This is a genomic window from Deltaproteobacteria bacterium, from assembly GCA_029210625.1.
GTDB lineage: Bacteria > Myxococcota > Myxococcia > SLRQ01 > SLRQ01 > JARGFU01.
In genome coordinates this window covers 1-82689 of sequence record JARGFU010000023.1, presented here as the reverse complement: position 1 = coordinate 82689, position 82689 = coordinate 1, and the positions used below count along the sequence as shown (strand labels likewise).

Sequence of the window (82689 nt, the reverse complement as noted above, 5' to 3'; positions counted from 1 at the left end):
TCTTCACCAACCGCACCAACGAGGCCGTGCGCTACACCTGGACCGTGACCAGCGCGCCCCAGGGCTCCCGCGCGGTGGTCGAGAACCCGAAGGGGACCGTGACCCTCTCGACGCCCTTCGAGTACCACTACCTGGCCGACAAGGTCGTGAACTTCACCCCCGACCTGCCCGGCAACTACGAGATCGAGCTCACCGCCGAGACGGTCTGGGAGGACCGGGTCACCCGCGAGCTGAACGCCCGCTCGACCTGGAAGACCATCATCGTGGCCGACGGTCAGCCGAAGACGCTGGGCTGCTCCAGCGCCGCGGGTGAGAAGACCAGCCTGATGGGCCTGACCCTCCTGGCCCTCGGCGCGCTCCTGCTGCGCCGGCGCCGCTAGCGCTCGGCCGGCCTCCAGGAGGTCGCGAAGCATCGGGCCCCATCGCGTGAGCGGTGGGGCCCTCTTCGTTCGGGCTTGAATCGTCCACCTCCTCGCCGCGTCGCACGAGAGTGAGCGTTCACAGGCTGCGCAGTTGGTATGACCAATGCTTTCCCTGGCCCGCGGGTCGAAGGCCGGGCTACTCTGCGGCGCAGATGGACACGCGTGTGGGAGGGGCCCGGCTCGTGGTCGTCACCGTTGCAGGGCTCTTCGCACTGGCCCTGCCGCCAGCGGTGCGCGCGGTGCCTCCCTCGGCGGGCCCGGCGAGTACCCTCGATCCGCCGACGCCGCCCAAGAAGCCGCCCGTCATCAAGAAGCCGGAGCCCACGGCCCCCGCGCCGGCGCCCGCGGCGCCTCCGAAGGAGCCCGCGCCGGCCACCGAGATCGTGCACTACTGGGCGGGCCACCAGGTGGTCTGGGGAAAGAAGAAGGTGTCGATCGTCGGTGACGTCTCCACCCGCTCGGACACCTTCCTGGTCGCCCGCGCGGTGGAGCGCCCCGACAGCCTCACGATCGAGCAGCAGCCCTGTCGCTCGATCTTCCAGAAGACCGCCGGGGTGAAGACGAGCATGCGCTCCAAGAAGCCCGACTTCATGCCCATGGCGACGGTGGAGTTCGTCGGCCTGCGCGGGGGTTGGTTGCAGGCGCTGCCCTGGATCGCCGACTGGCAGAAGAAGGACTACGACGCCGACGGCCACCCGGGGGTCACCATCGACGTGGAGAGCTTCTTCTGCTCCGGCGAGATGTACATCACCAAGCGCTCGGAGTCGGTGGCGCGGGGACGCTTCGACGGCGATCGCTTCGAGGGCGTCCTGCGCACGAGCGTCGTGCAGACCCTGCTGGGGGCCTCGGCCTCCTGCCTGGAGTGGGGGGTCTCGGATCGCGTCGAGCGCCTGCAGGGGCGCTTCCTCTTCGTCCCGGTGCCCGCTGGGACGACCTGCAAGAGCCTCCTGGAGCGCCCCTGGCCGGCGCTGGCTGCGCCTCTGGCGGAGTGATCGGCGGCGGGTGGCGATCGGGCCTTTCCCCTGGTACGCATCTGCGCTAGAAGCCAGGCATCACCGCAACAGGAGGCAAGAATGGCCTACATCGTTGGCGACCCGTGTGTGAAGTGTAAGTACACCGACTGCGTTGCAGTCTGCCCCGTGGATTGTTTCTACGAGGGTGAGAACACACTGGTGATTCATCCGGACGAGTGCATCGACTGTGGCGCCTGCGAGCCCGAGTGCCCCACCAACGCGATCTACGAGGAGAGCGCGGTGCCCGAGGACGAGGCGGCCTACATCGAGCTGAACGCCGTCTTCTCGGGCGCGAAGGACGCAGGCGATGCCGACACCACCGGCTGGCCGCAGCACCTCATCGACGCCGTGAACGAGGGCATCGAGGAGTGGCCGGTCTGCAGTGAGAAGAAGGACGCCATGGACGGCGCCGACGATCTCGCGAAGACCAAGGGCAAGCTCGCCGACTTCAGCCCCAACCCGGGCAGCTGATCTCGAGCTCACTCGAGCAGAGCACTTCGAGGCGGTCGGTGTCCCCACCGGCCGCCTCTTTTGCGTTCAGCCCTCGGCGTCCGGGATCACGCCCAGGTTCTCCCAGATCTGGAGGATCGGGGCCGCGCGGTTGAGGGTGTAGAAGTGGATCCCCGGGCAGCCCTGCTCGAGGAGCCGCTCGGCCTGGCGCGAGGCCAGGTCGATGCCCAGCGCCCGCTGGGAGGCCGGGTCGTCCGCGTAGGCCTCCATCCGCTTGCGGATCCACAGGGGGATGCCCGCGTCGCAGACCCGGGAGAAGCGATCGATCTGCTCGAAGCTGACCATCGGCATCAGGCCCACGTAGATCGGGATCTCCACGCCCAGGGCCCGCACGTCCTCGACGAAGCGGAAGTAGGCCTCGTTGTCGTAGAAGTACTGGGTGATCGCGTAGTCGGCGCCCGCCCGGACCTTGGCCGCGAAGTGCTCCATGTCCTCCCCGGGGGTCGGCGCCTCCGGGTGGAACTCGGGGTAGCAGGCCACGTAGATCTCGAAGCCGCCGAAGGCCCGGATGTGGGCGACCAGGTCCGAGGCGTGCCGGAAGCTGCCCTCCAGGACCGTCTCGCCCTCGGGGGGCAGATCGCCGCGCAGGGCGACGATGCGGCTCACCCCGGCGTCCTGGTAGCGCCGCAGGATCTGGTCGATGCTGGTGTCGCGGGTACCCAGGCAGGAGAGATGGGGCAGGGTGACGAAGTCGGTGTTCTCCTGCAGCCACTCCACCACGGCGAAGGTCTTCTCCCGGGTGCTGCCCCCGGCGCCGAAGGTCACCGAGACGTGATCCGGCCGCAGCGGCTCCAGCCGCTTCACGGCGCGCTGGAAGGCCGCCTCACTCTTGGGAGTGTTCGGCGGATAGAACTCCAGCGAGAACTGCCTGTCGGCCCACCTCGGTCTCATCGCCCTCACCCATAGTCCGGGCCGGATCCGTTTGCACGCACTTCAGCGGCCGTTGACCGAGAAGTGCTGGTAGTCCTTCGAGCGCCGCCAGCGCCCGCCCCACTTCCAGCCCGCCGATTCGAAGGCTCGCACCGCCGGGCCGCCCTCCCGCAGCAGGCCCGGCAGGTCGGCCGCCCGATCCAGGAAGGCGCGCCCTCGGGGGGGCTGCACGTCCTCGCCCCGGACGTAGGGGTTCTCGCGGGGGTTCAGGTCGATCGCCCGGCCCCAGGCGTGCTGGGAGAAGGTCTTCTTCCCGGCCACCGGCCGGCAGTTGAAGGCGGAGGTGTTGTCGGCGGCCATGCTGGCGTCGTCGTCCCCGCCGAAGGCCTCGATGGGCTCCATCCGGCGGATGGGGAAGCGGGCCTCGAAGAGGGCCCGGAAGATCCCCTCCACCCGCTGCGCCTCGGCGGCGTCGACCACCAGGACGCCGGTGTGGGGCTCCCCGTCGAAGCCGTGGTGGGAGAGCTCGAGGCGGGCGAGCTGCTCCAGGGGGAGGGGACAGCCTTCGTGCCAGGAGACGCCCCTCATGGCCTGCTTCTCGGCCTCTGTCAGGGCTCGAATTTCGGAAGCGAACTCCGGCGATGGTGGCGCGGGCAGGGGAGAGGCCGCTGAGGCGGAGGTTGAGGCGGAGGCCGACGGCGAGGCTGTGGACGGGGACGGCGCTTCTGCCGCCGTCGGGCGGGAGCAGGCGAGGAGGAGCCCCACGAGAAGAGCCCCACCGAGGCTGGGGGTCGGGACCGAAATGGGTTTAGATCCCCGGGCCGGGGTCTTCGTAGAAGGGGGCACCGGCTCATTCTCACGGAGGATCTCCCGAGATGCACCTACTTCCCTTGCTGCTCGTCGCGGCGAGCGTGCCCGCCGTCTCCGCGGGCCCGGAGCTGGAGGCCTCGGCCCGCAGCCTCGACGCTCCCGTCTCTGCCGTCACCGTCTTCTCCGACCGCGCCCGGGTCCAGCGGCGGGCTTCCCTGAGCCTGCCCGCCGGCACCTCGATCGTGGCCCTTCCGGACATCCCCGGCGCGGCGATGATCTCCTCGGTGCGGGTGGACGTCACGGCCGGCAAGGTGATCCGGGTCGAGACGCGGCCGGTGGAGGAGGCGAGGATGACCCTGCCCGAGGTCGAGGCGCTGCTCTCGAAGCTGGAGAAGCTCGCCGACACCCAGGCCGAGCTCGACGCCCGGGTCACCTCCCTGAACCGGGAGCTCTCCTACCTCGGCTCGGTCGGTCCGGCCCTGCCGGTGCCGGAGAGCGAGCGGGTGGGCAAGCCCGCCCCGACGGTGAAGCCGGCGGTCTGGAAGTCCTCCCTCGACTTCCTCGACGCCCGCCGGGACGCGATCCACGCGGAGCTGCGCAAGGAGGAGGCGGCGCGACGGGAGCTGACGAAGAAGATCCAGGAGGTGCAGACCGAGATCGGCCGGCACGATCTGGGCGCGGCCTCCCTGCGGCGGCTGAAGGTGCTGGCGATCCTCGAGAGCGGGTCGAAGGCCTCGGCCACCCTGACCCTGAGCTACGACGTGCCCGGGGCGGCCTGGTGGCCGACCTACGAGCTCCACTTCTCGCCCCAGGAGGGGAACGTGAAGCTGGCCTACGCCGGGCTGGTCCAGCAGACCACCGGCGAGAGCTGGTCGGAGGTCGATCTCTTCCTCTCGACCGCCATCCCGGGCCAGACCCTGGCGGTCCCCGAGCTGCTCACCTGGACCCTCGGCGAGCACCGCGAGATGATCCCGCAGCCTCGCCCGGAGCAGCCCCTGCCGCGCCCGGTGGCCCTGCGGGTGCCCCCGGCCCGGCCGAGCAGCGCCATCATCGACCGCCGGGTCGAGCGGGAGGTGCTCGCCGCCCGCCTGAACCAGCTGCGGACCCTGGCCTCCAGCGGCCCCACCGGCCTCGCCAGCACCTTCGGCTCCACGGTCAGCATCGCCACCGCCGCCCCCACCGGCGGCGCGGGCTACGGCTACGGGATCGGCGCCGGCAGCGTCGGCGGCCTGGCCTCCCGGGGCGCGCCGGCGCCCGACTACTACCAGAACATGCCCGCCGAGGCCCCGGCGCCCCCGCCGAGCCGGCCCCAGGCGGCCCCGCGGCCCTCCTACAAGGCGAAGCGCAGCAAGGCCGAGGCCGGGCCCTCGGCCGCCCCCTCGATGGCCTTCGACGACTACGAGGTGGCCGGGGAGCTGGCCGAGGCCGAGTCGGTCTCCCTGAGCTCCCGCAGCAGCCTCGCCCGCGGCCCCGGCGCCTCGAGCAGCAGCCTGGCCCTCTACGATCCCAACGCCTGGCGGCGCCCCACCTTCGGGGATCGCACCCTGCCGGCGATGGTGGCCGGCGGCTTCGACTACGTCTTCCCGGCGCCCACCACCGCCTCGGTGGAGAGCGGGCCCGAGAAGCTGAAGGTGCCCCTCTCGATGGCCACCTGGAAGGCGGAGCTCCTCTACGAGGCGACCCCGGCCATCCAGAAGACCGCCTACCTCACCGCCAAGGTGAAGAACGCCACCAAGCAGCCGATCCTCGCCGGGAAGATGAGCATCTTCGTGGACGGGGACTTCGCCGGTGAGGGCTCGCTCGACACCACGGGCCCCGGCGGCGAGCTGGCCCTCCCGCTGGGCGCCGACGAGGACATCCGCCTCGAGCACCACGTCGCCCCCAAGACCCGCACGGAGGGGCTGGTCTCCAAGGAGGAGATCACGGACTACGCCGTGCACATCGAGGTGGGCAACTACAAGAAGCGCGCGGTGTCGGTGCACGTCTACGACGTGCTGCCCAAGACCAACAACGAGGACATCGAGGTGAAGCTGCTCTCCTCGAAGCCCGAGGTCAGCGACGGCCCCGACGCCAAGGGCCGCCTGCGCTGGGAGCTCACCCTGAAGCCGGGTGAGACCCGGAAGATCGACTTCACCTACTCCATCCGCCGTCCGAAGGACTGGCAGCTCACCCAGCGCTAGGAGGACGGAACGATGCGAATGAACGAGATGAAGCTCTCCGCCCTGGCCCTCCTGCTGGGCCTCTTCACCCCCTCCCTGGCCTCGGCGGCCGCGGCTCCGGTCGAGCGGGTCGTGGTCTTCGCCGACCGGGCGATGGTCGTGCGCAAGCAGACCGTCACCTGCAAGGGGGGCAACGCGGTCGCGAAGTTCGGCGAGCTGGTGCCCCACCTCGACGCCCGCACCCTGCGCGCCACCGCCTCGGGCAGCGCCAAGGCCCTGGGGGTGGCGCACCGGATCACCGCCCTCGAGGCGGACGCCGACGAGCGGGTCGCCAAGCTCAAGGCCGAGATCCAGGCGATCGACGACGCGGTGCAGGTGCACCAGCAGGAGATCTCCCGGCTCCAGAGCCGGGCGACCACCAACCTGCAGTACGCCAACTACTTCCGGGTGGTCTTCGCCGAGGCCCTGCGGGGCACCGCCGCCGACACCCGCACCTGGGCCTCGGTGCTCGACGGCTTCAAGCAGGAGGAGCTCGACGGGGCCATGCGCCGGGTGGAGCTCGGCCGGAAGATCCGCGAGCAGCAGCGCCAGCGCGACCTGCTCCAGCGGCGGCTCAACCACTTCCAGGCCCGCCAGGCCCCCGAGGCCCTCGAGGCCACGGTGGCGGTGGACTGCGGCAAGGAGGCCAAGCCCGTGGTGCGCCTGGCCTACGTGGTCGGCGGCGCCTCCTGGCGCCCCGAGTACGACCTGCGCTTCACGGCCGCGGGGGGCAAGACCCTCGGCAAGGGCCAGGCCGAGCTCACCGTGGGCGCGGTCGTGACCCAGAGCTCGGGCGAGGACTGGGAGGACGCCCAGGTGGTGCTCTCCACCGCCAAGCCCCGCCTGGGCGCCCGGGCGCCGATGCCCGCGATCCTCTGGGTCGACGGCTACGAGGTGGGCAAGGAGCGGGTCCTGGTGCAGGCCACCGAGAAGCGCGACCAGCTCCAGGCCGGCGGCCCGGCGGGCAGCGCCGGCCCGGCGAGCGCGGAGCTGGCCGACAAGGGCCAGTCGGTCATCCTCACCATCCCCCGGAAGGTGACGGTGCGCGCCGACGGCAGCCCCTACTGGTTCCCGGTCGACCGCATCGAGGCGGCCGCGAGCTCGGCCCTGAAGGCCGTGCCCAAGCTCTCTCCCTTCGTCTACCAGGTGGCCCGGCTGAAGAACCCGGCCTCCTACCCCCTGCTGGCCGGGACGGTGCACACCTACCGGGGCGGCTCCTACGTGGGCGACACCGACCTGGAGTACCGGGGGGCGGGCGAGCCCATCGAGGTCTCCCTGGGCCTCGACGAGCGCCTGCGCCTGGAGCGGATCGACGTGCGCGAGCGGGACAAGAGCCCGGGCTTCCTGGGCAGCACCCGCAAGCTGGAGCGGATCTACCGGGTGGAGATCGAGAGCCAGGCCAAGGAGGCCCTGCCGGTGGAGATCCACGAGCGGATCCCGGTGAGCAAGGAGGAGGCCATCCAGGTCATCCTCGACGCGAAGAAGACCACCGCCGGCTACGAGCTCGACGAGCACCGCGGCTTCATCAACTGGACTCCCACCGTGAAGCCCGGGAAGAAGGCCTCGGTGGAGCTGCACTACGAGATCAAGCTGCCGGAGGACTGGAAGGTCTCCGGCTGAGGCGCTCCGATCGAGGGCCCGTGCCGTGCCCACGCCGGAGGCCGTCTGGCCTCCGGAGGAGGGGGCTGTGAGCTACGAGCTTTGAGCTACGAGCAAATGGGTGGCTCGTGGTGAAGAAGAGAGCCGGGCTCGCTTCTTCATCGTCGTGAGCCTGGTTGCTCACAGCTCGCAGCCGAAACCGGGAGACCTCAGTCCACGGCCCCGGGGCAGAGCCTCCGGAAGTTGCACCAGCGGCACTCTCGCGAGTCGGAAACCGCCGGGAAATCGGCCTCGTCCGCCTCGTTCTTCGAGGGGTCCTTGAGCACCGCCTTCATGGCGGCGATGGACTCGCGCAGGCGCACCTTGTAGGCCTCGATGGCCTCGAGATCGACCGTCACCGCCTCGACCTTCCCCTCGGCGAGGTAGTGCAGCTCGGCGGCCAGCTCCTCGGGTTCGGCCCCCCAGCGATCGGCGGCGAAGAGGGCGTAGCCGCGCACCTGCTCGTGGTCCTTCTCGCGGGGCCGGCCGGTCTTCCAGTCGAGGATCCGCAGCCGGTCCCGGTCGTCCCGGAAGGCGAAGTCGGGGGCCACGTAGACCCTGGTGCCCTCGAAGTCGAAGGTGTCCAGGGCGTCGATGGGCAGCCAGCGCTCGGGCGGGGTGGCACAGATCTCGGCGCAGATGGGCGAGGCGTAGAAGGCCTCGAGGGAGCCCTTCGCCCGCTCCCAGTTCTCCTTCCACTTGGCGTTGGAGATGGGCAGCTCGTACTCGTGCTCGACCAGCCCGAGGGCCTTCCGCCTCCGGTAGACCCCCTCCCGGGAGCCCTTGAACTCGTCGCGCATCTTCTCGTGGAGGTCGCCGATGACCTTCTCGGCCGGGGGCAGCTCGCCGCCCCGCTGGACCACCCCCAGGGCCTCGGCGATCGCGTCGTGGACCCCGATGCCCGCCCAGGCCTGCCGGCCGGTGAGCTTCTTGAGGACCCAGAGCTCGTGGGTGCGCTCGGACGCGCCGCGCTCCCACCCACCCCACGAGCCGTAGTAGTGAAACCAGTAGGCCAGCCGGCAGCTGTCGAACTTCGAGGCGCGGGAGCTGGACCAGGAGAAGTCGTTGGTGAGATCCGCCATGACCCCGGACCACTACCACAAGGGGCTGACAGAGGCCCGGTCCACCGTGGTCCTCATCGGCCTCTGCCTCGGTCTCGGCATCAGCTGTGTCACCGGCCCCCCCGTCTACGAGTCCCCCCGCCGCGGCTCGATCCCCCTCGCCCTGGAGGCCGAGGCGGCCGCGCCGACCCCTCCGGGTGAGGGCCCCGTCCTCGCGGTCCAGACCCTCGTGGACGCCCGCCCCGACTTCCACCGCGAGGCGCTGCCCTCGTGGCTGGCGGAACAGGGGGGCTTCACGGGCGAGGCGCCCACCCGGGAGAGCGCCTGGGCCGGGGATCTGGCCGCCCTGGCCACCGATGACCTGGTCGAGCGTCTGCGCCGCAGCGGCCGCTTCGCGCGGGTCGTGCGGGTCGAGGTCGTGGGCGCCGTCCCCGAGGGGGCGCTGCTCCTCAAGGGCCGCCTGCGCCGCCTGCGGGGCTTCCAGGGCTACCACGTGAAGAAGGGCCAGGCCCCCGAGCTGGTGGTCAGCCTCGGGAGCGCCTACCTGGACGAGGTGGAGCTGGGAGATCCCCGCAGCCGCCAGCTCTACTTCCTGGGGCAGGCCGGGGCCCGGATCGACGCGGCGGACCGGCTGGATCCCTTCGCCCTGGCGCGGGCCGCCTGGGCCCGGGCGGCGAACAGCCTGGTGGAGCGGATCGTCGCCGCGGATCTCGAGCGGCCCCTCCAGCGGGAGGTCGGCCTCGATCCCGGCGCCCGGGGCGAGCTCGTCGCCCTGGTGGAGGGCCTGCCCGGCCGCTGGCGCCTGGACGAGAGCGCGCCCGCCGACCGGCCTCCGGGCTGGACCGGCGCCGGGGACTGCGGCTCGGTGGCCCTGGAGGATCCCAGCCGCACCTTCTACCAGCCGCAGCTGGGGCACTACCGGCCCCGGCTGCGCCTCTGGATCTGTCCCCCCCAGGTCCAGCTCGCCCTGCGGCTGAGCGAGGACGGGCCCCGCTTCCCGGCGGAGCTGATCGGCTCGCTGAAGGGCGCGCCGGTGCTCCTGCTCGCCCTGGGCAAGAGCTCCTGGCCCGGGGCCCGGGCGGAGATCCTGCGCTTCCTGGGCGCCGAGCCCCTGGCCGGCCCCATCCTGCGCTGGCCCATGGGAGAGGCGCCCGCGGAGGAGGCCCTGCCGGAGGAGCCCGAGCTCCCGGCCGGCGACCCCCCGGCGCTGCGGACGCCGATCAGCCCTGTCCCGCCATCAGGCGGAGCAGCGCCCGCCCCATGACCCGGACGCCCACGGTGATCGCGGACTCGTCGGGGTCGAAGGTGGGGGAGTGCAGGTGGGCGGCCTGGTGGCCGGGGCGGCGCACGCCCAGGCGCATCATGTAGGTCGGCGCCCGGGTGCCGAAGAAGGAGAAGTCCTCGCTGCCCACGCTGGGGCGCTCGAAGTTCTCGATGCACTCGACGCCCAGGGCCTCGCTGGCCACCCGCTCCATGAGGGCGTGCAGCTCCACGTCGTTCACCAGCCCGGGGGCGCCGAGGTGGATCTTCACCTCGACCTCGCACTCCTGGGTGATGCCCGCGGCCTGGGCGACCTCCTCGATGGCGGCGTGGAGGCGGCGCCGGGTGTCGGTGGTGAAGGTGCGGATCGTGCCGCCGAGCTCCACGCAGCCGGGGATGACGTTGTTCGCCGAGCCGCCGTGGATGCGGGTCACGGTGACCACGGCGGGCTCGAGGGGGTCGACCCGCTGGGAGACGATCGAGTGGAGGGCGCCCACGGCGCGGGTGGCCGCCACGATGGGGTTGCGCGCCAGGTAGGGGCGGGAGGCGTGGCCGCCCTTGCCCCGGACGACGATCTCGAAGGCGTCGCCGGCGGCGGTCATCGGTCCGGCCTTCAGGCCCACGTGTCCGACCTGGCGCATGGGGTCGGCGTGGACCCCCAGGCAGGCGACGACGCCATCGGCGCCGCCCTGCTCGACGACCGCCTCCGCGCCGGAGGGCAGGACCTCCTCGGCGGGCTGGTAGACGAAGCGGGCCTTGCCCGGCAGGTCGGAGCCCAGCTGCCGGAAGACGTCCACCAGGGCGGTGGAGAGGGCGGTGTGGAGGTCGTGGCCGCAGGCGTGGCAGACCCCCTCCACCTCGGAGACCACCGGCGAGGTGCCCAGGGTCTTCCCGTCCTCGACGGGCAGGGCGTCGATGTCCGCCCGGTAGAGCACCGTGCGCTCGCCCTGGCCCACCTCCGCCACCAGGCCGGTCGTCGCGATGGGGTGGGCCTCGACGCCCAGGCTCTTCAGGTGCTCGCGGATGGTCGCCTGGGTCTGCACCTCCTGCCAGCCCAGCTCGGGGTGGCGGTGGAGCGCCCGGCGCAGATCGATCGCGTGGCGGGTGGCGGACTCGGCGAGCTCGTCGATGCGTCTCTCTAGGTGTTCGGTCACGGATGCCAAGGACGGTCCTCTTTGAGCTCCTGGATCATCACGTCGACGACGTTCTCGAGGGAGCCCAGCTCGTCTAGCGCGCGTCGCTGCCGGCGATAGCTTGGGCCGTGCTCGAGGATCCTGCCAAGGTAGGCCAGGTCCTCCGCGCAGCCGAGGCGCTCGGCGATGGGCAGCAGGTAGTTCATCCACTCCATGATGTGATCGGAGATGGGCACGGTCTGGCCCCGCTCGTTGCGGATCATCTTCGCGTGCTCACCGAAGCGGGCCGAGCGCCACTTGTTCTCGGCCAGGGTCCAGCGCTTGAGCAGGGGCAGGGCCTCGCCCGAGTCGTAGAGCTCGGTGAGGAAGGCCACCAGGCACTGGGCGTAGGCCGCCAGGGCGCAGATCTCGGAGAGGGTGTTCACCCCGTCGGCCATCCGCAGCTCGACCGTGCCGAAGCCGGGGTGGGGGCGCACGTCCCACCAGATCTCCCGGATCGTCTGGATCGAGCCGGCGCCGATGAGGGTCCGCATCAGGGCCACGAACTCCGCCCAGTTGGCGATCCGGGGGGGCAGGCCGGCGGTGGGTAGCCCCTCGAAGACCTTCACCCGGGAGGAGGCCAGGCCCGTGTCCAGGCCCAGCCAGAAGGGCGAGGAGGCCGAGGTGGCCACGAAGTGGGGCAGGAAGCAGCAGAGCGAGTTGAGCAGGGCGATGGCGTGCTCGCCGCTGGGCACGCCCACGTGGATGTGGATGCCGCAGATCAACAGGCGCCGGGCCGGCCACTGCATCCGCTCGATCAGCTGCAGATAGCGCTGGTCGTCGGTGATCGGGTACTCGTGCCACTGGGCGATGGGGTGGGTGCCGGTGCAGGTCAGGGCCACGCCCTCGGCCTCGGCGGCCTTCTGGAGGGCCCCCAGCTTGGCCGAGAGGTCCGCCCGGACCTCGCCGACGTCCTTGCAGACCCCCGTGACCACCTCGACGATGGTCTGGAAGAGCTCGGGCTTGGCCCAGTCGGCCCCCAGGCGCTGCAGGACCCGGGGGGCAGCCGGGGAGAGGGTCCGGGTCACCGGGTCGATCAACGAAACCTCGACCTCCACGCCCAGGGTGTGGGCGGGGGAGGGCTCGAACTTGATCGGAGTCATCCTCGGCTCGGCGTTGACGGGCGGGTCCAGCATCGTTCTCTCCCCCAGCAAAATGGGCTACGTCTCGTTTCCGGTCGCGGCGGGAAATCCCACGAATGACGCGCACTTGGCAAGGTCTGGCGTGGCTTACCTTCCGGGTCTTCACTGTGGGGCGACGACCCACGGCAACCACAGGAGGAGCGAGGGCATGGGCTACGTACAGGGCGGAAGGATCGTGGCGGACGCGTTGAAGGCCGAGGGGGTGAGCCACCTCTTCACTCTCTGCGGGGGCCACATCGACGCCATCTACCAGGGCTGCCACGACCTGGGGATCCGGGTCGTGGACTTCCGCCACGAGCAGAGCGCCGCCCACACCGCCGACGGCTGGGCCCGGGCCACCGGCCGGCCGGGGGTGGCGGCGGTCACCGCCGGCCCGGGGGTCACCGACGCGGTCACCGCCGTGGCGAACGCCTACCGGGCGCAGGTGCCGATGGTGCTGATCGGGGGGCAGGGGCCCCGGCTCTTCGCCGACATGGGCTCCCTCCAGGACATGAACCACGTGGAGCTGATGCGGCCCATCACCAAGTGGGCGGTGAGCGTCCCCGAGACCCGCCGGCTGGGTGAGTACGTCCAGAGCGCCCTGCGGGTGGCGACCCAGGGGGTGCCGGGGCCGGTCTTCCTGGAGATGCCCCTCGACGTCCTGATGAACACCGCCTCCGAGGACGAGGTGGTGGCCTACCCCGGGTATCGCAGCGAGGCCCGGGTGGCTCCGGATCCGGCCTACCTGGCCGAGGCGGCGCGGCTGGTCTCGGCCGCCGAGCGCCCGATGCTGATCGTGGGCTCCCAGATCCGCTGGAGCTCCGATCCCCAGGCCCTGGCGCGGCTGCTGGAGTCCCACCCCCTGCCCACCTTCCTCTCGGGCATGGCCCGCGGGCTCCTGCCGGCGAGCCACCCGGCCCTCCTCCAGCGGGTGCGGCGCCAGGCCCTGGCCGAGGCCGACCTCATCTTCGTCCTGGGGACGCCGCTCGACTTCCGGCTGGGCTACGGCAAGGAGGGCCTGGCCTTCGCCCCCGGGGCGAAGGTGATCCAGGTCGATCTGGACGGCACCGAGATCGGCCGGAACCGGCCCATCGACGTGGGGCTGGTCGGCGACAGCGGGCTGACCCTGGCGGCCCTCCACCGGGCGCTGGGGGAGGGTGGGGCGAGCGGCGCGGCCGCCGACTTCCTGGGCCGCCTCAAGGAGGCCGACGCCGGGAAGATCGCCAAGATGTCGGCGGAGCGGGACAGCGACGCCTCGCCCATCAACCCCCTGCGCCTCTGCGCCGAGCTGGACGCGCGGCTGGACGACGACGCCATCGTGGTGGGGGACGGCGGTGACTTCGTGGCCACCGCCGCCTACAACCTCGAGCTGAAGACCCCCTTCTCCTGGCTCGACCCGGGCCCCCTGGGCACCCTCGGCGTGGGCCCCGGCTACGCCATGGCCGCGAAGCTGGCCCACCCCGACCGGCAGGTGGTCATCGTCTTCGGCGACGGCTCCTTCGGCCTCAACGGGATGGAGGTCGAGGCCATGGTCCGCCAGGGCATCGACGTGAAGATGGTCATCGGCAACGACGCCTGCTGGACCCAGATCGCCCGGGCCCAGCGGGACATGTACGGCGAGGAGCGGATGATCGCCACGCCCCTCTCCTACGCGCGCTACGACCAAGTGGCCCAGGGACTGGGCGGCCACGGCGAGTGGGTCGAGGCCCCGGAGGAGATCGGGCCGGCGCTGGATCGGGCCTTCGCCGCTGACCGGGCCGCGGTGGTCAACGTGAAGATCGGCGCCTCGGACTTCCGCAAGGGAGCCATCTCGGTCTGACCTGTTCTCGCCCGGAGAACCCCGTGGACGTGAACGTCCACGTGCACGTGCACGGTTGTTGCTTGTCACCCCGAACATTCCGTCCTACATCTGGCCGTGGCAGCGGAAGCAAGGCTGGTGCCGGCCGCGGTCTTCAAAACCGTTGGGCGTTCAGCGAACCTGGGCGCCGGTAGGTTCGATTCCTATACGCTGCCGCCAACCCGTCAGGGGTTCCTCCTCCCGAGAGGAACTGGCGCGGAGTCTCTGCTGGCCCTGTTGGGGATCTCCTCGCGTCAGGTCGGCAAGGGTGAGTGGGTGTAAGTTCCAACTCATTCAATAATTACCGGTTGTAAAAGTTGCAGACGGTAACTATTGTCTCGCTTGCCATGACCACCAAGAAGAACGAGACCCTGGAAGAGAGCGTCGCCCGCCTGCACGCCGTGCTGGTCGGGATGGGGCGCTACGGTCCCCTGCGCGATCACCTGGACTTCGACCTCTCCGATCTGACGGCGGGGCAGGTCCACGTGCTCGCCCGGCTGGGCCACGACGGCCCCCTGCCCATGGGCGAGCTCGCCCGCCGCATCGGCATCTCGCTGCCCGGCTGCACTCGCCTGGTCGATCGGATGAAGGACGCTGGCCACGTGCTGCGCGAGCGCGACACCGAGGACCGGCGGGTGGTGATAGTGAGGCTGGCGGCCGCGGGCCGGCGGCTCTTCGAGCAGATCGACGAGGGGGCCCGCGTGAAGATGCAGGGCCTCCTCTCGGTGCTCGAGCCGGACGACCGGCAGCAGTTCGTGGACATCCTGGAGAAGCTGGCGACGGGGATCGCCCGGCTCATCGAAGAGGACCCCGGCGTCCTGGAGAACGCATCATGAAGACTGGATCCTGGAAGCTCCTGCCCCTGCTCCTCCTGCCCCTGGCGCTGATCGCCGGCTGCCCCTCCGGCGAGGAGGAGGCGGCCGAGAAGGAGGAGAAGGCCCGCCCGGTGCGGGGCGCCGACGTCGGCACCGCCGACCTCGTCCACCACGTCGAGGTCATCGGCGAGCTGCAGGGCAAGGAGGAGGTGCGGGTCTTCGCCCAGGTGCCCGAGCGCATCAAGCGCCTCGAGGTGAGCGAGGGCCAGACCGTCAAGCAGGGTCAGCTCATCGCGGTGCTGCGCGGCGACCTCCAGGCCGACGGCGTGCGCCAGGCCGAGGCGGGCCTCGAGGCGGTGCGCGCGAGCGTGGGCGCGCTGAAGGATCAGGTGCGCCGGGCGAAGGCCCTGGTCGAGGCCGGCACCCTGCCGCGCTCCCAGCTCGAGGGCCTGGAGTCCCAGCTGCGGGCCTCCGAGGCCCAGGAGCGCCAGCTCGAGGCGGGGGTCTCCGCGGCCACCTCCCAGCGGAACATGACGATGATCCGGGCGCCCATCACCGGCACCATCGCCGGCCTCACCCTCCAGGAGGGCGACATGGTGGCCCCCACCATGCCCCTGCTGACCATCGTCGACGCCAGCAGCCTCGTGCTGAAGCTCCGGGTGCCCGAGCGCGACTTCCTGCGGGTGCGGCCCGAGATGCCCGTCACGGTCTCCCCCCTGGCCGCCAACGAGGTGTCGGTCAGCGCCAGCGTCACCATGACCGGGCCGGTGGTCGATCGGATGTCCCGGACGGGCCTGGTCGAGATCGACATCCCCGACGCCGAGCACCGGCTGGTGCCCGGCTCCGCGGTGCGGGTCCGCATCGAGATCAGCCGCCGCCCCGACGTCATCCAGGTGCCCGCCGCGGCGGTCATCCTCACCCCCGCCACCGAGCGCACCGGGGAGGCCCTCGCCTTCGTCATCGAGGACGGCACGGCGCGGAAGAAGACCATCCGGGTCGGCGAGCGGCAGGGGGACGACCTCGAGGTGATCGAGGGGCTCGCGGTCGGCGAGCGGCTGGTCGTCAGCGGCGCCCACCTCCTGCGCGAGGGGCAGGCGGTCGAGGACGTGGCCGCGAAGAGCGCCGCGGCGGCCGGGGAGCGTGAGGCGTCATGAGGATCACCGAGCTCTCGGTCCGGAGACCCGTCACGGGGGTCATGGCCTTCATGGCCTTGACCCTGGTCGGGGTCTACTCCTTCAGCCAGCTACGCCTGGACATGCTGCCCGAGATGGAGTTCCCCATCGTCGCGGCCATCACCACCTATCCGGGCGCCGGCCCCGAGGCCATCGAGGAGCTGGTCACCCGCCCGGTCGAGTCGGCGCTCTCCTCCCTCGACCACGTCGAGAAGATCACCTCGACCAGCTCGCAGGGCGTGAGCCTGGTGATGGTGAACTTCGCCTGGGGCACCGATATGGCCCTGGCGGAGCAGGAGCTGCGCAAGAACCTCGAGCTCTACACCTACGACCGCCTGCCCGAGGGCGTCGGCCGCTCGCTGACCTTCGCCTTCGACCCCTCGCTGCAGCCGATCATGTTCCTCACGGTGAACGCCCCGGGAAGCTCCGAGACCGTCCGGGCCCTGGCCGAGGACGAGATCGGCCCGGCCTTCACCCGGATCTCCGGGGTGGCGGCGGCGGAGGTGCTCGGCGGCGCCAAGCGAGAGATCCAGGTGCGGGTGCGCCCCGAGTGGCTCCAGGCCTACGGGATGGAGGTCGCCCAGATCGTCGGCGCCCTGCGGGGGGCCAACGTGATCGTGCCCGGCGGCAACCTCGATCAGGGCGCCCTCGAGCTGAGCATCGTCACCGACGCCCAGTTCCCGGACGTCCAGTCGATCCGCGAGACGGTCGTGGGCGTGAAGGGGAGGGTGCCCGTCCAGCTCAAGGACGTCGCCGACGTCGTCGACGGCTTCCAGGAGACCACCCAGATCATCCGGGCCGAGGGCAAGTCCGCGGTGATGATGGCGATCCGGAAGCAGTCGGACGCCAACACGGTGCAGGTGGTCCGCAAGCTCTATCGCCAGCTCGAGAAGATCGAGTCGCGGCTCCCGGAGGGGGCCACCGTCACGCCGATCTTCGACCAGGCCGAGCCCATCACCCGCTCGATCTCGAACCTCTCCACCACGGCCCTGGCGGCGCTGATCTTCACCGCCATCGTGCTGCTCACCTTCCTGCGCAGCTGGCGCAGCTCCTCCATCGCCCTGGTGAGCATCCCCCTCTCGGTGCTCGCGACCTTCATGGTGATGGCGGCCTTCGACGTCACCCTGAACGTCATCTCGATGGCGGGGCTGGCGCTCGCGGTGGGCATGCTGGTCGACAACTCGATCGTGGTGCTGGAGAACATCTTCTCCCACCAGGCCGCGGGCGAGAGCCCGGCCGTCTCGGCGATGAAGGGGACGGCCGAGGTGGCGATGCCCATCACGGCCTCGACCCTGACCACCGTGGCGGTCTTCGCCCCGGTGCTCTTCGTGCCGGGCCTGGCCGGTCAGCTCTTCAAGGACATGGCGCTGACCATCTGCTTCTCCCTCGGCGCCTCGCTGCTGGTCACTCTCACCCTGGTGCCGCTGCTCTCGAGCCTGATCATCCGCCAGGGCCGCAAGTCCTTCGGCGAGGTCACCCTCGGCCGCCTCACGCGCTGGCTGGACCCCCTCTCCGAGAGCTACGGCAACTTCCTGCGGCGGGCCCTCCAGCACCGCTGGAAGGTCATCTTCCTCTCGGCCGGGATCTTCGGCGGCTCCCTGGCCCTGGGCGCCACCCTGGGCATCGACTTCATGGCCCAGGCCGACCAGGGGATGATCATCCTCGACGTGCGGGCCGCGCCCGGAACGGCGCTCTCGACCACCGACCAGCTCTTCGCGGAGGCGGAGAAGATCATCGAGCGCGAGGTCCCCGAGGCCCGGGTCGTCGCCTCCGAGTTCGGCACCGGTGAGGGCATCGGCGCGCTCTTCGGCAACAGCTCCTCCAAGGGCATCATCCGCATCCGGCTGGTCCCCCGGGCCGAGCGCGTGCGCTCGCAGTTCGAGATCGAGTCGGTGCTGCGGGAGAAGCTCGCCGTCATCGCCGGCCTCGAGATCAAGCCCTTCGATCAGGGCCTGGGCGCCTTCGGCGGCGGCGGCGACATCGCCGTGAAGATCGCCGGCGACGACCTCGATCAGCTCACCGACTACGGCCTGCGCCTGGTCGAGCGGATCAAGAAGGTCGAGGGCGCGGCCGACGTCTCCTTCTCCCTGGAGGCCGGCCGCCCCGAGCTGCAGGTCGAGCTCGATCGCGAGCAGATCCGCATCCTGGGCCTGACCCCGGCCCTGGTGGCCGGGACCATCAACACCTACTTCATGGGCACCCCGGCCACGATGTACCGCGAGGCCGGTGACGAGCACACGGTGCTGGTGCGCGCGCCGCGCGAGGTGCGTGAGGACATCACCCGGCTGAAGAACCTGCCGGTGATCACGCCGCTGGGCACCACCGTGCCGCTGGCGACGGTGGCCCGGATCAGCGAGTCCCTCGGGCCCATCGCCGTCACCCGGGAGAACCAGCGCCGGCAGGGCCAGATCACCATGAAGGCCGAGGACGTGCCCCTGGGCACCCTGATGGAGCGGGTGAACGTGGCCCTCACGGACCTGCCCGCCGAGCCGGGCCTCACGGTCACCATCGGCGGCACCGCCGAGGACCTCGTCGAGTCGTTCCAGGCCCTGGGCATCGCCATCCTGGTGGCGATCCTGCTGGTCTACATGGTCATGGCGAGCCAGTTCGAGTCGCTCCTCGAGCCCTTCGTCATCCTCTTCGCCGTGCCCCTGGCGGGCGCCGGCGTGATCTTCGCCATGTGGGTGACCAACACCACGGTGCAGACCACGGTCCTCATCGGCGTCGTGCTCCTGGCCGGCGTGGTCGTGAACAACGGCATCGTCCTCCTCGACGTCCTCAAGCACCGCCGCCTGGCGGGCGAGGACCTCGTCGAGGCCGCGGTGCACGCCGGCCGGATGCGCCTGCGGCCCATCCTCATGACCACCATCACCACGGTGCTGGGCATGGTGCCCCTCTCCCTGGGCCTCGGCGACGGCGCCGAGATCTGGGCGCCCATGGCCCGCTCGGTCATCGGCGGCCTCTCCCTCTCGGCGGCGCTGACCCTGATCGTGGTCCCCGCCGGCTACGTCACCATCGCCGGCTGGGTCGATCGCCGGAAGGAGAAGAAGGTGGCGAAGCAGGCCGCGAGGGACGAGCGGGCGCAGGCCTCGCTCGAGGCCGGGCAGAAGCGGCCCGCCCTCCACGCCGTGGAGGGGGGCAAGGACGACGACGAAGATTCGCAGCGAGAGGTGTCCTGAAGATGAGGCAGCGTGACCTGATGAAGGCCGTGCACGTGCACGTGTACGTGACCCTGCTCGTGGCCGGGCTCTCGGGGAGCCCCCGGGCCGCCCTGGCCGAGGAGGCCGCGGCCGCGGAGGGCCAGGCCAGCGTCCTCTCCCTCGAGGAGGCCCTGGCCACCGCGAAGCAGCACAACCCCGACCTCGCCGCGATGCAGGCCCGGGTGGACGGCGCGCGCACCGCCATCCGCAAGGCCTGGTCCTACTACCTGCCCCAGGTCTCCCTGGGGGGCAGCTGGACCATGAACTCGACCGAGGCCTCGCTGGCCTTCCCCAACTTCGAGGCCGGCTTCTCCTTCACCCCCGACGGCTCGATGGTCCCCAACGAGCTGATGGACATGGAGATCCAGAAGAAGCACCAGCTGGGTGCGCGCCTGGAGGTCCAGCAGCCCATCTTCGTGGCGCCCCTGATCCCGATGATCGCGCAGGCCGGGGACGGGGTGAAGCTGGCCGAGCTGGGGGCCGAGACCGCCACCCGCGAGATCCTCTTCGGCACCTTCCAGGCCTACCTCTTCGCCGCCGGCCTCAAGGAGGCCATCAACCTGGGGGAGGAGCAGGTCGCGCTGATCCAGAAGCACGCGAGGAGCGCCGAGGCTGCCCTCGCGGTGGACATGGCCTCCGAGCTGCAGGTGCTCCGCGCCAAGATCGAGGTGGGGAAGGCCGAGCAGGAGCTCGCCCGCACCCGGGCCGCCTATGACGCCGCCCGCGGTGGGCTGGCCACGCTGCTGGCCCGCAAGGACATCGACTTCGAGGTCGAGCGGCCGACCCTCTTCGAGGGTGACGATCCCGAGGTGGCCGGCGAGCTGGAGGCCCTCCTCGAGCGCTCGCGGGAGCTGCGGCCCGAGCTGGAGTCCACCCGCATCGCCCAGGACATGGGCGCCCGCGGCAAGCAGGCCGTCTGGGCCAAGTTCCTGCCCACCATCGGCGCCGGCTGGACCTACACCCACGCCAACGTCCAGGGCTTCTCGGGCGAGAACGGCACCTGGGCCCTGATGGCCTACGCCTCGATCCCCCTCTACGACGGTGGCCTGCGCTACGCCGAGCTCAAGGAGGCCGACGCGAAGATCCGCGAGGCCGAGGCGCAGGCGCGCTCGATGCGGCTGCGGGTGCGGCGGGAGGTGCGTCAGGCGCGCCTCGACATCCAGAGCGCGCGAGCCAACCTGGCCAAGGCTCAGGAGCAGGTCGTCCTGGCCCGCGCCAACTGGGAGGCGGTCGAGAAGGCCTTCGCCGTGGGCGCCAGCTCGGCCATCGAGCTCAGCGACGCCTCCACCGCCCTGCGGGGCGCCGAGCTGATGCGGATCTCGGAGGAGATCAACCTGGCGCTGGCCCAGGTGAGCCTGCGCAAGGCCGTGGGCCTCTCGCTCATTCCCCGGTAGCCCCGTACCCGGAGCGGCCGGAGGCGGCGGTCAGCCGGCGCAGGCCAGCGGAGCCCTATTCCCCCGGCTCGGGCTGGGGGGGTTCGGGGGGGAGCGGAGGCTCCCCCCCGCTACTAGTGAGCGCCCTTCTTGGGGCGGATCTCGGTGCCGGAGGCCACGTGCTGGTTCCAGGTGACCTCGGGGTAGCCGTTGTCCAGCTCGACCATGGAGATGCAGTCGGGCACCGGGCAGACGATCTGGCAGAGGTTGCAGCCCACGCACTCGTCCTCGTCGACGTGCGGCACCCGGTTCTCCGGGTCGGCGCTGGTGTCGACGTGGATGCACTGGTGGGCGCCGTCCTCGCAGGCGACGACGCAGACCTGGCAGCCGATGCACTTCTCCTCGTCGATGCGGGCGACCGACTCGTAGTTGATGTCGAGGTCGCCCCACTCGGAGTAGGCGGGGATGGCCTTGCCGATGAGCTCGTCGAGGGTCTCGAAGCCATGCGAGCGCATGTACTCCTCGAGGCCCTCGATCATGTCCTCGACGATCCGGTAGCCCTTGAGCATGACCTCGGTGCAGACCTGCACGCTGGAGCTGCCCAGGAGCATGAACTCCACGGCGTCGCGCCAGTTGGTGATGCCGCCGATGCCGCTGATCGGGATCCCGAACTCCTTGTCCCGGGCCAGGGCCGCGACCATGTGCAGCGCGATGGGCTTCACCGCGGCGCCGCAGTAGCCGCCGTTGGTGGAGCGCTTGCCCACGGAGGGGTAGGGCACGAAGGTGTCGATGTCGACGCCGACGATGCTCTTGATGGTGTTGATCAGCGAGACGCCGTCGGCGCCACCCCGCTGGGCCGCCAGGCCGTGGGGCACGATGTCGCTGACGTTCGGGGTGAGCTTCACCAGCACCGGGATCGAGGAGGCCTCGGCGACCCAGGAGGTGATCAGCTCGTTGATCTTGGGCTCCTGGCCCACCGCCGAGCCCATGCCCCGCTCGCACATCCCGTGGGGGCAGCCGAAGTTCAGCTCGAGGCCGTCCGCGCCGGCGTCGATGCTGCGCTTCACCATCTCGTTCCACTCCTCGCGGGTGTCGACCATCAGGGACACCACGACGGCGTGCTCGGGGAAGCGCTTCTTGACCTCGGCGATCTCCTTGAAGTTGGTCTCCAGGGAGCGGTCGGTGATCAGCTCGATGTTGTTGAAGCCCACCGCCCGCGAGTTGCGATGGTTGATGGCGCCGAAGCGGCTGGAGACGTTCTGGATCGGCTGACCCAGGGTCTTCCAGACCGCGCCGCCCCAGCCGGCGTCGAAGGCGCGCATGACCTGGGCGCCCGAGTTCGCCGGCGGCGCGGAGGCCAGCCAGAAGGGGTTGGGGGAGGTGATCCCGGCGCAGTTGGTCTTGAGGCTAGGCATGGTTCCCTCCGAGCAGCTCGTGGATGGCGTCGGCGGCCTTCTGGCCCTCGTCCACCGCGTTGACGACCTCCTTGCCGCCGTTCACGCAGTCACCGCCGGCGAAGACGCCGGGGCGGCCGGTGGCCTGGCGCCCGTCCACCCTCACCTTGCCCCGGTCGAGCATGACGCCCTCGAGGCCCGCGGGGACCTCGGCAAGCTTCTGCTGGCCGATGGCGAGGAGGACCAGATCCACCGGCACCTCGCTCTCGGTGCCCTCGATGGGCTTGCGCTCCTCGTCGACCGCGACGATCCGCACCCGCTCGATGCGGGGGTCGCCCTCGTAGGCCACCGGCACCGCGCGCCAGAGGGCCAGGGCCCCCTCCTTCTTGGCGGCGTCCCACTCGTGGACGTAGCCGGGCATCTCGCGCTCGGTGCGACGGTAGAGGAGGGTCACGCCCTCCACGCCCAGGGTGAGCAGCTCGCGGACCGCGTCCAGGGCGGTGTTGCCGCCGCCGACCACGGCCGCGTGGCGGATGCCCTGGAGATCGACCTCGCCCAGCTTCATCCGCTCGATGAAGTCCACGGCGCCCTCGACGCCGGGGAGGTCCTCACCGGGCACACCCATGGTCGTATCGCTACCGAGCCCTATTCCGACGAAGAGGGCGTCGGCCCCGGTTTGGATCTCCTCCCAGGAGGGACCCTCCGGGCCGCCGACCTCGACCCCGGTCTTCACCTCGATGCCTCCGATGGAGAGCACCCACTCGACCTCGGCCAGGGCGGTGTCGGCCCGGGTCTTGTGGGGGGCGATGCCCCAGGTGGAGAGGCCGCCGAGGACCTCCCGCTTCTCGTAGATCGTGACCTGGTGGCCGTAGCGGCGCAGGCGGTGGGCCGCGGCCAGGGAGGCCGGGCCGGCGCCGACCAGCACCACCTTCTTGCCGGTGTCCGGGCCCGCCTCGAAGAACTGCCAGCCCTCCGCGTAGGCGAGGTCGGTGACGTGCCGCTGGAGGCGGCCGATCTCGATCGGGGGGGCCTCCATCTCGTGGTAGACGCAGGCGCCCGCGCAGAGGGTCTCGACCGGGCAGACCCGCGAGCAGGTCATGCCGAAGACGTTGGAGGAGAAGATCGTCCGGGCCGAGCCCTTCAGGTTGCCCGTCGCGATCTTCCGGATGAAGCCAGCCACGTCGATGGAGGTGGGGCAGGCCTCGGTGCAGGGAGCGTCGAAGCAGTAGAGGCAGCGGTTCGCCTCTGCCAGGGCCTGGGCGTCCGTGAACGCGGGCTTGTAATCGACGAAGGTATTCTCCGAGCGTTGCTCGGGGACCTTGCCGGCGGTTGCGGTCATATTCGTTCCTCCCTCGACGGACTGCAGGAAAGGAGCGCTTCTATCAGGGGGAGCGAGACCGAGGAAAGACCGTGTACGTGTACGTGGACGTGGACGGCCTCTTCACGGCGAGCGTGGCGGTGAACCCTCCGTACACGTACACGTACACGTTCACGTTCCCGTACACGGCTGTTCCTCGGTTTTCTGCGCCATTTGCACGAATCCTGTGGTGACCGTCGGATCCTGTGCCGTCATTTCGGGTGCTTGTCCCCGGCACGATTCCTGCTCACGATCTCCCCGATGAGATCTCTCCTCCTCCTCCTCCTGCTCCTCGTCGCCACTGCCTGTGGTGCGACCTCCACGATCCACTCCTCCGGGAGCGACGACGCGGGTGCCCGGGACGCCGGCCCCGACGGCGGCGTCGACGGCGGCCTCGACGGCGGCCTCGATGGCGGCTTCGATGGGGGTCCCGACGGTGGTCAGATCCAGTGCCTCGGCCGCGACTTCTGCGGCTGCTGGCAGGAGCCCTCCTGCCGCTTCGTCTCCGAGGGCTGCCTCTGCCCCTGCGACTACCAGTGCCCCGGCGAGGATCCCTGTGACTGCGGCTGCGGAGGCGGCCCCTACCTCGGCTGCCAGGCTGCGGCCTGCCCCTACGTCGAGTGCCAGCCCGGGGAGATCCTCGAGCGGGACGCCGAGGGCTGCGGGGTCTGCGTCCCCTCGAGAGACTGCAGCGACCTGGGCTTCTGCGACTGCGAGGCCGTCGCCCGCTGCGTCTCCGTCACGAACATCGGCCACTGCGACTGCGGCTACGGCTGCAACCCCGAGGATCCGATCTGCGACTGCGCGCCGCCGCCCTTCGAGCCCTCCTATGCGGGATGTGTGGATGTGGCGTGCCCGGATCCCGGTTGTGACACTTCCGTCGAGATGTTCGTGGTGGGGGCCGACGGGTGTGCGGCGTGCGCGCCGCGGCCGGATCTACCGTGAGGGCTGCGAGCTACGAGCTACGAGCTGGCCTAGGATGATCGACATGATGCGCTCGATCCTGCTCTTCGGGTCTGCGGTGGCCGTACTGGCTCTCTCACTGTGCGCCCGGCCGGCAGAGGCTTGCTCGCCGGTGCTCTTCACCGACTTCGGGGTGAGCGTCTCCGACCCGACGCCCCAGGCGGATCTGCCCCCCCTCACGATCGACGACTGGTCCATCAGCCGGGGCTGCGGCAAGAACGGGGGCAGCGGCAACTGCAAGGACCTGGGCTACCTCGAGCTGCAGGTGGGGCCGACGGCCGCGCTGAACGCCGACCTCGGCGTCAACTTCGAGGTGAGCGCGGGCGACGCGCCGATGGCGCTGACCGAGGTGGTCTCGGCCCAGGAGGCGGGCCGGGTGACCTTCACCTGGGGAGACGGCACGGGGCAGCCGCCCCTCGACTTCACGATCCGGATCCAGGCCGTCGATCGCCAGGGGAGGGTGGGCGCCTGGTCGGAGCCGACCCGGATCACCCATGAGGGTGGCAGCCCCTGCGTCCTCGGATGCGCTTCGACGGGCCTTGCCGGTGGAGGCGTGACGGTCGCGCTCTGCCTGGTCGGGGGCCTCTTGCTCCGGCGGCGCCGGTCGGGCGGTAGCTCTCGGGCCTGAAGCTCGAAGCTCACAGCTCACAGCTCGCAGCTCGCAGCCGGATCGGGGCCGATTGCCCTCGAAATGGCCCTCCGGGTGGGATAAGATGCGCGCTTTCCTGACACCGCTCGAATAGGGGGACTCCGTATGAGCCAGACCCGCATCCAGAAGGTCAAGTGTGGCCTGATCCAGCTCTCGAATCCGATCAACGACGAGTCGAGGCCGGTGGCCGAGATCCAGAAGGCGATGTTCGACAAGCACATCCCCTGGATCGAGAAGGCGGGCGAGCAAGGCGTCCAGATCCTCTGCCTGCAGGAGATCTTCAACGGCCCCTACTTCTGCCCCTCGCAGGACAGCCGCTGGTACGAGGCCGCCGAGCCCGTGCCCGGCCCGACCACCGAGGCGCTGGCCGCCTACGCCAAGAAGTACGAGATGGTCATCGTGGTGCCCGTCTACGAGAAGGCGATGCGGGGCCTCTACTACAACACCGCGGCGGTCCTCGACGCGGACGGCACCTACCTCGGGAAGTACCGCAAGCAGCACATCCCCCAGGTGGCCGGCTTCTGGGAGAAGTTCTTCTTCACCCCCGGCGACGGCGGCTACCCGGTCTTCAAGACCCGCTACGCCACCATCGGCGTCTACATCTGCTACGACCGCCACTTCCCCGAGGGCGCGCGGGCGCTCGGCCTCAACGGCGCCGAGATCATCTTCAACCCCTCGGCCACGGTCGCCGGCCTCTCCCAGTACCTCTGGAAGATCGAGCAGGTCGCCCACGCGGTCGCCAACGGCTACTACGTCGGCGCCATCAACCGGGTGGGCACGGAGGCCCCCTGGAACATCGGCAAGTTCTACGGCACCAGCTACTTCGTGAACCCGCGGGGCCAGTTCCTCGCCGAGGGCTCCGAGGACGAGGACGAGCTGGTCGTCGCCGAGCTGGACCTCGGGCTGATCGACGAGGTCCGCAACACCTGGCAGTTCTACCGGGACCGCCGTCCGGACGCCTACGACGACCTCGTCGACTGAAAGAGAGAGGAGCTAGACCATGTCCATCCTGATTCGTGGCGGTACCGTGGTGACGGCGGACGGCGAGTTCGCCGCCGACGTTCTGGTCGAGGGTGAGAAGATCGCGGCCGTGGGGCCGGGCCTCGAGGCGCCGGCCGGCGCCCGGGTGATCGACGCCGGCGGGGCCTACGTGATGCCCGGCGGCATCGACCCCCACACCCACCTCGAGCTGCCCTTCATGGGCACCGTGGCCTCGGAGACCTTCCTCACCGGGACCCGCAACGCGCTGGCCGGGGGCACGACCCTCGTCATCGACTTCGCCATCCCCAACCCCCAGCAGAGCTTCCTCGAGGCCTTCGAGACCTGGCAGGGCTGGGCGAAGAAGAGCGCCTGCGACTACTCCTTCCACGTCGCCATCACCTGGTGGAGCGACGAGGTGGCGAAGGAGATGCGGACCCTCTGCCGCGAGCGTGGGGTGAACTCCTTCAAGCTCTTCATGGCCTACAAGGGCGCGCTGATGGCCGACGACGGCGTGCTGATCCAGGCCTTCGAGACGGCGAAGGAGGAGGGCGCGCTGGTCTCGGTCCACGCCGAGAACGGCGAGCTGGTCGCTGCCCTCCAGTCGAAGATCTACGAGATGGGCATCACCGGCCCCGAGGGGCACCCCCTCTCGCGGCCCTCCTGGGTCGAGGGCGAGGCCGCCAACCGGGCCATCCGCATCGCCCAGGCCGTGGGCGTGCCGCTCTACATCGTCCACAACTCCTGCCACGAGTCGGTCGAGGCCATCACCCGGGCGCGGCTCGAGGGGCAGCGGGTCTTCGGCGAGACCCTCTCCCAGTACCTGGTCGTCGACGACTCCTGCTACCGGGAGCAGGACTGGGACACCGCGGCGCACTACGTGATGAGCCCGCCCTTCCGGCCCAAGGCGCACCAGGAGGCGCTCTGGCGCGGCCTCCAGTCGGGCGTGCTGCAGACCACCGCCACCGACCACTGCTGCTTCACCACCGAGCAGAAGCGGATGGGGCGAGAGGACTTCCGCAAGATCCCCAACGGCACCGGCGGCCTCGGCGAGCGGATGGCGCTGCTCTGGACCCACGGCGTCCGCACCGGGCGGCTCACGCCCTCGGAGTTCGTGGCGGCGACCTCGACCAACGCGGCGAAGATCTTCAACGTCTTCCCCCGCAAGGGCGCGCTGGTGGCCGGCGCCGACGCCGACCTCGTCGTCTGGGACCCCGAGAAGACCCGCGTCCTCTCCAGGGACACCATGCTCCAGAACAACGACTTCTGCGTCTACGAGGGGATGGAGACCACCGGCAACCCGGCCATCACGATCTCCCGCGGCGAGGTGGTCTTCGAGAACGACCAGCTCTCGGCCGAGGAGGGCCGGGGACGGCAGATCGACCGCCCCTGCCGCTCGCCCTACTGGGAGAGCCAGGTGAAGCGCAACGAGCAGTCCGTGCCGACGGCGGTGGTTCGCTAGGTGACCGGGGTAGAGGCGAACCTGAAGGTCGAGAGTCCGGACGCCGGGCTCATCAACGAGGACATCCGGCCGGCGACGCTCGAGGAGCGGCACTGGTCGGTCCTCAACATGGCGAGCCTCTGGGTGGGCATGGTCGTCTGTGTGCCCACCTACATGCTCTCCGCCGGGCTCATCGCCGAGGGGATGAGCTGGGGGCAGGCGGTCCTCACCGTCACCCTGGGCAACCTCATCGTGCTGGTGCCGATGGTGCTCAACGGGCACCCCGGCACCAAGTACGGGGTGCCCTTTCCGGTGCTGGCCCGGGCCAGCTTCGGTATCCATGGAGCGCACGTCGCGTCCCTGCTGAGGGCTCTGGTGGCCTGCGGCTGGTTCGGCATCCAGACCTGGGTGGGCGGCTCGGCGATCTACCAGCTGCTCAACGTCCTCACCTCGGGCGGCCTCGAGGGGGAGGTGGTCGGCTTCCTGGGCATCAACGCCGGGCAGATCGCCTGCTTCCTCTTCTTCTGGGCCATCCAGGTCTTCATCATCTACAAGGGCGTCGAGTCGATCCGGGTCTTCGAGACCCTCGCCGCGCCCTTCCTGATCGTGATGGGCCTGGCCCTGCTGGCCTGGGCGTACGTGAAGGCCGACGGCTTCGGCGAGATGCTCTCCCAGCCCAGCGCCTTCGCCGAGGGCGGGCCGAAGGAGGGGCAGTTCTGGAAGGTCTTCTTCCCCTCGCTCACCGCGATGGTGGGCTTCTGGGCGACCCTCTCCCTGAACATCCCGGACTTCACCCGCTACGCGAAGAGCCAGAAGGACCAGGTCCTCGGGCAGGCCATCGGGCTGCCCACCACGATGATGCTCTTCACCTTCATCGGCGTGGCCGTCACCAGCGCCACCACCGTCATCTACGGTGAGCCCATCTGGGACCCCACGGTGCTGCTGGGCAAGATGGGCGGCGGCGTGGCGGTGGTGGTGAGCCTCTTCGCCCTCTCGGTGGCGACCCTCTCGACGAACATCGCGGCCAACGTGGTCAGCCCGGCCAACGCGATGATCAACGTGAACCCGAGGAAGATCACCTTCCAGATCGGCGGCTACGTCACGGCCGGCCTGGGCATCGCGATGATGCCCTGGAAGCTGCTGGCCGACTCCTCGGGCTACATCTTCACCTGGCTGATCGGCTACTCGGCCCTCCTGGGCCCCATCGGCGGGATCCTCATCGCCGACTACTTCCTCTGGCGGAAGACCGAGCTCGATCTCGAGGGGCTCTACCGCTACGACGGCCCCTACCGCTACCGGGGGGGCTTCAACCCCGCCGCGCTCCTGGCCCTCACCCTGGCCGTGCTGCCCAACCTCCCGGGCTTCCTGGCCCAGATCAAGGTCGTCACGAGCTTCCCGGGGCTCTCCTTCTTCAGCCAGCTCTACACCTACGCCTGGTTCGTCGGCTTCCTCCTGGCCGGCGGCCTCTACCTGCTCTTCATGAAGGTCATTCCTTCCGACGAAAGCCCGAGGACCTCCCCATGACCAAGTTCACTGCGACCTCCAACGACTTCACCGAGCACCCCGAGGCGAGGAACTACATCGGCGGCGAGTGGGTCGACCCCACCGGCAGCCAGACCCTCGACGTCCTCAACCCTCGCTTCGGCAAGGCCATGTCGAAGGTGCGGCTCGGCAGCGCCGCCGACGTCGACGCCGCGGTGAAGGCCGGCGCGAAGGCCCAGAAGGAGTGGGGCTCCTGGCCGATGCGCGAGCGGGCCGAGGTCTTCTACAAGGCCCGGGAGCTGATGTTCGCCCACCTCGACGAGCTCTCCTGGCTCTGCACCCACGAGAACGGCAAGACCTTCGCCGAGTCGAAGGCCGAGGTGCTGCGCGGGATCGAGTGCATGGACCTCGGCTGCTCGCTGCCCAACTGGGCCAACGGTGAGCGCCAGCTCGTGAGCCGCGGCGTGGTCTGCGAGACCCACTACGAGCCCCTGGGCGTCGTGGCGGGGATCACGCCCTTCAACTTCCCCTTCATGGTCCCGCTCTGGATGATGCCGCAGGCCCTCGTCGGCGGGAACGCCTTCGTCCTCAAGCCCTCCGAGCAGGTGCCCCTCTCGGCGGTCCGGCAGGCCGAGCTCTTCACCGAGGCGGGCCTGCCCAAGGGCGTGCTGAACCTCGTGCAGGGCGGCCAGGAGGTCGTCGAGGCCATCGCCGATCACCCGGGCATCAAGGCCGTGGGCTTCGTGGGCTCCACCAAGGTGGCGAGGCTCGTCTACGCGCGCTCGGCGGCGAACGGCAAGCGCGCCAACTGCCTGGGTGGCGCCAAGAACCACCTCATCGTGGTGCCCGACGCCGACCTCAACGTCTCGGCCGACAACATCGTGGCCTCCTTCTCCGGCTGCGCCGGCCAGCGCTGCATGGCGGCCGCCGTGCTCGTCGCCGTGGGCGACGTGCAGCATATCATCGACGCCATCGTGGAGCGGGCCGGCAAGATCCGCACCGGCGAGGACATGGGCCCGATCATCACCGAGGGCGCGGCGAAGAAGATCCGCGGCTACATCGACGGCGCCGAGAAGGCCGGCGCGAAGGTGCTCCTCGACGGCCGGGGCGTGAACCCGGTCGAGGGCGGCAACTGGGTCGGCCCCACGATCCTCGACGGCGTGACGCCCGAGATGCCCGCCGGCTGCGAGGAGATCTTCGGCCCGGTGCTCTCGATCATGCGGGTGAAGAACCTCGACGAGGCGCTGGCCATCGAGAACGGCAACCCCTACGGCAACGCCTCCTGCATCTACACCCAGAGCGGCGACGTCGCCCAGCGGGTGGTGGCCCGGATGGAGGCCGGCATGTGCGGCGTGAACATCGGCGTGCCCGTGCCCCGCGACCCCTACGGCTTCGGCGGCTGGAACGACTCGGCCTTCGGCCCCGGCAACATGAGCGGCTGGGACGGCTTCCGCTTCTGGACCCGCCAGCGCAAGGTCACCACCAAGTGGGCCCTTCAGACCGACCAGACCTGGACCTCTTAACTCTTTGGAATCTCAACCCCCATGAACCAGCAAGAGATCGTCGACCTCTGCAAGAAGCACACTCTCTACACCTGGGCGGCGACCGCCACGGTGAACCCCTATCCGGTCGAGCGGGCCGAGGGCGTCTACTTCTACGCCCCCGACGGCACGCGCTGGCTGGACTTCAACAGCCAGCTGATGAGCGTGAACATCGGCCACGGTCACCCGAAGGTCATCCAGGCCATCAAGGACCAGGCCGACAAGCTCCTCTTCGCGTTCCCGGGCACCGCCACCGAGATCCGGGCGCGCTTCAGCCAGCGGCTGGCGGAGCTGATGCCGGGCGATCTGAACACCTTCTTCTTCACCCTGGGCGGCGCCGAGGCGAACGAGAACGCGATGAAGATCGCGCGCCACTACACCGGCCGGCAGAAGATCCTCGCCCGCTACCGCAGCTACCACGGCAGCACCAACGCCTGCATGCAGCTCACCGGTGATCCGCGCCGCCTGCCCAACGAGCCGGGGGTGCCCGGGGTCGTCCACGTGATGGATCCCTGGCCCTACAGCTTCTCCTGGGGTGAGTCCGAGGCCGAGATCACGGCCAAGAACCTCGCCTACCTGGAGGAGGTCATCCAGTACGAGGGGCCGGGCACCATCGCCGCCATGTTCATCGAGACGGTCACCGGCACCAACGGCATCCTGCCGCCGCCGCAAGGGTACCTGAAGGGTCTGCGCGAGCTGCTCACGAAGTACGGCATCCTCCTCGTCTGCGACGAGGTGATGGCGGGCTTCGGGCGGACCGGGAAGCTCATGGCCTTCCAGCACGGGGACATCATCCCGGACCTGGTGACCATGGCGAAGGGGCTGACCAGCTCCTACCTGCCCCTGGGCGCGGTGGCCATGCGCGATCCGATCGCCGAGCACTTCCAGACCAACGTCTTCTGGGGCGGCCTGACCTACAACAGCCACCCCATGGGGCTGGCCACCGCCCTCGCCGCCGTGAACGTCCTCGTCGAGGAGGGGCTGATCGAGAACGCCGCCAAGCTGCAGGGCGTGATGCGCTCCGAGATGGACCGCCTCCAGGCGAAGCACCCGAGCGTGAAGGAGGGCCGCTGCCTGGGCCTCTTCGGCATGATGGATCTCCAGAAGAGCGCCGACGGCACCCGCGCCGCCGGCTACAACGAGAACAGCCCCGTGATGGCCAAGCTCGGCGCCTTCTTCCGGGAGAACGGCCTCTTCACCTTCATCCGGTGGGGCTCGTTCATGTGCAACCCGCCCCTCTGCATCACCGAGGAGCAGCTCCTCGAGGGCTTCGAGATCATCGACCGCGGCCTGGAGATCACCGACGCGGCGATGGAGTAGGGCCCGGGATCAGGCGCCCGGCGGGGTCCAGCTGCCGTCCCCGTCGGCGTCGATCTCGATGGCGTTCGAGAGGGCGTAGGGAGGCCCCCGCCAGCTCATCGGGGCGCTCGAGCCCGAGCCGAGCACCTCGAGGGCGTACCAGGCGTCGGCGGCCGGCGTGTGCTCGAGGGTGCCCTCGAAGCGGACGACGCCGGTCTCGGCCGCGATGTTCGCCGAGGTGACCGGCACGCCGTTCTCGAGGAGCCGGATCTCGTCGAGCTGCATCCAGCTGGGGGCCTGCACCTTCACCGAGAAGCTGGCCACGCCGCTTCCGTCGACGCCGGTCCGGCCTCCGAGGCGGGTGCCGTCGGCGGCCGCGAACTCCACGAAGGGCCCGCAGGAGACGATCAGCCTGCGGTCGCGGACCGCCGCCACGATGGCCTGGGGATCGGCGGCGACCGCGGCCTTGTCGAGCTGGATCCAGTTGCGGGGGATGCCCGGGGGGCTGTCCTCGTCGTGGGTGTCCGAGCCCGAGGAGAGGGTCTTCGGGTAGCCGTTGGAGGTGAAGGCCATCCAGTCGTCCACCGCCTCGCCGTTCTCGCCGCCGCGGCTGCAGCCGCCGTTGAAGGCCTCGATGCTGTCCCACTCCAGCGACCAGTCGTCGGGCTTGTTGGTGGTGTCGGCGACCGCGTCGAGGCCGATCCAGGAGAAGTAGCCGCCCGGCCCGAGGGAGCGGGGGTGGTTGACCTGGATGATCTCGTCGGCCTCGCCGTTCTGGGTGCGGATGGCCGAGATCAGCTCGCGGGGGCTGCGGCCGTGCTCGTAGACCGCGCCCCCGTTGGGATCGAGGGGGCGCCAGTCGAGGGGGAAGGCGTTGAAGTGGCCGTAGGAGAAGGTGGTGACCTCGTGGCCCACCATGCCGATGACCCGGTCGCCCAGGCCGAGCGTGTCGACGATGGGCTGGAGGGTGGAGACGTAGACGTGCTCGGTGAGCACCGGGATGTCGAGGTCGTCGGTCGCGGCCTGCTTGGCCCGGATGTCGTAGGGCACCCGCGAGTCGGGGCTGCGCATGGCGTGGATGTGGAAGTCGGCCGAGACCCAGCCGCTGGTGTCGATGACCTTCTCGATCTGGAAGCTGATCGAGGCGCTCTCACCCTCGGTGACGGTCACCACCTTCTGGTCCATCTCCCAGGAGGGGCCGTGGGTGGCGTAGGCCGTGTAGGAGCCGGCGGGGAGGACGACCTCCTCGGGGCCGTCGATCACGTAGGCGACCGCCGACACGCCCCGGCCCCAGCTCCAGATGGCGCGGGTCTCCGACGGCGACTCGGGGGAGCCGGTGCCCGCCTGCCGCAGGAAGGTCACCCGGGCCGGGACGGGGTTGCCGCTGGTGTCAGTGACGGTGCTCGTGACCCGCGCCGCCCGATCGATCGAGAGGCTGGCCGTGCCCTCGCCGCCGCCGCCGAGATCGACCGTCACCGGGGTGGCCGGCAGGTGCTGGGAGGCGAAGGCGTACACCTCGTAGAGGCCGGGCTCGAGAGGCACCTCGAAGCTGCCGTCGGCCGCCACCGGGGCGAGCGAGGCGACCTTCAGGCCGTCGCGCACCGCCACCCAGGCCGTCTCGTCCGCGACCGTGTCCGGCAGGCTCACCGTGCCGCGGATCAGGGCGCCGGGCTGGTAGCCCAGCAGGTCGCCCCGGACCAGCTCGAGGCCGGCGGCGCTCTGCTCGCTGACGGCGAAGTCGTAGTCGAGGGTGGTGGTCCGGCCGGCCGGGAGGTTGTAGGCCTCCTGGGTGGTGAGGGAGACGGCCTTGTAGGCGAAGAGGGGGTTCAGATCGTCGTCGGCGGCGATGAGGCCGTAGGAGAGATCCCGGCCCACCGCGCCTGAGTAGGGGAGGTTGGCCACGGCGCTCTGGTCCTCGAAGCCGGGGCCCGGGGCGTAGGCCTCGACCCCGTCCCCGTGGGAGGAGAAGACCAGGGGAAGGTTGATGTTCGAGGTGGCGTCCCCGACGTTCGTCAGGCTGATGGTGAGGTGGAGGGCCCGGTCGTCCGGACCCAGCCGGTAGTCGTAGGCGATCTCCAGGTCCACCGGGTCGGCGTCGAAGATGTCCCGGAAGCTCTCGGCGAAGCCGAAGGGGACCGAGCGGCCGGTCAGGCGGACGTGGGCCTCGCCGCTCTCGCGGCCGTCGGAGACGACGATGATGTCGGTGGGCTGGAAGACCTCGAGGTTCCAGGAGAAGAAGGCCTCGCCGTAGAGGTCTCGCCCGGGCTCGCCCTCGGGCCGGATGAGGTCGGCGTCGGCGAGGTTGCCGCCCCAGTAGCGGTAGCCGCTGGCGAGGCGGACGCCCTCGACGATGAAGGCGACGTGGCTGTTGTAGAGCTTGATGTCGCCGACCTGTCCCTCGGCCTTGGGGCCGCCGATGAGGGCGTCCTCGTGCTCGACGATGCCCGCCTGCACCTGCCCGGCCTCGAGGCGCGCCGTCAGGTCGATGGGATCCGGCAGCGGCTCGGGATCACCGGGGCAGCCCGCGCCGGCGAGCCCGAGGGCCAGGCCGAGGGCGAGGGGGAGGAGGCGGCGGGGGGCGAGGGCAGCGAGTGCGGTCGACTTCATGGGGCGGCAGACTAGCCCCCGAAAAGCACGTCCGGCAAAGGGAATCCGGGATGGAGCCCGGGGTGTAAGGGCGGCGAGGCCTCGATCTTCAGGGCTCGCCCAGCAGGGTGCCCAGGATCTCGAGCCGGTGCAGGTCCCCCGGCGGGAGGGCCGCGGGATCTCCCCGGACGATCGTCAGATCCGCCGGGGCGCCCTCCCGGAGGGTCCCCGGCGCCTCCAGCCCGGCGGCCCGCGCGCCCCCGGAGGTGAAGCCGCGCAGGGCCTCGTCCAGGGAGAGGGCCTCCGAGCGCCGCCACCCCCCCTCCGGGGAGCCCCGGCGGTCCTGCCGGGTCACCGCCGCGTGGATCCCGAACCAGGGGTCGGCCGGCTCGATGGGGGCGTCGGAGCCCAGGGCGAGCACGAGGCCGGCGTCCGCCAGGCTGCGCCAGGCATAGGCGCCCGCCATCCGCTCGCTGCCGAGGCGCGCCTCGACCCAGGCCATGTCGCTGGTCGCGTGGGTGGGCTGGACGCTGGGTACGATCCGCGCGCGGACCATCCGCTCGATGGCGTCCGGGCCCAGGATCTGGGCGTGCTCCAGGCGCAGGTTCACCGCGTGCCCCTCGGCCCTCACGGCCTCGAAGGCCTCGAGGGCGTGGCGGCAGCCGCGGTCGCCGATGCCGTGGATCGCGAGGTCATAGCCTGCCCGGGCGACCCGCAGCGCGCGCTCGCGCAGCACCGCGGGCTCGGTCAGGAGCAGGCCGCGCTCCCCGGGTCGGTCGAGGTAGGGGGCCTCCAGGGCCGCGCCGTGAGAGCCGAGGGCGCCGTCGGCGTAGAGCTTCACCCCCACGATCGGCAGGAGGCCGCCGGCCTGGCGCGGGCGGGGGAGCTCCGCCGCGATCACCGCCTCGTCCCAGTCCAGGTACACCACCACCCGAAGGTCGAGGGCGCCCTCGTCGGCGAGGGCCCGCAGCACCGGCAGATCCAGGGGGCGGGTGCCCATGTCGTGGACCGAGGTCAGGCCCAGGCTGCGGCAGTGGGCCACGCCCGCGAGGAGGTCGGCCCGCCGCTCCGCGGCGTCGCGCTCGGGCAGCGCCTTGCCGGCCAGGGAGAGGGCGTTGTCGATGATCACGCCGGTGGGCTCGCCCCGCGCGTCCCGGACGATGGTGCCGCCGGGCGGATCGGGGGTGCGGGCGTCGATCCCGGCGAGGGCCAGGGCCCGGTCGTTCAGCCAGGCGGCGTGGCCGTCCACCCGGGCGAGCCAGACGGGGTGCTCGGTGGTGGCGGCGTCGAGGACGGCGCGGTGGGGGAGGGCGGCGCCCTCCCAGCGGTGCTGATCCCAGCCGCGCCCGCGGATCCAGCTACCCGGCGGGAGGTCGCGGGCCGCCGCCGCGACCTGCTCGCGGATCGCCTCGGGGGAGGCCGCCTCCCGCAGGTCGAGCTGGCGCAGCCCGCGCCCCAGCCCCGCCAGGTGCAGGTGGGCGTCGCAGAGCCCGGGGAGGATCGTGGCGTCGCCGTGATCCTCGATCTCGGCGGGCGGCAGCGCGGCCAGCTCGGCCTCGCCGAGGAGCCGCCGGACGCGGCCGCCGTCGAGCTCGACCCCCCGCAGGGGCGGGCCCGCCGGCAGGTGAGGGTCCAGCACCCGGGCCGCGGCCACGATGCGCCGGCGCCCCTTGCTCCCCGGGCCGCCCATCTAGAGATTGATGAGCCCGCGCTTGAGCCCCTCGACCACCGCGGAGACGTGGCTGGAGACGCCCAGCTTCTCGTAGATGTGCGAGAGGTGGGTGCGCACCGTGCGCCGCTCGATGTCCATCACCTCGCCCACCTCGGCGTTGGAGAGGCCGCGGGCGATGTAGTGCAGCACCTCCAGCTCCAGCTCGGAGAGGCCGCCCCGGTCGGGGACCTTCGGCGTGGCCTTCACGCTCTCGAAGTAGTTCCAGAAGCGCTTCGCGATCCGGGACTCGATCACCACGCCCCCGTCGGCGACCTCGCAGATCGCCTCGACCACCTTCTCGGTGGCGATGCGCTTGACCAGGTAGCCGGAGGCCCCCTTGTTCACCGCCTCGTAGACCTTGGCCTCGTCGTCGAAGGTCGTGAGGATGAGCACCCTCACCTCGGGCCAGCGCTCGCGCACCGCCTCGAGGACGCCGATGCCGTCGATGCCCGGGAGCTCGAGGTCCAGGACCAGGACCTCCGGGCGGCCCCCCTCGCCGAGCTCGGCGAGGGCCTCCAGGCCCAGCTCCCCGGAGGGCGCGCAGCCGAGCACCTCGACCTCCTCGCGGGTCGCCAGGTACTTCAGCAGCGCCTTGCGGATGGCCGGCTGGTCCTCGACCACGAAGACGGGAATGGCGTTGCGCTTCTCCATGGCTCGTGGCGAGAGCCTACTTGAAGCGGACCTTCAGGTTCACCCTCCCGCCGGGGCGGACGGTGATCCGTCGCTTCTGGGTGATGCCGGTGCTCGGCTGGATGAGGGTGACCACGTGCTTCCCGGCGCTGAGCCGGTAGCCCTTGAGGGGCGTGAAGCGGCCGGTGTCCTTGCCGTCGACGTAGACCCGGGCGCGGTGGCTGGAGATCACGGTGAGGCGGCCGCGCTTGGCGACCGGCGCCTTCGTCTTGGCGGGCCGGGTCTCGGCGGGGGGCGGATCGGGCTCCCGGGGCGCGCTCCTCTCGGCGCCCTTCACCACGGGGACGGGCTCCGGCGCGCTGGCCTCCTCGGGGGGAGCGGGATCGGGGTCCGCCGGCGGCGGGCTCGCCTCGGCCGGCGCCGGGGTCTGTCCCTGCTCGAGGGCGGTGAGGCCGGCCTCGAGGGCCGCGAGCTCGGCCTGGGTCGGCTCGGGATCCTGCCGCCCCAGGATGAAGCCGACGGCCACCAGGATGGGCGCCACTCCGGCGACCACCAGCCAGGGCCACATCCTGCGGCGCGGGGCCACCGGTGGAGCCTGGTACTCGGTGCGCTGGCGGGAGTCCGCGGGCTCGACGCCCGCCCCGTAGACCGCCGGATCCCCGGCCGCGGGCGCGGGGTCGGGTCCGGTGGCGGGCGCCGGGGCGTCCCCGGGATCCGGTCCGCCGTGCTCGGGGGGCACGCCGAAGTCGGGCGCCAGACCCTCGGCCTCGGTGCCCGGCGCCGCGGCGCCGCTGGGGGGTGGGGCGTCCGCCACGACCTGCATCTCGACGGTGCGAGAGAAGATGTCCCCCCGCAGCTCGCCCTCCTCCTCGGCCGGCGGCGCCTCGGAGAGCATGCCCGGCGGCGGCGCGAGGGAGTCGGGGGCGGCCTGCGCCTCGGCGTCGGAGAGGTCCGGCGCGGAGGCGAGCATCCCGTTCCCCGCGGGATCGGTCCGGTGGCCGGTGCTGGCGAGCTGCGCGGCCTCGAGGCGCTGGGTGCTCTCGCTGCCCGTCTCCTCGAAGGAGGGCGGCGCGGCCGCCGCCTCGCCGAGGGTCTCCGGGTCGGGGGGGGCGGAGAAGACGGCGATCTCGGCGGTGGAGGCGAGGTCGGGCGCCACCCCCTCGCCGGTGGCGAGGGGCGAGAGGGAGAAGGTGCCGGGGATGGGCGGTGTCCCCTGGGCGGCCTCGTCGGGATCGAAGTCCTTCTGGACGACCTCGTTGGGCAGGACCGAGGCGGCGAAGGCGGCGAGATCGGCGGGGGTGATCACCTCGCCCATCTCGTCGAGGTAGCCCCAGAGGGCCTCGCGCAGCTCGGCGGCGTCGTGGTAGCGCCGGCTCTTGGCGGTCTCCAGCGCCTTCATCACCACGGCGTCGAGCTTCATCGGCACCCGGCGGTCGATCCGGCTCGGCGGGGTGAGCGAGTCCGAGCGGGTGGAGGTGCCGCGGGGGCCGGCCTCCTCCAGGGACTTGCCGGTGGTCAGCTCGTAGACGATGGCGCCCAGGGCGTAGACGTCGGCGAGGGCGTCGGGGACGCTGTTGCGGGAGAGCTCCGGGGCCCGGTAGGCCCGCCGGCCGCGGGTGGCCATCTGCCGGGTGCGGGCGTGCTGCTCCAGGGCCGGCCGCAGGCCGGCGCAGGAGACCTTCACCGTGCCGTCGAAGCCGACGAAGAGATCGGAGGGCCCGAGGGAGCCGTGGAGCTGTCCGGCGAGGTGGAGCGCAGAGACGGCGTTGGCCGCCTCGGCGACCAGGTGCACCGCGCGGCTCACCGTCAGCTTGACCTCGCGGGAGCGCAGGCGCTGGAAGACGATGTCGAGGTCGTGCCCCAGCACGTGCCGGGAGGCGAGGACCGTCCGGCCGCCCGCGACCCCCAGCTCCCAGGGCACCACCAGCGAGGGGTGCTTCAGCTTCCCCGCGGACTCCACCCGGGCGCCGAGGGCGGCCACGATCTCCGGGAAGACCACCCGGGGAGAGAGGATCTTGAGGGTCGCCGGCTCCGGGTCGCCCGCGCCGGTCGCGACCCCTCGCCAGGTCTCACCGGCGTCGGATTCGGCGACGCGATCGATGAGGCGGTAGAGACGAGGAGCTGCCATGCAGACCCAGAAGGGTACCAACGACCGCCCTGCCGGGTCACCCGGGAAAACCCGTGCACGTCGACGTGCACGTGCACGTGCACGGCTTCTCCTTGACCCCGCTCTAGCGACCTTCGGACAACACGAAGCCGCACCACTCGCACTGCCGCGCCCGCGCCGATCCGATCTCCAGCCGGCAGCCGGGGCAGCGGGGCCCCTTCTTCTGCGGGGGCGGAGGCGGGCCCTCGGCCTTCACCGCGGAGGGCCCCTCGAGGCCGTCCACCCGATGCTCCAGGCGGTCGACCCTCCCCTCGAGGCGGTCGACCCGTCCCGAGAGGGGGCTGCTGCGCGTGGCCTTCTTCGCCATGGGGCGATGGTTCCACGGGCGAGGGGAGCGGGCCAGAAATCGACCCGTTCCGGCAGTTGTGAGGGAGGCAGGCCTGGTCCAGACTGCGTCGCGACGATGGCGAAGCGAAGGAAGAAGAAGACGAGGCGAGAGGGGGCTCCCGGGCTGCACGATCCCAGCCGGCCTCAGAGCCGCACCCGGATCCGGCCCGCGGTCGAGCGCTCCAGCGAGGCGCCGCGGAGCGCCCCCGCCGAGGGCGCGCCTCCGACCCTGCCCCTCGACGCGCCGCGCCTCGCGGCCATCGAGCAGCGGCTGAAGGCCTGGCCCAGCGCCCGGGTCCCCCTCGCGGAGCGGGTCCACGTCAACCGCAACCTGCGGATGGATCGCGTCACGGCGGTCGGCTTCGACATGGACTACACCCTGGCGGTCTACGCCGGGCGAGAGATCGAGCGCCTCGCCTACGGCATGGCCCTCGAGCGCATGATCGAGGCCCACGGCCGGCCCCAGTGGCTGCGCGAGCTGCGCTACCGGCCGGAGCTGACCATCCGCGGGCTGGTGGTGGACAAGAAGGAGGGGAACGTCCTCAAGATCGACGCCCACGGCCACGTCGCCCGGGTCTTCCACGGGCTGCGGCGCCTGGACAAGGAGGAGCGGATCCGGCTCTACCGCAGCCAGAAGATCCGCCTCTCCACCGAGCGCTACGAGTGGATCGACACGCTCTTCGCGCTCCCGGAGGGCGTGCTCTACCAGCAGCTGGTCGAGGGCTACGAGGCGCGCGGGGAGGCCTTCGATCCCGCCGCGATCTACGACGAGATCCGGGCCTCGATCGACTCCCTCCACCGGGACGGATCGCTCAAGGAGGTCATCAAGGGGGACCTGCCGCGCTACATCGAGCGCAACCCCCTGCTCGGGCCGACCCTCCACCGGCTGCGCTCCGGAGGGAAGCGGATCTTCCTGCTCACCAACTCCTACTGGGACTACACCGAGGCGGTGATGGAGCACCTCCTCGACGGGCTGCTGCCCGAGTACGAGTCCTGGCGCAGCTACTTCGACGCGGTGGTGGTCGGGGCCAGCAAGCCCGGCTTCTTCAGCGAGCGCGAGCCCTTCCTCGAGGTCGATCCCGGCAACGGCGAGGTGGCCACGGTGCCGGCGACCGAGCTGCACCGGGGGCGGGTCTACCAGGGCGGGAACCTCGCCGAGTTCGAGGCCTACACCGACTGGCGCGGCGACCGCGTGCTCTACGTGGGGGACCACATCTACGGCGACATGCTGCGCAGCAAGCGCTCCGGGATGTGGCGCACGGCGATGATCGTGGCCGAGCTCGAGCGCGAGATCCTCCTGCTCGAGGAGCGCAAGGAGGACTGGGCCCGGCTCAAGTACCTCGAGGATCTGCGGGATCGCCTGGACGACGCGATCTCGGCCCAGAAGGGCAGGGTGAGCGCGCTGGAGAAGCAGGGCGTGGCCGAGACCTTCCGGGCCGCCAAGCTCGAGCTGGAGGGCCTGCGCGCCTCGCTCCACGAGGTCCTGGCCGGGAGCGAGGCCCTCTCGAAGGCCCTGCGGGACGAGGCGAACCCCTACTGGGGGCTGATCTTCAAGGACGGCAACGAGAACAGCCGCTTCGGCGATCAGGTGCGGGACTACTCCTGCGTCTACATGAGCCGGGTGACGGATCTGCGGCACTACAGCCCGGTGCAGTACTTCCGGGCGCCCTGGGACTCGATGCCCCACGAAGGGCTGTGAGCTGCGAGCCTGGCCGAAGCCAGACCGCACCTGCCGGCGCCCGCTTCGGTCGTCGATCGGTCGTCGAGGGTACGCGTCTGCAAGGCAGAGCTCACAGCTCATAGCTCGAAGCTCGCAGCCGCCAAGGCGGTAGCCACCTAGCTCTGGGCCTTGGTCCAGCGGTCGACGGTTCCGTCTCCGTCGAGGTCCTCGCCGATCCGGTCGATCTCGCCGTTCTCGTAGTACTCGAAGTAGTCGACCCGCCCGTCGCCGGAGGTGTCGCGCTCCTTGCGGACCAGCTTGCCGCCCTCGTAGTGCTTCCAGAGGTCGGTGCGCCCGTTGAAGTCCAGGTCGGCCTCCTTGCGGATCAGCTTCCCGGCCTCGTCGTAGAAGTTGGTGACGTCGATCTTGCCGTCGAAGTCGAGATCGAAGTCCTCCTTGGTGACCCGCTCCTTCTTGTCGTACCAGCGCAGGACGTCGATCCGGCCGTCCCAGTTGATGTCGAGGTCCTTGCGGACGATGCGGTCGGTGCCGTCGGCGTCCTTGGCGTAGTGGTGGAAGACGTCGGGCTCGTCGTCCCGGTTCAGGTCGTACTCCTTGACCCAGTCGCCGGGACCGGCGAGGCGGGCGTCACCGTCCTCGCCGCCGGCGGCCTCCATCCCCGCCTCGGGGCCCTTGGCCCCCTTCTTGCCGCAGGCCGCGGCGAGGGGGAGTGCGAGCGCCAGGGCGCAGATCCACGCGATCGACTTCATCGAGGGCCATCCTCGCGCTCCTGCGGCGAGGGGGTCAAGGGCGCTTCGGGGGCCCATTTCTTTGACGGCCACGTATGGTCATGTAGGTTCGGCTCCAAGAGGACGACCATGGGCCGCAAGAAGATCAGCACGACGGTGTACATCACGCCGGAACAGAACGAGAAGCTGAAGCTGCTCAACGAGAAGACCAAGGTGCCGGTGGCCGAGTACATCCGCCAGGGCATCGATCTCATCCTCGCCCGCCACAAGCACGACCTGCCGGGGCAGCTGACCATCGAGGACATGCTGCGCAAGAACGACTGACCCCCTCTCCGGGGCTGGTCTACACTGCGCGGATGCGCATCCTGGTCACCGGTGGCGCCGGCTTCATCGGCTCGCACGCTGTCGAGGCCCTGCTCGCCGACGGGCGGCAGGTGCTGGTCCTGGACGACCTCTCCTCCGGCAAGCGGGCGAACCTGCCGAAGGGCGTCCCCCTGGAGGTGCTGGACATCCGCTCGCCGGAGGCCGCCGAGCGGGTCGTCGCCTTCGGGGCCGACGCGATGGTCCACCTCGCCGCCCAGATGGACGTGCGCCGCTCGGTCGAGGACCCCCTCTTCGACGCGGACGTGAACGTCCGGGGCAGCCTGAACCTCCTGGAGGCCTGCCGGCGGGCGGGCACCCGCCGGGTGATCTTCGCCTCCACCGGCGGCGCCATCTATGGTGAGCAGGAGCACTTCCCGGCCCGGGAGGACCACCCCCAGCGGCCGGTGAGCCCCTACGGCTGCGCCAAGTCCGCGGTCGAGCGCTACCTGGGCTTCTACGAGGTCGAGTACGGCTTCGAGTGCCTCTCCCTGCGCTTCGCCAACGTCTACGGCCCCCGCCAGGATCCCCACGGGGAGGCGGGGGTGGTCGCGATCTTCTGCGGCCGCCTGCTCTCGGGCGAGCCCTGCACCATCTTCGGTGATGGGGCGCAGACCCGCGACTACGTCTACGTGGGGGACATCGCCCGGGCCATCGCCCTGGCCGTGGGCAGCGAGGTCTCCGGGGCCCTGAACCTCGGCACCGGGATGGAGACCGACGTGGTCCTCCTCTACCGCCTCCTGGCCGCCGCCGCGGGCAGCGACGCCGAGCCCACCTTCGCGCCGGCCCGCCCGGGGGAGCAGCAGCGCTCCTGCGTCGACCCCTCGCTGGCCGGCGAGCGCCTCGACTGGAGGCCGGAGATCGAGCTCCCCGAGGGCCTCCGCAAGACCCTCGAGTCCTTCCGGGGCTGATCGCTCGCCCCCGTCCCGGTCTTTTCCGTTTCCTGATCGGCCTCGCTGGCATAAGTTGCGCGCCCCGTGAACCGCGAACTGATCCGCAACTTCGCCATCGTGGCGCACATCGACCACGGCAAGTCGACCCTCGCCGACCGCCTGCTGGAGCTGACCGGCACCGTCGGGGCGCGGGAGGCGAAGGCCCAGTTCCTCGACTCCATGGACCTGGAGCGGGAGCGGGGCATCACCATCAAGGCCAACGCCGTGCGGATGCAGTACAAGGCTCAGGACGGCCAGACCTACGTCTTGAACCTCATCGACACCCCGGGGCACGTGGACTTCGCCTACGAGGTCTCGCGCTCCCTGGCCGCCTGCGAGGGCGCGATCCTGGTGGTCGACGCCACCCAGGGGGTCGAGGCCCAGACCCTGGCCAACGCCTACCTCGCCGCCGACGCGAACCTCGAGCTGGTGGCGGTGATCAACAAGATCGACCTGCCCGCCGCGGACGTCGAGTCGGCCCGGGCCGAGATCGAGGAGGTCGTGGGCATCGAGGCCGAGGACGCCCCGGCCGTGAGCGCCAAGGAGGGGACCAACATCCAGGCGGTCCTCGAGGCCATCGTCCACAAGATGCCGCCCCCCGCCGGCGACCCCGAGGCGCCCCTCAAGGCCCTGATCTTCGACTCCTGGTTCGACAGCTACCGGGGGGTCGTCACCCTGATCCGCGTCCTCGAGGGCACCATCCGCACCGGCGAGACGGTGCGCTTCTGGTCGACCGGACAGGAGTACGAGGTCCAGGAGCTGGGCTGCAAGGTGCCCAACCCCCAGAAGGTGAAGGAGCTGGGCGCCGGCGAGGTCGGCCTGCTCATCGCCGGGGTGAAGGACGTCGCCGAGGCCAAGGTCGGCGACACGGTCACCCACCCCGAGCGCCCCTGCGCCGAGCCCTTCCCGGGCTTCAAGGAGGTCAAGCCGATGGTCTTCTCCGGGATCTACCCGGTGGAGGCCGCCGACTACGACGACCTGCGCGAGGCGATGGAGAAGCTGCGGCTGAACGACGGCAGCTTCACCTTCGAGCCCGAGGTCTCCGAGGCCCTCGGCTTCGGCTTCCGCTGCGGCTTCCTGGGCCTGCTCCACATGGAGATCGTCCAGGAGCGCCTCGAGCGGGAGTTCGACCTCGACCTGATCACCACGGCCCCCTCGGTGATCTACCGGGTCACCCGCAAGGACGGCACGGTCTCGATGATCGACAACCCGGCCCGGATCCCCACCGCCGGCGACATCCAGACCATCGAGGAGCCCTTCATCGACGCCCACGTCCACGTGCCCCAGGAGTACGTCGGCGCGGTGATCAAGCTCTGCGAGCAGCGCCGCGGGATCCAGCAGGGCCTCTCCTATCCGAGCACCCGGCACGTGCAGGTGGACTACCAGCTGCCCCTGGCCGAGGTGGTCCTCGACTTCTACGACAAGCTCAAGACCGTGAGCCGGGGCTACGCCTCCCTCGACTACGAGCCGGCCGGCTACGTCGCCCAGGACCTGGTCAAGATCGATCTCATGGTCAACGGCGACCAGGTCGACGCCCTCTCGATCATCAGCCACAAGGACACCGCCCACAACCGCGGCCGGGACCTCTGCGTGAAGATGAAGGAGGTCATGACCCGGCAGATGTTCGACATCGCCATCCAGGCCGCCCTGGGCACCCGGGTCATCGCCCGCACCACCGTGAAGGCCTACCGCAAGAACGTCACGGCCAAGTGCTACGGCGGCGACATCAGCCGGAAGCGCAAGCTCCTCGAGAAGCAGAAGGAGGGCAAGCGCCGGATGAAGCAGGTGGGCTCGGTGGAGATCCCCCAGGAGGCCTTCCTGGCCGTCCTGCGGATCGGCGACTAGGCCCGGAGGCCCCCTGGAGGGCTCCTGCCGGGCCAGGGGGGGGCTCGATTGACGGCCCGCGGGGGCCGGTGCTACGCCACCCCGCATGCGATCGTACAAGGCCCCCCGCCGCCTCGCCCGAAGGCTCTTCCTGGAAGAGCGCGGCGAGACCTCCTGGCTGACCTACCTGCTGCTCCTCGGCGCGGTCGGGGGCATCTACCTCCTGATCGCCTACGCGCCGGTCTACCTCGACCACTACAACGCCCGGTCGAAGTGCGAGGAGACCCTGAGCAAGACCTGGAGGTACAAGGACGAGGAGCGCACCCGCCTCGAGCTCAAGAAGGCCCTCGCCGAGGTCCGGATGGAGGAGGCCGCGGAGTTCGGAGAGGTGAAGAAGCTGCCGGCCATCCGCCCGCGGGACGACGAACTCCGGGTCACCATCGACGAGTCCGTGGTCCCGCCGATGCTCCGCATCGAGGCGCCCTACACGCGGGTGGTGAAGTTCCCCTTCATCAAGAAGCAGAAGTACAAGTCCTTCACGCTCGAGTGCGAGATCAAGCTCGAGTAGGAGCGCACCGACCATGACGGCGCGGAAGAACCGACGGCTCCTGGACGCGGCGGCCATCGAGGCGGCGCTCGACCGCATGGCGGCGGCGATCCTCGAGGCCTGCGAGGACCGCGAGGCCCTCTGCCTGGTGGGGATCCGCACCGGCGGGGTGCCCCTGGCCGACCGCCTGGCGGCCCGGCTGGAGCCCGAGCTGGGCCGGGCCCTCGAGCGGGGCACCCTCGACATCACCCTCTACCGCGACGACCTCCTCCGGGGTCTGGACCAGCCGCAGGTCGGGCCCACCCGCCTGCGCTTCGGCCTGCGGGACCGCTGGGTGGTGCTGGTCGACGACGTCCTCTACACCGGCCGCACCGTCCGGGCCGCGATCGACGCCCTGATGGACTTCGGCCGGCCGCAGCGCATCGCGCTGGCCGCCCTGGTCGATCGCGGCGGCCGGGAGCTGCCCATCGCCCCGGACTTCGTCGGCGAGGTCCTCGACCTGCCGGCGCCCGGCCATGACCTCTCGGTGAAGGTCCACCTGAAAGAGACCCACGGCAAGGACGAGGTCGTCCTCATCTCCTGAACGCTCACCCGCCGTCCTCTCTCCCGGGGGGCGGCGGCCACAGAGAAAGCAGCGAGAACATCATGGGTACGAGGAATGCGCTCATCCGCCACGTCCTGGGCATCGGCGAGCTCAACCTGTCGCAGGTCGAGACGATCCTGAAGACCGCCCGGGTCTTCAAGGAGATCCTCTCCCGGCCGGTGAAGAAGGTGCCGACCCTGCGGGGCCGCCTGGCCGTGAACCTCTTCTTCGAGCCGAGCACCCGCACCCGCACCTCCTTCGAGGTGGCGGGGAAGATGCTTTCGGCCGACGTCATCAACTTCAGCGGGTCGTCCTCCTCCCTCACCAAGGGGGAGACCCTCATGGACACCGCGAAGAACCTGGAGGCGATGCACCCCGACGTGGTGGTGGTCCGCTCTCACGCCGCCGGCGTGCCCTGGATGCTGGCCCGCAACCTGGGCTGCGCGGTGGTGAACGCCGGAGACGGCCTCCACGAGCACCCCTCCCAGGCGCTGCTCGACGCCCTGACCCTCCAGGACGCCTTCGGGAGCGCGGGCGAGCCGGGCAGCCTGAGGGGCAAGCGGATCGTCATCGTCGGCGACATCACCCACAGCCGGGTCGCCGGCTCGAACCTGCGCCTCCTGCCCATGCTGGGCGCGAAGGTGCGCGTCGTGGGGCCGCCCACCATGATCCCGCTGGGGATGAGGCAGGCCTTCCCGGGCATCGAGGTGAGCCACCAGCTCGACGGGGCCTTCGAGGACGCGGACGCGGTGATGATGCTGCGCATCCAGAAGGAGCGGATCGCCGAGCCCCTCTTCCCCACGGACCGCGAGTACAGCCGCCTCTTCGGCCTCGGGCTGGCCCGGGCCGAGCGCCTGAAGAAGGACGCCGTGGTGCTGCACCCCGGCCCCATCAACCGGGGCGTGGAGCTGGATCCGCGGGTGGCCGACGGCCCGGCCAGCGTGATCCTCGACCAGGTCGAGAACGGGGTGGCGGTGCGGATGGCGCTGCTCTATCTCACCGCCGGCCACGACAACGACCCCGAGCGCCTCGGCGCGGAGAGCTGACATCATGGCGAAGCGAACGGTCATCGCGAACGGCAGGGTGGTGGACCCGGCGCAGGGCCTCGACGAGGTCCGCTCGGTCGTCCTCGAGGGCGAGGTCGTCAAGGACCTCCTCAAGCGGCCCCCGAGCAAGGCGGACACCCTCGTCGACGCGAGGGGCATGCTGGTCACCCCCGGCTTCATCGATCTCCACGTGCACCTGCGCGAGCCGGGCCACGAGTACAAGGAGGACGTCGCCTCCGGGGCGATGGCCGCGGTGGCGGGGGGCTTCACCACCATCGTCTCGATGCCCAACACCGACCCGGTGAACGACAGCCCCACGGTGACCGAGCTGATCCTGGACCGGGCGAGGCGCGCGCGCCTCTGCCGGGTGCTGCCGGCGGGGGCGGTGACCGTCGGCCTGAAGGGCGAGGCCCTCGCCGAGATGGGGCTGCTGGCGCAGGCCGGCTGCGTGATCTTCACCGACGACGGCAAGCCGGTGATGAGCGCCTCGGTGATGCGCCGGGCCCTCGAGTACGCGAAGGGGCTGGGCCTGGCGGTGATGGTCCACGAGGAGGATCTGACCCTCTCCAAGGGCGGGGCGATGCACGAGGGGGAGCACTCGACCACCCTGGGCCTCAAGGGCATCCCCTCCGCCGCCGAGGACGTGATGGTGGTGCGGGACATCGCCCTGCTCGAGACCACCGGCGGCCACCTCCACGTGGCGCACCTCTCCACCGAGGGGGCCGCCCGGGCGGTGCGGGCCGCCAAGAAGCGCAAGCTGAAGGTCACCTGCGAGGTGACGCCGCACCACTTCAGCCTCACCGACGAGGCGGTGGCCTCCTACGACACCTCCACCAAGATGGCGCCGCCCCTGCGGGCCTCCGCCGATCGCAAGGCGCTGCTCAAGGCCCTGCGCGACGGCACGGTGGACGCCATCGCCACCGACCACGCCCCGCACTCGGCGGTGGAGAAGGACCTGGAGTACCCGGCCGCCGCCAACGGTGTGGTCGGCCTGGAGACCGCCGCCGCCCTGACCCTCAAGCTGGTTCTGGAGGGCGAGCTGCCGCTCCTGCGCGCCATCGAGCTGCTCACCAGCGGCCCGGCGGGCGTCCTGGGCCTCGAGACCGGCACCCTGCTGCCCGGCCGCCCGGCGGATCTGACGATCGTCGACCTCGACGAGGCCTGGGACGTCGACCCGAAGCGCTTCTACTCGAAGAGCCGCAACACCCCCTTCGCCGGCTGGAGGCTGCAGGGGAGGGTGAAGAGCACCTGGGTCGCGGGCCGCAAGGTCTACCAGGACCGCGGAGGTGCGGCTTGAGCGAGGTGGCCCGGCTGGTGCTGGCCGACGGGCTCGTCCTCGAGGGCGAGGCCTTCGGGGCGAGGGACACCGTGGTCGGGGAGGTGGTCTTCAACACCGCCCTGACCGGCTACCAGGAGATCATCTCCGACCCCTCCTACGCCGGGCAGCTCATCTGCTTCACCTACCCGGAGATCGGCAACTACGGCACCCACGCCGCCGCCGACGAGGCGCCCGCGCCCCGGGCCCGGGGCGTCATCGTGCGCAACCTCGAGCGGGAGGCCTCGTCCTGGACCTCGGAGGAGGAGCTCGACGCCTACCTCACGCGCCACGGCGTGGTCGGCCTCTCCGGCGTAGACACCCGCAAGCTGGTCCGCCGGATCCGCAGCGCTGGGGCCCAGATGGGCGTCCTCGACAGCACCGGCAAGTCCGTGGACGCGCTGAGGGCCCAGGCCGCCGCCGCACCGGGGATGGAGGGCCGGGACCTCGTCTCCGAGGTCAGCACCAGGAAGCGCGAGACCCTGCCGCCGCTCACCGGCGAGCAGCGGGCGCGGGTCGCCGTGATCGACTACGGCGCCAAGGGCGCCATCGTGGAGCAGCTGCGGGAGCACGGCTGCGAGGTGGTGCTGCTGCCCGCCTCGGTCACCGCCGGGCAGGTGCTCGAGGTCGGCCCCGAGGGCGTGCTCCTCTCCAACGGCCCCGGCGATCCGGCGGTGCTCACCCACCAGATCGAGACCGTGAAGGGCCTGCTCGGCCAGGTGCCCCTCTTCGGGATCTGCCTGGGCTCCCAGCTCCTGGGCCTGGCCCTGGGCGCGAGGACCCACAAGCTGCCCTTCGGCCACCATGGGGCGAACCACCCGGTCCTCGACCTCGAGACCGGCAAGGTGGAGGTCACCAGCCAGAACCATGGCTTCGCCATCGACGAGCAGAGCCTCCCCGAGGGCGTCGTCGTGAGCCACCGCAGCCTGAACGACGAGACCGTCGAGGGCATCAGCGCCCCGGCGAAGAACGCCGCCGGCGTGCAGTACCACCCCGAGGCCGCCCCCGGCCCCCACGACGCTCGCCACCTCTTCGAGCGCTTCCTCGGCCGGATCGAGGCCTCCCGGGCCTGATTCCGGCCCGGCACGCCGCGTCATGAGCGGGGCGGGGCGGGGAGGCTATACTCGCCCCCCGGAACCAGCGATCGGGGCAACGAGGCAGACGGCAACTCCGTGTTCAACGCACAGTTCGAACGACTGGCCGATTGGGCCACCAGCGAGGTCTTCCGGGACGAGCTGCAAGCCGCCCGCGAGCGCTTCTTCGGCGCCACCGGTGAGGTGCACGAGGAGGACGCGGCCTTCGAGAGCCGGATGAGCGCCTTCTCGGAGTACTACCTCTTCGACTACGTCCTCGGGCTGGACCACCAGGGCCGCCGGCCGGTGGAGCGCTTCCTCGAGGAGCAGGGCGAGACCCTGACCACCGAGGACCGGGCGATCCTGCGGGGCCTCTGCAACACCCGCAACGGCCTCTTCGAGGTGCGCAAGCTCCGGGACAGCGACCTGCGGGTGCGGGATCTGCTCACCGGGGAGGACCTCGAGGTCCACGAGCGCCGGCGCCTGGCCGGGGTGGAGAAGGGGGATCTGGTCCAGACCCGGCTGGTGCCCTTCCGGGAGCACCTGATCTTCGGCCGGGCCTTCATCTACCACCCCCGGGAGGTCCGCCGCCTGCTCCTGAAGACGGCCAAGCGCCGCCGGAAGGCCGGGGAGCTGGCCGAGCCCCGGGACCGCGAGCGCTTCCTGGCCCTCCTGGCCCGGACGGTGCTGAACCTGGAGCGCCAGCGGGGCCGGAACCTGGCCCCCCCCAACCCCACCAAGATCTACGGGATGGCCCTGGAGTAGGCGCGGCCCGCGCCTTCGTGGTATTCGCCCCGCTCGATGCCGCGCCGCGACGATCTCTCGACCATCCTCCTCGTGGGTTCCGGGCCGATCGTGATCGGGCAGGCCTGCGAGTTCGACTACTCCGGGACCCAGGCCTGCCGGATGCTGAAGGCCCAGGGCTATCGGGTCGTGCTCCACAACTCGAACCCGGCCACCATCATGACCGACCCCCAGATGGCGGACGCCACCTACGTGGAGCCGCTCACGGTCGAGGCCGCGACGAGGATCATCGAGCTGGAGAAGCCCGACGCCCTCCTGCCCACCCTCGGCGGGCAGACGGCCCTGAACCTGGCGGTGGACCTGGCGAAGGCCGGGGTGCTCGAGGCCCACGGGGTCGAGCTGATCGGCGCCACCCTCCACGCCATCGAGGAGGCCGAGGACCGGGACCGCTTCCAGAAGGCCATGCACGAGATCGGCCTGAAGACCCCGCTCTCGCGCTACATCGGCTCGCTGGCCGAGGCCCGGGAGACCCTGGCGACCATCCCGCTGCCCTGGATCCTGCGCCCCTCCTTCACCCTGGGCGGGGGCGGCGGCTCGGTGGTCGAGCACGAGGCGGAGATCGATCGCAAGGTCGAGGAGGCGCTGCGAGAGAGCCCCAACCGCACGGTGCTGCTCGAGACCTCCATCGCCGGGTGGAAGGAGTACGAGCTCGAGGTGATGCGCGACCGCGCCGACAACGCGGTCATCGTCTGCTCGATCGAGAACCTCGATCCGATGGGCGTGCACACCGGCGACTCCATCACCGTCGCGCCGGCCCAGACCCTCACCGACCGCGAGTACCAGGTCATGCGGGACTCGGCGCTGGCCATCCTGCGGCGGATCGGCGTGGACACCGGCGGCTGCAACATCCAGTACGCGGTGAACCCCGACAACGGCGACCTGGTGGTCATCGAGATGAACCCCCGGGTGAGCCGCTCCTCGGCGCTGGCCTCGAAGGCCACCGGCTTCCCCATCGCCAAGTTCGCGGCGCTGCTGGCCGTCGGCTTCACCCTCGACGAGATCGAGAGCGACATCACCAAGAAGACGAAGGCCTGCTTCGAGCCCTCGATCGACTACGTCGTCACCAAGATCCCGCGCTTCGCCTTCGAGAAGTTCCCGGGCGCCGACACCCGCCTGACCACCGCCATGAAGTCGGTGGGGGAGGTGATGGCCCTCGGGCGCACCCTCGAGGAGTCCCTGGGCAAGGCCCTGGCCTCGATGGAGGTCGGCTGTGACGGCCTGGAGCTCTGGACCCCCAAGGGGCAAGAGCCCCGCGAGGTCACCCTCGAGACGATCCGGGCGGAGCTCTCGCCCCCGGGCCCCGACCGCCTGCGCTGGGTGGCGGAGGGCCTGCGCCGGGGCCTCCCGCTGGAGGAGGTCTTCGAGCGCACGAAGATCGACCGCTGGTTCCTGCGGCGGATCGCCAAGATCGTCGCCCGGGAGGAGGCGCTGCGCGCGGCCGGCCTGCCGGCCGAGGACGACGCCCGGACCTGGCGCGAGCTCAAGCGCGCCGGCCTCTCCGACGGCCGCATCGCCGCGCTGACCCGCCAGAGCGAGGCCGAGGTCCGTCGCCGCCGCAAGGCCGCGGGGGTGGTGGCGGTCTACAAGCGGGTCGACACCTGCGGCGCCGAGTTCGAGGCCTTCACGCCCTACCTCTACTCGACCTACGAGGACGAGTGCGAGGCCGAGCCGAGCGGCGCGAAGAAGGTGATCATCCTCGGCAGCGGCCCCAACCGCATCGGGCAGGGGATCGAGTTCGACTACTGCTGCGTGCAGGCGGCCTACGCCCTGAAGGAGGCCGGGGTCGAGGCCATCATGGTCAACTGCAACCCCGAGACGGTCTCCACCGACTACGACACCGCCGACCGGCTCTACTTCGAGCCCCTGACCTTCGAGCACGTCCTGGCGGTCATCGAGCGGGAGCAGCAGGCCGGCGAGATCCTCGGCGTCATCGTGCAGTTCGGCGGGCAGACCCCGCTGAAGCTGGCCGCCGCCCTGGAGGCCGCCGGGGTGCCGATCCTGGGCACGCCGCCGGCGGCCATCGACCGCGCCGAGGACCGCGAGCGCTTCGCCGCGCTGCTGAACGAGCAGGGCCTGCGGCAGCCGGCCGGGGGCCTGGCCCGGAGCGAGGCCGAGGCCCTCCAGGCCGCCTCGAAGATCGGCTTCCCGGTGATGGTGCGCCCCTCCTACGTGCTCGGCGGCCGGGCCATGGAGATCGTCCACGACGAGGAGGCCCTCAAGCGCTACGTGCGGGAGGCCACCGACGTCTCGCCCGACCACCCCATCCTCATCGACCGCTTCCTGCGGGACGCGGTCGAGGTGGACGTGGACGTCGTCTTCGACGGCAAGGAGGGCCTGGTCAGCGGCGTGATGGAGCACATCGAGGAGGCGGGGATCCACTCCGGCGACTCGGCCTGCGCCCTGCCGCCCTTCACCCTCGGCCCCGAGATCGTCCGGGACCTGGCCCGCATCTCCCTCCAGCTCGCCCGCGAGCTCGGGGTGGTCGGGCTGATGAACGTCCAGTTCGCCCTGCTGGGGAGGAAGGTCTACCTCATCGAGGTGAACCCCCGCGCCTCGCGCACCGTCCCCTTCGTGGGCAAGGCTACCGGGGTGCCGGTGGCGCGCCTGGCGACCCTGGTGATGCTGGGCCGGTCCCTGCACGAGCTGGGCTACGGCGGCCTTCCCGACGGCCTCCCGCCCTCGCCCCAGTACTTCGCGGTGAAGGAGGCGGTCTTCCCCTTCAAGAAGCTGCCGGGCACCGACACCATCCTGGGCCCCGAGATGCGCTCCACCGGCGAGGTGATGGGCATCGCGCCCACCTTCGGCGAGGCCTACGGCAAGGCCCAGGAGGCCTCGGGCAACCACCTGCCCGACACCGGGCTGGCCTTCCTCTCGGTGCGCGACGCCGACAAGGAGGAGATCGTCGACGTGGCCCGCCGCCTCTCGGGCCTCGGGCTCTCCCTCCTGGCCACCACCGGCACCGCGGCCTACCTCAAGGCGAGGGGCGTGGTCTGCGAGTCGGTGCTGAAGGTCAGCGAGGGCTCACCCAACTGCGTGGATCGGATCATGGCCGGCGACGTCGCCCTGGTGGTGAACACGACCGAGGGTCAGCAGGAGATCCGCGACTCCTTCTCGATCCGCCGCGAGGCGCTGATGCGCAACGTCCCCTACGTCACCAACCTGGCCGCCGGCCTCGCCGCGGTCGGCGCGCTCGAGCGCCGGGCGCAGGTGCGCCGGATGGGCTTCGACGGGGAGCCGGTGGTGCCCCTGCAGACCTACCACGCCCGTCACCGGGAGAGCGCGGCCTGGGCCCGTCGCTTGACAGGGGCCGAAAACGCCGGGTAACGAGCCTGCCATGTCCGAACGGGTACCGATGACGACGGAGGGCCACGTGGCCCTGAAGGCAGAGCTCAAGCGCCTCAAGGCCGAGGACCGGCCGGCCATCTCCAAGGAGATCGGCATCGCCCGGGAGCACGGCGATCTCTCCGAGAACGCCGAGTACCACGCGGCCAAGGAGAAGCAGGGGCTGATCGAGGCCCGGATCTCCTACCTCGAGGACCGGCTCTCCCGGGCCGAGGTGATCGACGTGAGCACCCTCTCCGGGGAGCGCATCGTCTTCGGCGCCACGGTGAAGCTCCTCGACATCGACTCCGACGACGAGCTCACCTACACCATCGTCGGCGAGGACGAGACCGACCTCGACCGGGGACGGATCTCCATCGCCTCGCCGATCGCCCGGGGCCTCATCGGCAAGCGGATCGACGACGAGGTCACCATCCGCACCGGGAAGGGGCCCCGGAGCTTCGAGATCCTCGACGTCGCCTTCGGCGAGGGCTGAGCCGGGTCGCGCCGTGAGCGAGGCGCTCGACCAGGCCCTCCGGCCGCTGCGAAAGGCGCTGGGCTTCGCCGCCCGGGGTGCCTTCGCCAACGCCGACCGGGTGGGCGGCCTGGAGGCCCTGGCCGAGGGCTGCCTGAAGGCGGCCGCCGAGGCGGGGATGGAGACCGCGAAGGTGGAGAGGGCTCGCGGGCTGGCAGCGGGGCTCGATGGCAAGCACGGGGAGGTGCGCCGGGAAGCCATGGCCGCCCTCCTGGAAGCGCTGGGGCCAGAGTCCTCACCCCAGCCTCCGCCTCCGCCTCAGCATCCGCCTCAGCATCCGCCGAAACCGACCCCGAAACCGACCCCGAAACCGGCCGGGAGAGTCGCCGCGAAGCCGCCCGCGCGTCCCCCGTCGGGGGACGTGCGCTCTCTCGACGACGGCCTCCGCGGCCTCCCCGGCATCGGCCCCAGCCGGGCCGAGAAGCTGGCCGAGCGGGGCCTCTCCACGATCCGGGATCTGCTCCATCACCTGCCCCTGGGCTACCAGTCCTGCCTGGGCTCGGTGCCCATCGGCGAGCTCGAGGCGGGGAGCCGGGCCACCGTGGTCGGTGAGGTCGAGCGGGCCGGGGTGCGCTTCTACCGCCGCGGCCGCGGCTTCGAGGCCGTGGTCGGGGACGGCAGCGGGCGGATCACCGTGCGCTGGTTCCGGGGCGCCAAGTGGATCGAGGAGAAGCTGAAGGTGGGCCAGCGGGTGGCGCTGGCCGGCGAGGTGCGGTTGCCGGGGAAGGGGAGGACCGGCCGCCCGGAGATGGCCCACCCGGAGATCCTCGATCCCGAGAGCCTGGGCGGGGACAGCGCGGCCGAGGACGAGCGCCTCCAGCCCCGCTACAGCGAGGTGCCGGGGATCCCTGCCCGCACCCTGCGCCTGGCCATCGAGGCCGCGTTGCCCTCCCTCGCGCGCCTCGAGGATCCCTTGCCCCCGGCCCTCAAGGCCCGGCGGGGCCTGCCCGAGCTGGCCGACGCCCTGCGGGCCCTCCACCAGCCGCCGGTGGACGCGGATCTCTCGGCCCTGGCCGAGGCGAAGACCCCGGCCCACGGCCGGCTCATCTACGACGAGTTCCTCCACCTCCAGCTGGGGCTGGCCCAGAAGGCCCGGGGCCTCCAGCAGGAGCCCGGGCAGGCCCAGGTGATCCCCGACGAGCGGGTGGAGGAGGCCCGCCGCCTGCCCCCCTTCCAGCTCACCGGGGCCCAGGAGCGGGTCCTGGGGGAGGTCGTGGCCGATCTGCGCCGGCCCCAGCCCATGCACCGGCTCCTCCAGGGCGACGTGGGCTCGGGCAAGACCGTGGTGGCGGGCCTGGCCCTCTGGCTCTCCGTGAGGGCCGGCCACCAGGGCGCGCTGATGGCCCCCACCGAGCTGCTGGCCGAGCAGCACGGCCGCTCCCTCCGGGCCCTCCTGGAGCCCGCCGGGATCACGGTCGTCATGCTCACCGGCCAGCTGGCGGCGCCCGCCCGGCGGGAGGCCCTGGCCGCCATCGCCAGCGGCGAGGCGCAGGTGGTGGTCGGCACCCACGCCCTGATCCAGCCCGACGTGACCTTCCGGGATCTGGCCACCCTGGTGGTGGACGAGCAGCACCGCTTCGGGGTGGCCCAGCGCCGCGCCCTGATGGAGAAGGGCCAGCGCCCCGACGTGCTGGTCATGACCGCCACCCCCATCCCCCGGACCCTGGCGATGACCGCCTACGGGGATCTCGACCTCTCGATCCTGGACGAGCTGCCCCCGGGCCGGACGCCGGTGGCCACGAAGGTCTACCGGGCGAAGCGGATCGACGAGGTCTGGGAGGTGGTGCGGGAGCAGGTGGCCCAGGGGAGGCAGGCCTACGTGGTCTACCCCCTGGTCGAGACCTCGGTGGCCCTCGAGGAGGTCCAGGCGGCCACCGAGCGGCGGGAGCACCTGGCGGCCGAGGTCTTCCCGGAGCTGCAGATCGGCCTCCTCCACGGCCGGATGGCCCCGGCCGAGAAGGACGCGGTGATGGCCGTCTTCAGCGCCGGCCGGACCCAGATCCTGGTCGCCACCACGGTCATCGAGGTCGGCATCGACGTGCCCAACGCCACGGTGATGGTCGTCGAGCACGCCGAGCGCTTCGGCCTCTCCCAGCTCCATCAGCTGCGCGGCCGGGTCGGGCGGGGGGCGAAGCAGAGCCACTGCCTCCTGGTGGCCCACCCCCAGCAGGGGCAGAAGACCCGGGAGCGGCTGGCGGTGATGGAGCGGACCACCGACGGCTTCGTCATCGCCGAGGAGGACCTGCGCATCCGGGGCCCCGGGGATCTGCTGGGCACCCGCCAGTCCGGGCACCCGGACCTGGTCTACGGGAACCTGGTCCGGGACCGGCTCATCCTCTCCCAGGCCCGGGACGACGCCTTCGCCCTGATCGAGGCCGATCCCGAGCTGGAGCGGGCCGAGCACCGGGGCCTGAAGGCCGAGCTCGAGCGCCGCTGGCACGGCCGCCTCTCCCTCGGGCGGGTCGGCTGAGCCGCCGAAAAAACCCTTTGAAATTCGATGAGTCCGGATTGATGTTGCACCTTGTTCCCCCTCACCGGGACCCCACCGATGCCCCCTGAAGCCCGCCAAGACCCTCCGCCGGGCGCGCCGCCGCCCCGGCACCTGAGCCTCACCGAGCGGGCCCGCCTCGGGCCGGTAACCACCGCGGTGGCCCTCTTCTGCGCGGGCCTCTTCCTGGCAGGGAACCTCCAGCCGGAGCTCTTCGAGCGCGGCGTGATGGCCCCGGACGAGGTCTGGGGTGGGGAGCTCTGGCGCCTCCTCACCGCCAACTTCTTCCACGTGAACTTCCTCCACGTGGCCTTCAACGTCCTGTGGTGGTGGACCCTCGCCTTCGCCATCGAGGTGCGCTTCGGCGGCGCCCGGCTCCTCCTCCTGACCCTGGCCACGGGGGTGGCCGGCTCCCTGGCGGAGCTGGCCTTCGTGGCCCTCGACTATCCCGGCTCGGTGGGGCTCTCGGGGGCGGTCTACGGCCTCTTCTGCTTCGGCTACGTGGCCCTGCGGCCCCTCGGGGGGCCCTTCGGGATGCTCTTCGGGGTGAAGAACGCCCAGGTCTTCCTGGGCTGGGGCCTGCTCTGCGTGGTCCTCACCGTGGCGGACGTGCTGCCGGTCGCCAACTACGCCCACGGCGCCGGGGCGCTCTTCGGGGCCCTCCTGGGCTGGGCCTGGAGCCAGCACGGCCTGCGGCGACTGGCCTTCTCCGGGGCCTTCGCCGCCCTCCTGGCCCTCCTGGCCTTCGGGGGCCTCAACCCCCGCTGGACCTCCCGCCACCAGGCCTTCCTCGGCTCCCGGGCCTTCGACGCGAAGGACTGGCCGGCGGCCGCCACCCACTTCGAGGCGGTGCTGGAGCGCCACCCCGACGCCCACTGGATCCGGGCCAACCTGGCCCTGGTCCTGGCGCAGGCGGGGAGGCTGCCCGAGGCGACGGCGGCGGCCCGGGCCCTGCCCGAGTCCTACCTGGCGACGCTCCAGGGCGGGAACCAGCAGATCATCGCCTGGCTGCGAAGCGGCGAGCTCGAGGCCCACCCGGAGGGGCGATCTGGGGTAGGCTCACCTCCGTGATCATCTGCGCACTCTGCGAGAACCAGCAGCCCCAGGGCACCGACTGCGAGGTCTGCGGGATGCCCTTCCCCAAGGCCGAGGTCGCGAGCCAGGGGCACGTCGATGCCCCGGTCGCGATGATCGAGGGCCTCGAGACCACCGCGGTGGCCGCCCCGGATCCCACCCCGGCGACCGCCGCCCTCACCGAGAGCTCACCCTGTGTCTGGTGCAGTCACGTGCAGGCCTCGGGGCTGATCTGCGAGCGCTGCGGGATGCAGCGGCACCGCGGCCGGCGGGTCACCAAGGACGCCAACGAGAACGGCATCCCGGATCACCTCGAAGAGATCGTCGTGCCCTGCAGCGACTGCGGCCTGCCGGGGCTGGCCCCCGGCCGCTGCCGCGGCTGCGGCGCCAAGATGCGGGTCCCGGAAGAGTAGAGCGATCCATGCCCTCGAGCTTCCACGCCGAGTTCCGCTGCCTGCAGGGCTGCCCGGAGGGCAGGCACCCCCTCGACGAGATCGTCTACCGCTGCCCGGCCTGCGGCGGCCTGCTGGAGGTGGTCCACGATCTCGAGGCCCTCAAGACCGTCGAGGCGGGCGCGTGGCGCGAGCGCTTCGAGCGCCGCCTGATCTCCGCGGTGCCCTGGGAGCGCTCGGGGGTCTGGGCCCGCCGGGAGTGGGTGCACCCGCTGCTCGAGGACGAGGATCTGGTGACCCTGGGGGAGGGGAGCACGCCCCTGGTCGAGAGCCCCCGCCTGGCCGAAGAGGAGGGGCTCTCCCACCTCTGGGTGAAGCAGTGCGGCACCTCTCACACCGGCAGCTTCAAGGACCTGGGCATGACGGTCCTGGTCTCGGCGGTGAAGGCGATGGTGCGGGCGGGCAAGCCCATCCGGGCGGTGGCCTGCGCCTCGACCGGGGACACCTCCGCGGCGCTGGCCGCCTACGCCGCGGCGGCCGGCATCCCGGCGGTGGTCTTCCTGCCGGCCGGCAAGATCAGCACCGCCCAGCTCCTCCAGCCCCTGGCCCACGGGGCGAAGGTGCTGGCCCTCGAGACCGACTTCGACGGCTGCATGACCATCGTGCAGGCCATCACCCGGGACGCGGGGATCTACCTGGCCAACTCCATGAACAGCCTGCGGGTCGAGGGGCAGAAGACCGTCGCCCTGGAGATCGTCCAGCAGCTGGGAGGGAGGGTGCCCGACTGGGTGGTCATCCCCGGGGGGAACCTGGGCAACGTGTCGGCCCTGGTGGCGGGCTTCGAGCTGCTGCGGGCGCTGGGCCTCACGGAGGCGATGCCCCGGGTCTGCGTCGCCCAGGCCGAGGCCGCCAACCCCCTCTACCTCGCCAGCCAGCGGGGCTGGGACTTCGAGGCGGTGGTCGCGGGTGAGACCGCCGCCAGCGCGATCCGGATCGGCAACCCCGTCTCCTTCCCGAAGGCGGTGCGGGCGCTCGAGGCGGTGGACGGCATCGTGCGCCAGGCCTCCGAGGCGCAGCTCTCGGAGGCGGCGGCCCGCGCGGATCGGGCGGGGCTCTTCCTCGACCCCCACACCGGCGTCGCGCTCGCCGCGGTGGAGCAGCTCCGCGCCGAGGAGACCATCGCCCGGGACGCCGAGGTGGTGGTCGTGAGCACGGCCCACGCCCTGAAGTTCTCCGAGCACAAGGCGGCCTACCACGAGGGCCGCCTGCCCCACGGCGCGTCGCGCGAGCCCAACCAGCCGGTGGCGGTCGAGGCCACCACCGACGCGGTCCGCGGGCTGCTCGATCGCCTCCTCTGAGCCTCCCGGAGGGGGTGGCGCGGGAGGCCCCGGGAGGGGGGCGCGGCGGCGCCCGATCACTCCACTGCTGTCAAGCCTCTCTGGACGGCGCTCGAGGCGCTCTCCGGCCCATTTTTTTTCGACCTATGATCGCCTGGAGGGGGGACGCGCAACTCTGCCTCGTTGCGTCATTTTTCGCCTCCATCGCAGGTGATTCCTCGGCTCTGAACGCGTTCGAAACTTGGCCTCGCCGGAGGGCTTTACAGCCTCTCGGTCGGGGCGGGCCGGGCCCGGCGCGGGGGAGCAGTGATCGGCTTCTCGGGCGCTGGAATTGCGATCGAGAGCCCGATCACGCGGGGGCGGATCGGCAGCGGATCGGCGGCGCCGCCGGCGGGCCGTCGAGGGGGGTCTCGGCGGGACCTCGTTCTCGTGCAGTCAATCGTGGGCGAGAGACAACCCTGTTGATCTCTCTGGTCGCGCTGGAGAGTCTCACGCTCGCTTTGAGGTCGATGGGGGACATATCAGCGTCGTTGCGCACCGCGGGCCGCCACACTGGGTGGCGGGACACGTCCGTCGATCGAGAGGCTTTGGAACCACGCGGCCTGGGTGCGCCGCACCGGTGGAGCGGAAAGATGGGTCCCTCTGCCGTCCCCCTGAATGATGTCCCCGGAGGTCCCCGCTGATGCAGATCACCCGCCGCTTCACTGTCGAAGGTCGCTCGCCCTACGACGACTTCAACTTCGTCGCCCGCCGCTCCGAGATCCGTGATCCCTCCGGGGAGCTGGTCTTCGAGGCCGATGGTGTCCTGGTGCCGGACCACTGGTCGCAGGTCGCCGTGGACATCCTGGCGCAGAAGTACCTGCGCAAGGCCGGCGTGCCAGCGGCCGTCCGCACCGTGATGGAGCGCTCCGTCCCGGCGTGGCTGCGCCGCCGCGTGCCCGACGAGAAGGCCATCGCCAAGCTCTCCGCCGAGGCCCGGGAGGGGCGCGAGCACGACGCCCGCCAGACCTTCGACCGGCTGGCCGGCTGCTGGACCTACTGGGGCTGGAAGCACGGCTACTTCGACACCGAGAAGGACGCCTCGGCCTTCCACGACGAGCTGCGCTGGATGCTGGCCCGCCAGATGGTGGCCCCCAACAGCCCGCAGTGGTTCAACACCGGCCTCCACTGGGCCTATGGCATCGACGGCCCGGCCCAGGGCCACTACTACGCCGATCCCAAGACCGGCGAGCTGAAGAAGTCCCGGAGCGCCTACGAGCACCCGCAGCCCCACGCCTGCTTCATCCAGTCCGTCGCGGACGACCTGGTGGGCGAGGGCGGCATCATGGACCTCTGGACCCGGGAGGCCCGCCTCTTCAAGTACGGCTCGGGCACCGGCACCAACTTCTCGGCGCTGCGCGGCGAGGGGGAGCCCCTCTCCGGCGGCGGCCGCTCCAGCGGCCTGATGAGCTTCCTGAAGATCGGCGACCGGGCCGCCGGCGCCATCAAGTCGGGCGGCACCACCCGCCGGGCGGCCAAGATGGTCTGCCTCGATCTCGATCACCCCGACATCGAGCACTTCATCGACTGGAAGATCCGCGAGGAGCAGAAGGTGGCCGCCCTGGTGGCCGGCAGCAAGGCCTGCAGCCTCCACCTCTCCCAGATCATGGCGGCCTGCCACACCGACACCGTCGAGGGCGACGCCCGCTTCGACCCGGAGGAGAACGAGGTCCTCGCCGGCGCCATCAAGCTGGCGAAGGCGGCCTTCGTGGCGCCCTCCTACATCCAGCGCTGCCTCCAGCTGGCCCGCCAGGGCTTCACCTCCATCATCTTCCCCACCTTCGACACCGACTGGGAGTCCGAGGCCTACGCCACCGTGGCCGGCCAGAACTCCAACAACTCGGTGCGGGTGCCCGACGAGTTCATGAAGGCCGTCCTGGACGACGGCGAGTGGGAGCTGCTGCGCCGCACCGACGGCAAGGTGGCCAAGCGCGTCCACGCCCGGGACCTCTGGGAGCGGATCGCCACCGCGGCCTGGGGCAGCGCGGACCCCGGCGTGCAGTTCGACGGCACGATCAACGCCTGGCACACCTGCCCCACCGACGGGCGGATCCGGGCGAGCAACCCCTGCTCCGAGTACATGTTCCTCGACGACACGGCCTGCAACCTGGCGTCGGTGAACCTGATGACCCTCCTGCGGGGCGACCAGGAGAACCCCTTCGACATCGGTGGGTTCACCCACGCCATCCAGATCTGGACGGTGGTCCTCGAGGTCAGCGTCCTGATGGCGCAGTACCCCAGCAAGGAGATCGCCCAGCGCTCCTACGAGTACCGGACCCTCGGCCTCGGCTTCGCCAACCTCGGCGCCATGCTGATGCGCCTGGGCATCCCCTACGACAGCCGCGAGGGCCGGGCCTGGTGCGGGGCGATCTCCTCGATCCTCACCGGTCACGCCTACGCCACCAGCGCCCGGATGGCGGCCGAGCACGGGCCCTTCCCGCGCTACGAGCGCAACGCCGCGGAGGTCCTGCGGGTCCTCAAGAACCACAAGCGGGCGGCCTACGACGCCCCGGTGGACGCCTACGAGGACCTCGAGGTCACCCCGGTGGGCCTCGACGCCGGCGCCTGCCCGGACAGCCTGACCAAGGCCGCCCGCAGCGCCTGGGACCTGGCCGTCGATCTGGCCACCGAGCACGGCGTGCGCAACGCCCAGACCACGGTCATCGCCCCCACGGGGACCATCGGTCTGCTGATGGACTGCGACACCACCGGCATCGAGCCGGACTTCGCCCTGGTGAAGTTCAAGAAGCTGGCCGGCGGCGGCTACTTCAAGATCATCAACCAGTCGGTGCCCGCGGCCCTCGCCCGCCTGGGCTACGACCCCCGCGAGGTCGACGCCATCGTCGCCTACGTGAAGGGCGCCGGCTCCCTGAAGGGCGCCCCCGGCGTGAACCACGAGGCCCTCAAGGAGCGAGGCTTCCAGGAGAGCGACCTGCGCAAGGTGGATCAGGCCGTGGCCTCGGCCTTCGATCTCTCCTTCGCCTTCAACCGCTGGACCCTGGGTGACGAGCTCCTCAAGGAGCGGCTGGACATCGACGCCGAGACCTTCACGGCCCCGGACTTCGACCTCCTCTCCTACCTGGGCTTCACCCCCGACGAGGTGCGCCGGGCCTCCGACTACGCCTGCGGCACGATGACCATCGAGGGCGCGCCGCACGTGAAGGAGGAGCACCTGCCGGTCTTCGACTGCGCCAACCGCTGCGGCCGCTACGGCACGCGCTTCATCGCGGCCGAGGCGCACATCCGGATGATGGCGGCGGCCCAGCCCTTCATCTCCGGCGCCATCTCCAAGACCATCAACATGCCCGCCGAGGCCACCGTCGAGGAGGTCAAGGACGCCTACCTCCTCTCCTGGCGTCTGGGCCTGAAGGCGATGGCCCTCTACCGGGACGGCTCGAAGCTCTCCCAGCCCCTCTCGGCGACCTGGGCCGTCGATGACGATGACGAGGTCCCCGTGCCCTCGCGGGCCGCGCCCCAGGAGGCCGCCGAGCGGATCATCCTGCGCTACCTGGCGCACCGCCGGCGCCTGCCGGACCGCCGCCGGGGCTACACCCAGAAGGCGGTGGTCGGCGGCCACAAGGTCTACCTGCGGACCGGCGAGTACGACGACGGCACCCTCGGCGAGATCTTCATCGACATGCACAAGGAGGGCGCCGCCTTCCGCTCGCTGATGAACTCCTTCGCCGTGGCGCTCTCCCTGGGCCTGCAGTACGGCGTGCCCCTCGAGGAGTTCGTCGACGCCTTCGTCTTCTCCCGCTTCGAGCCCAACGGCATGGTGCAGGGCAACGACCGGATCAAGATGGCCACCTCGGTCATCGACTACATCTTCCGGGAGCTGGCCGTCTCCTACCTGGGCCGCCACGAGCTGGCCCACGTCCAGGCCGACGACCTGCGGCACGACGCCATGCACCGCCCCGAGGAGCCCGAGTACGAGGACGAGGAGGTCTACGAGCGCATGGCCGATGCCCCCTCCGAGCTGCACTTCGAGTTTCAGGAGCAGCACCAGGCTGAGGTCGCCAGCGTCGGCTTCCTGCGCACCGCAGTCGGCGGCGGCGGCGCCGTCTCCCGGGGCTCGGCCCGCCTCACCCCCATGAGCGGGGGCGGGGGCCGCAGCAAGGCGGGCCGGGGCTCCTCCCGGAAGGCCGCCAAGCGGGATCTGGACAAGATCTCCATGGCCAAGGCCCAGGGCTACGAGGGTGAGGCCTGCGGTGACTGCGGTCAGATGACCATGGTCCGCAACGGCACCTGCCTGAAGTGCGTCAGCTGCGGATCGACCTCCGGCTGCAGCTAGGAAAAGAGTCTGAAGTAGGGGTTCGCGCAACGACCCTTCACGCCGCGTCGGGGCCATCTCCCCGACGCGGCGTTTTTTTTGAAGGCACGACCGCTCGTTCGAGGAGCCAGGGCGGATCAGGGGAGAAGCCGTGCACGTGTACGTGCACGTGAACGTGCTCGGTTTCTCCTCGGTTTCCGTGGTCGCGACCCGGAAAGCGGGGTATCCAATCACGATGTGCACCACACGCCTGCTGGCGACGCTCGTCGTGCTGCTCTTCGCTAGCGAGGCCCGGGCAGAGGACCTGACCCTGAAGCGCCTCTGGCAGACCCAGCTCCCCGGCGGCGGCGGCTCCTCGCCGAGGGTCCTCGACCTGGAGGGCGACGGCACCCCGGAGATCGCGGTGGGGGGCGGCCACATGGGCCAGGGTGGCGCCGCGGCGGTGGTGGACGCGAAGACCGGCAAGGTCCGCTGGAGGCGGCGCTTCAAGGACGAGCTCTACGCCACCCCCCACCTCCTGGACGTGAACGGCGACGGCGTGCAGGACGTCCTGACCGGCGGGCGGACGCTGGACTTCTATGCGCTCGACGGCAAGACCGGAAAGACCCTCTGGTCGCTGCGCCAGAAGAACCGCAACACCGCGCGGTTGAACTTCAACGGCGCCGTGCCCCTGCCGGATCTGGACGGCGACGGGGTGGCGGAGCTGCTCCTCTCCCAGGGAGGCTCCTACGACGACGAGCACCGGCTGGTGGGGCGGAGCCTGGTGGTGCGCGGGGCCAGCGGCAAGCTGCTGGCCAAGCAGCGCAGCGCCGACAAGAAGGAGATCTACACCTTCCCCGCCTACGAAGAGGCCGGCGGCGGGCCCCGGGCGATCCTCGGCTCGGGCGGCTGGACCCTCCCCGGGCACCTCTTCGCCGTCAGCGTGCCCTCCTGGGAGGAGCAGTGGCGCCTGCCCTCACCGGGCCGGGGCTTCGTGTCCTCGCCCAGCCTCTTCGACCTGCGGGCCCCGGGCGCCACCGAGCCGCTGCTGGACGTGGTCGCCATCGACTTCGACGCCAACCTCCTGCGGGTCGACGGCCGCAGCGGCGAGGTGGTCTGGACCGTGAAGAACGAGGGCTTCGAGACCACCTCCACCCCGGCGCCCGGCCGCTTCGGGGGGGACGCCACCGTGGACGTGGTCGCGGCGATCTCGAGGGGCAAGCTGCCCGTCTACGAGGACCACGCCGAGGTGATCTGGGTCGACGGCGCCACCGGCGCCGTCCTCGAGCGCAAGACCGTCGGGGTCTACATCCAGGCCTCCCCGGTCACGGTCGATCTGAACGGCGACGGCCTCGACGAGACCCTCGTCATCTCCAACGGCGGCCCCAACCCCCTCGAGTTCGGCGGCACCCTCCACGTCTTCGACGGCGGGCCGGGCAAGAAGGAGCTCCTGCAGCAGAAGCTCGATCGCTTCAGCGCCTGCACCCCCTGGCTGGGTGATCTGGACGGCGACGGCAAGCTCGACCTGATCCTCGCCCACTACACCCACCTGGAGCGCTGGGAGCTCTCCGGGCCGGGCGCGGTGCGCTGGGGGCAGTTCCGGGGACCGCACTTCACCGGCTCCGACGGCCCGCCCCCGGCCGGGCCGCCCCCGGCCGCCCCCGCAGCCCCCGCAGCCCCCGAGGCGGCCGCACCGTGAAGCAGAAGATCGAGTCGGTCGACCAGTACTTCCTGGAGGGATGCGGCCGCTGCGAGAAGGGCGCCACCCCCGACTGCAAGATCCACCGGTGGCCGGGGATCCTCGCCGAGCTGCGCCGGCTGGTGCGCGCCAGCGGCCTGATCGAGACCCTGAAGTGGAGCATGCCGGCCTACACCCACCAGGGGAAGAACGTCGTCATCGTCAGCGCCTTCAACGACTACTGCTCGATCAACTTCTTCCAGGGCGCCCTGCTCGAGGACGAGGCGGGGCTGCTGGAGAAGGCCGGCGAGAAGACCCAGGCCGCCCGGGTGCTGAAGTTCACCGAGCTCTCGCAGGTGAAGGCCCGCAAGAAGCAGATCCAGGCGCTCCTGGCCCAGGCCATCGCGGTGGCGGAGTCCGGTGCCCGGGTCGATCGCCCCAGCCGCCCGGCCGAGCCCCTCCCCCGGGAGCTGGAGGAGGCGCTGGCGAGGGACGCGGCGCTGCGGGAGGCCTGGGAGGCGCTCACCCCGGGGCGCCGGCGCTCCCACCTGCTCCACCTCAACCAGGCGAAGCAGGCGAAGACCCGCCTCCCCCGGATCGAGCGGCAGCGCGAGGCCATCCTCGCCGGCCGCGGCTTCAACGAGCGCTGACCCCCCTAGAGGGCGCGCTCGAGGTAGACTACGCTCCGGGCTCGCTCGAAGGCGTTCGAGGAGAAGAAGGTGAGGAGGGTCTCGTCGCTGACGTCGACCAGGGTGTTCACCCGGGTCACGCCGAGCTGCTTCAGGTGCGCCATCAGCGCCTCGAGCAGCTCCTTGCCGACGCCCTGCTGCCGCTGCCCGGGCTCGACGCCGATGGTGTCGAGGGTCGCGCCGGCCCGCGAGATGCCGTACTCGCCCATGTAGAGCTCGGCCATCACGAAGCCGACCAGCGCGCCGGCCTCGTCCTCCGCGACCATCGAGGTCGGCAGGAACTCCTTGGAGGCGAAGAGCTTGTCGAACTTCATCTGGTAGTACTCGACCCGGGCGGCCCCGGTCGTGCGGCTGTCGAGGGCGACCACGGCGTCGAAGTCGTCGGCCTTCATCAGGCGGACGGTGAAGCTGCTGGACATGGGGGAGTCCTTCAGAAGGGGCGGTCGAAGCCGAGGGCCTCGTCGGCGACGAGGGCCTTCACGGCCTCGCAGCCGGCCTCGTCGGCGATCCGGAGCTGGTCGAACCAGGTGAGCAGGGGGTTCGGGTCGGGGGTCACCTCGTTCTGGGCGGCCAGGACGCGGTTGCTGCCTCCGATGGAGGTCTTCTCGCTCTTGTTGTCCACCAGGCCGATGAGCCGGTCCGGGCCGAGGGTGATGCCGTCGAGGCCCAGGACCCGGCGCTGGACGAAGTACTGATCGCCGGAGACGAAGCCCTGGATCTGGGCGGTCATCCCGGGGTTCCCGTCCCCGTCCATGTCGAAGATCCGCTCCGAGTGGGGGGGGGCCTCGGCCTCTTCGACGGTCGCCGGCAGGGGGGTCTCGTAGGGGTCGGGCAGGTCGCGCAGGCCCCAGAGCTCGAGGTGGCCGGTGACGAGGTAGGCCCCGGTGGCGTCCTCGAGGCTCAGGGTGTGGGAGGTCGAGGGCGGGACGGTCTGCCGGAAGGCGTCGGGGATGAAGGTCTTGTTGCCCGCCACCGGCTCGATCACGCCGGTGCAGTGCCGGTGGACCTCGCTGTAGGTCTCCCCGTCCCAGGCGCGCTCGACCAGGTAGGCCGCCATCGAGCCCCCCTCGGACTCGCCGATGAGGGGGGCGTCCACCAGGTCGGCCACCCGGATGGCCAGGGCGAAGCGGCCCGCCAGGCCCCCGGGCTCCTCCACCGGGATGGCCTGCACCCCGATGTCGTCGTCGTAGACGGGCTCCTCGCGCGAACCGCAGCCGCTCGCCGCGAGGGCGGCGCACGCCAGGAGGAGGGGGATCAGAGGCCTCATACGACCAATTCTAGGCCCCTGATCCGGGGATTGACCAGGTTCAGGACACGGGAATCAGGTCAGATCCCGGCGAGGATCTGCTTGGCCTTCTTCTTGTCCGCGTCGAAGTCGAAGGCGCCGTAGATCTTGAACTTGTTCTGCGGGTCGGCGATGCGCGGGGCCATCTTCTCGAGGGCCTTGAGCTTGTCGTCGCCGAAGTCGAAGGCGCCGAGGATCTTCACGACCTGCTGCACGGAGAGGCAGCTGGACTCGATGGCGTCTCCGAGGACCGAGAGCTTGCCGTCGCCGAAGCTCTCGTCGTCGATGGCGCTCATGACCTCGCCGAAGGTGCGGGGGGCCATCATGGGGCAGGCGGCGGGCGCCGGAGCGGGCGGGGGCGGAGCCTGGCGGGTGTTGACCGTGGTGCCGCCGGCGCGCACGTGGGTGCCGCTGCCGCTGGTGCGCACGGTGGTCGAGCTGCCGGTGCGCACGGTGGTGGTCGAGGAGCTGGTGTGGACGCCCATGCCGCCCATGTTCACGTTGACGTCCACCTCCTCGTCGTCATCGTCGTCCTCGTCGTCGTCGGTGGTCTCGGTGACCCGGACGTTCATGTTCACGCCCATCCCGGGGATGCCCATGCCGCCGACCCCCATGTTCACGTCCACCTCCTCGGTGGTGGTGGTCTGGGCGGAGGCGGGGAGGACGAGGCCGAGGGCGGCGAGGAGCGCGAGGACGATACGCACGTTCATGGCTGGACCTTTATCAGGAGGGGCACGAGGGGCCCGTGGAGGGAGACGGCTCGAAGGCGGCTTCGCCCCCCAAGAACGCAGCGGGAGGCGGGAGATTCAATCGTGAGGCCGAAATTCCGCCGCGGCGGCCCTCCCGTCAAGCGATCCGGGTCACACCCGGGGGCCCCCGCAGAGGGCTCCAAGCCGGGCCGACCTGGGATAGGCTCTGCGGGGTCATGGACGAGCAGAGGCGGGGAAGGCTGATCGCCCTCGAGGGCATCGACGGGGTCGGGACGACCACCCAGGCCCACCTCCTCTGCGAGCGGCTCGCGGCGGCCGGCCACCGGGTCCACCGCACCTACGAGCCCTCCGGCGGGCCCATCGGCACCCTCCTGCGGCAGGTCCTCACCGGGCGCCTGCGGCGGGGCGGCACCGACGCGAACGAGCGGGTCGGGCCCGAGGTGGTGGCGGCCCTCTTCGCGGCGGATCGCCTGGATCACCTCGAGTCGGAGATCCTGCCCCGCCTGGAGGAGGGGGTGCACGTGATCACCGACCGCTACGTCCTCTCCTCCCTGGCCTACCAGGGCGTGGACTGCGAGCTGACCTGGGTGAAGGCCATCAACGCCCGGGCGCTCCCTGCGGACCTGACCCTCCTGCTCGAGATCTCGGCCGACGAGGCGCTGAAGCGCCGGGCGGATCGCCACGGGCCGGACGAGCGCTTCGACGCCCTCGAGCTGCAGCGCAGGATCGCCGCGGCCTACGCCGAGCGCGCCGACGACCCCGACTACACCAGCCCCGTCGTCCGCATCGACGCCAACCCCTCCGTGGAGCAGGTCGCGGAGGAGATCTGGCAGGCCATCGCGCCGCTCCTCACCGCTGACAGCTGACGGCTGATAGCTGATAGCCTCTCCCCGAGCCCATGATCGACTTCTCCCGATTCGAAGATCTCCACATCGTCCGGAAGATCCGGGAGAAGATCCGCAAGTGGTGGAACATCGAGCTCTCCTACGCGGACGAGTCGGGCTACGTCCTCGACCACGCCAAGGGCAAGATCGTCCCGCCCCACAACCGCATCTGCCAGTCCTCCCTGGGGCACAAGGAGGGCTTCGGGCTGTGCAACCACTCGGTGGAGAAGGCCATCGACGAGGTGCGGGGCGCCGGTGAGATCCGCGCCCGCCTGGTGGAGACCTGCCACCTGGGCTTCCCGATCGTGCTGGTGCCGGTGGTGGACGATCTCGGCAAGTTCCACGGTGCGATCTTCGCCGGCGGCTTCCTGATCGAGGACGAGGACGAGCGCGCCGACCGGGTCTACGACGCGGTGAAGGCCTCGGGCGTGGCCGGCACCGACGTGCAGCGCGACTTCCCGAGCGTGCCGCGGATCAGCCGCCGGGACCTCGCCTACTTCACCGACCTCCTCGAGACCACGGTGGAGGAGATCGTCGAGGTCGGGCGCACGGTGCGTGAGCAGGAGAGCCGCATCTCCGAGCTCGAGGGGCGGCTCACCGGCCGCTACAGCTTCGGCAGCATCGTGGGCAAGAGCTCCGCGATGAAGCGGATGTTCCACCTCCTGGAGAAGGTCTCCCAGACCGACTCGACCTGCCTGATCACCGGGGAGAACGGCACCGGCAAGGAGCTCATCGCCCGGGCCCTCCACTACGGCGGCCCCCGCAAGGACGGTCCCTTCGTCATCCAGAACTGCTCGGCCCTCAACGACAACCTCCTCGAGTCCGAGCTCTTCGGGCACGTGAAGGGGGCCTTCACCGGCGCCAGCCGGGACAAGCAGGGGCTCTTCAAGGTCGCCGACGGGGGCAGCTTCTTCCTCGACGAGGTCGGGGACATGAGCATGGCCATGCAGGTGAAGCTCCTGCGCGTGCTGCAGGAGGGCACCTTCCTGCCGGTGGGTGGCACCCGGCCCGAGAAGGTCGACGTGCGGATCATGGCGGCGACGAACCGCAAGCTCAAGGAGATGGTCGATCGGCGCGAGTTCCGTGAGGACCTCTACTACCGCCTCAACGTGATCAACGTGGAGGTGCCGCCCCTGCGCGACCGCAAGGAGGACCTGCCCCTCCTGGTCGATCACTTCCTGGAGCAGCAGGCCCAGAAGCGGGGCTTCGCCCTGAAGAAGGTCTCCCCCGAGGTGATGGCGCACTTCTACGCCCACGAGTGGCCGGGCAACATCCGCGAGCTCGAGAACGAGATCGAGCGCCTGGTCGTGCTCTCGGGAGACGAGACGATGCTCTCCGCCGACCTCCTCGACACCGGCGCGCGGCCGGGGATGGGCTCCCCCGCGGCGCGGAACCTGGAGCGCTTCCGGATGAAGGGCGATCTCGCCTCGGCGGTGGCGGCGCTGGAGCGGGAGATGATCCAGGAGGGCCTGGTGGCCACCCACTGGAACAAGACCAAGCTGGCGGCCCGCCTGGGGGTCTCCCGCACGACCCTGATCAAGAAGATCAAGGAGTTCGGCCTCGAGGAGCGGGGCAACCCCCTCGAGCCGACCTCCTGAAGGGCGCGCATGGCTGGCTCCTCCCGGCCCACCGTCGCGGCGGTCATCGTCGGCTCCGAGCTCCTCTCCGGGAAGATCGAGGACTGCAACACCCCCTACCTGGCCCGGAAGCTGCGGGCGGCGGGGCTGGCCCTGCGCAAGGTGACGGTGGTCCCCGACGAGGCGCCCCTCCTGGAGGCGGCGCTGCGGGAGGGCCTGGCGCTGGCGGACCACGTCTTCTCCTCGGGGGGCATCGGGCCGACCCACGACGACATCACCGCCGCCTGCGTGGCCCGCGTGCTCGAGGTGCCCCTGGAGCGCCACCCCGAGATGGAGGCCCTCCTGCGGGAGCTGATCGGCGCGCGGATCAACGAGGTCCACCTGCGCATGGCCAACCTGCCCCGGGGGACCGAGCTGATCGTGCGGGAGGGGATGATCTTCCCGGCCCTGCGCTGCGGGCGCATCTACATCCTGCCGGGCATCCCCGAGATCTTCCGGGAGAAGGTCGATCAGATCCTCCCCGCGCTCGGGGGCCGCCCCTACCACCTGGCCGAGCTGCGCCTGCGGACGGGCGAGAGCAGCCTGGCGCCGCACCTCGAGGCGGTGCTGGCCGCCCACCCCGGGATCGAGATCGGCAGCTACCCCAGCCTCGACACCGGGGAGGGCTTCCAGGTGCGGGTCACCCTGGAGGGGGCCGAGCGCGATCGGGTGCAGGCGGCGCTCGAGGCGCTGCTCGCCCGCCTGCCGGCCGAGCGGGTGCTCGAGCGGCGGGACGCTAGCGCGAGCGCTTGAGGCTGCGGAAGCCGGCGTTGAGCAGCTGGTTGGCGTGCTCGTACTTCCCGGCCCGGATCGCCTCCCGGGCGCGCATCAGGTACTCGCTCTGGCGGCTTCCGACGGTGAGCAGCCCCCGCGACTTCACCTTCACCTCGAGGCGCAGCAGCTTCGCCCGCACGAAGGTCTCGTCGATCACCAGCTTGTCGGCGCGGGCGAAGGCCTGCCGCCCGAGGCGGGCCCGCTTGCGCCCCGTCGCGTCGTTCATCTTGATGAGGATCTGCTCGAGGGTCGGATCGTCGTCCGGCAGGATCCCCCGGGCGTTCAGCAGGGTCGCCAGGGTGTCGTCCACGGTGAGGGTCGGGCCCTCGTCCTCCGGCTGGAGGTCGCCCGGGGGCGGATCGACCGGATCCGGCGTCGGCGTCGGGGTGGGCGTCGGGGTCGGGACGACCGGATCCGGCGTTGGCGTCGGGGTCGGAGGGACGGGATCCGGCGTGGGCGTCGGCGCCGGGACGGCCGGGTCCGGGGCCGGCTGCGCCGGGTCGGGGGTCGGCAGGCGGGTGACCGTGGGCTGGCCGCCGCCGACCAGCCGGGAGCCGAGCCAGCCCAGGCCGACCGCGAGCACGAGGAGGCCGACGAAGGCGCCGATGAGGTGGGGCAGCCGCAAGGAGCCGATCAGGCCCGGCTGCTCTTCCGTGGGGGCCGGTGTCGGGGCCGGGGCCGGGGCCGCCACCGGTGCCGGCCGGTCGGCCCGGGGCGCCGGCGGGGGGGCCGGGGAGGGGGGCGCGGCCCGCTGCGGCACCTCCAGGCCCGCCTTCCAGCGCAGGAAGTAGATCCGCACGGGCTCGGCCTTCCCCTTGAGCTGGAAGGTGCCCATCGGCACGAGCTCGTCCCACTCCATCTCCAGGCAGTCGACCGTCGCCTGGCTGACGAGGATCTGGCTGCCGGCCGCCCGGGAGGAGACCCGCGAGGCCACGTTCACGGCGTCCCCGTAGACGTCGTCCGCCTCCACGATGGCCTCGCCGGAGTTCACGCCGATCCGGATCTCGATCCGGAAGTCGGGCTCGGCGACGGTCGCGTTGTGGCGCTCCAGGGCCTCCTGCATCTCGATCGCCGCCTCGAGGCCCTCATCGGGCAGCTCGAAGAAGGCCATGATCGCGTCCCCGATGGTCTTCACGACCCGGCCCTGGTGGGCCTCGATGATCGGGAAGAGCAGGCGGTTGTGCTTCTCGATCTTCTTGCGCCCCTCGATGTCTCCGTAGCGCTCGAAGAAGGGGGTGATCTCGACGATGTCCGAGAAGAGGAGGGTGGTCTGCCGCTGCTGGGCCCGCAACACGGCCGAGTAGCCCACCACCGCCTCCATCTCCGCGGCCGAGGCGTCTTGCTGCTGGGGCTGGGAGTGGACCTGCACCTCGGTGCCCGGGACGCTCAGGGTCGCGGACTCGAGGGCGACCTGGATGTCCCGGACGTTGGCGTAACGCTTCGCCGGATCCTTCTCCATGGCCTTGAGGATCACCCGCTCGAGATCGGGCTCGAGCTCGGGGTTCAGCGCCGAGGGCGGCAGGCAGTCGTCCTGGATGACCGCCCGGCAGATCTCCATGATGTTGGCGCCGTCGAAGGGCACGTCGCCGGTGACCATCCGGTAGAGGAGGGCGCCCACGGCGTAGAGGTCGCTCTGCTCGGTGGCCTGCTGGCCGCGGGCGACCTCGGGGGCGACGTAGTGGGCGGTGCCCACGAAGGTGCCGACCCGGGTGACCCGCTGGTTGTCCTGGCCGATGGCGAGGCCGAAGTCGAGGATCGAGAGCTCGCGGCCGGGCCGCAGCATGATGTTGGCCGGCTTCAGATCGCGGTGGACCACCCCCGCCTCGTGGGCGGCGGCCAGCCCATCGCAGAGCTGGAGGGTGATCCGGACGGCCTCGCCGATCGGCAGGCTCTCCTCCCGGGCCATGACGGCCTCGAGGGTCTCACCCTCGACGTACTCCATGGAGAGGAACCACAGCTCGTCCTCCTGGTGCAGGTCGAAGACCTTGCAGACCCGGGGGTGGGCGATCTTCCGGGAGAGGAGCACCTCCCGCTTGAAGCGGGTGAAGGCGGCCGAGTCGCCCTGGACCTTCTTGGAGAGGACCTTGAGGACGACGGGGACGTCGATGACCTCGTCGATCGCGAGATAGGCCTCGCCCATGCCGCCCGTTCCGAGCAGGCGTTCAGTTCTGTAGCGACCCAGGCGGGTCCCGGGCTCCAGGCGATCAGCCATCGTGGTGTGGGTATAGGGGGGAAGGGAGCGGCTGACCACTCCGTCGAATTCAGGCGATGACGAGCCCCAGGAGCTCCCGGAGGCGGAAGTGCTCGTCCGAGGTCAGGAAACGCAGGGCCTCGAGGGTGTCCTGGGCGTCGTGGAGGCTCTCGGCGATGTTCTCCCTCCGGGGCTTGCCCTCCGCCGCGCAGATCAGCTCCAGGCAGCTCTCGGGATCGCCCGAGAGGGCGATGCCGGCGCGCTGGTTGGTCAGCCGCACCCCGCGGACGAAGACCTCGATGTCCGGAGGGTTGCTCGGCGAGAGCCGGCTGGCGATCTCCTCGAGGGACTTCCTGGCCTTGCGGCTCATGGACTTCGCGCAGCGCTTGGCGAGCGCGGGATCGTCCGCCGCCAGGGCCTGGAAGTCCGGGCGCACCACCTGGATGGCGGCCTGGAGGGTCGCGGCGAAGGAGGGCCCGTCGAGGATCTCGGTGAGGCTGGTGGCGCCGCGCACCTGCTCCATGAGGGTGCCCAGCAGGAAGCGCTGGCCCCGCACGGGGTACTTCTGCACCAGCTGCTTGCTCACGAGCACCGCCGGGGGATCGTTGGGCAGCACCGCCCGGACGGTCGAGACGCGATCGGCCCGGTAGAGCTCGAAGTCGCCGCCCCCGAGGCCGGCCAGGAGCTGCTCGCAGAGCCGGCGCAGCGGGCTGTTGTCCTTGGGCGCGATCTTGTCGCCCTTCTGCACCTGATAGGCGGCCAGGTCCGGGGGGTGCACCTTCCCGAGCTGGTGCCCGACGATCTTGAGCACGTCGTGGAGGGGGTGCCGGGCCAGCGGGTGGCGCAGGATGCGGTCGTGCGCCTCCTCGGGGAGCTCGCCCCGGTGCTCGGTCGGCAGCCGGCTGCGGTTCTCGGTGTAGAAGAAGGACTCGTCGTTGTCGCAGGCCCCCAGGAAGTGCAGCACGCCGGCGACCACGAAGGCCTTGTCGAAGGCCTTCTGCGCCTCGTAGAGCGTGAAGAGGGAGTGGTAGCTGTCGATCCGGAGGGGGTCCCGCTGGAGGATCTGCCGGTGCTCGTCGACGGCCTGGCGCACCAGGGCCGGATCCCGGCCGTAGAGGTCGGCCAGGGCGATGCGCGGGGCGACGGCCTCGGGATCGAGATCGACCGCCTGGCGGTAGTGCTTCATCGCGGTCTGCGGCTCGCCCAGGGGGCCGCCGTAGAGCTCGCCGAGGCGCGCGTGGATCGGCGCCGCCCGGCCGGCCTCGCTCTCGGGCAGGCCCGCCACGAAGGACTCGTAGACCTTCGCCACCTGGGCGTGCTCCCCCCGGCCCTCGTAGTAGCTGCCGAGGGTCTCGACCGCCTTCACGTTGTAGGGGTCGAGCTGGCGCACCTGCTCCAGGACCTGCGCCGCGGCGGCGGCGTCCTGGTGGCGGTTGGCGTGGACGTCGGCGAGGTCCAGGAGGATCTCGACCCGGCGGGCCGGATCCTTCACCTCGTCGGCGAGGAGCGAGAGGCCCGAGGCCACCGCCGGCCAGTTGCCGGAGGTCTTCTGGAGCCCGATCAGGCGGCCGAGGGCGTCGACGTTTCCGGGCTGGGCGGCCAGCACGTCCTGGTAGTAGGCCGTGGCCCGCTGGAAGTCGCCGAGGCGCTCCTGGTAGAGCTGCCCCAGGCGCAGGCGGGCGTGGACCAGGGAGCGCGGGTCGCCGCCGGCGTCCACCCGGCGGGTGTAGAGGGAGGCGGCCGTCTCCCAGGCCTCGTTGGCGAAGGCGAGGTTCGCGGCCCGCTCCAGCGCCGCGCCGTCGTTGGGCGAGACCTGCAGGGCCTGCTGCACGACCTCGAGGGCGTTCTGCCGGTCCAGGAGCTGGTTCTCGTAGAGGTCGGCGGCCGCCGTGAGCGCCGCTGCCTTGGCGGTGGGATCGTCGATCCGCGAGGCGCGCTCGACGTGGAGCTCGGCCAGGTCCCGCCAGCGCTGACCCTTCGAGAGGATCGTGAAGAGGCGATCCGCCGCGCGCACCTCCGCCGGGTTGCGCTCGATCACCTTGCGGTAGCTCGCCTCGGCGCCGGCCTCGTCGCCGAGGTGCTCCTGGCGGAGGATGCCCGCCTCGAGGAGCAGCTCGACCGCCCGGGCGGCGTCCCGGCTGGCCTCGCCCTCCCGCTCGAGGAGCTGCTGGACCTCTTCCCACTTGCCCTGCTGGTGGACGGCCTGCTTCAGGCCGGCGATGGCCGGCAGGTGGGTGGCGTCGAGGGCGAGCGCCTCCCGGAAGGCCGCCTCGGCCCCCGCGACGTTCCCCAGCTCCAGGTGGGCCTCGCCCAGGCGCATGGAGAGGTCCAGGCGCAGGTCGTCGCCGTCGGCGCCGGCCAGCTGGGCCTCGAGGACCTTCACCAGCGGCTGTAGCTGTCCTGCGGCGGCCAGGGAGCGCCCGATCCGCCGCTGGGCCACGTCGCTGCCCGGCGTGAGCTCGAGCATCTTCGCGTAGCGCGGCGTCGCGTCGGGGGCGGGCTCGGCCAGGTGCTCCTCGACCAGGGCGGCGCCGAGGAGCAGGTCCGCCGCGGTCTCGCCGGTGGTGGCGAGCCCCGAGAGGCGACCGCGCAGATCGGCCACGCGGGTGAACGCCCCCTGCTTGAGGGAGAGGCGCTCCAGCGAGAGCAGCGCGGTGGGATCGTCCGGATCGGCCTCCAGGACCGCCTCGAGGCACTGGCTGGCCTTTGCCGGCTGATCCAGGCGGTCGAGGTAGAGGCCGGCCAGCTGGCGGTAGACGCCCACCCGCTCACCGGGGGCCGCGGCCGCGAGCAGGCGCTCGTAGACCGCCGCCAGCTCCCGCCAGGCGCCGGCGCGGGCGAAGAGGCGCTCGAGCGCCCGCAGGGAGGGGAGGTGGCCGGGGTGGTAGCTCAGGGCCTCCTGGTAGAGCTCGGCGGCCAGATCGGAGGCGGCGGAGCGCAGCTCGCGGATCTCGGCGGCCCGGAAGAGGAGGATGGCCTTCTCCCGCGGATCGACCATGACCTCGGTCTCGCGGCGCAGCACGTCCACCACCCGGTCCCACTCACCGCGGCGCTCGTAGAGCTCGCGCAGGGCGCGCAGGGCGGGCAGGCTGTCCGGCCGCTCCTCGAGCACCTGCCGGTAGGTCTCGATCGAGGCCTCTTCGTCGAGGAGCTGGCTGCGCTGGATGTCGGCGATGCGCAGCAGGATGGAGACCACGTGGTCCACCGCGACGGTGACCTCGATCTCCATCCGGAACATCTCGACCAGCTCCGCCCACTTGCCCTTCTGGTAGTAGAGCTTGCCCAGGCTCTTGAGCGCCGGGAGGTAGTTGGGGGAGAGGGCCAGCACCTTGCGGTAGGCCTCGATGGCCGCGTCCTTGTCGCCGACCTTCTCCTCGAGGATCTCGCAGGAGCGGTGGAGCAGGGCGATGACCTGGCGCTGGTCGGTGACCAGCTCGGCCTCGCGCTCCAGGATGGTGATCAGATCGCCCCAGCGCTCGTTCCGGGCGTGGAGATCGCGCAGGCGCCGCACCGTCGCCAGGTGATCGGGCATGATCTGCAGGATGCGATCGTAGGCCTGGGCGGCGGCGTCGTCGTCGGAGAGGCGCTCCTCGCGGATCCGGGCGATGAGCTCGAGGAGCTGCACCTTCTGCTCGGGGGCATCGGTGGCCTCGATCTCCGACTCGTGGAGGGCGATCAGGTCCTCCCAGCGGCCGGCGCTCGTGTAGAGGCGGGTGAGGCTCTGGAGGGCAGGCAGGTAGCCGGGCAGCACCTCGAGGACCCGCCGGAGGGTGGCGGTGGCCTCCTCGGGCTTCTGCAGCCGCTCCTCCTGGATCTCGGCGATCTTGTAGAGCCGCATCCCCCGCTGCTTGGGGTCGGTGGTCGAGTCGAGCTCCTGCTCGAAGGACCAGATCAGGTCGTCCCAGCGCTGGGCGCGGAAGTAGAGCTTGCCCAGCGCCGCGAGGGCGTCGGGGTTGCCGGGGCTGGCCTCGGCCATCCGGCGGAAGACCTTCGCGGCCTCGGCCTCGTCGCCCAGCTCCTCCTCGAGGAGCCGGCCCCAGGTCCGCAGGACCTCGGCGAGGGCGCGGCGGTCCTCGGTGATCTCGGCCAGCTGGGAGAGCACCTCGGTGGCCGGCCCCGCGCGGTGGGCGAGGATGTAGGCCTTCGCCAGCTCCTGGAGCACCATCGGGCTCTGGGGGGCCTTGGCGCGGGCCTGCTCGAGGAGGGAGAGGGCCTCCTCGGAGCGCCCGAGGCGGTCGGCCGCCCAGCGGGCCGCGTCGAGGAGGGCGGAGGCCGCCACGCTCGGGTCGCTGGTGGCCTCGGCCTCGGCCCGCAGGACGCCGAGGAGCGCCTCGGAGCCGCTGGCCGAGTGCAGGCGGGAGAGGGCCTCGATGGGCACCGGATGCCGCGGATCGAGGTCGTGGGCCTGCTGGAAGAGGCGGGTGGCCCGCTCGGCCGCGTCGAGGCGGTCGGCGCAGAGGCCGGCGGCCGCGCAGAGGAGGCCGAGCTTCAGGGCCTGCCCGGTGACCCGGGCCGCCTCGCGCTCGTAGATCTCGGCCAGGCGGGCGAAGTCACCGGAGCGGGCCGCCAGATCCTCGAGGTAGCGCAGGATGGAGAACTCGTCCGGGGAGAAGGACTGGGCCGCCTCGAGAACGCTGCGGGCCTCGTCGTGCTTGGAGAGGCGGTCGTGCAGGATCACGGCCCGCTCGAAGAGCAGCGGCGCCTTGCGCTCGGGCTCGGCCGTGCAGTCCGCCTCGGCCTGGAGCAGGTGCGCCAACATCGTCCAGTTGCCGACCGAGGCGAAAAGCTTCCTCGCGCTGCGGATGTTCGGCCTGAACCTCGGGTCGAGCTTGAAGGCGGTCTGGAAGCAGACCGCGGCCTGCCGCGGGTTCTTCAGGCGGCCCTCGTGGATCAGGCCGGCCTCGTACCAGAGCCTCGCCGCGTCCGCCTCGGGCTGCCGGGCGGTGGCCTCTCGCTCGAGCCCGGCGACCTCCCGCTCCCAGTGGGCGGCGAGCTCGGGATCGATCTGGGGAGGGGCGTCCTCCGCCGGGGTCACGGCGACGGGGGCTCCCACCCCCGGGGTGGGAGCCTCGGACGCCGGCACGATCTCCTCGCCGGGATCCGGCTCGAGCTCGTCGGTGTGCTCGGCGCCGACGATCTCCTCGGCCGGCTCGGGGCCCGGGGAGGACGCCTCCTGACCGGTGGGAGCCACGGCTCCGCTCTCCTGCGCGGGGTTCTCGGTCGCGTTCTCGATGCCGGTTCCGGCAGCCTCGCCGTCGTTTGCCATGGGGCCTCCCGAAGCCCCCAACCTAGCATCCGGCCGGATCTGGGGGACAGCCTAGATGAGGCGCTCCCGCAGCAGGGCGTCGATCTTGGCGATGTCCTTCCCGAGCGCCCGGTCCTCGGTGAGGGTGGGCACCTCGGCGCGGATCAGGGCGTGGACCCGGGCCACGCCGCCGCCCGGCTTCAGGGGGCTGCGAAGGTCGAGGGCCTGGGCGGCGCAGAGGAGCTCGATGGCCAGCACCCCCCGGGTGTTCTCGACGATCTCCCGGGCCTTCAGGGCCGCGGTCATCCCCATCGAGACGTGGTCCTCCCGGCCGGCGCTCGAGGGGATCGAGTCGACCGAGGCGGGGTGAGCCAGCACCTTGTTCTCGGCCACCAGGGCGGCGGCGGTGACCTGGGCCATCATCATCCCGGAGTCGAGGCCGGGGTTCGGGGCCAGGAAGGCCGGCAGGTGGGAGAGGGAGGGGTTCACGATCTGCTCGATGCGCCGCTCGCTGATGGCGCCGATCTCCGAGACCGCGATGGCCAGCAGATCGAGGGCCTGAGCCAGGTACTGTCCGTGGAAGTTGCCGCCGCTGACGATGGGATCGTCGCTGCCGACGAAGACCAGCGGATTGTCGGTGCCCGAGTTGACCTCGATCTCCAGGGTGCGGCGGACGAAGGCCAGGGCATCCCGGGCGGCGCCGTGGACCTGCGGCATGCAGCGCAGGGAGTAGGCGTCCTGGACGCGGTCGCAGTCGTGGTGGCTCTCGACGATCTGCGAGCCGGCCAGCAGCTCCCGCAGGTGCGCGGCGACCGCCGCCTGCCCGGGGTGGGGGCGGATCGCCTGGACCTCCTCCCGGAAGGGCTTGTGGCTGCCCAGGAGGGCCTCGACCGTCATCGCGCCGGACTCGTCGGCGGCCTCGGCCAGACCCTCCGCGCGCAGGAGGGTGAGGGTGCCCACCGCGGCCATGGCCTGGGTGCCGTTCACCAGGCAGAGGCCCTCCTTGGCCGCCAGGGTGACCGGCTCGAGGCCGGCCCGGGCCAGGGCCTCGTCGCCGGGGAGGCGCTCGCCCTCGAAGTGGGCCTCGCCCTCGCCGACGAGGACCAGGGCCAGGTGAGCCAGGGGGGCGAGATCGCCGGAGGCGCCGACCGAGCCCTTCGAGGGGACCACGGGGATCACGTCCGCCTCCAGCAAGGCCAGGAGGGCCTCGACGGTGCTGCGGCGGATGCCGGAGACCCCCTTGGCGAGCACGTTCGCCCGCAGGAGCAGGAGCGCGCGGCTCTCCTCGATCGAGAGAGGGGCGCCGACGCCCACCGCGTGGGAGCGCAGGAGGTTGAGCTGGAGGCGCTCGAGGGCGTCGTCGTCGATGCGGACCTCGGCCAGGTTGCCGAAGCCGGTGTTGACGCCGTAGGCGACCTGGCCCGTGCGCAGGATCTCCTCGACCACCTCCCGGGCGGCGTCGATGCGGGTCACGGCCTCCTCGGAGAGGGACACCCGGCGCTGGCGCAGGGCCACCTCGCGGATGGCCTCGAGGGTGAGGGAGTTGCCGTCGATCTCGAGGGGGGTGCGGGGGGTGGTCATGGGCGCGACCTACCACCCCTCGGTCAACGGGAGAACCCGTGAACGTGTACGTGCACGTCCACGTGCACGGCTTTTCCCGAGGCGGTTCCGTTCTCGACTTCAGCCTGCGGGGAGACTGATCTAGTCTCCGCTCGAAATGGGTCTCCACGTCCAGAAATACGGCGGCACCTCCGTCGGCAGCATCGAGCGGATCTTCGCGGTCGCCGACCGCGTCCTGGCCACCCAGCGGGCGGGCCACGACGTGGTCGTGGTGGTCTCGGCGATGGCCGGCGAGACCGACCGCCTCCTCGGCCTGGTGAAGCAGGTCACCGACACCCCGCCGGCCCGGGAGCAGGACGTCATCGTCTCCACCGGCGAGCAGGTCTCGGTCGGCCTCCTCTCCATGGCCATCCAGGCCCGCGGCGGCAAGGCCGTCTCGCTCCTCGGGCACCAGGTGAAGCTCTACACCGACGACGCCCACTCCCGGGCCCGGATCAAGCACATCCGCCCGGAGCGGGTGGACGAGGTGTTGAAGAAGGGTGCGGTGGCGGTCATCGCCGGCTTCCAGGGCATCGACGAGGAGGGGAACATCACCACCCTCGGCCGGGGCGGCTCGGACACCAGCGCGGTGGCCATGGCCGCGGCCCTCGGCGCGGACGCCTGCGAGATCTACACCGACGTGGACGGGGTCTACACCACCGACCCCAACGTCTACGCCGCCGCCCGCAAGCTCGATCGCATCGCCTACGACGAGATGCTGGAGCTCGCCTCCCTCGGCGCGAAGGTGCTGCAGATCCGCAGCGTGGCCTTCGCCAAGCGGCACAAGGTGCCGCTCTGGGTGAAGAGCTCCTTCAACGACGATCCCGGCACCCTGGTGACCGGGGAGGATCCCAGCATGGAAGACCAGGTCGTCTCCGGAGTCGCCTACGATCGCAAGCAGGCCAAGATCGCCCTGCGCCACGTGCCCGACCAGCCCGGGATCGCCACCAAGATCTTCGAGCCCCTCTCGAGGGAGGGGATCGTGGTGGACATGATCGTGCAGAACGTCTCGCTGCAGGATCACACCGACGTGACCTTCACGGTCGGGCGGGACGATCTGCGCCGCGCCACCGAGCTGGTGAAGGAGGTCGCGGCCGGGATGGGCGCCGGCGCGGTCGACACCGACGAGAACATGGCCAAGGTCTCGATCGTGGGGCTGGGCATGCGCACCCACGCCGGCGTGGCGGCGACGATGTTCGGCGCCCTCGCCAGCGAGGGCATCAACATCCAGATGATCAGCACCTCGGAGATCAAGATCTCCGCGGTCATCGACGAGAAGTACATCGAGCTGGCCGTCCGCACCCTGCACGACGCCTTCCAGCTCCACCTGCCGCCCACGGAGCGCGCATGACGTCCTCCCGGCTCCGGGCCGGGGCGCTCCTCTCCGCGCTGCTGGCGCTCGGCCTCGGGGCCCTCGGGCTCTACCGCGTCACCCGCCCCGCGCCGGAGGCCGCCGGACCGGCGCTGCCCGCCTGCGAGGATCCCGTCGCCGTGGCCTGGCCCGGAGACGGGGAGCGCCTCGGCTGCCTCTCCGAGCTCGCCGCCCTCTACGCCCTGGCCGCGCACGAGGCGGGCTGCGAGCCGGGCGAGACCCTCGCCCGGATCCGGCTGGGGGTGGGCGAGCGGCTGCGGGTGAGCTCCGGGGAGGGGGGCGCCTGCGCCGCGGAGGTGGAGATGCTCCCGGGCTCCTCCCTGCTGACCCTCGGGCTGCCGATCGATCTGAACCGCGCGACGGTGAGCGACCTCGAGGCCCTCGCGGCGATCGGTCCCACCCGCGCCCGCGCCATCGTCGCCCACCGGGAGGCGCACGGCCCCTTCGCCACGGTGGAGGCCCTCGAGGAGGTCTCCGGGATCGGCGAGGCGACCCTCGCGGCCGTGGCGGGGCAGCTGGTGGTGGCGCCGCAGCCCGGACCCGGGGGAAGATGAGGGCCCCCCGGGCTCTCGCCGGGGCGCTCTCGTTGGAAGGCTCACGATGAAGGTCGCCTGCATCGCCTGCGGCAAGAAGTTCCTCTTGCCGGACGCGGCACTGAGGCCGGGAGGGATCCCGGTGCAGTGCGGCGCCTGCGGGAGGATCTTCACCGCCTTCCGGCCCGACGATCCCGCGGCCCCGGTCGCGCCGGCCGCCGCGGCGACCGACCCGAACGCGACGACCCAGCCGGGCGCGGGAGGCCCGCCGCTGCCGGCCCCCCCGCCCGGGAGCGACCCCGCCTACGATCGCAACGCCGCCACCATGGCCGGCCCGACGGTGCCCGAGCTGAGCCTGGCGGAGCGGGCCCGGATGGAGGAGGGCGAGTACGATCGCAACGCCGCCACCATGGCCGGCCCGCCGGTGCCCGAGCTCAGCGAGGTCGAGCGAGCGCGGCTGGAGGCGGGGGAGTTCGATCGCAGCGCCGAGACCCAGATCGGCGCCCCGGTCCCCGAGCTCAGCGAGGCCGAGAAGGTGAAGGCGGCCGAGCGTCGGCCGGGGCACGCCGACCCCCGGCTGGAGCTGGTCGCGACCTCGCCCGCGCTGGAGGTCGGCCCCCGCTTCCCGACCCCGCCACCGGTGGAGCCGCCGGTCGCCCGCTCCGGCGCCCCGGATCCGGGGGAGCCGCCGACCGATCCGGCGCGGCCCGCGGCCGCGACCCCGGCGCCGGCCCCCGGCCCGGCCACCATCGGCAAGGCGCCCCCTCCGCCCTCCGCGCCGGCCCGCG

Annotated in this window: 62 protein-coding genes and 1 tRNA gene; 44 read left to right on the top strand and 19 right to left on the bottom strand. The window is 71.3% G+C overall.

The annotated features are described in order from the left end of the window. From P1V51_19670 to P1V51_19660, 3 genes are all read left to right on the top strand, one after another. Nucleotides 1-380, top strand: a 380-nt coding sequence (locus P1V51_19670) for a thrombospondin (GenBank protein MDF1565265.1), incomplete at its 5' end; no start/stop codon positions are given. Between the two features lie 194 nt (nucleotides 381-574). Next, nucleotides 575-1414, top strand: coding sequence for a hypothetical protein (locus P1V51_19665; GenBank protein ID MDF1565264.1), 840 nt, complete (start codon nucleotides 575-577; stop codon nucleotides 1412-1414). An 81-nt stretch (nucleotides 1415-1495) separates the two neighbouring features. Further along, complete coding sequence (locus P1V51_19660) at nucleotides 1496-1906, top strand: 4Fe-4S binding protein (protein MDF1565263.1); 411 nt, start codon at nucleotides 1496-1498, stop codon at nucleotides 1904-1906. Between the two features lie 66 nt (nucleotides 1907-1972). Here P1V51_19660 and metF read toward each other — a convergent pair whose 3' ends face one another. After that, nucleotides 1973-2836, bottom strand: coding sequence for a methylenetetrahydrofolate reductase [NAD(P)H] (gene metF / locus P1V51_19655; GenBank protein ID MDF1565262.1), 864 nt, complete (start codon nucleotides 2834-2836; stop codon nucleotides 1973-1975). 42 nt (nucleotides 2837-2878) lie between these two features. After that, nucleotides 2879-3403 carry a M15 family metallopeptidase gene (locus P1V51_19650; protein MDF1565261.1) on the bottom strand — a complete coding sequence of 175 codons (525 nt, stop codon included), beginning with the start codon at nucleotides 3401-3403 and terminating at the stop codon, nucleotides 2879-2881. A 287-nt stretch (nucleotides 3404-3690) separates the two neighbouring features. Here P1V51_19650 and P1V51_19645 point away from each other — a divergent pair, with 287 nt between their 5' ends. Both P1V51_19645 and P1V51_19640 read left to right on the top strand, forming a co-directional pair. Further along, nucleotides 3691-5805, top strand: coding sequence for a mucoidy inhibitor MuiA family protein (locus tag P1V51_19645; GenBank protein ID MDF1565260.1), 2115 nt, complete (start codon nucleotides 3691-3693; stop codon nucleotides 5803-5805). A 12-nt stretch (nucleotides 5806-5817) separates the two neighbouring features. Next, nucleotides 5818-7443 carry a mucoidy inhibitor MuiA family protein gene (locus P1V51_19640; GenBank protein ID MDF1565259.1) on the top strand — a complete coding sequence of 542 codons (1626 nt, stop codon included), beginning with the start codon at nucleotides 5818-5820 and terminating at the stop codon, nucleotides 7441-7443. Nucleotides 7444-7631: 188 nt separating this feature from the next. Here P1V51_19640 and P1V51_19635 read toward each other — a convergent pair whose 3' ends face one another. Next, complete coding sequence (locus tag P1V51_19635) at nucleotides 7632-8543, bottom strand: PD-(D/E)XK nuclease family protein (protein MDF1565258.1); 912 nt, start codon at nucleotides 8541-8543, stop codon at nucleotides 7632-7634. Here P1V51_19635 and P1V51_19630 point away from each other — a divergent pair. Next, nucleotides 8530-9786, top strand: coding sequence for a hypothetical protein (locus P1V51_19630; protein MDF1565257.1), 1257 nt, complete (start codon nucleotides 8530-8532; stop codon nucleotides 9784-9786). The two genes, P1V51_19635 and P1V51_19630, sit on opposite strands and share 14 nt — an antisense overlap. Here the strand turns inward: P1V51_19630 and P1V51_19625 are convergent. Next, nucleotides 9743-10936 (bottom strand): M20 family metallopeptidase, encoded by a 1194-nt coding sequence (locus P1V51_19625; protein ID MDF1565256.1) that lies wholly within the window; start codon nucleotides 10934-10936, stop codon nucleotides 9743-9745. The two genes, P1V51_19630 and P1V51_19625, sit on opposite strands and share 44 nt — an antisense overlap. Beyond that, nucleotides 10933-12057, bottom strand: coding sequence for a glutamate--cysteine ligase (locus P1V51_19620; protein MDF1565255.1), 1125 nt, complete (start codon nucleotides 12055-12057; stop codon nucleotides 10933-10935). The genes P1V51_19625 and P1V51_19620 overlap by 4 nt, the downstream gene beginning before the upstream one ends. 187 nt (nucleotides 12058-12244) lie before the next feature. On the opposite strand from P1V51_19620, the gene P1V51_19615 reads away from it, so the two are divergent. The 6 genes from P1V51_19615 (at nucleotide 12245) to P1V51_19590 (ending at nucleotide 20493) form a co-directional block, all read left to right on the top strand. Further along, a complete protein-coding gene (locus tag P1V51_19615) occupies nucleotides 12245-13894 on the top strand; it encodes a thiamine pyrophosphate-binding protein (protein MDF1565254.1) in 1650 nt (549 codons plus the stop codon). A 98-nt stretch (nucleotides 13895-13992) separates the two neighbouring features. Continuing rightward, a tRNA-Sec gene (locus tag P1V51_19610) sits at nucleotides 13993-14092 on the top strand. 167 nt (nucleotides 14093-14259) lie between these two features. Next, nucleotides 14260-14748 (top strand): MarR family transcriptional regulator, encoded by a 489-nt coding sequence (locus P1V51_19605; GenBank protein ID MDF1565253.1) that lies wholly within the window; start codon nucleotides 14260-14262, stop codon nucleotides 14746-14748. Further along, nucleotides 14745-15881 (top strand): efflux RND transporter periplasmic adaptor subunit, encoded by a 1137-nt coding sequence (locus P1V51_19600; GenBank protein MDF1565252.1) that lies wholly within the window; start codon nucleotides 14745-14747, stop codon nucleotides 15879-15881. Before P1V51_19605 ends, P1V51_19600 begins: the two co-directional genes overlap by 4 nt. Then, entirely contained in the window at nucleotides 15878-19078 is a 3201-nt protein-coding gene (locus P1V51_19595; protein MDF1565251.1) for an efflux RND transporter permease subunit, read from the top strand. The genes P1V51_19600 and P1V51_19595 overlap by 4 nt, the downstream gene beginning before the upstream one ends. Nucleotides 19079-19080: 2 nt before the next feature. Further along, nucleotides 19081-20493 (top strand): TolC family protein, encoded by a 1413-nt coding sequence (locus P1V51_19590; protein MDF1565250.1) that lies wholly within the window; start codon nucleotides 19081-19083, stop codon nucleotides 20491-20493. Nucleotides 20494-20606: 113 nt separating this feature from the next. On the opposite strand, the gene preA is transcribed toward P1V51_19590, so the two are convergent. Together preA and P1V51_19580 are read right to left on the bottom strand one after the other, a co-directional pair. Next, on the bottom strand, nucleotides 20607-21887 hold the full coding sequence (gene preA, locus P1V51_19585; GenBank protein MDF1565249.1) for an NAD-dependent dihydropyrimidine dehydrogenase subunit PreA: 1281 nt from the start codon (nucleotides 21885-21887) through the stop codon (nucleotides 20607-20609). Beyond that, complete coding sequence (locus tag P1V51_19580) at nucleotides 21880-23205, bottom strand: NAD(P)-dependent oxidoreductase (protein MDF1565248.1); 1326 nt, start codon at nucleotides 23203-23205, stop codon at nucleotides 21880-21882. Before P1V51_19580 ends, preA begins: the two co-directional genes overlap by 8 nt. Nucleotides 23206-23484: 279 nt before the next feature. Between P1V51_19580 and P1V51_19575 the strand changes: the two genes are divergently transcribed. The 7 genes from P1V51_19575 to P1V51_19545 all read left to right on the top strand — a co-directional run bounded on the left by P1V51_19575 (nucleotide 23485) and on the right by P1V51_19545 (nucleotide 31597). Beyond that, nucleotides 23485-24168, top strand: a complete 684-nt coding sequence (locus tag P1V51_19575; GenBank protein ID MDF1565247.1) for a hypothetical protein — start codon at nucleotides 23485-23487, stop codon at nucleotides 24166-24168. A 43-nt stretch (nucleotides 24169-24211) separates the two neighbouring features. Beyond that, nucleotides 24212-24814 (top strand): hypothetical protein, encoded by a 603-nt coding sequence (locus P1V51_19570; protein ID MDF1565246.1) that lies wholly within the window; start codon nucleotides 24212-24214, stop codon nucleotides 24812-24814. Between the two features lie 126 nt (nucleotides 24815-24940). Then, entirely contained in the window at nucleotides 24941-25816 is an 876-nt protein-coding gene (locus P1V51_19565) for an acyltransferase (GenBank protein ID MDF1565245.1), read from the top strand. Between the two features lie 19 nt (nucleotides 25817-25835). After that, nucleotides 25836-27275 (top strand): dihydropyrimidinase, encoded by a 1440-nt coding sequence (gene hydA / locus P1V51_19560; protein MDF1565244.1) that lies wholly within the window; start codon nucleotides 25836-25838, stop codon nucleotides 27273-27275. Beyond that, on the top strand, nucleotides 27276-28778 hold the full coding sequence (locus P1V51_19555) for an NCS1 family nucleobase:cation symporter-1 (GenBank protein ID MDF1565243.1): 1503 nt from the start codon (nucleotides 27276-27278) through the stop codon (nucleotides 28776-28778). After that, complete coding sequence (locus tag P1V51_19550) at nucleotides 28775-30259, top strand: CoA-acylating methylmalonate-semialdehyde dehydrogenase (protein ID MDF1565242.1); 1485 nt, start codon at nucleotides 28775-28777, stop codon at nucleotides 30257-30259. The genes P1V51_19555 and P1V51_19550 overlap by 4 nt, the downstream gene beginning before the upstream one ends. Nucleotides 30260-30280: 21 nt before the next feature. Next, entirely contained in the window at nucleotides 30281-31597 is a 1317-nt protein-coding gene (locus P1V51_19545; GenBank protein MDF1565241.1) for an aminotransferase class III-fold pyridoxal phosphate-dependent enzyme, read from the top strand. A 9-nt stretch (nucleotides 31598-31606) separates the two neighbouring features. On the opposite strand, the gene P1V51_19540 is transcribed toward P1V51_19545, so the two are convergent. From P1V51_19540 to P1V51_19520, 5 genes are all read right to left on the bottom strand, one after another. Beyond that, complete coding sequence (locus P1V51_19540) at nucleotides 31607-34183, bottom strand: CehA/McbA family metallohydrolase (protein MDF1565240.1); 2577 nt, start codon at nucleotides 34181-34183, stop codon at nucleotides 31607-31609. Between the two features lie 88 nt (nucleotides 34184-34271). Continuing rightward, nucleotides 34272-35852, bottom strand: a complete 1581-nt coding sequence (locus tag P1V51_19535) for an amidohydrolase (GenBank protein MDF1565239.1) — start codon at nucleotides 35850-35852, stop codon at nucleotides 34272-34274. Then, nucleotides 35853-36524 carry a response regulator transcription factor gene (locus P1V51_19530; protein MDF1565238.1) on the bottom strand — a complete coding sequence of 224 codons (672 nt, stop codon included), beginning with the start codon at nucleotides 36522-36524 and terminating at the stop codon, nucleotides 35853-35855. It lies immediately after the preceding gene. Between the two features lie 16 nt (nucleotides 36525-36540). Continuing rightward, the gene (locus P1V51_19525) at nucleotides 36541-38631 is read right to left on the bottom strand and encodes a protein kinase (protein MDF1565237.1); all 2091 of its coding nucleotides are present in this window, start codon (nucleotides 38629-38631) and stop codon (nucleotides 36541-36543) included. A 103-nt stretch (nucleotides 38632-38734) separates the two neighbouring features. Further along, nucleotides 38735-38977, bottom strand: a complete 243-nt coding sequence (locus P1V51_19520; protein ID MDF1565236.1) for a hypothetical protein — start codon at nucleotides 38975-38977, stop codon at nucleotides 38735-38737. A 96-nt stretch (nucleotides 38978-39073) separates the two neighbouring features. Between P1V51_19520 and P1V51_19515 the strand changes: the two genes are divergently transcribed. Next, nucleotides 39074-40696 (top strand): HAD-IG family 5'-nucleotidase, encoded by a 1623-nt coding sequence (locus P1V51_19515; protein MDF1565235.1) that lies wholly within the window; start codon nucleotides 39074-39076, stop codon nucleotides 40694-40696. Between the two features lie 137 nt (nucleotides 40697-40833). Here P1V51_19515 and P1V51_19510 read toward each other — a convergent pair whose 3' ends face one another. Next, nucleotides 40834-41427 carry a hypothetical protein gene (locus tag P1V51_19510; GenBank protein MDF1565234.1) on the bottom strand — a complete coding sequence of 198 codons (594 nt, stop codon included), beginning with the start codon at nucleotides 41425-41427 and terminating at the stop codon, nucleotides 40834-40836. Between the two features lie 108 nt (nucleotides 41428-41535). On the opposite strand from P1V51_19510, the gene P1V51_19505 reads away from it, so the two are divergent. The 18 genes from P1V51_19505 (at nucleotide 41536) to P1V51_19420 (ending at nucleotide 65653) form a co-directional block, all read left to right on the top strand. Further along, nucleotides 41536-41730 (top strand): ribbon-helix-helix domain-containing protein, encoded by a 195-nt coding sequence (locus P1V51_19505; protein ID MDF1565233.1) that lies wholly within the window; start codon nucleotides 41536-41538, stop codon nucleotides 41728-41730. A gap of 32 nt (nucleotides 41731-41762) precedes the next feature. Then, a complete protein-coding gene (locus P1V51_19500) occupies nucleotides 41763-42677 on the top strand; it encodes an NAD-dependent epimerase/dehydratase family protein (protein ID MDF1565232.1) in 915 nt (304 codons plus the stop codon). Nucleotides 42678-42743: 66 nt separating this feature from the next. Then, nucleotides 42744-44543, top strand: a complete 1800-nt coding sequence (lepA, locus tag P1V51_19495) for a translation elongation factor 4 (GenBank protein MDF1565231.1) — start codon at nucleotides 42744-42746, stop codon at nucleotides 44541-44543. Between the two features lie 85 nt (nucleotides 44544-44628). Beyond that, a complete protein-coding gene (locus P1V51_19490) occupies nucleotides 44629-45090 on the top strand; it encodes a hypothetical protein (GenBank protein ID MDF1565230.1) in 462 nt (153 codons plus the stop codon). Nucleotides 45091-45103: 13 nt separating this feature from the next. Continuing rightward, nucleotides 45104-45652, top strand: coding sequence for a bifunctional pyr operon transcriptional regulator/uracil phosphoribosyltransferase PyrR (gene pyrR, locus P1V51_19485; GenBank protein MDF1565229.1), 549 nt, complete (start codon nucleotides 45104-45106; stop codon nucleotides 45650-45652). A 62-nt stretch (nucleotides 45653-45714) separates the two neighbouring features. After that, the gene (locus tag P1V51_19480) at nucleotides 45715-46698 is read left to right on the top strand and encodes an aspartate carbamoyltransferase catalytic subunit (GenBank protein ID MDF1565228.1); all 984 of its coding nucleotides are present in this window, start codon (nucleotides 45715-45717) and stop codon (nucleotides 46696-46698) included. A 4-nt stretch (nucleotides 46699-46702) separates the two neighbouring features. Continuing rightward, on the top strand, nucleotides 46703-47995 hold the full coding sequence (locus P1V51_19475; GenBank protein MDF1565227.1) for a dihydroorotase: 1293 nt from the start codon (nucleotides 46703-46705) through the stop codon (nucleotides 47993-47995). Continuing rightward, nucleotides 47992-49086: a glutamine-hydrolyzing carbamoyl-phosphate synthase small subunit gene (carA, locus tag P1V51_19470; GenBank protein MDF1565226.1), complete on the top strand. Its 1095-nt coding sequence runs from the start codon at nucleotides 47992-47994 to the stop codon at nucleotides 49084-49086. The genes P1V51_19475 and carA overlap by 4 nt, the downstream gene beginning before the upstream one ends. A 99-nt stretch (nucleotides 49087-49185) precedes the next feature. Continuing rightward, nucleotides 49186-49851, top strand: coding sequence for a hypothetical protein (locus P1V51_19465; GenBank protein MDF1565225.1), 666 nt, complete (start codon nucleotides 49186-49188; stop codon nucleotides 49849-49851). Nucleotides 49852-49887: 36 nt separating this feature from the next. Continuing rightward, nucleotides 49888-53214 (top strand): carbamoyl-phosphate synthase large subunit, encoded by a 3327-nt coding sequence (gene carB, locus P1V51_19460; GenBank protein MDF1565224.1) that lies wholly within the window; start codon nucleotides 49888-49890, stop codon nucleotides 53212-53214. A 10-nt stretch (nucleotides 53215-53224) separates the two neighbouring features. Continuing rightward, nucleotides 53225-53707, top strand: a complete 483-nt coding sequence (greA, locus tag P1V51_19455) for a transcription elongation factor GreA (protein MDF1565223.1) — start codon at nucleotides 53225-53227, stop codon at nucleotides 53705-53707. 13 nt (nucleotides 53708-53720) lie between these two features. Beyond that, nucleotides 53721-56216: an ATP-dependent DNA helicase RecG gene (gene recG, locus P1V51_19450; GenBank protein ID MDF1565222.1), complete on the top strand. Its 2496-nt coding sequence runs from the start codon at nucleotides 53721-53723 to the stop codon at nucleotides 56214-56216. Nucleotides 56217-56294: 78 nt separating this feature from the next. Further along, complete coding sequence (locus P1V51_19445) at nucleotides 56295-57305, top strand: rhomboid family intramembrane serine protease (protein MDF1565221.1); 1011 nt, start codon at nucleotides 56295-56297, stop codon at nucleotides 57303-57305. Then, the gene (locus P1V51_19440) at nucleotides 57302-57721 is read left to right on the top strand and encodes a hypothetical protein (GenBank protein MDF1565220.1); all 420 of its coding nucleotides are present in this window, start codon (nucleotides 57302-57304) and stop codon (nucleotides 57719-57721) included. The genes P1V51_19445 and P1V51_19440 overlap by 4 nt, the downstream gene beginning before the upstream one ends. Nucleotides 57722-57729: 8 nt before the next feature. Then, entirely contained in the window at nucleotides 57730-59058 is a 1329-nt protein-coding gene (gene thrC, locus P1V51_19435; GenBank protein ID MDF1565219.1) for a threonine synthase, read from the top strand. Between the two features lie 661 nt (nucleotides 59059-59719). Then, nucleotides 59720-63367, top strand: a complete 3648-nt coding sequence (locus P1V51_19430; protein ID MDF1565218.1) for a vitamin B12-dependent ribonucleotide reductase — start codon at nucleotides 59720-59722, stop codon at nucleotides 63365-63367. Between the two features lie 214 nt (nucleotides 63368-63581). After that, the gene (locus tag P1V51_19425; GenBank protein MDF1565217.1) at nucleotides 63582-65024 is read left to right on the top strand and encodes a PQQ-binding-like beta-propeller repeat protein; all 1443 of its coding nucleotides are present in this window, start codon (nucleotides 63582-63584) and stop codon (nucleotides 65022-65024) included. Further along, complete coding sequence (locus P1V51_19420) at nucleotides 65021-65653, top strand: DUF1801 domain-containing protein (GenBank protein MDF1565216.1); 633 nt, start codon at nucleotides 65021-65023, stop codon at nucleotides 65651-65653. Before P1V51_19425 ends, P1V51_19420 begins: the two co-directional genes overlap by 4 nt. Before the next feature lie 5 nt (nucleotides 65654-65658). On the opposite strand, the gene P1V51_19415 is transcribed toward P1V51_19420, so the two are convergent. The 3 genes from P1V51_19415 to P1V51_19405 are packed head-to-tail and all read right to left on the bottom strand — an operon-like array spanning nucleotide 65659 to nucleotide 67687. After that, a complete protein-coding gene (locus tag P1V51_19415) occupies nucleotides 65659-66111 on the bottom strand; it encodes a GNAT family N-acetyltransferase (GenBank protein MDF1565215.1) in 453 nt (150 codons plus the stop codon). An 11-nt stretch (nucleotides 66112-66122) separates the two neighbouring features. Further along, nucleotides 66123-66959, bottom strand: coding sequence for a hypothetical protein (locus P1V51_19410; GenBank protein MDF1565214.1), 837 nt, complete (start codon nucleotides 66957-66959; stop codon nucleotides 66123-66125). A 59-nt stretch (nucleotides 66960-67018) separates the two neighbouring features. Then, nucleotides 67019-67687 carry a DUF4476 domain-containing protein gene (locus P1V51_19405; protein MDF1565213.1) on the bottom strand — a complete coding sequence of 223 codons (669 nt, stop codon included), beginning with the start codon at nucleotides 67685-67687 and terminating at the stop codon, nucleotides 67019-67021. A gap of 215 nt (nucleotides 67688-67902) precedes the next feature. Between P1V51_19405 and tmk the strand changes: the two genes are divergently transcribed. From tmk to P1V51_19390, 3 genes are read left to right on the top strand one after another with little or no spacing between them, the layout of a single operon-like run. After that, nucleotides 67903-68553, top strand: coding sequence for a dTMP kinase (gene tmk, locus P1V51_19400; protein ID MDF1565212.1), 651 nt, complete (start codon nucleotides 67903-67905; stop codon nucleotides 68551-68553). 32 nt (nucleotides 68554-68585) lie between these two features. Further along, nucleotides 68586-70169 (top strand): sigma 54-interacting transcriptional regulator, encoded by a 1584-nt coding sequence (locus P1V51_19395; protein ID MDF1565211.1) that lies wholly within the window; start codon nucleotides 68586-68588, stop codon nucleotides 70167-70169. Between the two features lie 9 nt (nucleotides 70170-70178). Continuing rightward, nucleotides 70179-70940, top strand: a complete 762-nt coding sequence (locus P1V51_19390) for a molybdopterin-binding protein (protein ID MDF1565210.1) — start codon at nucleotides 70179-70181, stop codon at nucleotides 70938-70940. On the opposite strand, the gene P1V51_19385 is transcribed toward P1V51_19390, so the two are convergent. Genes P1V51_19385 through hutH form a run of 3 tightly spaced genes read right to left on the bottom strand, consistent with a single transcriptional unit; the run spans nucleotide 70924 to nucleotide 79978 of the window. Beyond that, nucleotides 70924-73173, bottom strand: a complete 2250-nt coding sequence (locus tag P1V51_19385) for a protein kinase (protein ID MDF1565209.1) — start codon at nucleotides 73171-73173, stop codon at nucleotides 70924-70926. The two genes, P1V51_19390 and P1V51_19385, sit on opposite strands and share 17 nt — an antisense overlap. A gap of 49 nt (nucleotides 73174-73222) precedes the next feature. After that, a complete protein-coding gene (locus P1V51_19380) occupies nucleotides 73223-78418 on the bottom strand; it encodes a tetratricopeptide repeat protein (GenBank protein ID MDF1565208.1) in 5196 nt (1731 codons plus the stop codon). A gap of 51 nt (nucleotides 78419-78469) precedes the next feature. Continuing rightward, nucleotides 78470-79978, bottom strand: a complete 1509-nt coding sequence (gene hutH / locus P1V51_19375; protein ID MDF1565207.1) for a histidine ammonia-lyase — start codon at nucleotides 79976-79978, stop codon at nucleotides 78470-78472. A gap of 136 nt (nucleotides 79979-80114) precedes the next feature. Between hutH and P1V51_19370 the strand changes: the two genes are divergently transcribed. The 3 genes from P1V51_19370 to P1V51_19360 all read left to right on the top strand — a co-directional run. Beyond that, complete coding sequence (locus P1V51_19370; protein MDF1565206.1) at nucleotides 80115-81347, top strand: aspartate kinase; 1233 nt, start codon at nucleotides 80115-80117, stop codon at nucleotides 81345-81347. After that, complete coding sequence (locus tag P1V51_19365) at nucleotides 81344-81922, top strand: helix-hairpin-helix domain-containing protein (protein MDF1565205.1); 579 nt, start codon at nucleotides 81344-81346, stop codon at nucleotides 81920-81922. Before P1V51_19370 ends, P1V51_19365 begins: the two co-directional genes overlap by 4 nt. Nucleotides 81923-81968: 46 nt before the next feature. Continuing rightward, nucleotides 81969-82689, top strand: a 721-nt coding sequence (locus tag P1V51_19360) for a zinc-ribbon domain-containing protein (GenBank protein MDF1565204.1), incomplete at its 3' end; no start/stop codon positions are given.

What these genes read in the sequence shown, in the direction of transcription:
- P1V51_19665 (MDF1565264.1), top strand. Translation starts at nt 575, where the DNA reads ATGGACACGCGTGTGGGAGGGGCCCGGCTCGTGGTCGTCACCGTTGCA.
- P1V51_19660 (MDF1565263.1), top strand. Translation starts at nt 1,496, where the DNA reads ATGGCCTACATCGTTGGCGACCCGTGTGTGAAGTGTAAGTACACCGAC.
- metF (MDF1565262.1), bottom strand. Translation starts at nt 2,836, where the DNA reads ATGAGACCGAGGTGGGCCGACAGGCAGTTCTCGCTGGAGTTCTATCCG.
- P1V51_19650 (MDF1565261.1), bottom strand. Translation starts at nt 3,403, where the DNA reads ATGAGGGGCGTCTCCTGGCACGAAGGCTGTCCCCTCCCCCTGGAGCAG.
- P1V51_19645 (MDF1565260.1), top strand. Translation starts at nt 3,691, where the DNA reads ATGCACCTACTTCCCTTGCTGCTCGTCGCGGCGAGCGTGCCCGCCGTC.
- P1V51_19640 (MDF1565259.1), top strand. Translation starts at nt 5,818, where the DNA reads ATGCGAATGAACGAGATGAAGCTCTCCGCCCTGGCCCTCCTGCTGGGC.
- P1V51_19635 (MDF1565258.1), bottom strand. Translation starts at nt 8,543, where the DNA reads ATGGCGGATCTCACCAACGACTTCTCCTGGTCCAGCTCCCGCGCCTCG.
- P1V51_19620 (MDF1565255.1), bottom strand. Translation starts at nt 12,057, where the DNA reads ATGACTCCGATCAAGTTCGAGCCCTCCCCCGCCCACACCCTGGGCGTG.
- P1V51_19615 (MDF1565254.1), top strand. Translation starts at nt 12,245, where the DNA reads ATGGGCTACGTACAGGGCGGAAGGATCGTGGCGGACGCGTTGAAGGCC.
- P1V51_19605 (MDF1565253.1), top strand. Translation starts at nt 14,260, where the DNA reads ATGACCACCAAGAAGAACGAGACCCTGGAAGAGAGCGTCGCCCGCCTG.
- P1V51_19600 (MDF1565252.1), top strand. Translation starts at nt 14,745, where the DNA reads ATGAAGACTGGATCCTGGAAGCTCCTGCCCCTGCTCCTCCTGCCCCTG.
- P1V51_19595 (MDF1565251.1), top strand. Translation starts at nt 15,878, where the DNA reads ATGAGGATCACCGAGCTCTCGGTCCGGAGACCCGTCACGGGGGTCATG.
- P1V51_19590 (MDF1565250.1), top strand. Translation starts at nt 19,081, where the DNA reads ATGAGGCAGCGTGACCTGATGAAGGCCGTGCACGTGCACGTGTACGTG.
- preA (MDF1565249.1), bottom strand. Translation starts at nt 21,887, where the DNA reads ATGCCTAGCCTCAAGACCAACTGCGCCGGGATCACCTCCCCCAACCCC.
- P1V51_19580 (MDF1565248.1), bottom strand. Translation starts at nt 23,205, where the DNA reads ATGACCGCAACCGCCGGCAAGGTCCCCGAGCAACGCTCGGAGAATACC.
- P1V51_19575 (MDF1565247.1), top strand. Translation starts at nt 23,485, where the DNA reads ATGAGATCTCTCCTCCTCCTCCTCCTGCTCCTCGTCGCCACTGCCTGT.
- P1V51_19570 (MDF1565246.1), top strand. Translation starts at nt 24,212, where the DNA reads ATGATGCGCTCGATCCTGCTCTTCGGGTCTGCGGTGGCCGTACTGGCT.
- P1V51_19565 (MDF1565245.1), top strand. Translation starts at nt 24,941, where the DNA reads ATGAGCCAGACCCGCATCCAGAAGGTCAAGTGTGGCCTGATCCAGCTC.
- hydA (MDF1565244.1), top strand. Translation starts at nt 25,836, where the DNA reads ATGTCCATCCTGATTCGTGGCGGTACCGTGGTGACGGCGGACGGCGAG.
- P1V51_19550 (MDF1565242.1), top strand. Translation starts at nt 28,775, where the DNA reads ATGACCAAGTTCACTGCGACCTCCAACGACTTCACCGAGCACCCCGAG.
- P1V51_19545 (MDF1565241.1), top strand. Translation starts at nt 30,281, where the DNA reads ATGAACCAGCAAGAGATCGTCGACCTCTGCAAGAAGCACACTCTCTAC.
- P1V51_19540 (MDF1565240.1), bottom strand. Translation starts at nt 34,183, where the DNA reads ATGAAGTCGACCGCACTCGCTGCCCTCGCCCCCCGCCGCCTCCTCCCC.
- P1V51_19535 (MDF1565239.1), bottom strand. Translation starts at nt 35,852, where the DNA reads ATGGGCGGCCCGGGGAGCAAGGGGCGCCGGCGCATCGTGGCCGCGGCC.
- P1V51_19530 (MDF1565238.1), bottom strand. Translation starts at nt 36,524, where the DNA reads ATGGAGAAGCGCAACGCCATTCCCGTCTTCGTGGTCGAGGACCAGCCG.
- P1V51_19525 (MDF1565237.1), bottom strand. Translation starts at nt 38,631, where the DNA reads ATGGCAGCTCCTCGTCTCTACCGCCTCATCGATCGCGTCGCCGAATCC.
- P1V51_19520 (MDF1565236.1), bottom strand. Translation starts at nt 38,977, where the DNA reads ATGGCGAAGAAGGCCACGCGCAGCAGCCCCCTCTCGGGACGGGTCGAC.
- P1V51_19515 (MDF1565235.1), top strand. Translation starts at nt 39,074, where the DNA reads ATGGCGAAGCGAAGGAAGAAGAAGACGAGGCGAGAGGGGGCTCCCGGG.
- P1V51_19510 (MDF1565234.1), bottom strand. Translation starts at nt 41,427, where the DNA reads ATGAAGTCGATCGCGTGGATCTGCGCCCTGGCGCTCGCACTCCCCCTC.
- P1V51_19505 (MDF1565233.1), top strand. Translation starts at nt 41,536, where the DNA reads ATGGGCCGCAAGAAGATCAGCACGACGGTGTACATCACGCCGGAACAG.
- P1V51_19500 (MDF1565232.1), top strand. Translation starts at nt 41,763, where the DNA reads ATGCGCATCCTGGTCACCGGTGGCGCCGGCTTCATCGGCTCGCACGCT.
- P1V51_19490 (MDF1565230.1), top strand. Translation starts at nt 44,629, where the DNA reads ATGCGATCGTACAAGGCCCCCCGCCGCCTCGCCCGAAGGCTCTTCCTG.
- pyrR (MDF1565229.1), top strand. Translation starts at nt 45,104, where the DNA reads ATGACGGCGCGGAAGAACCGACGGCTCCTGGACGCGGCGGCCATCGAG.
- P1V51_19480 (MDF1565228.1), top strand. Translation starts at nt 45,715, where the DNA reads ATGGGTACGAGGAATGCGCTCATCCGCCACGTCCTGGGCATCGGCGAG.
- P1V51_19475 (MDF1565227.1), top strand. Translation starts at nt 46,703, where the DNA reads ATGGCGAAGCGAACGGTCATCGCGAACGGCAGGGTGGTGGACCCGGCG.
- carB (MDF1565224.1), top strand. Translation starts at nt 49,888, where the DNA reads ATGCCGCGCCGCGACGATCTCTCGACCATCCTCCTCGTGGGTTCCGGG.
- greA (MDF1565223.1), top strand. Translation starts at nt 53,225, where the DNA reads ATGTCCGAACGGGTACCGATGACGACGGAGGGCCACGTGGCCCTGAAG.
- P1V51_19445 (MDF1565221.1), top strand. Translation starts at nt 56,295, where the DNA reads ATGCCCCCTGAAGCCCGCCAAGACCCTCCGCCGGGCGCGCCGCCGCCC.
- thrC (MDF1565219.1), top strand. Translation starts at nt 57,730, where the DNA reads ATGCCCTCGAGCTTCCACGCCGAGTTCCGCTGCCTGCAGGGCTGCCCG.
- P1V51_19430 (MDF1565218.1), top strand. Translation starts at nt 59,720, where the DNA reads ATGCAGATCACCCGCCGCTTCACTGTCGAAGGTCGCTCGCCCTACGAC.
- P1V51_19425 (MDF1565217.1), top strand. Translation starts at nt 63,582, where the DNA reads ATGTGCACCACACGCCTGCTGGCGACGCTCGTCGTGCTGCTCTTCGCT.
- P1V51_19415 (MDF1565215.1), bottom strand. Translation starts at nt 66,111, where the DNA reads ATGTCCAGCAGCTTCACCGTCCGCCTGATGAAGGCCGACGACTTCGAC.
- P1V51_19410 (MDF1565214.1), bottom strand. Translation starts at nt 66,959, where the DNA reads ATGAGGCCTCTGATCCCCCTCCTCCTGGCGTGCGCCGCCCTCGCGGCG.
- P1V51_19405 (MDF1565213.1), bottom strand. Translation starts at nt 67,687, where the DNA reads ATGAACGTGCGTATCGTCCTCGCGCTCCTCGCCGCCCTCGGCCTCGTC.
- tmk (MDF1565212.1), top strand. Translation starts at nt 67,903, where the DNA reads ATGGACGAGCAGAGGCGGGGAAGGCTGATCGCCCTCGAGGGCATCGAC.
- P1V51_19395 (MDF1565211.1), top strand. Translation starts at nt 68,586, where the DNA reads ATGATCGACTTCTCCCGATTCGAAGATCTCCACATCGTCCGGAAGATC.
- P1V51_19390 (MDF1565210.1), top strand. Translation starts at nt 70,179, where the DNA reads ATGGCTGGCTCCTCCCGGCCCACCGTCGCGGCGGTCATCGTCGGCTCC.
- P1V51_19385 (MDF1565209.1), bottom strand. Translation starts at nt 73,173, where the DNA reads ATGGCTGATCGCCTGGAGCCCGGGACCCGCCTGGGTCGCTACAGAACT.
- P1V51_19380 (MDF1565208.1), bottom strand. Translation starts at nt 78,418, where the DNA reads ATGGCAAACGACGGCGAGGCTGCCGGAACCGGCATCGAGAACGCGACC.
- hutH (MDF1565207.1), bottom strand. Translation starts at nt 79,978, where the DNA reads ATGACCACCCCCCGCACCCCCCTCGAGATCGACGGCAACTCCCTCACC.
- P1V51_19370 (MDF1565206.1), top strand. Translation starts at nt 80,115, where the DNA reads ATGGGTCTCCACGTCCAGAAATACGGCGGCACCTCCGTCGGCAGCATC.
- P1V51_19365 (MDF1565205.1), top strand. Translation starts at nt 81,344, where the DNA reads ATGACGTCCTCCCGGCTCCGGGCCGGGGCGCTCCTCTCCGCGCTGCTG.